We start from the raw sequence: 115,343 nt of genomic DNA, 5'->3' as shown, positions 1-115,343 counted from the left end.
AATAAGACTTTTCAAATAACTGAAAACGTGGTAAGATCATGAAAATAACCAGGAAGGGGTGAGAAAAATGAAAAAAAATATGCTATTAAAATTAGGTGTTTTGTGCATAGCACTTGCAAGTTTTCATTTGTTCTCAATGCCTCATTCCGTTCAGGTATACCATCATGCGAAGGTGGTTGCCGATCAAGAATCACATGAAATGAAAATCGTCCAGACAATGGGCGATGAAAAGAAACAAAAACATGTGAGCGCAGTATTTGCCGCATTTACAGCACTGCTGATTATTGGCAGTATGACAGCTGGATTTGCGCGCATCACTCATACTGATCGATTTGACCGGAAAAAGAAGCATTTACTTGCAGTGTTCTATCAATCTTCTTATTTCCGACAAGCTCGTGTTTAACCCAACCATCTAAATCAAAACAAAAATTGGGAGGTTTTACACGATGTTATTTTTCTTAAGAATTTTCATTCTAGGTCTATTCTCTGTCACTTCACTTTCTCTTTTCGTTTACCAAGGAATTGAAGTAGTTCATGCCATTACAAGCATGTTTGGCAACCACGAGAGCTAATTGACCTGTATATAAAAAGAAACCCCCTGCCAATCGCAGGGGGTTTTCGTTTGCTTATTTATTGTCATCTGGTGCACGTTCAGGAGTCAGAAGGACATGAGTCACTTCTCCCTGCTCTTCCTCATCTACAATAAATGACCCATTGCTATAGCGGTCATTCGCTCTTAAAGTAGAAATATCTAGTGGAATCGTTGTGCCTTTTTCGGTATCTATCTCAAGTGTATCGTGCAGCGCTGCAGCGATCACAGCCACAATACGGTGCGGGTTTTTCTTTAACTCTCTCAGCATAAGAACTCCGCGTTTCGCTCTTGATGTTTTATCAAATTCAGAGAGGTTCATTCGCTTTACAGCCCCTCTTTGTGTTGTGAGCACAAGGACATCGTTCTTCGGATCAATGATCTGGCCAGAGACTACCTCGTCCCCTTCCTTCAAGTTGATTCCTTTGACACCTGCCGCTCTCGGTCCAACAACACTTACTTCTTCTTCATCAAACCATAAACCGTAACCATTTTTCGTTGCAATAAACAATTCCTGCTGTCCTGTTGTGACATGAACATCAACGAGTTCATCGTCACCTTTTAGATTCAAGGCGACAAGCGGTTTCGAATATCGCTGCGCTTTATATTGAAGAAGCTCTGTTTTCTTCACCATTCCACCTTTCGTAAAGAATAAAAGATATGACGTTTCATCAAATTCTTTTATTGGAATGGCTTTTTGGATTGATTCCTCGCGATCAATTGAAATGATGTTTGTAATATGCTGCCCCATGTCTTTCCAGCGTATATCTGGCAGCTGGTGAACAGGACAATAAATGTAGCTTCCTTTATTCGTAAACAGCAGAAGAACATCCGTTGTATTCATTTCAAACTGATGAATCAAACGGTCAGTATCTTTCATGCCAAAGTCTTTACCGTTAGAGGCAGCATAAGAGCGCTGGCTTGTTCGTTTAATGTAACCATCTTTCGTGACTGTCACGTAAACATCCTCTGATGCGATCATCACTTCAAGGTTAATCTTAATTTCTTCGATTTTTTCCTCAATCACGGATCTTCTCTCATCAGCATATGTCTTTTTGAGCTTTTTCAGGCTGTTTGTAATGACCTTCAGTAGCTTTTTCTCGTTCGCTAAAATGTCTTCAAGCTCTGCGATGCGCACATCAAGCTCTCTTGCTTCGTCTCTTAATTGCGTAATATCTGTATTCGTTAAACGATATAACTGGAGTGAAACAATCGCTTCTGATTGTGCTTCTGTAAAATCATATTTCGCCATCAAGTTGTTCTTGGCATCTCGCTTATCATTAGAGGAGCGGATTGTGGCAATGACTTCATCTAAGATAGAAAGTGCCTTAATTAAGCCGTCGACAATATGGTGGCGTTCCTTCGCTTTTCGAAGCTCGTACGCTGAGCGGTTCGTCACCACTTCCTTTTGATGGGCAATATACGCATCTAGTACAGTTGTGAGCGTCATTAAGGTCGGTCTTCGATTATGTATCGCTACCATATTAAAGTTGTATGGGATTTGCAGATCTGAGTTTTTATATAAGAAATTCAGCACACCATTTGCATCTGCTTCTTTTTTCAGCTCTACTACGATTCGAAGCCCAGTACGGTCTGTTTCATCTCGGACCTCTGAAATACCTTCTACTTTTCTCTCAATTCGGAACTCGTCCATCTTTTTGACAAGGTTGGCTTTATTCACTTCGTAAGGAATTTCTGTGATTACGATTTGCTGGCGTCCGCCGCGGATGGTTTCAATCTCCGCTTTTCCGCGAATCATGATCTTCCCTTTTCCTGTTTCATACGCTTTCTTAATACCGTCTACACCTTGAATGATACCGCCCGTTGGGAAATCCGGCCCTTTGATGACTGTCATTAAATCCTCAACCGTACAATGCGGCTGTTCAATTCGCTTAATGACGCCATCAATGACCTCTCCAAGGTGATGCGGTGGGATATCTGTCGCATAACCAGCTGAAATCCCTGTTGATCCATTCACGAGAAGGTTTGGGAACATTGCTGGTAATACAACTGGCTCTTTGCTTGTATCATCAAAGTTTGCAACAAATTCGACCGTTTCCTTGTCTAGGTCCTTTAAAAGCTCTGAAGCAATGGCAGACAGTCTTGCTTCCGTATAACGCATGGCAGCAGGCGGATCTCCATCAATACTCCCGTTATTTCCGTGCATCTCAATCAGCACATTTCGTACTTTCCATTCCTGACTCATTCTTACCATCGCTTCATAAACAGATGAGTCCCCGTGCGGATGGTAGTTACCAATCACGTTACCGACTGTTTTAGCGGCTTTACGGAAGTTTTTATCCTGCGTATTTCCTTCTGCGTACATCGCATATAAAATTCTTCGTTGTACGGGTTTTAGACCATCACGTGCATCTGGAAGCGCACGGTCTTGGATAATATATTTACTATAGCGCCCAAACCGGTCGCCGATTACTTCTTCTAATGGTAAATCATGAAATCGTTCTTGTTGTGCCATGTTTAAACCTCCTCAGCTAGCGACAAGTTTTCATTTTCAAGAATGTTGCTTTCCTCATCAAGTCCAAAGGCGACATTCTTTTCAATCCATTTACGGCGTGGTTCTACTTTGTCACCCATTAGAGTTGTGACGCGGCGTTCCACACGTGCAGCATCATCAATTTTGACCCTGACAAGTGTTCTCGATTCTGGATTCATTGTCGTTTCCCATAGCTGGTCGGCATTCATTTCACCTAACCCTTTGTAGCGCTGAATCGTGTACCCTTTTCCAACTTTCTTCAGTACGTCATCCATTTCTTCATCAGACCATGCGTACTCAATAATCTCTTTTTTCCCTGAGCCTTTGCTGACTTTATATAAAGGCGGAAGTGCAATAAACACTTTGCCATGCTCAATCAGCGGCTTCATATAGCGGTAGAAGAATGTTAAGAGAAGCACTTGAATATGCGCTCCATCCGTATCCGCATCTGTCATGATGACGATTTTGTCATAATTGATGTCTTCCACATTAAAATCGACACCGACGCCTCCACCAATTGCATGAATAATGGTGTTGATTTCTTCGTTTTTGAAAATATCAGCAAGCTTTGCTTTTTCAGTATTGATGACCTTTCCGCGCAACGGCAGCACCGCTTGGAATTTACGGTCACGTCCCTGTTTAGCTGACCCGCCCGCTGAGTCACCCTCTACTAGATATAGTTCATTTCTTGCTGGGTTTCTAGATTGGGCTGGTGTTAATTTTCCGCTCAGCGTTGCTTCAGATTTTTTACGTTTCTTGCCGCTCCTCGCTTCTTCACGGGCTTTTCTAGCAGCTTCTCTTGCCTGCTGCGCTTTAATCGCTTTTTTCACAAGAAGAGTGGCTGTTTCCCGGTTTTCTTCAAGAAAATACGCAAGTTTTTCAGAAATAACAGCATCAACAGCTGAACGAGCCTCACTTGTCCCAAGCTTTCCTTTTGTCTGTCCTTCAAATTGAAGCAGCTCTTCAGGAATTCTGACAGAAATAATAGCAGATAGTCCTTCGCGAATATCAGTGCCTTCTAAATTTTTGTCTTTTTCTTTTAAAAGGGCCACTTTACGTGCATATTCGTTAAAGGCTCTCGTCATGGCCGTTTTGGCGCCAGACTCATGTGTTCCGCCATCTTTTGTTCTGACGTTATTGACAAAGGAAAGGATATTCTCCGAGTAGCCATCATTAAATTGAAAAGCAAAATCTACTTCAATGGACTGATGCTCTCCTTCAAATGAGACGACTTCACTTAGAACATCTTTTTCTTCATTTAGATAAGCAACAAAGGCTTCAATGCCTGTCTCATAATAAAACGTCTCTTGTACATCATGCCGTTCATCGATCAGCTCTATTTTTAACCCTTTTAATAAAAAGGCAGATTCTCTTAAACGTTCTGATAATGTATCGAAATTATAGGTCGTAACACTGAACATGGTTGGGTCCGGCTTAAAATGAATTAGTGTTCCCGTTTTTTTCGATTTTCCGACTTTTTCAAGTGATGTGACAGGTTTACCGCCGTTTTCAAAGCGCTGATGATAAATAAATCCGTCCCGTTCAATTGTGACAGTAAGCCATTCTGACAGCGCGTTCACAACCGATGCCCCAACTCCGTGAAGTCCACCACTTGTTTTATATCCACCTTGACCAAATTTTCCGCCTGCGTGCAGGACCGTTAAAATGATCTCAGGTGTCGGTTTTCCAAGCTTATGCATACCAGTAGGCATTCCTCGCCCTTTATCTTGGACGGAAATGCTGTTATCTTTATGTATTTTGACAATGATATGATCTCCATGGCCAGCGAGCACTTCATCGACAGAGTTGTCTACAATCTCATAGACAAGGTGATGAAGACCGCGGGAATCCGTAGATCCAATATACATCCCTGGACGTTTACGGACCGCTTCAAGCCCCTCTAGCACCTGAATAGAATCATCGTTATAATCTACTTGCTGCTTTTTAACCAAATGCTTAATCCCCTTTCACTAACAAACATAACCGGCTAATCATCAAATGACCTCTCTAGATTTTAATGATGATCATGCTGCTCATTACTGTCCACTTTAATAAGCTGCATCATCACCATGCATGTGGGATTCACCAATACATGCTCTTTTGCACAGCTATGAGAATCATTCTACATTCTGCAATCAGAACTAGAAGTCCATTATAAACAAGACTGTTTCATAAGCCAAATGCAATCATATGATGGTTTTAGTAAAACAGAACAAATGTTCTACATTTATCTTATCGCTCTTTTTCTTGATATGCAAGGCCGCCGATATGTCCCTGTCGCCTTATTTTATCGCTTTCTTCAAGAATCGCAAATATATTTCTGCAACAAAAAAGCAAAAATCCTTGAAAAACCAAGGATTTTTGACGAATTAATGAGTTTTTGTCAACGCATGAGCCACCTTGATACATAAATCCATGATGGCGACCTTGCCATTTTCCTCAATCAGCCTTTTCGCTTCATCGTGATATATGCCTTGCTGCGCCCAAAAAACAGGTGCGTCTATTTGGAGAAACTCTTCTGCCACCTCTGGCAAAAACTCTGAACGTCTAAAGACATTGACGATATCAACAGGCTCTTTTAAGTCTTTTAAAGAAGCGACTGCTTTCACACCGAGTGCTTCATCGATCGTTGGATTCACTGGGATAATCTCATACCCGGCATCCTGCATCGCTTTAGACACCATATAAGACGTCCGGTGCGGCTGATCTGATAATCCAACAACAGCAATTCGTTTACTGCTCTTTAATATACGGCCGATTTCTTCTTTCGTAGGATTGTTCATCAAGACACTCCTTTTCCTCTATTTTAGCGAATTTCTGCTTAAAAACAAAGCTGAATCCATCTGCTTTGGATTTTTTCAAAAAAAGTTCCCCATGTTTTTCACAAGATCATGTTAAAATGTAAGACAAGAGGGAGAATATAAAGGAGTTATGCAGATGTTAATTGCTTTGATGTTTATTTTGGCTTATCTTCTCGGCAGTATTCCATCCGGTCTCATTGTCGGGAAAGCTGCAAAGGGTATCGATATCCGTGAACATGGCAGCGGAAACCTAGGTGCGACGAATGCATTTCGTACACTTGGCGTAAAAGCAGGGTCTATTGTGATTACTGCTGATATCCTAAAAGGGACGCTTGCTTCAGCTTTACCGTTTTTCATGCAGCTGGACATCCATCCCTTATTAGCAGGAGTTGCTGCTGTTATCGGTCACAGCTTTCCTGTCTTTGCAAAATTTAAAGGGGGAAAAGCAGTCGCTACATCAGGCGGTGTACTGCTATTTTATGCCCCATTCCTATTTATCACGATGATCGCTGCTTTTTTCTTATTTTTATACATTAGTAAATATGTTTCACTATCATCAATGCTGACCGGGATCTATACATTCATTTACAGCATATTCACCAAAGACCTATTCTTAATCATTGTTGTTGCCGTTCTTGCTGGCTTTGTGATCTACAGACACATCGCCAACCTCAAACGAATTCTCAACAAAACTGAACCGAAAATCAAATGGCTCTAGCCGTTTCATCCATTTAAATATGTGGTAAAAGTAAAGAAAAGCTGTTTTTGCATCCTGCATTTTAAAAACAGCATGACTTCAAAAAGGGGCGATCACATTGAAATTAACAATAAAAGAAGATGCACTCAATTGGTACAAGGATGAATTAGATTTAGAAAAAGGTGATCAAGTTCGCTTTTTTGTGAGATATGGCGGGTGCAGTAATGTTCAAAAAGGCTTTTCTCTCGGCGTCGCAAAAGATGAACCTCAAAATGCCGGCGCAACTGCTGAAATAGAAGGTATTACTTTCTTTATTGAGGAAAGTGATATTTGGTACTTTGACAACCATGATCTGCATATTGATTATAACGAGTCCGTGAAAGAACCAGAATTTCATTATGAATAAACAAAAAAGATACCTCATCCCTCGGGTATCTTTTTTGTTTTAAATCTCAATATACAGCCCATACTCTTGAATGTTTCCTAAAGACCGTTCCTTTTGCAGAATTCTTTTTTGCGGCTCACCGATCAAGTCAAAATGAGGAAACCCTTCGCGGTCATGAATCCATTCTTTTTTTAGTCCATGTCTTTCTCCCCACTCAACTAAACGCTTCATATCCTGACAGGCTGCTTTTGTGACGGTATTGGCATTTGGAAAACGGTCATCGAGCCAGTAGTGTGTTAAAAAAGCAACTTTTCCTTCCTGGACAGCTGTTTTCCAAGCGTTTAAATCGCTTCGTTTAATACCAAAAGCCATAAATTAAACCTGCTTCTTCGACTGTTCATATACTTTATGCCAAGCAGGAAAGGCTTTTCTAAATTGAATAGGTCTAAAGGTGTCTTTATCTACACAAATATGTGAGGTTGTCCCTGTAATCGCTGTTTGTCCATCAGGTTTTTGAATTTCATAGCCATACACCGTTTTGACACCATTATATTCTTCAATCCATGTATGAACGGTTGCTGTTTCACCATACAGCAATGGTTTTTTATATTGAACCTGCAAGTCTATAACAGGTGCAAGAGCACCGTCTGCTTCTAGCTGCGCATAGGAAAACCCTAATTCTTTAATCAATGCTGTTCTGCCGACTTCCATCCAGATTAAATAATTGGCATGATATACGATGCCCATTTGATCTGTTTCTGCATAACGGACTTCTATTTCTTTTTTGGATACATACACGTTTCATCGCTCTCCTATCAAAACCTAAGGTCTGTCTCTGCCATTTTACCACATTCCAAATGGTTCTTCTAAAAAGAGGCAATAAAATAAACCAGGAATCCCTGGTTTATTCAGTATAGCCATTCTTTCTTGCTGCTTCTTCGTCCTTTATCTCAGAACGCATCGCGTCAATACTCATTTTGCGGTTTTCGTTTTTTTGTTTGATTATTTGCTTTTCTGTCTCAGTCGAAACGGACATCGCTGCTTCAGATTCATCGATATTGTCAAGTGTGTTCTCGATCATATCTTGCAGCTTTTCAACATTATCAGATCGATCATCTGGATTGGATTGATATGACTCGTTATTCATGATGATTCCCCTCCTTATTCGCCCTTTGTCTGTATCACATCTGGCTGTTCATTTGATTTATTATGCATCTTTTTACCTTTATTCCGTTTGTATGCTACAGGTTTTGTCCCTAAATGGTCTGGCGTAAACTGCGCTTGTTTATCATGCTCTCTACCCATTATTCATCCCTCCCTCTTCTTTAGGATGAACGAAAACGGATAATTCATGACTTATTTTTGTCTAAATCGTTCTTCCAACTTTTCTTCAAGCTGGTTTAAAAATTCCTCATTGCTTAATAATTCTTTTTTATTTTCAAGCACAAGCTCTTCAAATGTGCGTCGTTTTCTTCTTCTCATTCCACTCACCTCCATATATGTATGGTTACATTTTCGCCAAAACATTTGGAAAATAAGCAAAAAGAGCTGAATCATTATAGATCCAGCTCTTTTTCAATTTCTTTTTTTGTCAGCATTTGATGCTTCACAGACATGATGCGTCCTTTTTCATCTAATATGTAGGTCGTTGGGTATGAAAGAACCTGATATCTTGCTTGAATGCCTTTTTGGTCCAATAAAACAGGAAAGCTCAGCTTTAATTCTTTTGTGAATGCTGCCACATGATCCACACTCTTTTCAGTGGTCGTCAAATTCACCGCTAGTACTTCAACTTGGTCATTTTCACTCCTGATTGCGTCTAGATCCGGCATTTCTGTCCTGCACGGCTTACACCATGTCGCCCAGAAATTGACGAGCACCTTTTTCCCTCGGTAATCAGATAACGAGGCGGTTTTGCCATCAAGGGTTTTTAGTTCGAAATCAGGGGCTTGATCCCCTTTTTCAAGACCGATTGCGGGCTCTTTTGGCCCAAATAAATTCCACGCAAGTAAACCAATCAACACAAGTAAAACAGCGCTTGCCATTCCTTTTTTCCACATGATTGATCCTCCACTATTTTAAAAAAGAAGAGAAAGCTGTTGAATCGCCTTCTCTTCTTTGCTGTATTAGTTGCTTGCCAATTTTTCGCGAAGTACCATTTGAAGGATACCGCCATGACGATAGTAGTCAATTTCAACTTCACTGTCAAAACGAACGACCACTTCAAATGTTTTCTCGTTGCCATCTGTGTCAATTGCTTTCACAGTGACGAGATCACGCGGACGAACTGTTTCGTCAACATGAACTTCAAATGTTTCTGTTCCTGTTAGACCATGAGTTTCTGCACTTTCTCCGTCTTTAAACTGCAAAGGAAGTACGCCCATGAAGACAAGGTTACTTCTGTGGATACGCTCAAAGCTTTCAGCTAGAACAAATTTAATTCCAAGAAGGTTTGTTCCTTTTGCAGCCCAGTCACGTGAAGAACCCATTCCGTAGTCTTTACCTGCTAAGATCGCAAGACCTGTTCCATCTTCTTTATAGCGCATGCATGCATCATAAATGGATGTCACTTCACCAGTTGGCCAGTAAGTTGTATAACCGCCTTCTGTTCCTGGTGCAATTTGGTTCTTAATACGGATGTTTGCGAAAGTACCTCTCATCATGACATGGTGGTTACCACGGCGAGATCCATATGAGTTAAAGTCTCTAGGCGACACGCCTCTTTCTTGCAAGTATTTGCCCGCAGGTGTGTCCTTACCAATCGCTCCAGCAGGAGAAATATGATCAGTTGTAACAGAGTCACCGAACTTCGCAACTACGCGTAAGCCTTTAAGCGGTTCAACTTTACCAGGTTCAACTGATAGGTTTTCAAAGAATGGCGGGTTATCAATGTATGTGGAATTTTCATCCCATTTGTACAATGCATCATCCGTCGTTTTAATTTCATTCCAGCGGTCATTGTTGTCAAAAACAGTTTCATACTCTGAACGGAATAGCTCAGGTGTGACAGTGCTTTTAACGACGCTGTTGATTTCGTCCATTGATGGCCAAATGTCATTGAAATAAACGTTTTCGCCATTTTTATCGACACCGATAGGATCTTTTGTTAAATCAATATTCACCGTACCAGCAAGTGCATAAGCCACAACTAATGGTGGAGATGCAAGGTAGTTTCCTTTCACAAGCGGATGGATACGACCTTCAAAGTTACGGTTACCTGATAAAACAGAAGTGATCAGCAGATCATTTTCAGAGACAGCATCTTCAATTTCTTTCTCAAGCGGTCCTGAGTTTCCGATACAAGTTGTACAGCCATACCCTACAATGTTAAATCCGAGGTCTCTTAAATATGGAAGAAGTCCTGAATTCACAAGGTATCCTGTTACAACTTTAGAACCTGGTGCTAGTGACGTTTTCACGTAGTTTGGCACTTTCATACCGAGCTCACTTGCTTTCTTCGCAACAAGACCTGCTCCGATTAACACGTATGGGTTCGATGTATTCGTACAGCTCGTAATCGCTGCAATCGCAATCGCACCTGTCTTCATCACAGCTTTTTCACCGTTTGCAAGATCAAATTCGATTTGTTTATCAAGCTCTGATTTATCTAAGCCAAACCCTTGGTTACCAGCTGGGCTTTCGATGTGTTTATGGAACGTCTCTTTCATTTGAGAAAGTGGAATCAAATCTTGTGGACGTTTAGGACCAGATAAGTTTGACTCAATTTTAGAAAGATCAATTTCCACAACATCAGTAAAAATTGGTTCTTCTGCATCTGGCGTATAGAATAAGCCATTTGCACGAGAATATTCTTCAACGATATTAATTTGCTCTTCATCACGTCCAGTAAGGCGAAGGTAAGCAAGCGCTTCTTCATCTACTGGGAAGAATCCACAAGTAGCACCGTATTCTGGCGCCATGTTCGCAATTGTTGCACGATCTGCTAGCGGCAATTGTGCAACACCAGGTCCGAAGAACTCAACGAACTTGTTCACTACGCCTTTTTCACGAAGGACTTGTGTGACTTTTAATGCAAGGTCAGTTGCAGTCGTTCCGTTTGGAAGCTCTCCAACTAATTTAGCACCAATAACTTCTGGTACTGGGAAGTATGAAGGCTGACCAAGCATACCAGCTTCCGCTTCGATACCGCCAACGCCCCATCCAAGTACACCGATACCGTTAATCATCGTTGTATGAGAGTCAGTTCCAACTAATGTATCTGGGTAAGTGATGATCTCGCCATCTTCTTCAATTGCATGAACAACACTTGCAAGATACTCTAAGTTCACTTGGTGAACAATTCCTGTTGCAGGCGGAACAGCTTGGTAGTTGTTAAACGCTTTCTTTGCCCAGCTAAGGAAGTTATAACGCTCTGCGTTACGTTCGAATTCTAAATCCATGTTAATGTTTAATGCATCTTCAGTTCCAGCTTTATCAACTTGTACTGAGTGGTCAATAACAAGGTCAACTGGAATTTCAGGGTTAATTTTATCCGGATCCCCGCCCACATCTGCCATTGCTTTTCTTAAAGAAGCAAGGTCAACGACGGCTGGTACACCCGTGAAGTCTTGTAAAATAACACGAGAAGGTTTAAATGGAACATCAATTTCTTTTACCTCGGCAGTTCCCCATTTTGCCAAGTTCTCAACGTGTTCCTTCTTGATCACTCTACCGTCTACTTGGCGAAGCACTGATTCTAAAAGTACCTTAATGGAATAAGGCAGCTTAGAAACATTTCCGATTCCTTGTTTCTCTAGTGCTTCTAACGAATAATAGTGATACGTTTTCCCATTTGTCGAAAACGTTTTTCTAGATTGAAAAGCGTCTTGTTTAGCGACTTGCTGCTGTTTCGACATGTCCAAAATCCCCCTTTTGATGATCAAGATCAATTTCAATTCTCAGAAAAATCGTCGTATTTCACCACAATTTTCTCACAATTTCATCTTAAAACAAATTCATACATAAGTAAATAACAATGCTTTTATTAAATTCAATAAGTTTAACTTATCATTAGGAAATGATTACTCTTCATAAACGAAGCGCAGCGGGTTCATACTACAAATGAGGTGAAAGAACATGACAAAACGCAAAGCAAATCATGTCATTGACGGCATGAACGCAGCCAAAAGCCAAGGTAATGGCGCAGGCTATACGGAAGATGATCAACTCGTTTTAACAGAAGAACAAAGACAAAACAATAAAAAACGCAAAAAGAATCAATAAGAAGGAGCCAAACATCATGACGAATAAAAACACAGGGAAAGACATCCGTCAAAACTCTCCTAAGGAGCATCAAGGCGGTCAGCCTGAGCCGTTATCAGGCAGTAAAAAAGTGAAAAACCGCAACCATACAAGACAAAAGCACAATTCTCATCATGATATGTAATCATTCCCCTCTCATCCCGTGACCACACGGGATGTTTTAGGTCTTTCACACATTTCCATTTTCATCATATGATTTATTATGAGATGTGATGGAGGAGTGTTTATGGAGAATGAAAAGCAATCGAATTCCTCTGATTTCCTTGAAATAGATGATTGGCTCAATGTTTTAATGGATGATCCATTTGCCTGGTATGATGAACACCTCCCAATTGATCTTTATGAAACAAGCCGTGATTATATTATCGAAATCGATGTCTCCACCTTATCGATCACTGATGTAAAGCTGACCTTCGCTGGACATGAGCTGACGTTGACTTACACAGTACAAAAGCCAAAAGGTGAAGGCGAACAGCCAGTTGAAAAAAGCGTGATGCTTCCTTTTTATTTAAACGACAAAGACATTGCAACAGATTATGAAAACCAAATCATATCGATAAAAATTAAAAAATGTTCCGATCATCCAAGCGGTGCATTTTCCTTTCAAATCCCCCACTTCAAACATTAAGAGCCCACCTTCATATAGGTGGGCTCTCTTCCCGTTCGTTTCAAGTCAATACCTTTTGCGAACCACCATGGCCAAATAGTAGAGTCGCTATATGATAATGTATTCTATTTCTACTAATAGGTTTGGGTCATTCTAGTAAATGGGCGGCTATTAATGAAAAAGGGCGTTTATAGAGATAATAGACATACATTTTTGTTATTTTCTTCTATCCTCTCTTCATGTAATATAAAATAGAGAGATAAGGGGTATAAGGAGTGAGAACATGTTAAGCGGCTGGTTTTTGTGGTTCATTTTATTTTGGGGTACAGTGATGATCGGATTACTCGCAATCGGTGGCTTTTTTATGTTTCGCAAATTTTTAAAACGATTGCCAAAGGAAGATGGGAAATCAGAGCTTGATTGGCAGGATGAATATATTCAAAAGAGCCTTCACCTATGGCGGGATGAGGACAAACAATTGTTAAATGAACTCGTATTACCAGTTCCAGAGTTGTTTAGAGATGTTGCCAAAGAAAAAATTGCGGGTAAAATTGGTGAGCTGGCATTAAAAGAACAGGCTGCCAGCATTAATCTAGACTTAATCATTCGCGGCTACATTATGGCTACACCAAAGCGGGATCATAAATTTTTATTAAAGCGCCTTCAAGAAAAAAACATTGATCACTCGCCATATGAATCGTTATTAAAATAACCTCCTTTTTTAAAAAGGAGGTTTAATTCATTTGAATCTGCTGCGGATCTAATTGTTTAGACAGCTTTCTAAACGACAAATACATGGCAACCCGCCAAGGCACGATCATGCCAAAGGCAAGAATCCAAAACATCCCGCTTAATGAGCCATAATCAATAGAAGAACTTAGGATGGTCTTCATCCCGATACGAAGGACAAGAAGTCCAATGAGAATAAACACAAATGCTTTTGACCGCTTTAAGTAAATGTCATTGCCTCTAATTTCAAACTTCGATGTTTTAATTAAAAATATAGAGAAAAACATCCCCACTGTGATCGCTTCTAGAAATTCAGCTCCAGTTACCCGAAACATTGGAACAAAAAACATCAGTGCACCAGTGCTCATGAAAATAGGAGGTAAAATAATTTTTTTCGCCGTTGCAGGTTTTGCAGATGACTTAATGCGAATAAACATGACGGCCACCGCCATACATACCGCAATTATAGAAGAGATCAAGATCATCATATCAAATCATTCCTTTATTCTTTAAGGTCAGCCTATGTATAATATACTCCAATTGACGAAAAAAAACCATTCGCCGCGACTGTAGAAAACGATTTCAAAAGCCTGTAAAACCGCCAAACAATGATGAAAACATAATGATAATCCATGTCAGAAGATCAAAGAACAGCAAAATCCCTACCACAATCATGATAAACCCGCCCACTCGCATGATGAGCTGCTGGCGCTTTCTGATCCACCCCATTTTCGTAATGAAAAAGGAGAGAATAAAAAACGGGACGGCAAATCCAAATATATACGCAATCATATACATGACAGCCGACTCAGGATTGTTACTCGCCAGTGTGATGACAGCGGATAAAATAGGTCCAGTACAAGGTGTCCATCCAGCGGCAAAGCCCATTCCGATGAGAATGGATCCAAAAAAACCAGCAGGACGATTTTTGAACTGTATTCTCTTTTCGCCCATGAGGAAAGAGGGCTTGAATACGCCAAGAGTCATAAAACCAAAGAAAATAATAAGGATGGCTCCAATTTGACGAATCGCTTGATGATAATCATTAAAAAACTTCCCGACAAACGATGTCCCAAACCCAATCGCAATAAATATAATAGAGAAACCAACTAAAAAGAATAAAGTATGAAGAAGACTTCTTCTTCTCAGCATCACCTTCTCAGATTTCACTTCATCTATACTAACGCCCGTAATATACGATAAAAACGCTGGATAAAGCGGAAGACAGCACGGTGAAATAAAAGAAAGAAATCCTGCTCCAAATGCTAAAAAGTAATTCAAATCTGTCAAAAGAACACCCCCTTCTTACAAATATACAATAAGAGATGACAAAATCATTTCATTTTTTTTACATCACCTCAATAAAGATGGTCTATTCTCTTAAAACCTTATATAATTTAATTTGACATCAAGATAATGAATCCTTTAAATTTGAAAATAAACCTTAAAATGGATATAATAGAATCGATTCTTTTTATCAAGATTTGCATGAAAGGAACATGACTTTGGTAAAAACATCATTATTAACTCAAATCGAAGAAAAAAGAGAAGAGCTGATGAAAGTTGTCTTGCATAATGGGATGACATCAACAGTGACCATCGAACATAGCCAGCAGCTAGATCATCTCCTCTTACAATATCAACGACACTTACACTCAAACTCAGCCAACTAATTATACTTCATGATATCAAACATGCCGAACCATTGTAGAACAGTTGATATGTGTGACCATAAAAGAAACGAAAACCTCTGATATAGGGGTTTTTTGTTTTTCATGCTGTTTGACGCAATAATAAAAACCACCTTCCCTGCTTCATTCATGCAAGTACAGTGGTTTTAAGCGTCTGATGAAGGTGAATTGAATAAAGAAAGGACAACGCTTGTCCATTCTTTATAACCATGTTCCATCTATGATCATAATATCGTACGTATTATTTCGCTTGGTTGTTCATGGCTTTCATCATTTGATTGATTTTCTTCTGGGACGGTTTCATGCCCATTTGCATCATCATCATTCGAAGCATTTGTTCATTAATCGGTGGATTCTTTTTCAAATAGCTCATCATATACTTACGAGCAATAAAGAATCCGAGTGCAACTCCTGCAAGCAGTGCAACAACGCCTACAAGGATGCCAACCCATAAATCCATAATTCTTCCTCCTTCATGTTGTCTCGTATAAAGTGTACTAAACAAAAGGCTATTATACAACATTTCACGTTCAATTTTATTTTTTTAAACAAAATTCCTCACTTTTACTGGATTAAGCCACCCGTGCTTCTTTGAACTAAAGTCCATCGCAAGAAAACAAGGGCTGATTTTTCTCAGCACTTCAAAAAACACCGCTTCTGCTTCATAACTGCCAGTGGCAGACATTTGGATATACCGGTCTTTAATAATAAATGCTGCGGTTCCTTTTCCATCTGGTAAGGAAGCGCTGTAAATCGAGCCTATTTGTGTATAGTGAATGTTCGTTAAGTTATTCATGAGACGCTGGTGCATATGAAAAGCAGGGATTCGTTTCGTCACATAATCCACTTGCTTCACAAGCATAACTAACTCATCGTCAGTGCGATTCGTCCAGTGTAACGACTCAAACAAATGAAACAAAATCGATTCTCTGCCAAAATAGTGATGTGCAAATTCATCCTCAATCCAATAAATATAATAATGGCGTTCCATGTCTATCCCTTCCTTTCACATTTCGTCAATCTCGTTTATTGCTTGTATTATACAAAAATGTGAAAGAAAGAATTGTCTATATATGAAGCAAGAAGAAACTAGTTTTGTCAAAAAAACAAGAAAAAAGAAAAAAGTTTGCAGAGCGGATGAAAATGCTCTGCAAACAGATAGCAAAAAAGCATGATGCTTGGAGTTCGTTTATTTATTCAGCTTCGCTTTCACACGGCTGACTACATTGCTGACAGTAAATCCGTATTTCTCGATAATGGTTTCACCTGGTGCAGATGCGCCAAATTTATCAATTGCAATCACGTCACCGTCAAGGCCAGTGTAACGCTCCCAGCCAAGTGAAGCACCCATTTCAATCGCAATACGTGCACGTACTGCTTTAGGAAGAACGGATTCTTTGTATTCGTCTGACTGCTGATCGAAGCGATCCCATGCAGGAAGGCTGACAACAGATGCGCGGATACCTTCTTTTTCAAGTGCTTTTTGGGCTTCAATGGCTAAACCAACCTCAGATCCTGAAGCGAGTAGAAGTGCTTCTGGCTGTGCATCAGCTGCTTCAACCACAACGTAACCACCCTTTTCTACTCCCTCATATGCCTTCTCTGGTGCCTGGTCAATCGTTGGAAGGTTTTGACGAGTAAGAACTAGTGCAGTCGGTTTATCAGTTGAAGATACAGCTAGTTTCCACGCTGCAGCTGTTTCATTTCCATCTGCTGGGCGAATAACGGAAAGGTTAGGCATCGCACGCAGTGAAGCAAGCTGTTCAACCGGTTCATGTGTTGGACCATCTTCACCAACAGCGATACTATCATGAGTAAAGACGTATGTGACTGGAAGTCCCATTAAGGCAGCAAGACGAATCGCTGGTCTTAAGTAATCTGAGAAAACAAAGAACGTTCCGCCGAATACACGAAGACCGCCGTGAAGCGCCATACCGTTGAGCGCCGCACCCATTGCAAATTCTCTCACACCGAACCAAATGTTTTTGCCGGCATAATTATTTTTTCCGAAATCATCCGTGTTTTTAATCGTTGTTTTGTTTGATCCAGCAAGGTCAGCAGACCCGCCAATAAAGAAAGGTACTTGCTTTGCAATGCCATTTAACACTTCGCCTGAAGAAGCGCGGGAGGCAAGGCTTGAACCTGCTTCATAAACAGGAACCTCTTGGTCCCAATTTTCAGGAAGCTTTCCTTCAATCGCAAGCTTCAGCTGTGCTGCCAGCTCTGGATATTCTTTTTCGTATTGCGCAAACAGCTCATTCCAAGCTGCTTCTTTTTTCTGACCAGCGTCTTTGACAGCTTCTTTGAAATGATCGTACACTTCAGAAGGTACATGGAAATCTTCTTCAAACGTCCAAGAGTAAGCATCCTTCGTCAGCTTAGCTTCCTCGCTGCCAAGAGGTGCACCATGCACACCAGACGTTCCCGCACGGTTTGGCGAACCGAAACCGATTGTTGTTTTCACTTCGATTAAAGTAGGTCTGTCTGTGCTTTGTTTCGCCTTTTCAATAGCAGCTGTTACTTCTTCGATGTTGTTGCCGTCTTTCACGTAAAGAACTTCCCAGTTCATCGCTTCAAAACGATTCTTCACATTTTCAGAGAATGAGCGATCTAAGTCGCCATCTAAAGAAATGTCATTTGAATCGTAAAGAACGATTAAACGGCCTAAGCCTAAATGACCAGCAAGTGAAGCAGCTTCTGAGGAAATCCCCTCCATTAAGTCTCCATCTCCGCAAATGCTGTATGTATAGTGATCTACAACCTGAAAGTTGTCTTTGTTATACGTTTCCGCAAGATGTCTTTCTGCAAGTGCCATCCCTACTGCCATAGCAATTCCCTGGCCTAAAGGACCTGTTGTGGCATCTACGCCTTCTGTGTGTCCAAATTCAGGATGTCCAGGTGTTTTGCTTCCCCATTGGCGGAATTGTTTTAGATCATCGATGCTCAGATTGTATCCGCTTAAATGAAGCATGCTGTATAGAAGCATAGAACCATGTCCCGCAGATAAAACAAAGCGGTCTCTGTTAAACCATTTTGGATTTTGCGGACTTACGTTTAAGTGATTCGTCCATAAAGCGTACGCCATTGGTGCAGCACCCATCGGCATTCCTGGGTGACCGGAATTCGCTTTTTCAATTGCGTCTATGGAGAGAGTACGTATTGTTGCAATAGATTTCAATTCAATCGTTTCCATATAAATCCCCTTCCGTATCTTGTGTACACCATTATCATAAATCTACTGTCCTTTTTTCACAACTATTTCACGCTGAAAAAGAAGGATTTTGTCACATTTAGTTTATCGATCACCTAAAAAGTTATGCAAATATGAAAAAAGACGAGAATAATCTTCCCATCTTTTCAAAATTCAAGAAATCACAGCCTTAATGAAGGTTCTGATCTTTTTCTCTTTTTAATTTTTCTGGTGTGACATCGTTTCCTTCAGGATCAACGATCTTGACAGTTTTAAGTGTATTTTTCATAGAAGAACGAAAAGCTTTCAAATACTCTTCTCTCAACTGCTTTTGTTCTGTTTTTTCAGCGTCTGATAAACCGGTCTCTTTCGACTTTTTTGAAAGCTCATTTATTCTTGCAAGCTGTTCTTTAGAAATCATGACAAACTCCTTTAAAGCATTTTCTCTACATACTACTAAATATCAATCATTTTGACAACAAATCACGCTTTAGGTGGTAAGGTCTTTTTCATATTCTTGATACCTTCTATGCACCGTTGCTTTTGAAATGTCAAAACCTAATGCCTGAAGAGTTGCGGCAATTTCGGCGAATGTCATATTGTTTTTTCTTAATCGAACAATTTCTGAAATCGGCACTTCAATACGCTCACGGCCAGGTGCATGGTCCTGCTGCCTTAAATTCAGTTCAGGCTGATATCCGCGCTCAACTGCCCTTTTCATTCCCCGCTTGATTTTCAGGTTATGAATTTTCCGTTGGTATTCTTCGACGACTCCTACAATCTCAATGACCATTTCATCTGCTTCTGAAAGCTCAAGCTCTCCTCTATGAAACACGCTGTATACCTTTACGTTCTCTTTAAATAAACAATGAAGAAGTGCAATTTTTGCTTGTCCTCTTCCAAGACGAGTTTCATCCTGGATCAAAACGGCATCGATTGACTCTTCCTTCAGTGCAGCAAGCATTTCAAACACACCATCACGATCTAAATCATATCCACTTGCTTTTTCTTTGATGACTTTGACCACATTCATCTTGTGCATGGCAGCTAACGCCAGCAGTTCTTCTTCTTGTCTTTTCAACGAGGTTTCCTGCTCTTCTTTGACAGTGCTTACTCTCGCATAAATGATTGCGTTCATGTCTAAAATCGACCTTTCTACTGTACTGTTGCAAGCTGATATACGACTGGATGCTCTTTTTTGACGGGTATAACAAGAATGTCGCCAGGCTGGATTTCAGTTGAAGCAAGATCATTGTGTTCGGTAACCCAATCAATAAATGCATTTTTGTCGATTGATTTGCTGTCGTTTACTTGATCAGCTAACCCCCAAAGAGTATCACCTGATTGAACCTCTATTTTAACATACTGATTTGTATCATTATGGCTTGTGACTGCAATAAGTGAGAGAAATATGCCAACGATGAATGAGAATACCCCAATAAAAATAATAGATTCTTTTAACCTCATAATGTCATCTCTCCTAATAGAATATGTGTTCGCTCTTTCTGTCACTCATTATAAATACGAACAAATGTTTCTGTCAAACGTTTTTTTCGAACCTATGTTTGTACTGTTAGGAAAAACATGCTATAATTTCTTTAAAATTGACGTTTTGAGGTGCAAAAGATGACGAAGCTATCAAAAAGACAACTCGATATCCTGAAATTCATCAAAGATGAAGTAAAAAGCAAGGGTTATCCCCCATCCGTCCGTGAAATTGGAGAAGCTGTCGGTCTAGCATCCAGTTCAACGGTCCATGGACATTTAGCTAGACTAGAAACAAAGGGCTTAATTAGAAGAGACCCGACAAAACCGAGAGCGATCGAAGTACTAGATGAAGAGGAAATGAATATTCCAAAGAGTGCTGTAATGAACGTTCCAGTCATCGGAAAAGTAACGGCCGGCCTTCCTATCACTGCTGTTGAAAATGTAGAAGAATACTTCCCCCTTCCAGAGACTTTTGCAGCACCAGATGAACAAGTGTTTATGCTTGAAATTATGGGAGAAAGTATGATTGATGCAGGTATTTTGGACAAGGACTATGTCATCGTGCGTCAGCAAAGCACCGCTAACAATGGTGATATTGTGGTCGCCATGACAGAGGAAGATGAAGCGACAGTCAAACGCTTTTATAAAGAAGATACACACTTTAGATTACAGCCAGAGAACCCATCAATGGAACCGATTATTTTACAGAATGTGAGTATACTAGGTAAAGTGATTGGCGTATTTCGAAATATTCATTAAAAAAAGCCGGTATTTCATCAGCTGCTGATGAGAACCGGCTTTTTCTTATGCACAAGAATAGGCAAGAATACTTGAACTTGGGAAGGAACCAAATGTAAAGTTCGGCCATATAAAACCAGTTGTTCGGCCAAAAGGCTGTGAGGAAAGAACGAACATTAAAAATACTTGACCGTTTCTCAAAAACACAATTGTCCATCTTCTATTACATCCCGCTGCAAATTGTACAGTTTGATGACCTCCGCCAACACCGTGCCCAGATATAAGCGACTGCATACTCTGTGGCTGCGAGAGTGCTTGTTGATACTGCGAAATGATATGCTGCGGCGGTGCCGGCGGTGCAGATTGTCCGCCTGAACCTTGCCCTGGCCAAGTACCTCCTCCGATCGGAAACCCAGGAAACCCTCCACCTTGAGGAATACCAACAGATGGAAATCCTTGCATCTGCCTATCATATGAGTACCCATTCCACACACCTTCATACGGATGATACATAATAAACACCACTTTCTTTAGACATTCATCACGACAGTATATGTCATAAATAAAAAAGTGTGTTAAACGTCTAAATAGAAATTTTTCCAAAAGACGTTTCGTTCTTCTTTAGAACGGTTAAATAATCATTAAGAAGAAAAATAAAAAAATGAAAACTTTTTGTCTCCCTCAAACGTTATATAATTAGAAACAAAAGAAATAAAAAAACATTTAGATTTAATACTTGTAATATCACTGTAATTATTGTAACATTTGTAACATAAGAAGTTTTCATTGAGAAAAGGAGGCAATTGCCTTGAAAAAATTATTTGTTTTATTAACTGCTATTATGCTTATGATCTCATTACAAACTACAACATTGGCCGCTTCCAAGAAATCAGCCGCTTTGACAAATAAAGAAGCGTTACATATTGCCCTTGATGCAAGAGAACACTTTTGGAGTGCAATGTCAGGCTACAAAATTAAAGAACATTCTAATTACAAATTAAAATCATTTACCTATAAAGATATGACATACAACTATCTTTCTAAAACATTTGATACAAAGAAAAAATTAAACAGCTACCTATCTCAAGTGTTCACTCAAGATGCCATCAAACATGGTTTAAAAGATTATCAGTTTATTGTTCATAAAGGCAAAATGGCTGTTCCAGTCGGTGACGGAGATAACATGCTCAATTGGGAAAAAGCCACACCTAAACTTGTTTCTAAGAAGCAAACAGTCCGCACATATGAATTTACTGTCCCAACACTTGATGGACGCAAAGTAAAACGAACTGTTACGTACGAAAAAGTACAAAAAGATTGGAAAGTCACACAAATTGACGCTGTCATCTAAATAAAAAACCAGGCCTCTCATCGGCCTGGTTTTTATATTGGAGAAAATTCAGTCATGCGGTCCAGCGCGTGAGCAAGTGATGATGCCGTGCGAAATTCATTAAAAGGAAGCCCGAGCTGTACTGCTGTTTGAGCAATTTCTGGTCTAATTCCTGAAATGGTCGTCTCTACTCCAATTAACCGAAGTGACGTAACAAGGTCAAAGATTTGATGAGCCACCATTGTATCAATAATGACAACACCCGATAGATCAATACATAAATGCTGAACCCCTTTTTGCGAGCACTGTTTTAGCGTATTTTCTAAAATAATCTTTGCTCTCGCTGTGTCAATATCACCTACTAAAGGCAACAACGCAATCTGGCTTTTTAAAACAATCACCGGTGAACTCAATTCATAAATCATATCTCTTTGAGCCACAAGCTTCTTCGTTGTATTTTTCACATATTGCTGGATAAACACATGGATTGAAATATTAAACGCTTCGGAAATTAAATCATACCAATAAAAAATGCGGTCAATATCAATGTCACCTTGACGCTGTTTAATAAATTCTTTTAAGTAATGCAGAACGACTCTTTGATTAGACATGTATTCTCTTACGACATAATCTAATGGTGTATTTAAATGCTTCGGATCACTGGCTAAATCCTCAGACCATTTTTTAAATTCAGTATGTAAATATGTCTTGTCTTCAATAATAGCTCGTATAAAGTGCTGGTAATAATCTTGATTCTGCCGTTTTAGCTCTGCAATGATGCTGGAATCTGTTGAACGATATATCGATTCTGGATCATCGTCCTCAATTGATTCATACCATGTTTCAGTCAGCTTCTCTGCATGCTGCATAAAAAAATCGTATAATGCACGGTTCTTATCCATAAGCAAATGTCCCTTCACATTTTCTTCTTGTCAGTCTTTGTACCTTATAGATTGATTGTACCACTGAATCTTTTTTCCCTGCCAGCTCGGATACGCTCTGCCATAAACAAAAAAGGCACCCGCTCGAGGGGTGCCTTTTCCTCAGATTTATTTCACAATGAATAATATTCTTTTCCCATCAGGAAATCCGCTGATTTGGTGCCCGACCCATGAGCCTGCTCCCCTATTATCAGATGGACTGACATATTGAACGCTTGCGCCTTTTCCTCCCTCAAGACAAACCGCCATCGGCCATTCATCCCGGTCAAATCCAGGTTTTGTCGGAATCCCTTTTAATGATTCTTGCCTGCGGGCATCTGCTCCATTCCTGTCAATGGTACACACATCTGAATGCCCTTTTCGAATGGCTTCTTGAATATGACTGCCTGTTTCAGGGTACCTTTCCTTTGGAAATTGAACGACATGATCATATCGATCAGCCCCTTTTGCTGCCTGCTTCTCTCCAAATCCACCTAACAACATGCCCATCCATATCACAAAACATAAAGCGACAGCAGCGATCCAGCCTCTTTTCATCTTCAAAAGCGCGTGACCTCCTCATCCATCTCAAGCATGGTTTTGACTTAAAGGAAATGTGACATTTTAATGTATGAGTGGTTCGCGAATGACATGTGAAAAAATTGATGTAGCTCTCAATCTCAAATCCACAGGTTAAAAAAATGAATCCTCTATTAAATGAATTCATACAAAAAAGCTTGTCCCCTATGAAGGAAACAAGCTCTATTTTTTATTGCGCTTTCGCATAGTTTATAAACTCAACAAAGGCAGCTGTCGCTTTTGGACCGCCATTCATCGTTCCGTTTGAATACCCAGCGTTATGAACTCCAACAATTTGCTGGTTTTGATCTAGCATGGCAGAACCTGAATTTCCGCTGAATGTATCAATCGTATAGTATGCTAGATTCGTATCTTCTCTCGTCACAGGACCTGACATCTCCCATTGTGACACCTTGCCAGTCGATCTCATTTTATCACCAGGATATCCTGAGATTTTAATGGTTGTCCCAGTCAAGTTTGTCACCTGGCGGATGGATCGGTAGCCGACCGTATTGCCAATATTCGTATCGGTTTTGATTACGGCAAAGTCATATTGACTTGCACCAGTATTAATATACCCGCTTGGCACATAGAACTCAGTCATTTTTGCTGAACCGTTCACCGCAGTACTATCATTCATACCTGGATATACGGTTCCTTTTTCACTATAGCTTCTCGATGCCGTATTGTACACGCAGTGTCCGTTTGTCAAAATTTTATTAGGAGCAATGAGTGTCCCTGTACAGCTGGAGCCGCCAAATGTAATATAAGCAATCGAATTGTATGGTGCTATTCTTGTATTTGCTACTTTGGTTCTACCATCGTCTCCAATGACGACTTTTGTTTGAAAATCTTTTAAATATTTTGATAGTGGTTTTACTTTTTCGCCAACAGTAGAAGAAAGATCATCCACTTTGTCAAAGGATGAGGGGGCTTTCGTATCATTGTGGAAATCACTTGAAGAAATCACTTTTCCATCAGAAGTCACCATGTCATAATCAGACGTTAGTACTGAATCCGATGTGGCTTGGGCAAAACTAGGCACACTTAAAGCACCAAAAACGAGAAGAGAAGGGAGTAACATTTTCACCTTTTTCATCATATTCCTCCTTTATGTCCTATATCAAAAATCATACGATTGTTTCATATTGGAGTAAATGAGAGAATATTCTTATTTTTTACAAAATATTTCATTTTTAAATTAGGTGTTTTGTATCTTCCCACCCCTTCATTCTATCGATCTCTTTCTATGAGAATAGAAAAAAACCGCCTAATTGGCGGTCTTTCCTTTTGTCAGCTCCACACATCTTTTACATATCTATTGTCATTTGCAAGGGCTGTCAGCCAATTTTCAGCTGTTTCCTTCGAGCATTGTTTCTCGTTTTGATAGAGATCGATTAGTGTAGCCTCTACATCTGGGGCCATGACTTTTCCGTCTCCGCACACGTAAAGGTAGGCACCTTGATCAAGCAATTCGATGAGCATGCCGCCTTCTTCTTTCAACAAATGCTGGACATATACTTTTTGCTCATCGTAACGAGAATAAGCACGATGGATATGGATAACTCCGTTTTGCGCGGCAAGCTGCATTTCATCAAAATATAGATCATCTTCCTCAGGGTGACGGCAGCCAAAATATAAGTGGGCTTCGCCTAGCTGCTTCCCTTCCTTCTGCCACACTTCTCTTGCCTGAACAAATCCTCTAAATGGAGCAATTCCTGTACCTGGTCCGATCATGATCATCGGCACTTCTGATGAAGGAGGCAGCTGGAATCCGTCTTGCGCTTCATGCAGGAAGCAGGCTACTTCTTCTCCTTCTTTTAGACCACATAAATAGGTTGAGGCAACTCCGGCATATTCTCCTCTGCCACTCCACGCTTTATCTTTTACAACTGCTACTGTGATACTGACTTTTTCTGCATCTACCTTAGGCGAGCTAGAGATCGAATAATAACGCGGTTTCAAACCTGGTAAAAGCGCCAAAAAGTGTACAAACGGCAGCTCGCACGCTTCATATTGATCTAATAAATCCAGCATGGTTACTCGTTTCTTTAAAATGGCTTCTTGATATGCTTCACCAGCCATCTCTTCAAGCTCCACGCGGTGAGGCGGACATACCGTATGTGCTGCGAGCTCTCTTAGCTGTGTACGTGTCGCAGGCTCTTGAAGCTCAACATGTGAGGCGAGTAATTCTTTGATTGGAATTGGCTGATCTAATGGTAAATGACTTGCCTCTTTCTCAGATGAAAGCTTAATATGCTGCTCTGGATTTAGTTTAAAGCGGCGGGTCACACGCTCAACGAGTGCATCACTATTTTTCGGTACAACCCCGATATGATCCCCTTCTTTGTATGCTTTTCCAGCAGGCAATTTCAATTCAATATGTCTTGTCTGCCTCGTGCTTGTTTCTGATTGTAATTCTTCATTTTTCAATACAACAGCTGAAAAGGCATCATATATTTTGGCTACAGGACGCTCCACTAGCTCATTCGTATAAGCAACTGATAGGTTTGGTTTTTCCTTCCCCTTTTCTTGGAAGGTGAGCTTAAATTCTTTTGCAAGCTGTTCAAAGACAGTTTTCTGGAAGATTTCTTTATCCTCATCCATATCACCGCCTGCATCACCTTCTCCTAAATCAGCTACACGTTTGGCACCTTTTTTTTCAAGGGCCTCATCAATCAGACGGGGGATCCGCTGGTACGTACTCGCCCAGTTTCGATCTCCGCATCCAAAGACCGCAAATGTCACGTTTGATAAATCCTGCTCCTCATCTTGCGCCAGCCAATCCACAAATTGCTTCGCATTGTCAGGCGGATATCCGTTGTATGAAGCGGTCACGATGAGGACAGCGCCTGTATCTGGCAATTGGCATGTATATTCATCAAGCGGCGCAGTGGTCACATCGAATCCTTTTGCTTTCCCGTCTTCCGCCAATTCGTTCGCTATTTGCTTTGCTGTGCCAAGATTCGATCCGTACAAAACTAGCAGCGGTGTACCGTGACTCGGCACTTTTGACTCACCAGATTGGTTGCTTTTTTTCGGTTCTTCTTTCGGTGGTGCCATAAAGAATTGTTGCTTCCTTGGCCGCACCTTGATTTTGAAATCGTTTGGTTTAATCGTCAGAGATTCTTTTAAATCAAGCTCATAAGATGTGTGATCAATTAACTCTAAATTATGCAGAACCATCGCGAGAACCATCGTAGCTTCATGCAGGGCAAACTGCATACCGATACATGCACGCTGTCCATTCCCAAAAGGCTTGTAAGCATGCTGCGGGATTTTCTCAGGATGCGTAAACCGCTCTGGTTTAAATTCTTCAGCATCCTCGCCCCATACCGCTGGATCACGGTGTAATTTAGGGAGCAGAACAGAGACACTTTGATTCTTGTGAATCGGATATTTTCCCCCGATTACTGTGTCCTCTTTCGCATAAAGAGAGAACGTAGGCGCGGTTGGCCAGAGGCGAAGGGCTTCATTTAACACCATACGAGTGTAGCTTAGCTTTTGCACTTGTTTAAATGTCGGCAATCCGCCTTGCAGCACCTCATCTGCTTCTTGGACAGCTTTCTTTAATTTCTCTGGATTCTTTAGTAAGAAATAAATCGCAAAGGATAGCAGTCCGCTTGTTGTTTCGTGCCCTGCAATTAAGAAGGTGATGATTTGATAACGGATATTTTCATCAGATAAACGTTCACCTGTTTCAGGGTCCTCTGCATGCAGCATAAGTGACAGTAAATCATCGCCTGTTTTATCTTGTTTTCTTCGTTCCTGTATAATGTCATCTACTAATCGCTTCATAAAATCGACATGCTGATCAAATTCTTTTCGTCTTTTGATCATGAGTTTATCGGCAATCGGCAATCGGCTCGACTGCTCCATTGCTTCATTTAAGCCTTTCATCATGCTCTCTATAAATGGATGCTGGTTTTCTTTATAAAAGCTGTTAAAGCGAAAATCAAAACCGCAAAGGCCGATCGTATCTAAAGTCAGCTTTGTCATATCCTCAGCTACTTCAATTTCTTCATCACGGCCTGTTCTTTGCCATTTTTGCACGAGTTGTGTGGCAATATCGAGCATCATTTCATGATAGCCCTTCATGGCCTGCTGGCTGAATGCTGGCATCAAGATTTGATGAGCCTTTCTCCAGTTCGGTTCTTCTGTCCAGCTCGTAAATAACCCATCTCCTGCAAAGGCTCTTACTTTACTGAGACTAGTCCCAATAAATTTATCAAAACGGCTCTCATCAAATACTTCTTGGACAAGCTCATGGCTGGAAACAAAAATACTTGTTGCATTTGAAAATTCAAACTGAAAGATCGGTCCTAATTCATCTGCCAGCCGCCAAAAGGATTGAGAAAGCTCCCCTTTTTTTATATGGGGAATATTTTTAAAAGGTCCGTATGTTTTTGGTTTTGGAATGATTGATGTTTGCTTCATATGCCCACTCCCTTTATCTCTTTATGATGCAACGCTGATGGCGCGCCATAAACATTGCTCAATCTCCTCTAAAAATTCAATTGTTGGCTCTATTTCTTCTGCAAGAATTTGTTTATGCAGCTGCACAAAAGCACCAAATACAATCGATAAAATGGTTCTGCCAGAGAGGTTTGGATGAATTCCATCCTTTTTCCCTTCTTCAAAGATAAGGAACAGCTCATGTAACAAATGCTGCATTTTCTCTTTGCTCGTTTCGTCTAAGTAATGGGACCGTTTATCAATCTCTAAAAAATACAGCCCGCTTGGATTCTCCTTTGTAAACAAAACCAAGCAATAAAATACATGCTTAAAGTACGCGCGAATACTTAACTTTGGATCTGGACTGTTTGTGTTCATTTTTTCGATAAATGCTGAGAGGCTGCGCTGGTACAAAATATTGACGAGTGCCTCTTTGCTGTCGAAATAACGGTAAATGGTGCCCGCTCCGACGTTTGCTCTTTTTGAAATCATCGGCATTGTGGTGCCATCAAAGCCTCGTTCTATAAATAGTTCCAGCGAAGCTTTCATGATCTGTTCTTGTTTATCAGTCACTGCTGGCATTTCATCCCCTCCTTTTGAAATATAGGAATGAACGTTCATTCCGAAAACGGTATATTATATTAATATTTCAATTTCATCTATTTATACTTAAACACACTTATTTTACTCCGTCACCACATTTTCTGAAAATAATAATAATTGAGAAATGATACCTAGGCAGATGACATCCAAAGGACTTATAAAGATTGTCAAATGTGTGTCATGCAGGTGTCATCGGCACTACACATTCATTCCTGATCGATTGGTGACTGAATGTGGTCGTCATATGTATCAATATACAAGCTTCCATTACTTGAACGGACAGCATAAACAATGTCCTTTAAGGACAGCTGCCTTTTTTTAAGCTCTTCTTCTATCCATTGCTCTGTTAAATGATTTTCATGTATGTTTTTTTGGATGAGTTTCCCGTCCATGATGACTTCAATCGGCATGTAACGCTCTGCCTTCATGAATAAATGAAGATCCTTCCGTGTGACATTTTCAAACGAAGGGTATTTTTTCACTGACATATGCCCATCTGTTTCAATCATGGCAAATTCAACTTCACTAATATCAAAGATGTCTTTTTCTCTCAGCTGCTGATTTAAATAATCAAGGGTATATCTCATTCCCTTCATATTTCCTTCAAGAATTTTTCCATTTTGTATGACAAGAGTTGGTTTACCAGCCATCAGCCCTCTCATCTTCCGGCTTCTTAATGCAATCAGGGAAATCACATAAATAATCATGACAAGTGACACAAAGGAAATCGTTGTGTGCTGTAGCGGCAGCGTTGTATTAAACGCCAGGTTTGCAGCAATTGAACCTAAGCTGATGGCTGCTATAAAATCAAAAATATTCATTTGCGCAATGGTTTGTTTCCCTAAAAGACGTGCTCCTCCAAATAAAATCGCAAAAGCAAACATCGTCCGAAGAATCACTTCAATATGTTCAGACATGCAAGTGTCCACCTTTCATTTGCATCAAAAAAAGCCTTTTCCTTAGAAAAGACTCTTTGTTAGACTATGCATTTATTTCATCATTATTCAATTGGGCAGTACTGCTTTGTTCAAATTGTGATCGCAGTTCAATAATTGAGCTATTCCTCACATGATCTGCTTCTTGCTCAAGAAGCCACGTATAGAACTTAGCTTGCTCCGCTGTTTGCAAAGCATGCATATATTTTTGCGAGGAACGCTTCTCTGCAACGCGCTGCTTGATCCCGCGCATCTGCTTCCAGAATTGATAATAAGGGAGCTTGAGTTTGGTCATAAAGCCGCGAGCGTCCTCCATGACATATCCCTCTTCTTTCATTGTGTCATCATGAGAGACCGCTTGATACCATTTATAAAAAGACGTCCAATCATGGAAAACAGCCACTTCCTGCTTGCTGGATATTCCCAGCTGCTTTCTTAATCTTTTCACTTCAGCGAATGGTGCTTTTTCGTAGCTTAACTGCCGCTTCACTATATCGAGTAAAATGAGTTGATCTTGTTCATATGTGATAATATGCGGATCTTTTTCTGGCAAAATGACTTCAAACACCAGAGATACATGCTGGTCACGGACGTATGATTTGATGTAGTCAGCTTGCACGTCATCGAAGGTCTTATAAAATAGCTCTTCGACCCAGGAGGCATGCTGATTTTGTTTCACATGTGATGTATACGATTTGGACGTAAACACCAATTCATCTTCCATTTCGTTATACCCAACAGTTCCTAAGTATCCATTTGCTTTATCATATACGGTGACAGGGAATTGTAAATGGTTCACTAAATGCTGCATTCTTGTCTCCGGACGCTCATCAATGTTAAAAAATTTATTGTAGCTTCTAGACACAATCTGCTTTGAAACCATGTTGACAAACAAACCTCTTGCCTTCACATTCACATCGTCCCACTGCCGCTCACTAAAAGCCTTTTTCGTAAAATTAAAAGATGAAATATGGTGTGGAAGCTTTAATTCCTGTACATATTCATGCTGATCTAAATGGGCTAAAAAATCATCCAGTGAAATATCTGGCTGAACAGCAGCTGATTGTTTTTTCTCAGAAGCTCTGTAGACTGGATTGTCAATTTCATGAGTCTTAATCCCTTCAGCCGTGATTTTCAACACCCGCAGCTGCCCCCCAAATTCAACCTGACCTTCTAGGTTATAAGATCTTTCCGCTGCGTGAATTGGCAGTCTGTATAAATTGCGATGACCGTGAATTTGGATGACATCCAGCCCAGCCGTGTTTTGAACAAACAAGTGATCAATGTCATCTGAATATTCTCCTACGCCGTGAATGAGCTGCTGTGTTGAGACATGCAGAAGCTCTTCTGGCAAATGAGCAAGCCCCCCGTGGGTAACAAGAAATGTCTGGCCATGGTATGTAAAATACGTAAGCTGGTGAAATGTTCTAACAAACTTTCGTACTTCTTTTAAATCAAAATCAGCTGCTTCGATTTCAGGCGCAGTATGACGATTAAACATATTGCTTTTGACCTTTTCACCATGCGCAAACCGGTATAAATGCTGATCATGATTGCCTTCAATGACGATGACATTCCGGCATTCTCTATGGGCAAGCATCCATTCTAATACTTCTTTGTTTTCTATTCCTCTATCAAGAAGGTCACCTGCGAAGATATAAAGTTCGTTTTCTTTGATATCTCCTTGCAAATAAGTGGTAAGTGCGGTGTAACAACCGTGAATATCCCCGAAAACATGAATGGCCTCATATTGATCAAAGGATCGAGGCTGATAGGTCATCACTTGCGGATATTCCTCCGGCTTCAAAACAGTCACCCATGACGGGACCTTTTCTGTTTTTAACCGCTCGTTCATTTGATACAAAACAGATTCACGCACCACTTTGTGAGATTCACGTGAGCGATTTTGTAAAAGAGCGGTCTCAAGGGGCACCTGCGTGAAATCGACGACATACACCCTATAACGATACGATGTCGCTAAAGACTTATATTGAGAAATTGATTTGCTTGAAATATGTGTCGCATCAATCACAGTAAAGTCTCCGCGCTCCATACGGGCTGTGAGTAAATCGAATAATAAAGACCAAACTTTGTGGTCATGCTTGCTTGAAATGTCTAGTTTCCCATTGACTGATAGCTGCGGCGGCTGGGTTAACAGCCGGATTTGATCCGCTGATAAAGTGTAAGGCTCTAAGCCTTGTTCTTTGATCCATGTTGATTTACCTACGCCTGGGAGACCTCGTAAAAGGACTAAAGTTCTCATATTGGTTCTCCTTTAATGAGTGATATTTTACCTATTATAGATAAATTATGGATAAATCTCAATCTTTTATTGATTATGGTAATATATAGATAGAAAGGGAGGTTTTACGTATGTTTAATGGAGAGAATATGGCATTCAACATGGGAGATCTTCTATTTCAAGTGTTCTCTCTTCTATTCATTGCCTTTATTGTGACAATCATTGTCCTCGCATTTCGAATGATTAGAAGAAAACGAATGGAATTGAAAAAAATCGAGGCAAGATTAAACAAAGTGATTGAAAAAAACGATCTAAAAGAGTAAAAAATCCGGGAGTTAACCGGATTTTTTTGTTTTCATCACGATTCCTTGACGCTGCTGCATCAAAAAGAAAAAGACACCTAAAAGAACAAGCAGACCGCCAAGCATTTGGAGCAGCGTGACTTTCTCTCCAAGAAGCCATACAGCAAGGATCGTTGCCCCAACAGGTTCTCCTAGTATACTCATTGAAATGGTTGTCGCATTAACATAAGTTAAAAGCCAATTATTAATGACATGAGACATAGTGGGAATGATAGCGAGCAATAAAAAGATTCCCCACTCCTTAGCCGGATAGCCTATAAAAGGGGTTTGCTGAAGCAGATTGAATAAAATTAAAAAAAGACCAGCAAAACCAAATACACAAAAACTATAAATCCAATGAGATATTTTTCTTACAGCCTGTTGACCTATTAACAAGTAACAAACAACAGCGATCACACTCAAAAAGGATAAAATATCTCCTAAGATGGCTTCCTTGCTATGACCAATATCTCCCCAGCCTATCATGAGGGCACCAACAATCGCTGCACACATCGTCAATAGAGCAGACATCGTCGTTCGTTCACGGAAAATGAGGAATCCGCCTAATAAGGACACCATCGGTTGTAGAGCGATAATAATGGTAGAGCTTGCCACTGTCGTCAGCTTCAGTGAGCCAAACCACAGCACAAAATGGAGGCCTAAAAAGAAGCCTGACATACATAAGAAAAACCAGTCTCTGCGTTTTATTGAGAGAAATTCTTTTTTTCTTGGCAGGATAAATGGCAGCATGAAAGCCGCCGCAAAGATCATTCGATACATACTTAAAATAGCAGCAGGTGCATTTGACCATTTCACAATGATTGCAGAAAACGAAATAGCAATTATCGAAATCACAAGTGGCAGTGCAATTGATTTCGTTTGAGCAGTTGTCTTGATTTCCATTAGCAGCTTCCTTTACATCAGCAGTAGATGAGCAGTTCATCTTATATGTCGTCATCTTACTATGTCCATTCACCTAGTGGCAAGATGATTTTTTAAAACTGGCGTCAACTTGTTGGATGAAAAAAAGCTTTCATTACGAAAGCCTTCATTCATCATCTATTAACAGATAAATGGCCTGAACTGGACCATGAACCCCTACCACTAAATTCATTTCAATATCGGCAGAATTACTTGGACCTGATATGAAATGGATGGCACCTTTCGCCTGCTCCCCCTCTTCTACTGAGCGATTAAGAGCCGAAACAGCCTGAATCATTCGCGGAATAATCGAGCTTTTCTCTATACACACGATATACATCATTGGCAAAAAATGCAGCGCTCTCCCTTGACCTTGATGGGATGAAAGGACAACTGTACCTGATTCTGCAAGGGTATAATCACTGAACACAACTGCATATTTCGCTTGTTCTGCCTGCCTTATGTTTTCTTCTCTTGATAGATCTGTATTCCAGCAGGCGATGGAAATCCCATCTCGTTGCAAGCTGTCAAACATAGGGCTGAAACCATATTGTTCAAAGCGATGATCACACGATGTCATCACAGCACCCTCACCATATTCTGTCATCAACAATCGTAATACCGAGGGCGCTTTCTCCGGTGTTGTTTCGACTACTCTTGTATGAATTTGCTGACATTGCTTTTTCAATTGCTCGACTAATTCATCTTTAGACAAACTTCCGTTTGTATCCCACTGGACTTGATGCTTCCATGCCGGCCGTTGAATAGAGGCAGATGGGGAAGAGTTTTTGCCTAATTGATGCTGGATATGAGATAAAAACGACTCTCGGTGAGAAATGGTCCCCTTCATCACTTCTCCTCCTTTTGTCTCTTTTTAAACCAATCCCTGAATCTTTCTTTACTTGGAACTGGCAGGTCACGAATATCTGTCCAATTCTTTAAAGGACCTATTCCTTTTGAAATTTGTCCGTTTGTCGCCATACGATTCATCAATGCAGGGGCTGCTTTTGTTCCAAATTGATACATCCCGGGAGACGCTGCCCCCATGCCAAACATTTTCATCGCCAGCATTTCAGCTTTAGGCGCTCTCCCCTCTTTTTCAACGATTACCTGTCTATGTTTAATCAATAACTCATGAAGTGGAATCTTCACTGGACAAGCATCCGTGCAGGCTGCGCACAGACTTGATGCAAAGGGGAGCTCCTTGTAGTCATCATAGCCGCCAAGAAGCGGCGAAAGAACAGCTCCGATTGGTCCTGGATAAATCGAACCGTACGAATGTCCGCCAACATGCCGGTAAACGGGGCAGACATTGATGCAGGCTGCACACCGGATACATTGGAGAACAGGCTGAAAGGCCGTTCCTAATATATTTGACCGCCCATTGTCCACAATGACCAAGTGGAATTCTTCTGGTCCATCCACTTCACCTTCTCCTTTTGGTCCCACTACAGAAATATAACTAGTTAATTTCTGGCCGACTGCGCTTCTGCACAAAAGACCCACAAGGACATCCAGTTCCTCCATCGTTGGAACAAGCCGCTCCATTCCCATAACGGCAATATGCGTCTTCGGTATAGCCGTGACAAGATCCGCATTCCCTTCATTTGTTACAAGGCAGATGGACCCTGTGTTGGCCACTGCAAAATTACAGCCGGTCACACCAATATCAGCTTCTAGGAATTTTTCACGCAAGATGGCTCTTACAAAATTCGTCATTTCTTCGGGTGTTTCTGACATCTCATACCCTAGCTTCTCATGAAATACTTCCCGTATTTGTTCTTTCGTCATATGAAGGGCAGGTGCCACAATATGTGAAGGCGGTTCATGATCATCCACTTGCAGAATATATTCGCCAAGATCGCTTTCTACTACCTCACAGCCGATCTCTTCAAGCGCTTGATTCATCTCGATTTCTTCTGTGACCATTGATTTTGATTTGACGACCTTTTTGGCTGCTTTTTTCTGTGCCACCTCTTGAATATATGCTGATGCCTCTTCCTTTGTTTTTGCAAAAAAGACATGGCCTCCTCGTGCACTTACACTTTCACTTAATTGATATAAGTAGTCATCAAGATGCGTCAGCGTATGCTGCCGGATTTCCTCACCAAGCTCACGCCACTTTTCCCAATTGCCAAGCTCCTCACTTGCAGTCAGCCGCCTTTTATACAGACGTTCCTGTGCTGAGGAGACAGCACCTCTCATGACAGCGTCTTCTAAACCTTTCCCGATCCGTTCTTTAAAGGCCTTTTCTCCAATTTTCATACTCATGTGCTGTTCCTCCTCTTAAAGTCCGCGGCTGTTTAATACTTCTGCGATGTGCATCACTTGGATGGGTTTATCAAGACGGTTCAGCCTCCCGCCAATATTCAGCAGGCAGCCGCAGTCAGCACCAATGATATAATCAGCGCCTGTCTCCTCTATGCTTTGTACTTTTTCGTCAACCATCTGCTCAGAAATAGGGGTCATTTTCACTGAAAAGGTTCCTCCAAATCCGCAGCAATTTTCTGCGCGGGGCAATGGTCTCATCGTCAAATCTTTGACATTTGACAACAGCGTAAAAGGCGCCTCCTTAATACGCAGCAGTCTCGTCATATGACAGGAGGTGTGATAGGCTGCGTTCCCTTTCAGGCTTGCTCCTACATCTGTCACGTGTAATATATCAACAATAAACTCTGTTAATTCATATGTTTTTGCGGCAAGTGCCTCAGCTTTGGCCGACCACACTCGGTCTTCTTTTAAAAGATGAGGATATTCTAAAAACATCGCCTTACACGAACCTGATGGTGTCACAACATATTCAGCTGACTCAAAGGCTTTGATCATGTTTTTCGCTGCTTTGATTGTCTCCTTTGTATAGCCGCTGTTAAAGGCTGGCTGTCCGCAGCACACTTGTGCTTCTGGAAATTCCACTTCAACACCGAGTCTTTCCAATACTTCCACTGTCGCCTTTCCTACATTTGGCTGCATCGTGTCGACTAAACAAGTAACGAATAAATGGACTTTCATCGGCGAACTTCCCTTCTATTGCTGCATTTTGATTCATCATTCTGATCATCTGATGATTAAATAACAGGCCTTAATTTCATTTTAATCCCAAATTTCTGAAATTTCAACGAAGTGATTTGTCTAAAATTTGTACTTATGGACTGTGTGACTAAATAAAAAAACGCCCTTTTCATAGGGCGTTTCAGCATGTAGACAAACCCTCGCATTCGTTGTCAGGTCTGCACTCCGGTGCTCACGAATGTCAAATTCGCTCCGCTCCGGTGCTCGCCCTTCCTAGACTGCAAAGGTTTTCTAACACGCTGAAAAGAAGACAAAGGGCTAAAATAAAAACCATTTTAGCCCTTTGTCAGCAATCTAAAAAACGCCCTTTTCATAGGGCGTTTTTGATGTTTATTTTGAAATCAATTCACGAATTCTTTCTTCAATAGGTGTTAACGGCCGTCCTAGTAATGTTTCGAAATCTTGGCTTTCGACAGCTAATGCACCATCGCGAATGCCGCTTTGAATGGCTTTGACAAATGGCACTGCTTCTTTTGGTACACCATTTGAAGCTAAAAATTCTCCAAATGTATCTACATCTATTTTTTCTACTTTGATTTCTTTTCCGCTCACCTTGCTGACAATTTGTGCAAGATCACTATGTGTCCGAAGCGGGCCTGACAGTTCATATATCTCCTGATCATGTACTGGAAGTGTTAACGCATTTGCTGCCGCTTCTGCGTAGTCATTTCTTGTTGCCCAGCCAACCTTTCCTTCGCCAATAGGGCTTAAAAATGGTGCGCCGCTGACTGACGCCAGAATCGTATCTTTTTCGTTTTCAACATACCAGTTGTTTCTTAAAAATACATGAGGAATGCCAGAGGCCAAAATGGCTTCTTCTGTTTTGGCATGGTCATTTGCAAGGACAAGCTGACTCTCTCTTGCATTGACAACACTTGTATAAGCAATAAAACTCACATTTGCTGCTTTTACCGCTTCGATTGCCGCTTTATGCTGCTGCACGCGGTCTCCATCTGCCGTTGAAATGATCAACAGACGGTCAATGCCCTCAAATGCTGATGTCAATGTGTCTGGCTGAGTAAAATCTCCACGGCGTACATCCACCCCAGCATCCTTCAAATGTGCTGCTTTTTGCGGATTTCGAACACTGACTGCAATTTGTTCAGCCGGTACTTTTGTAAGCAAATGCTTGACGACGAGCGATCCAAGTTGTCCCGTTGCGCCTGTTACTAATAATTTCATTTGTTGACCTCCTCATTTTTCGTTCAACGGTGATGTGCATTCGTTATAATCGAAATGGTTACAACAAAGGTGTAAAAAAAGCTCTAATGTACGAGCTTTTTTATTCCGCCTCTGTTAATAATTGCTGAATTGTCACTTGCTTTAGGTGATTCTCAAGTGCAGCTTGTGCTTCTTTTAGTTCATGCCGAAGTCTCGTGTCCATCGCTTGACCAATCGGGCATGCGATGACGGGCTGATGAAAGTTAAACAATTCTTCATCCTCGCTTACATCCACAGCACGATACACATCTAACAGCGTAATATCGCCGGCCGCTCTTTTTAAATAAGCACCGCCTACTCCGCGGCGAATCTCAATGAGACCCGCCCGTTTGAGCATTGCCATCATTTTTCGAACAATGGCTGGATTTGAATTCACGCTCTCTGCAATAAAATCACTAGTACACTCTTTTGGAACACCTGCAATAAATGACACAATATGAACAGCAATCGGATACCTGCTGCTAATTTGTTTCACAATCTTTCACCACCGTTGTAATCAATATAGTTACAATAAGTGATTTTGTCAATCAATAAACGGATTTTTCTTTCGTTCCCAATCCTCATACGTCATGATATCGTAGTCTTCTCCTGTATCAAGTTCAAGCGGAGCAATGCATTCAAGCAGATTCTCATCTGGGTCAAGAAAATAGATCGCTGCATGAAATTGCGGCGGATTATCGAGAACTAAAGGCTGCTTTTCTTCTGAAAAACCAAACATTGGGTGAATGCTGATGCCTCTTTCGATCAGCCAAGTCTTGATCTGTTCGATACTAGACGTTGTAATTTGAAAGGCAACGTGCCGAGTCGAGGGATGGTATGGAAAATGGTTCATATCTACTTTCCACAGGCCAAGCCAGCTCTTTCCTTTCTCAATCCATAAAAAAGCAACTCGTTCATTTTCATGAGCAAGTGTCAATTCCAATTTTTCATAAAACGCAATAGATGCCTTCAAGTCACTCACAGGTAAATGTGCTTCATATAAACCTTTCATCATCATCAAAATCACTCCTTTTCTACCTTCTATTCTGCAGGAGTTGATGATATTCTGCCTCAGCAAAACGATGTATTTTATCCCTAACATTAGTTTGAGAGACATCGTATGTTTGACCCTTTGCAGATGGGGGAAGGTGTTCAAATAAAATAACAGAAAGGAGCGGTTCATATGCCTTGGACGATGAACGATTATCCAGCTTCATTTCAATCATTAGACAACATCATTCGGAAAAAAGCACTTGAGATTGCCAATAAAATGATTCAGGAAGGCTATGAGGAAAATAAAGCCATTCCAATTGCAATCAGTCAAGCGAAAGAGTGGAAAAAGAATGCCACCGAGAAAGAGATAGAAAATTTCTCATCTCATGGTTCTGTCAAACCTTCTGAAGGCAGCAGCTCTGCGAGACCAGAGCTCATGGATCATGCGCAGCATGTAGTAAAACACGAGAAAGGCTGGGCGGTTCAAACAGAGAAAGCGAAACGAGCAAGCGAGGTCAAAGAAACAAAACAAGAAGCAATTGACCGGGCAAAGGAGATTTCAGCTAATAAAGGAACATCCGTTGTCATTCACCGAAAAGATGGGACGATTCAGGACGTGTTAAAGCCGCAATAAGACCGCTCGTCAGCGGTCTTAGCGTGTAGACAAACCCTCGCATTCGGTGTCAGTCCTGCGTGCCGGTGCTCACGAATGTTAAATTCGCTCCGGTACTCGTTCCTTCCTAGACTGCAAAGGTTTTCTATCACGCTGAAGGAAAACAAAAGGCTAAAATAAAGATCATTTTAGTCTTTTGTCAACAATTTAAGACCGCTTGTCAGCGGTCTTATTTTATGCATTCTTTTCTTTTTTCGCTGGAGTTTTTCTTTTCTTAGGCGCTGCTTTTTTCGCTTTGGCTGGTTTTGATCGGTCGATTGATGCCTGTAGTGCGGCCATTAAATCAGTCACATTGGATGCAGGATCTTTTTTACCTGTCGTTTCAGGTTGAACGGTATGTTCTCCAGATATTTTATCGCCAATTAAATTCATCAGCTGTTCTCTGTATTCATCCTGATATGCCGCTGGATCGAATGTCGTGGTCAGCTGCTCGATTAAAAGGAGCGCTGTATCTAACTCTTTCTTGACAATGTTCTCCTCTTGGGGGATATTCGGCACATCTGATACTTGTCTAATTTCGTCAGGGAAATGAATGGTTTCCATCAGCAAAATATGTTCATAGCACCTAACGATTGCTAATTGCTCCTTTGAGCGAATCATAATCTTAGCGACACCAATTTTTCCCGATTCCTCTAAAGCTTTTCTTAATAATGAATAAGCCTTCGCTCCGCCGGTATCCGGTGATAAGAAATAACTTCTTTCATAATAGATAGGATCAATCTCTTCAATCTTTACAAAATCAATGATTTCAACGGCTTTTTCTTCATTTTCTTTTCGAAGTTTTTCTAGCTCTTCATCGTCCAATTCAATAAATTTATTTTTCGCATATTCATACGCCTTCACAATTTGTTCTGGCGCTACCTCTTCACCGCAATTGGCACATACTTTCTTGTAGTTAATGGGCGTGTGACATTCTTTATGCAGCTGTCTTAATTTAATGTCTTTGTTCTCTGTAGCGGTAAACAGCTTGACTGGAATATTAACCAATCCGAAACTAATGCCGCCTTTCCATACTGTATGCATCGCGCTTCCTCCGTTCTTTTCTCCTTACTATGTAATGTTTTCACCATACTTATGTATGTGATTGAAAATTTCATCCCACTCTAAGAACACATGATATAAGGAAGTGACATGCACAATGAAACCTATGCGATTAACACCTGCACATGATATACCTGCCGGTGCAGACTGGGTGTATGAATTAAAATATGATGGCTTTCGGGCTATTCTTGTATGGAAAGAAGACGAGATTCGTTTAGAAAGCAGGACCGGAAAACAGCTAAATGAGCAATTTCCTGAAGTGATGGATCAGTGCGAACAATTAAGAGACGAATTTGCTCCCTTTTTACCACTGACACTTGACGGAGAATTGGTCTTTTTACTAAGTGAAGAGCAAAGTGAGTTTGCGAAGGTTCAACAAAGAGGCCGGCTGAAAAACAAAGAAGCCATCCAAAGACAGGCTGAACGATTTCCATGTCATTTCATTGCGTTTGATCTATTAAGATATAAAGGGAAACCTCTCGTTGATTTACCGTTGACGGAAAGAAAAAATCAGCTGCAACAAGTTTTCCAAGACGCAAAGCTCCCTTCATCAGTTCAGCTGAAGCACCCTTCCCTTCTGCAGGTCATTCATACAGATCCAGACTCTGAATACATGAAAAACTTGATGACGATGTATTTAGCAGAAGGATTAGTAGCGAAAAAAAAGACGAGTAAATGGCATGACAATACTCGTTCAAAAGAATGGCTGAAAATAAAAAACTGGCGGTATGTATCTGTCATTGTAACCCGTTTTGACAAAGAAAATGGCTATTTCCAAGGCTCCATTTATCAAGATTCGGCTCTCATAGAGGTTGTCCAATTCAAGCATGGATTTTCTAAAGAAGAAGAACAAACACTGCGCACGCTATTTCAGACAAATGGCCAGTTAACAGGAGGATCAACATATGAAATCCCTCCTTCTATCGTTGCCAGCATTGCGTGTATATCCTTTGATGGATCGGCTTTAAGAGAGCCGCGTTTTTCTTCCTTTTTACTAGATGCAGATCCAGCAGCATGTACAATTCAGCAAATGCTCAAACAGCTGTATCCACTCCCTGCTGTTATAGACGTCACTCACCCTGAGAAACCGATTGTCCCGGCCCTTCAACTGAACAAGGCAGATTACTTACTTTATTTAAGACAAGTGGCTCCCTATCTTTTGCCCTTTTTACGTGAAAGGCGTCTTACTTTAATTCGGTATCCGCATGGCAGTGGAGACGAATTCTTTTATCAAAAGTCAACTCCTGATTATGCGCCGGATTTTGTTTTGACAGATGAAGTTGATGATATTTCTTACACGGTCTGTAATGATCCTCGTACGCTTCTTTGGCTTGGCAACCAGCTAGCGATGGAATTTCATATCCCTTTTGAAACAAGAGATACGGATCGGCCGACAGAAATCGTCTTTGATCTGGACCCGCCATCTGTAAATGAGTTTCATCTAGCTATCGAAGCTGCTAAACGAATCAAAGTGCTTTTAGACGGACTTTTTCTCACAGCCTTTATTAAAACAAGCGGAGGCAAAGGGCTTCAAGTCTATATTCCTTTAAAGAAAAACGCCTTCACTTACGAAGAAACAAGACAATTCACTGCGTTTATATGCCAATTTTTATGTGAGCAAGCACCGGATCTATTTACTCTGGAACGTCTTAAGAAAAATCGCGGCAATCGCTTGTATTTAGACTACATTCAGCATGATGCTGGAAAAACAATTATCGCTCCATATTCCCCGAGAGGAAATGAGCTTGGACTTGTTGCGACACCGCTTGAATGGGACGAACTCTATCATGATGAGCTTCATCCTACTCTTTTTACGATGCCAGCTGTCATAGAGCGTTTAAAGGAAAAAGGCGATCCGTTCCGCCGCATGAGGCACCTTGTGAATGATGATGCTTTTAGACAAGTCTTACATCAGCTTGCACACATGTGACCTTCTCATCAGATGGACATCCGCGGTCATGAAGCGTTACACTTATTCATTAGAGAGGAAGAAAGGGATGACGATTTTGACCGCACATTCATTTCGTAATACAGCTTTGATTTGCTTATGTCTTTCCGCAGGAATTGTGGATGTAATTGGCTATTTAAGCCTAGGGCATGTGTTTACAGCCAATATGACAGGTAATATTGTGCTGCTTGGCATTGCAGCAGGAAGCTCCTTGCAGCTAACGGCCCTGCATTCCATCATTGCTCTAAGTGGATTCGTTTTAGGGGTTTTACTTGCAGTTGTGGTAGGCGGGAAGCATGAGAAAGCGTTTTGGCCAAAAGCCGTGACACGCATTTTTATCATAGAAGTGATGATTTTGCTTCTATTTGCTCTCATGACCATTTTCCCTTATACACAAGGTGCTTACTTTATGCTGATCATCCTTTTAAGTATGGCCATGGGCATGCAGACAGCAGCCGCTCGTAAATTGAATGTTGCTGGCATTTCTACAACTGTTCTCACGAGTACACTCGCTAATCTATTTGAAGATGCAGCTCAGCGCATATCATACAGGGAAAAAAGAAAAGCCCCTATTCAGCATGTGAGCTTGCTGCGAATTGGATCTATTGTCTTTTACTGCCTAGGTGCGGCTATTGCTGCATACACAGATCGTTACGACCCGTTTATCATCATTTGGCTGCCTATCATCATCCTAGGAATCATTGTGATAACAGCTGGATTGAAGCACTTTCACCAATTGAAATAGCCTCTCTTTAGAAGGCTATTTCAATGATTGTGATCTTACACTAATAACTCCTCACATAAAATCCAGGAGGGCGCCCCATGATGAACGTAGAACCATATGGATATCCAGAAAATGTCCCGAATCCTCCGTACCCGGGAAAACCGCCTAAGCCAGAGAATACACCAGGGCTCAAATAATATCCGCCAAAGCCGATATGGGAACCAACTGGCCCAATATGTGCCCCGCCTCCGCTAAAACCGCCTCCATGAAAACCACCATAAACCCGTGGATACATACAATCACCTGCCTTCAAATCAGACCTTATCTCATCATATGCATGACAAAAGGGGCGGTGCTCCTGCTTTTTCTTTTCCTTCTATGTACATTAGACCAATTTGATAAAATTTGAATGAAAAGTCCTGCAAAAAATTAAATTAAGCAAAGAAAAGTGACCTTTTTAACTTGTTGCTCTGCCCTATGTTTATTTAGAATAATGGAGCAGGTAATAAATTTGCACACCCCCTTTGTTGCGAATTCTTCTTATTAAACGTTCTTGTAGCGTTTAATAAGAAGAGCCTATTAAAACACAAAAAACCCTTGCTGACGATATCAACAAGGGCGAGAGATACATGGTATTAACCACCAATGATTTTTTCTGCAACTTCGAATGAACCCGCAACGTTTTGCGATAGAACAGTCGCAGCGACCGCTAAACCGACAACAAATAATACTTTTAATCCTGTTTTCATCTTAAATCAACCCCATTCTTTTCATATGTAAATCCGCTTCTAAACTTTTGTTCAAGTAAAAAACAGACTGCTCATAAAGTGCTTGCTTTTCACAATATTTTGCTGCAAATTGTGATAGCTCTTTTACTTCATGATATTCATTCTTCTGTTCTAACTTTCTTAATTTCTCATCAATTTGCTGAAATCTTTGTGGCGCATGCGTTAAGTAAAGATCATGTACGATGCCTATTTTTAGCTGAAACACTTCATGCGAAGCATCCTTTATTCTGGCATATGCAGCCTCTATATATTGGCTTGCACGCTGCTTTTCACCAATCACACAGAGTTCCCGGCTGATCAGATACGTAGAATGGAAAAAGAAATCTGAATCATAGTACTCTTGATGGGACAGTGCTTTTTCAAGATGACGTATCGATTCCTTGGGTTTGTTCCAAAATGAATATAAAATGGCCACATTGTGATGAAGCTGAGCCAGCATAAAATCATCCTGCTCACTTGTCAAAACTTCTTCTGCCAGACGATAATTCTCAAGCGCCTCTTCATACCGGCCGATCTCTGTTAGATTCGCTGCTATAAGAGAGTATGAAAGGGCCGTTCTTCTTTCATACTGCTTGTGCCGCTTATAGACGTGGAGCGCTCTGCGGATATAGCTTAATGAGAGCATGATATGACTAAGCCGGTAGTAAAGCCATGCCACTTTAAAATCGAAATCAGCACGTTCTATCTCACTTGGAATTTTATCTAAGAGCTTTTCAGCACTTTGATACATTTGCAATGCAACCTCATAATTACCTTGATGCTGCTCATACACACCCTCATAGAAATCGAAATAATAGGCAAGACGATTAGACAGGTCATCTTCTTTTTTTCCATAATGACCCTCTATACTTTTCGTTGAAACATTGCCCTTTTGCCCTCTTAAATTGTACATAAGAATGTGATGTCTTTTCTCAAGAAGAGAATAGTATATGAGGATATCCGCATCGTCAATTTCCTCTACTGCTTGTTTCGCTTTGGCAAATAACCGTTCTGCCTCATCTGCATGATCTTTTTTGATTTCCATGTTCCAGTCATTTAATAATGATGCCAATTCCGCAACAGGAACTTTGCTCATTCTACACCCCCAATCACCTTCAGCTACAGCACATGATTTCACTAAATATGGAACTTCTATTAGCAATTGCTAATTCGTCCATTTGACATCATTTTAATATGAATCACTTGAATCTTCAATAACCGTTTCCATTGAAAGTGCGTTTCTTTCTTCTAGTCAATGATATTTGCCTAAAAATTTAGCCTTTTTTTAAAAAAGAACATCTCAAAATGAAAAAAGCCCTTTTTGGGGCTTTTTGATCTTATTCCAATCGTATGATGGTTAATGCCGCTCCAACCGATCCTCCTCCAAGTAAGACAACTGTTGCGACCACTCCGAAAATTTGGAGAGAAATTTGGTTACCTGCTGTAAGCGTTGTAATAAGTGATACATTGTAGGTAGATGCCGATAAAGCGGGTGATAAAATAGAGCCTGGAATGGCAGATCCGCTGTTGACAATCCTCGTTCCAGCAAGCAGTGCTACGCTTGTGTTCACTTGATACGTGATGAAATAGCGACCTGAGACTGGCACTGTAAATACCGTATTTCCACCACTTGCCGTAAAACCATCTAAAGTCTGATTATTAGACAAAGAAACAGCTGTTCCGCCTAAGACAACGAGAACTGTACTTCCCGACGTATTGGACGCGTACATTGAGTTAGCCGTTACACTTGTTCCGGTTGGACCGGTTACTCCCGTCGAGCCGGTGGCTCCGGTTGGACCTGTTACTCCCGTTGGGCCGGTTATTCCCGTCGAGCCGGTTACTCCCGTTGGACCGGTTACTCCCGTCGAGCCGGTTATTCCCGTTGAGCCGGTGGCTCCGGTTGGACCGGTTACTCCCGTTGAGCCGGTGGCTCCGGTTGGACCTGTTACTCCCGTTGGGCCGGTTATTCCCGTTGGGCCGGTTACTCCCGTTGGACCGGTTACTCCCGTTGAGCCGGTTATTCCCGTTGGACCCGTTGGGCCGGTTACTCCCGTTGGGCCGGTTATTCCCGTTGGGCCGGTTATTCCCGTTGAGCCGGTTATTCCCGTCGAGCCGGTTACTCCCGTTGGACCGGTTATTCCCGTCGAGCCGGTGGCTCCGGTTGGACCCGTTGCTCCCGTTGGACCGGTTACTCCCGTTGGACCGGTTATTCCCGTCGAGCCGGTGGCTCCGGTTGGACCCGTTGCTCCCGTTGGGCCTGTGGCTCCCGTTGGGCCGGTTATTCCCGTTGGACCGGTTACTCCCGTTGAGCCGGTTATTCCCGTTGGACCCGTTGCTCCCGTTGGGCCGGTTACTCCCGTTGGACCGGTTATTCCCGTCGAGCCGGTGGCTCCCGTTGGACCCGTTGCTCCCGTTGGGCCTGTGGCTCCCGTTGGACCCGTTGCTCCCGTTGGGCCTGTGGCTCCCGTTGGGCCGGTTATTCCCGTTGGACCCGTTGCTCCCGTTGGGCCGGTTATTCCCGTTGGACCCGTTGCTCCCGTTGGGCCGGTTATTCCCGTCGAGCCGGTTACTCCCGTTGGACCAGTTATTCCCGTCGAGCCGGTGGCTCCGGTTGGACCCGTTGCTCCCGTTGGACCCGTTATACCTCCACACATATTAAGTTGGGCGCACATGTCTCTCACTACTTTCAATCTGTGGAATCTTCAAGACATACACACTAATACTGATAATTGAGAGAAAAAGAAACGACAATACTTCCAGTCGAGGTCCCGCCAGTAGCTACAATCCCAATGGAGTTCAGGTCATTAAGCGTAATGGATTGACTCTCCCCTGGAGGTACTGTGAAATCTGGAACAGCCGCACCGTTTACCTCTAATGTCACAGTAGGTGCTACAGCTGCGATCCCATTGTTTTCCACCATAATGGTCCCGTTTATGACAAATGGTGTTCCGTCTGTCCAGACAACAACTGCATCAGCAGCTGCTGCTAAATCGACCGTGAAGCATACTGCATCATTCACAAAGCCTGTTTGCTCATTACTACACCCGCCTAAAATAGCCATTATAACCCTCCTTCAACCTATTCTTGATAGACTATGATCTAGTGATCTACGAAGATTGTGCGATTATCCCAAACTTAAAGCCTTATTTTCTTCCTTTGTACCATGTTTAATTGTATTTCTAATCGCGCTTGCACGTTTTCAGCAGCTTGATTCTTTAAAATCAACATCATATCTTTCACCGTAACCGCCCGGCTTTCTCCCTTTTGGACATAGATGTCATGACATGTTTTTTTTGTTTGAATGGTGATAGAAACTGGCACATTTTGATCATCATGATGATGCAAAACCACTGTTGCTGTATTCAGTAATTTTGTTCCATTACGCCATATTTCAACCGAACTGGACGATGCTGAAAAACAAAGAAGGATGTGATGAGATTCAATGTTCTTTAATATGAGCGCATCATATACAGGCAGCTTCACTTTCATCAATCCGCATAAAAAAGACAGGTCGACAAGGATTTTTGAGCTGGATCGATACAAGACTTTCTGACAGCACGACGATCTCATGCAACACGGAACAAGAAGCTCTAACACCACACAATTCTGTTCTTCATTGATGGAAATCAAAGAAAAATAACAAGTCTTAAATATACTTCTCTCAAAGAACACCCATGAGTAGAAAGGTTCCCCATCTTCCATGATGAGCAAAAAAGGAGAACTCAATGAACGTTTGTGAGTAAAGCCATCATTTTTTTTTTGATTGTTTATCTCTTTCAGTTTACTCATCAACAGTTTTGTCACTTTCCATCAGCCCAATTCAATGCTGTATACAAATCCATATGGTCTTTTATCATATGTGCCTTTGACTATTTTGTGCGATTGCCTAAGGACCATCGGCACCAGTCATCAGCGCAGCTTTTCATTTATCCAGTTTCTTTATATAATATGATCAATCACTTACACGCCTCAGTAGCTCTAGAAGGGAAGAGCGCCGTAAAACAAATTGTAGCTGGCGGGTCGCAAGGCAAGGGTTTCAGAAGCACCGAAAAGCACATGAGCTGAGACAGGTGAGATTCCTGTCGGTGAAATTCCGTAGGGAAGCGTGTTGCCCCTAGCCTATGCTTACGAAAGGAGTGCGGGTTCGAATCCCGTCTGAGGCTTATGAGGTCGATGGAAATGGAGGATAAACATCATGCATGTGTTTGAAGAATATATCAGCAACATCGGTAACCCCGAGCTGAAGCAGCGCACTCAAGACATCTTACAATGGGTAGAAGACACATTCCCTCAATTAGAGCCAAGAATTGCTTGGAATCAGCCTATGTTCACAGATCACGGTACATTTATTATTGGGTTTAGCGTCGCAAAACATCACATTTCTGTCGCACCAGAAGGAAAAGGAATTGATCAATTTTCAGCTGACATTGTACAAGCTGGGTACGATCATGGAAAAAAGATGTTTCGCATGAAAGAAAGCTTGCCAGTTGATTATCCTCTCCTGAAAAAAATCATTGAATTTAATATCGAAGACAAAGCGGATTGTTCAACGTTTTGGCGAAAATAAACAGTACCCCGATCTCAGCGTTAACAGATCGGGGTATTTTACTGCTTCATGTTATTTTGTTCTCTTCCCTACCAATTTCTGTTCAAGCCACTCATAACATGACAAGATGGAATTAACACTTTTTTGACATATCGGCAAATATACAACAGCAGCGGCTGTTAGACACGCTATAGCAGCTCCTGCGAAGACATCAAATGGATAATGAACACCTACCCAAATCCTTGAAAATCCAACAGCACACGCAATGATCAGCCAATAAAAATGGCGTTTATGAAACAGCCAAAAGATCAAGCAAATCGAAAAAATAAAGATGGTATGATCACTCGGAAACGAGTTATTCACTTCCTTTTGAATCAAAAGATTGACGTGGCTCATTTCTGCAAAGGGCTGCTGATTGAAATAAAACACCCCTGCGATTTTCCCGAGTAACTCTGCCAATATGAAGGTCAGTCCAGCAGAAACGACCATCGCCCTATTGTACCTGCTGCGATTTTGAAACCATACAAACAGACACATGAGTGCTGCCAGCAGCACTGTATATTCAGCTAGTCCAATAAATATCGGATTCAAGGAACCATAATCAATACTGAGCTGATTCACCCACCTAAACAAATCTTCATTAAATCCCCGCATCTCATTTCATCCTTTTTTACTTGATTTATGATAAGGATAATTGAAATGAGATGTCTGCCTCCATCGATCGAACGAACAAACCATGGAATCATATGACAGGTTTGTCACTTTTATGTCACTTGAACATCATGTACTAACTTGTTTAACGAGAGTGATGTTGCGCCCATTCTTTTTTTAGCAAAGCATATTGATATGTGTTTTCATATTTAGGTGTGCCGTCTTCATGGTTCGTAAATGAAATAAACTCAAGAAAAAGGCCTTCTTTCCGCATGCCTAATCGCTCACATAATGCCTGTGAACGGACATTTTCATCCTCTACATAGGCATAAAGACGCCTTGCTCTCTTTTCTAAAAATAAATAGAATAAGAATGCTTCAGCACTCTCACGCGCATATCCTTTCCCTTCATACGCTGCATTAAAATTCCATCCAATTGCATAAGTATCAGGCTCCTCTTTTAAATGAAACAATTCACCAATAACCTGCCCACTTTCTTTTAAACAAACCGCTACATACGAGTGATCTTCTTTTCTCTTTTGCACCTTAGCAGCCGCTTCCTCCAATGTAGAGATTCGATCATCAAGAAAACAATTGACTCTTGGATGAGCCAAGTATTCTAGCATTCCTGCCGCATCTTCATCGCAAAACGGTCTAATCATTAACCGGTTCGTTTCTAATAGATTCATATGTTACCCCTCACTGTTTCTGCTTGATTTCGCGTTTGCGGTCTCTCCATATTCTAGATGACATGTATCAACTTTGACAATCAGATTCATATTGAATTGTCTTCAAATAAACCCATCAAAAACATTTTGGCTATTAAATAACATGATGACAACTGTTATAATAGAACATAGGTTTGCATTTTATCAAAAAGGGGTTACATCATATGATCAAAACGGTAGATGGCAACATTTTAGAGGCAAGCGAAGACATTATCTGTCACCAAGTGAACTGTAAAGGAGTCATGGGCGCTGGATTAGCGAAACAGATCAAAAGCAAATATCCGAATGTGTACAAAGATTATAAACAGTTATGTACAGAACAAGGAGATGACTTGCTAAGCTCCATTCAACTCATCACAACAAAAGATGGAAAAACAATTGCCAACTTATTTGCCCAAGCTGGGTATGGAAGAACAAGAAAGCAAACTGACTACGATGCTTTACGCAGCTGCTTTCAACACCTAAAGGATACAGTTACACAATCACCTGAAGAGAAAAACCAAACGTCCATCGCCATTCCATACGGGATCGGCTGCGGCTTGGCCGGTGGCGATTGGACGATTGTGGAAGAGATGATTGAAGAAGAACTGGGTGATTGTGAGGTGACGGTTTATCGGTTTAAATAAAGAGAAGTTTTATTGTTAATTAAAAGTAGTCATTAAAGAATAAAAGCACCATTCTGCCTGGAACGGTGCTCTTTCTATGCAAGTAAACTAGTTATCATTCTTTTCTTTGTTCTTAATATATTCAATCACAAATTCTCGATCTTCCTGATCTTCTGGAAGTATTCCAATATTTTGATACATCCATATCTCCTGTTTTTGAACTTCATCTATTCCATCTTCTAATATATTTGAAAAATCATATTCGATGGAAAACTCCCCTTTGTTATTTAATTTTAATGTTGCACTAGTCCACACATCAGTATTAATTTCTTTATCATTAACCCACAATTCTTTAAACAAAGCATGTAAATTTAGAAGTAAATCTTCATAAATATTTTCACTTACATTAAACGTTTCTGGAATATCATGAGAATAGATATACTCTTTATCACAGTCTGTTTTAAAGAAAAAAAACACTTCTGATGAATCTTCGAGTACTTCAGCATAAAGAATAATTTTATACCAATCAGTTGGTATAATTTCATTAACCTCTTCTGCGATTTTCTTAAATAGATCTGCTTGATTTTGCACCTTTTTGTCAACCTCCTGCTTGATTCTGTATCACAACAGTTCTTTTCAATTTTCCCTCTATTGTATAATTTACTTTAAATTCTGTTGGCCTCAATGAGTCACTATTGTATAGGGGTTTAATTTCTACGTTAACTTTTTTGGGCGGGTTTGCACTTAGAGCCTTTATCCATGTTTGCTCCATCTTGTACCATTTCCCACCGCTTCTATTAATCTGTGAATTCATCGGAACAAGGTTATCAATATCCCCAGAACCTTTAAAAATAGAGGCAATCAAGTGACCTCCGTCATCATCTAGTAATCGATCAGGCTTTCCTGAATTGGATTGGGCATATTGGTTTCTTTTGACTTCTCCGTATTTTAAATCACTTGCTTCGACTTTGACAATACGTCCGTAGTGATCGGTGGTGTAGGTGTAACCTTGTTTGGTTGAATAGACAACATTAGGTTTTAGCACTTTTTTACGTTTCCATCTCACATAATGATCTCCGTAACTGACAACAGTTGGTGGTGATTTTGGTGCTGGTAAGCGTCTGCCTGTCTTAGAGATGCCATATCCTGAATTGTTGTCTAGACGCTTTGCCATGGAGAGGAGTTTATTTTTGAGATTTTCTCCGTCAAACACGTTATACGGCAGCTTCGGGCCACCAGCCAGTTGAAATTTTGGTGAGTACGGCAATAGATTCGGAATAGAGACTCTGTCTAATGATTTTGCTCCTTGTTCAAGGCCTTTCTTCACCGTTGTTTTGGCCGCTGTTGTCCCCGTTTTTGTAATGGCTCCTGCACCTTTAGAACCAAAGACAATTTCTGCTAGAGAACCAGTCGCATAGGCAAACCAGTGTGATCGAGAATATGCATCACCATCGATGACTTCTTTTTGGAATGAGTCCGAAATCGACTTTCCAATCGCTTTCGATGTTTCAATTGGATGTGAAACAGCCGTTACAACCGATTCAACGGCACCTCCAGGATCTGTCACAAGATCATAGATGCCAACTACTGTATCTTTGGCCACATCATATAGACCAACTGCTGCACCTTTTACAACATCAACGAACCCCTCTGAGGCTTCTTCCTGCGCTTTGATCTGGAGAAGCTGGCTGTAATACATTTTTTGATCGTAAGAAAGATTCTCATAACCAATTTCGTCTACAATCTCAAAGTATTTCTCTTCTGATAAACAAGAAGGATCGTTGAGCTTTTCCTTCAATTCTTTGATTCTTCGTTTCTCTTTTTCTTCTTTTTTCACTTTTAAATATGCTTTCACCTGTGCATCGATTTTATCATGATTCTTGTACACATCTGTCTCATGAAATGCTTTTGCATCGTAATACATGGGCTGCGCATTTTTTCCTTTTCCTGTAGCAGCCATCATCTTTGCATAAAAAGTTGAGAGGTGTTTTTCAATCGCTTCTGATTTTGCGTATTCTGTTTTTAGCTCATGATCTATTTTATGTAAAGCCTCAATTGCATCTTTTCTTTTTTTGTTCGCATCATCTAAATGCTCATTGACCTCTTTACTTGAAAATACATTCAGTTCTATGAGATCACTGATGTCGTCAAAAATAGTGGATAGGGCTTCTTTTTGTTCCTTGACCATATCCTTATTGTTTTGAAAGCCTTGTTTCAATTGAGCATCTAAAAAGTGCTCATCAATAAATGTACTTCCGCCTAACGATTCATCATCAAGCTTTCCTTTTACCCCATCTAAAAACGCTTTTTGCATATCAATAAAGTCAAGATAAGTATCTGTGTAAAGCGCAAGATCTTCATAAAAGGCCTTGATATTGTCTGCACCTTTTCCAGTAAATTCATCACCTAATCCCGACACACTTTTTAATGCTTTTTTCACATGCTGCATTTCGTCTCGAAGCTCCTGATAGACTTTTGACCTTTGTTCGACAGCTGAAAGTAAAGATGGAGCATCTAATATTTTCATATAAAAAAGACTCCTTTTATGGCGTATTCTTTTACTAGAATACCATAAGGAGTCTTACACTTTAATCCACTTTATCGTTTTTTAACCAATTATCCTCCGTAGTGTGGATTCCCTTTTATGATCCTGCACCTCTAGAGAAAAGCAACACTACCTCATTTTTAGCATCTGCCTGAGTTTGTTGTCCAGCAGGCATTCCAAGAATTGCACATAATAGCAAAGCAGTAGTAATCATCATCATTATTTTTTTCATGATCATATGACCTCCTTTCCTATTAGCGTACAAGATTTTAAAGCCAATTCCAAGAAATAGTTGCTTTCTTCATAAAGATTTAACTTCTTATAAATGGAGGCAACATCAGGAGCTAAAGCCTCTATATCAACATATGCTTTTCTTTCTTCCAAAAGACATAGCCCTTTCTTGATATCTTCATAGCTTTCCTGTGGTGTTGTATAACATTTCTCAAGGATATTGAATTTCAACATAAAGTTTGTGTTCTGCTGTTCTTTAGAGAAGTTTTTCCCCTCAGTAACCCAACTTATTGCCTGATCCAACTGATTTGATTTGTAGCTTGATCTTGCAAATTCATACGCACATTGTAAGTATGAAACAGGAGCTGACTGTTTTAGATCATCTGCCGAAATTGCTTTGTTAAAATATTCAATTGCTTCTATATGGTGGTCATCTTGAATTTTGAGAAATCCCAAATCATAATAAGCCAAAGCTAACAATCTCTTATCATTCTTTTCAATCAGTCTATCGACACAATCCAAAAGTATCCGTTCAGCTTTGTCTAGTCTACCGTCATCAATCAAATTCAGTGCCAACAACATATTACAGTTTATGGTCTGTATGCTGTAACCTTCATGACCTTTGTAGATGTCCTTTGCTGTTTGTAGATGATGGTGAGAAAGAAGCGTGACTTTATTGAAATAGTAGAGTGTGCCAATTTTATAATGGAACTCAGCCTTTTCAATTTCATCATGTACCTTGTCCAACTGTCTCTCAGCTACTCTGAATAGGACTAGGGCTTCTGAATAGTTATTCTTTGCACTCTCATACATACCTTTGAAAAGATAAAAGTAAAACCTTAGCATGTCATCTGTTTTGACTCTTTCATTTTCTGTTATTGTTGGTTGCCCCACTAAATCTTCCATCAGTACCTTAAATCTGTAATCAAGAATATTGAAATAGAGTAACACATCTTGATTTTCTTCCATTTCGCCTAACATTTCTTGAATCTCATCCCTCAGCTCTACTGCTTGTGAAACTTCCCTCTTTTTAATATGTAAATACCATTTGTTGAGCGTGTTTGCTACATCTACAGAAGAAATCAAATTCGACATCCCATTACCCCCTTGCTATCATTTCCTTTGTATAATTTTAACATGACATTTACAACATATGTAAAGACAAGGTGTTCATTTTAAAAGTTTTCGGTATCCCGCAAAATGCAAACATACTTATCTATAAAAGGTATTTTTTATGTAGAGTGCTTTAAAAGAGAATGACATGGGAGTACTAAACAATTTCAACATCATTCTTTTTCTCATCTCTTGCAAGGATAAGCAAGTCTTTAAAATAATTAACTGTGGCTTTGTTGAAGCTGTCCTTTATCACTGCCCATGAAAACATTAGATAAATAAAAACAGGAATAGTGTATATCATTGCGATAGTTCCAGCAATATCTGAATTTCTGTTTTCTAAATTCCTTAATTTCTCTATTTTCTTTCTGAATACTTTTAATTGGGTTCCATTCCACTTGAAATCACCTCGTGAATAATATCGACAGAAAGGGAAATATTTCAAACCGTTATTCTAAAGCATCATTAAAACGTTCAACGTACTCTTTTTTCTGTTTTTCTAGTGAGTCTTCGTCTTGAAATGTTGAAAATCCTTCTAGGGTACATTCTGCACTATACCATTCTTCCAAAAGTTCGTTGAATATTTCCAGTAATTTCTCTTTTTTCATATTTATCACTCCGTGATTTTGATATATTAAAAACATACTTAAATTTAGGGGGAAGATCATTGTCAATTAAAGAAGCATTATTTTTAACTGAAGAAGCAGAAAAAACTCTTAAAGAAATCGAAGAAATGCAAGAGAGGGCAATGTCAGAGAATCTAGAGAGGCCTTTAGCTTTTAAAATTAAATACTTTTTAGATTCTCTGAATTCCGCGTTGGATTACACAGCATATTATATTTTTGAAAAATTCTGCTTTGAATCAGCAACTTACAAATTAAATGAAACACAGCTTAGTAGAGTCAAAAGAAAAATATATTTTCCTTCATATAAAAAAGAAGATGTTTTTGTTAAAGAAATGGACAAAAATTTTATTGATTTGAAAGGAAATCATCCAAAAATATATCACATATTAAAAAGTTCTCAAGTGTTCTCATCTCAATCCCAATGGTTATTGAAGTTTAAGTCACTTGCCAATCAAAACAAACACATAAAACTAACAAGAAGTAAAAAAATGTTCGATGGAGTAATTAAAAGAGCAGATTTAGGTAATGGCGTAGTCCTTGAAAATAATGTATTTATTAATACAGGGCAACCAGTATCAGTAAATGGAGAACCGCTCGATGTCTTTAATCCTCATTCCCACAGTTATATTCACAATTTTGAAGGAGAATTCACTTCATATTATTGCTTGGAAGAAGGTCATATTCCTGTAGTCACAGTTTTAAAAGAATACTTAATCAATATAAAGAATATTGTAATTGAAATAGACAATTATTAATAAGACATTGATCAGATAAACCCTTTACTTGTTAAATAAATAAGAAAGGGTTTATTAGTTTAAATCAACTTTAGAGTTAATAAATTCTTATATCATAAAATTCTTAAGTCTAGTTGTTCAGGCAGATATTTTTTATTTGTTTTTAATCACAGCAAAATCCATAAAATGTAATAAGGAATTCTATTTTATATTTTCACCAATAGTCTTGACTTGTCGTTTGTTTTTTGACTTGATAGGTTGAAAACAATGTACAACGGCTGAACAAGTTGTCTGCCTGAATTTGCTTTTAAAAAAAGAAACAAACTCAGACAGGCTGATCAACTTAATAGTTTATCAAACTTATGGTATCCGTATGTTCACCCTATTTGCAGTTGGTTATTCCCCAAACAAGCTTACTGTGTCAAGTGACCCTAACTGTTTCTCATCCCACAAATTTGAGTTTTGATACTTGTGGCTTGTCCTGCATCGTCAGAACCGATACACCCATCCTACGTTCAGCACTTAATCACAGCTTTCGCCTTTCAGATACATGAGCAAATAGGGAAGCACAGTGGTATCCTATCCTAATGTAATGCATCGGCTGAGACACTCCCCTTTCAAGTTTAACGTGTGTTAGCGCATTCCACGTAAGCCTCACCCCTAAAATTTTGCATCACTAAAGGCAACACCTTGATCCAGGAGCATAGACTGATTCTATTCTGTTAAAGTAAGGTAAATTTACTTACCTCACAAAATGAAAGACTATGTTTAAATGAGGTCGTAATGCGAAATATTGAATATAGATTAAAAATTAGTTAGAATGGGCTGATTCTAATTACGAGTAGCAGGGATAGCCCTAAGATGCACATGATTGTTACAAATAACAAACTCATCTAACAAACTCATCAATGAGCCTTTTTATTAGCTCCCCCCTTAATTTTTAACCTGATTATAGCTAGTTGATCACGATCATAGAGCTCAAGCAAATTATTCCATACTGATTACAGAATAAAATTTCCCATTCAAATAAACAATTCAGAGCACTGAAAACTTTTCAAAAAAAACTTCTCAGTGCTTCATTAATAGAATTTTGAAATAGAATATCTACAGGTCTCAACATTTGGGACCGAATTTTGGTCATGATTTTATTCTAAAATACTTTAAGAATAATTTAATATATTGACAACTCTAATTATAGGCACAACAATTTGAAGAAGTTGTTTGTGGCTGTTTTGGTGGACAATCTTGTTTATTGATTACAGCCTTTGGTAATTGCAATGTCCCGCTTACAATTAAAGTAACACAATTATTATTACACACATTAACAGTTGTATCTTTATAACCTAACTCAATTAACTCAACATTTCTACAGTCTAGCTCAGGAATTGAAGGTGGAGTAGTGTATTTTCCAAGTGTTTCATCCACACAAAGATCACCTTTGCAACAGATATATCCTATTTTATCAATCTTTTTTGATTCCACTTTACAATTATCTTCATTTATAACAACATCCACTCCGCACTCTTTAACTTCAACAGGAACATTGACCAGATAAGGAATACAACCTATTATCTGTGCACAATAACAGTTTGCCCACACTGGCCCACACTCTGAAGGAAAACATTCTAAGTTTGACTGTATTACCGGTTTTAAGCAGGTTGGATCATAAAAAAACTTTATTGGAACATTCTTTTTAAATTTAAAGCATTTTGGTATGTCTATTGTACAGCAAAACTTAACTAGTTTATCTGTCTCCGTACAATGTCTATCTTCATTGGAAAAAACGGAATTTACATCGATTGAATCTGTACTATTTTTAGGGATTAACACATTTTCTTCACCATATTTTAGGTCAATCATAACAAACACTCCTTTTAGTTTCTGCAAAATTATTGTATGTAAAAGGGGCATTATGGAAACATGACTTTATCCTTATTTTTATAATTTTGTTAAATTTAAGTATATTCTTTCTTTATGTACTGATGATTCGTTTAACACAAGCACCATCTCATTTGAGCAATTTTCAGATCAATTGGGTCATTGAATACAAAAAAGACACCGTCAGATAGAACACATATGACCTCCACGAACGAAACATTATTTGATCATCCCCATCCCTACTTCAAAAACATCAAAATAAAGGATATTAAGCCGATTATGTGTAAAAAATTCTTAAACTATTTAACCAGTCAAGGATATAGTAATCGTACTGTGAAAAAACATACACAGTTTGATGTTTAATGCTTTCAGCAAAAGCTGTCATTAGGTAAACTCACAAAAACTCCTTGCTATATAGTGACAGCTGAAGTTTATTCACACATTAGTAAGGAACTTGACGAAAATAAACCCCCTGAAGCCAATGGCTCCAAGGGGTTTTCTTTATTAATACTGAGACATATACTGATCGCGTTCCCATGGGTGTACTTGGGTGCGGAACATATCCCATTCGATTTCTTTTGATTCGATGAAGTGCTCGAATAGGTGATCGCCTAGTGCGTTGATCATGACTTCGTTTGATTTTAGCAGCTCGAGTGCTTCTGCAAGTGTTGCAGGTAGGTCAGCGATGCCGTTTTCAAGGCGCTCTTCTTTATCCATGACATAGATGTTTCTGTCGATTGGTGCTGGTGCTTCTAGTTTATTTTTGATTCCGTCTAGACCTGCTGCAAGTAATACGCTTAGTGCAAGGTATGGGTTTGCAGATGGGTCTACGCTACGCACTTCTACACGTGTGCTGATGCCGCGTGATGCCGGGATACGGATCAATGGGCTGCGGTTTTGTGCACTCCATGCCACATAGCAAGGTGCTTCATAGCCAGGTACAAGACGCTTGTATGAGTTAACCGTTGGGTTTGTGACTGCTGTAAAGCTTGTTGCGTGCTTGACGATACCTGCGATAAAGTGTCTAGCAGTCTCGCTTAATTGTAAATCTGCTTTTTCATCGAAGAATGCGTTTTTACCATTTTTGAATAATGATAGGTTACAGTGCATACCAGATCCGTTTACACCGAACAATGGTTTTGGCATGAATGTCGCATGAAGACCGTGTTTTCTCGCAATGGTTTTGACAACGAGTTTGAATGTTTGAATGTCATCACAAGAACGGATTGCGCCTGCATATTTGAAATCAATTTCGTGCTGTCCTGGTGCTACTTCGTGGTGAGATGCTTCAATTTCAAAGCCCATTTCTTCAAGCTCTAGCACGATATCACGGCGGCAGTTTTCGCCTAGATCTGTTGGTGCAAGGTCAAAGTATCCACCTTTATCGTTTAGTTCGAGCGTTGGCTCGCCTTTTTCATCTAGTTTAAATAAGAAGAATTCTGGCTCAGGTCCAAGGTTGAAATCACTAAATCCTAGTTCTTCCATTTCCTTTAAAATACGCTTTAAGTTGTTACGTGGGTCTCCATCAAATGGCGTCCCGTCTGGCTTATAAATGTCACAAATAAAGCGTGCAACTTTACCTTTTTCTGCTGTCCAAGGGAAAATAACAAATGTGTTTAGATCTGGGTATAGATACATATCTGATTCTTCGATACGTACGAAGCCTTCAATAGATGAACCGTCAAACATACATTTGTTATCGAGAGCTTTTTCTAACTGGCTCACAGGAATCTCAACATTTTTAATTGTTCCGAGAATGTCTGTAAATTGCAGACGGATGTACTTTACGTTTTCCTCATTTACTAATTTTACGATATCTTCTCTTGTGTACTTTGCCATTTCGTAAAACTCCTCCCCTACAAAAGGTAAAATGTGTATAGCAATGCTTTTGCTAATTGGTTAACGGAAGAACCTTGACATATCCCCCTGCCTAAAGGTCGTTCCTTGTTGGAAACGTCCAGCCTGAATGAGTTCCTTCTTCAGTAGCTTCCTGAGTTCATCATCTGACAAGTTGTGCTTAGCTGTGGTTTTTTCCTCCGTCTTTTTATCAGACGATGGATTTTCTGCCTCAGCTTTGGCAAAAAGTTTTTTGATTCCTGCCATGTTTACACCTTGTTCGATGAGGTTTTTAATTTCTAGTAATTTATCAACATCATGAAAAGAAAATAATCGGCGGTTTCCATCACTTCTTGCTGGAAATACTAAACCATTTTCCTCATAATAGCGAATTTGTCTTGCAGATAATTCTGTTAGCTGCATGACAATCCCAATTGGGAATAAAGGCATTGAGCGGCGAATGTTATCACTCATCTCAACTGTCTCCTCCTCTTTGCTTAAATTTATTATATGTCATGTTATATTATGTGTCAACAACATGTTAGGAATATTAACATGGTTTTTTTATTGAGCAGGCACTTCAATAAAACCTTGATCCAATAAGGCATCGACAGCACTGCAAATCGCATTTTTCACATGGGCATACGTGAGACCGCCTTGCACATAGGCAGTATAAGGCGGTCTGATCGGACCATCGGCTGATAATTCGATACTGGCTCCTTGTACAAATGTGCCCGCTGCCATAATGACATCATCCTCGTAGCCCGGCATATAGCTTGCATGTGGTGTGACGTGACTGTTAATCGGAGATGCATACTGGATTGCCTGACAGAACGCAATCATTTTTTTAGGATCTCCAAATTCGACAGATTGAATTAAATCCGTTCTTTTCGCATTCCATGCTGGGTTTGTTTGGAATCCGAGCTTCTCAAGAAAACGAGCCGTAAATACTGCGCCTTTTAAGCTTTGAGCTACAACATGCGGCGCCAAGAAAAAGCCTTGATACATTTCCTGGAGCGCATACAGCGATGCACCCGCTTCACTGCCGATGCCCGGAGATGTCATTCGATAAGAGCAAGCTTCGACCCATTTTTCTTTTCCAACGATGTAGCCGCCTGTTTTGGCAAGGCCTCCGCCTGGGTTTTTAATAAGTGAACCGGCCATGAGATCAGCTCCGACATGACACGGCTCTTGTAATTCAGTAAATTCACCATAACAGTTGTCTACAAAAACAATGATTTCTTCATTTATCTCTTTCACAAATGAAATCATTTGCTCAATTTCTTCTATAGTAAAGGATGGCCTTGAAGCATAGCCTTTTGAGCGCTGAATGCCGATGACTTTTGTTTTAGAAGAAATCGACTCTTTTACTTTGTCGTAATCGACTGATCCATCTTGAAGCAAATCAATGGCTTTGTAGTCAATCTGGAAGTCTTTTAATGAGCCTGTCCCTTCTTTCCCGCGAATCCCGACAATTTCTTCTAGCGTGTCGTATGGTTTTCCCGTCATGTAGATCAATTCATCGCCAGGTCTCAGCACACCAAATAAAGCAATGGAAATCGCGTGTGTGCCAGAAATGATCTGCGGACGGACAAGGCCGCTTTCTCCTCCGAAGACATCCGCATAAATCTTTTCTAACGTGTCTCTCCCCATATCATCGTAGCCATATCCAGTTGTTGGATTAAAGTGAGAGTCACTGACTTTGTGCTTTCGATAGCTTTCAAGAACCCGCCACTCATTTTGTTCGCTCTTTTGATCAATTTCCTGATGCACGTGTAAAATCTCTTGTTCTGTTTCTGCTGCTGCTTTTTCTAAAATACTGCCGTGTTTTAATGTGTGAAACATCTTGATTTAATTCCTTTCCAACATATACTTCTTGATTTGACCTAAAATGGTCTGATCCTCACCACTATATCCGGTGATGTCGTAAATTTCTGCTTCTTTTTGAAATTCTAGTGATTCCACAAGCGTTTCTGATTTTAATGCGGAGATGAGCTTCCCTTCATACGCTGGAATCTTCACATGATATGGCTTTAAAAAGGCTTTTTTCAGCTCAGCCATAATATCCGCTTTTAACCTTTTTACATCTTCTTTGCGTCTAGCACTGATTAAGATGTGGCGATGCTTTGAAGATGGGATGAAATCTGGTCGGATTTGATCTTCCTTATTATAAACAGTCAGCATCGGAATACGGTCCGCTTCTAATTCTTCTAAAAGCTCATGAACCGTTCGTTCGTGTCCTTCATAATCCTCATTAGAAGAGTCGATGACATGAAGCAAATAATCGGCTTCCTTCACTTCTTCAAGGGTTGAACGAAATGCAGCGATCAGTGTTGTAGGAAGGTCTTGGATAAACCCAACTGTATCCGAAATGAGCACACTGTATCCGGATTCTAATGTCATCTTACGTGTCATTGGGTCAAGTGTCGCAAACAGCATATCCTCTTCATGACTATCTGCTTCTGTTAATTGATTAAACAAAGTTGATTTTCCGGCATTCGTATACCCGACAATGGCAATTTGGAACACACCATTTTTCTTTCGGCGTTCCCGGTATCTTGTTCGGTGTTCTTTGACTGCAGATAACTGCCCGTTAATTTCGTGAATGCGGTTTCGAATATGGCGTCTGTCTGTTTCGAGTTTTGTTTCACCTGGACCTCTTGCGCCAATTCCGCCTCCTTGTCTTGAGAGGCTGATCCCTTGTCCACTTAGTCTCGGCAGGGCATACTGAAGCTGGGCAAGCTCTATTTGCAGCTTCCCCTCTCTTGTACGGGCTCTTTTTGCAAAGATATCTAAAATCAATTGCGTACGATCAATAATTTTTACATCTAAAGCAGTCGCCAAAGCTTTTAGCTGGCTTGGAGAAAGCTCGTCGTTAAAAATAATGACATCACATTCGAGTTCCTCGCAAAGCACCTCAAGTTCTTCTACTTTCCCTTTACCGATATATGTTGCGCTGTCTTGTCTATTTCTCTTCTGCGTCATCACGCTGACAGCTTCACCGCCAGCCGTTTTGGTTAAGGAAGCTAATTCTTCCATTGAGTATTGAAAGCGTTCATCCGTTACATGCGGCAATTGACAGCCGACAAGGATCGCTTTTTCAGTCATTTCATGTTCATTCAACGTCAGTTGTTTCCTTTCTGTACTTAAGTTTTCAGTAGTACCATCATACCAAACAGATCACACGTATACCACTATTCGGATGGTTTATTTTAGTGACTCTTTATAAAAAGGATACGCCATTTCAAGAAGGCGTATCCTCTTTCATTTGAAGATCGTGACTTTTAATGGTTAGCAAATCTTTTTTATCATAATGATCCACAAGAAGCAGTCTCATCGCCTGGGTTCGTATGGCCTTTTCAATGGTGTTTCGCACAAACCTGCCATTGCTGAATTTTGCCGGGCTTGTGGTACTTTTAATGTGCATTAAATAATCCCGCAGCTTCCATTCGGCTTCTTGGGTAAAAACATATTCCCTGTCCGCCATCATTCGTTTAGCAATATCCATGAGTTGATCGACTGTATAATCAGGAAAGCTGATGTTGATTGGAAATCTTGATTGCAGACCGGGGTTTAAAGAAAGAAAATGATCCATTTCCTTGGAGTAGCCAGCTAAAATTAGAATGAATTCGTGCTGTTTGTCCTCCATATGTTTCACAAGGGTATCTATCGCCTCTTTTCCAAAATCCTTTTCTCCTCCGCGTGCAAGAGAATAGGCTTCGTCAATGAACAAAATACCGCCTAGTGATTTTTTAATTAAATCCCTTGTTTTTTGCGCTGTATGACCAATATACTCTCCAACAAGATCACCGCGTTCTGCTTCAATTAAATGACCTTTTGAGAGCACATTCATTTCAAAGAAAAGCTTCCCGACAAGTCTTGCAACTGTGGTTTTCCCTGTGCCAGGATTCCCTTTGAACATCATATGAAGCGCTTGTTTCCCTACCTTTAACCCTTGTTCCTGCCGTTTTTGATTAACAAAAATCCAGGCATAAATCTCTTTTATGTTTCGTTTCATTTCATCCATACCGACAAGGCTGTTCATTTCACGCTCTATTTCCCGTAAGATGCTGTGTTTTGCCTCATTTTTCTGCAAGGCTTCTAGGTATTCTGCCTCTGAGTCTGCATCAACCAATACTTGCTTTTGTCCGTTAAGTATAATATTGATTTGGCCGTTGTTTTTATATGTGACAGCTCGCTCCAACGTATTCACCTCTCGCTCTTCTCTCTTTATTCTATTCGGGTGGAGCTGTAATCGTGACAATCGCCCGCTTAAGCCCAAGTTTGCTGTCAAAATGACCCGAGATACCGAATATTGTAGGGATTTCTGCGGTTTCCCAGGAAATGATGTGCTATTTCCATTGTATTCATCCCGTTTGGGCGGACAAACCAACAATTTGCTTTTTCTTAGAAAAATGTAGCTTTTTGATCACAAATGATGCAGAAAAGAGTCTCAATGATTTCCGCATTTTGTACAGGCAATTCTTCTATTTTCTCATAAAATAAAGACGAGGTGATGAATAGATGGTGAAAATTTTTATTGATCCTGGCCACGGAGGAACAGATTCTGGAGCTAGTGCTAATGGACTTTTGGAGAAAAATATAACACTTCAAATCGCGCTTTTACTGAGAGACATTTTGATTAGTGAATATGATGGGGTTTCTGTCCGCTTAAGTCGTTCAACTGACCAATCCGTCACTTTGTCCCAGCGTACGAATTCGGCAAACAGCTGGGGAGCTGACTATTTCGTGTCTATTCATATTAATGCTGGCGGGGGTACAGGGTTTGAAAGCTATGTGTATCCTGGCGTTTCAGCACCTACCACCACGTATCGCAACGCCCTTCATGATGAAATTGTCCGCTCAGTTGATTTTGCTAACCGCGGCAAGAAAACTGCGAACTTCCACGTTCTTCGAGAAACTTCTATGCCCGCTATTTTAACAGAGAATGGTTTCATTGATACGACAGCTGATGCTAATAAGCTCCGCAACGCAACCTTCCTTCAAGGCATCGCTCGCGCTCATGCGACTGGCCTAGAAGAAGCCTTTCAATTGAAAAAAAAAGCAAGTAATCTTTATAAAGTGCAGGCAGGAGCTTTTAAAGTGAAAGCCAATGCAGATGAATTAGCAGCCACACTTAAATCCAAAGGATTTGACGCATTTGTTGTATTAGACGGAGGCATGTTCCGAGTACAGGCCGGGGCTTTCCGTACAAAGCAAAATGCAGATGACCTCGTCGCAAGATTGAAGCAGGCCGGTCACGACGCATTCGTTTTCCAATAAGCTGAAGCTGTTGTAACGAAACAAACCGGCTCAAGTCTTCTGCTGAGCCGGTTTGTTGTGTATTTATTTACGCTAAGATGTTGACGACAAATTGAGACCATGTTTCAAGACGATCGAAGTATTCAGGCTTTTTCAAATCGGCTGTTTTCATCCATTTTCCTGAGATTTGATCTGTTTCTTTTACTTCTACATGAGCACCTGGAGATAGTTCAAGCGCTGATAACAGTCCAATGTGCACACGGCCGACACTGTTGTCATCGTCATTGATTAATCCAAGGGTTTTCATTTCAAGTTTGTCTTCTTCTTGAATTGAAAGTTCTTCGTCCAGCTCACGATCCGTATTTTCTTTTAGAATCTCAGCAAAGTTTTTTCCTTCAACGAAATTCATATGCCCCCCAAAGCCAAGAGATAACTTATGATGTAAGCGAGTCTCTCCTCCGCCTTGAAGTCTTTCGTATACATATACTTCGTCCTCACGCTTAATCACAACATAAGGAATCGGCTGCTTGAAGTCAGGATTTTCTTCTGCGTCGCCTCTTCGCATCTGCTCGAAGTGCTCTTCGATTTCTTTCATAATGGTGCTGATTGTTTTCTCTTCACTGTTCACACCATTAAACGCAAGTGTTTCATTTTGGAACACGCGCGTACGCGGTGCAACTAAAATGATTTCGTCCATTTTTCCCATGTTCGGTAACCTCCAGTATGTAACACATTGTTAGAAATGGCAAAAAGCCAAAACGAGTAATGCGTTTTGACTTTTACGCTTTCCTTATGATTCATCTCCAAAGAAGAAGTCGTCATCTTTTAACGGCTCAACGGTTGCTTTTTTGTAGCCGTTCCCTTTCATTGAGAAGAAGTCATGCGACTTTGTTTTTGTATTGAGTCCGTTCAATACAATAGGGTTAATCTCTTCTTCTTCAAAATAAGGGGCAAATCCAAGGTTCATTAACGCTTTATTGGCATTGTAACGAATGAACTTTTTCACATCATGCGATAAATTGACTTGGTCATAAATATCTTCAGTGTAATGAAGTTCATTTTCATAAAGCTCGTTCAAGAGGTCAATTGAGAAATCATACAGCTCTTTTTGCACGTCAGGTGTTTGTTTGTTGTAAATTTCTTGTGCTAATAATCCAACGTACACACCATGAATCGCTTCATCACGCAAAATTAAGTTGATGATTTCACCGCTTTGCATGAGCTTTCCTTGCCCATAGAAATATAGCGGGTAGTAAAAACCACTATAAAATAGGAAGCTTTCTAAATAAACTGAAGCCACCATTGCTTTAAAGAGAGAAATAGGATCGTCCTTTTGAATCGAACGGTATAAACTGACAATCATATCTGCTTTCTTTTGCAGGAATTTATTCTTCTTGACCCATTCAAACACTTCACTGATCGTTTCAGTTGGTGCGAGTGTCATGAAGATATTGGAGTATGATTTCGCATGTACCGCATTTTCCATCATTGCCATAAAGTTGAGTACAGCTTTACGCTGATGGCCGTCCACATGTTCAGCAACAATCGGCATCCCTGTATTTCCTTGTTCTGTATCAAGTAAAGTCAGTCCAGCAAGTACCTTCATATACGTATCTCGCTCTTTTTCACCTAAATATTTCCATGTTAAGAGATCTCCGTTTAAGGAAATCTCTTCTGGAAGCCAGAACTGCTTCACATTTTGGTTGTAAAACATTTGTGTAAAATCGTCTTCGTGTTTTGACCAGTTGGCTGCATCATAAATTTTTGTCACGTTAAACTCTCCTTTAATCAAACAACACAAGAAAGACAGCCTTCCTGCCCTGTATCCTTCGTTCTTGCATAATAAAGTGTCTTAATGCCTTTATGGTGTGCATAAAGATCGATGCGGTTTAAATCACGCGTTGTCATCGTATCTTTTAGGAATAGTGTAAAGCTGATTCCTTGATCGACGTGCTGCTGAATCGTTGCGATCATATCGACCACTTTAAACATGTCCATATCGTACGCTTCTTTATAGAAGAACCAGTTTTGCGCTGATAGACCTGGCATTGGGTAATAGGTTTTGCTGTTGCCGTATGTTCTTTCTTCGATACGTTCCATAATTGGCATCACAGAGGCTGTTGCCGATTGAACATAAGAAATGGAACCTGTTGGTGCAATACATAAACGATAGCTGTGATACATGCCATTTTCCGCTACAAATTCTTTGAGTGCTGCCCAGTCTTCTTTTGTTGGAATGTGCATGCCTTCAAATAGTGCTGCTGCTTTTTCTGTTTTTGGTGTGAAATCATTTTCCACGTATTTATTGAAGTACTCACCAGTTGCATAGCCAGAGCCTTCATAACGATGGAATGTTTCTCCTTTTTCTTTCGCAAGCTCACTTGAGCGTTTAATTGAATAATAGTTCACCATCATAAAGAACGTATTTGCGAAATCTCTTGCTTCTTCACTTTCATAGGCAATTTGGTTTTGTGCTAAATACCCATGAAGGTTCATCGCACCAAGTCCAATTGACTTCATCGCTTTGTTCGCTTTTCGAACAGCCGGTGCATTGCGAATGTCTGTTGTTTCAGACACAAGCGTTAGTGAGTCTGTTGCAAGCTTAACCGTTTTTTCGATCGATTTATTTTTCATGACATTCATGATATTTAATGAACCAAGGTTACAAGAAATATCAAGACCGATTTCATCTTCTTGATCATAGTCCGTGTAAGAAGAAACCTCTGAAGCCTGAAGCACTTCTGAGCAAAGGTTTGAGAATTTCACTCGTGAAATATGGTTCAAAGCATGCTCTCTGTTTACATTATCTTGGAACATGATATAAGGATAGCCTGATTCTGAGCGTAGAACAGCCAATTTTTCAAGAAGCTTTCTCGGATTGACTTTTTCTTTTTTAACTTTCGGGTTTTCTACAAGCTCGTCATACATTTCTTCCATGTCCATCTCATCAAGATGCTGTCCATATTCTTTATAGACGGTATGCGGATAGAAAGTGTAAGCTGTTTTATCTTCTCTAGCAAGCTCGATAAATTTATCCGGGATGACAACTCCAATGGACAGTGTTTTCACGCGAACATCTTCATCGGCAGAGATTTTTTTCGTATCTAAGAAATCATTGATATCTCTGTGGAAAATATTCAGGTAGGCACTGCCTGATCCTTGTCTTTGCCCCATTTGATCTGCATATCTGAATGCATTATCAAGAAGCTTCATCACGCCGACGACACCTTTTGTCGCGTTTTCTACATCTTTGATTGCTTCGCCTTTTGCACGAAGTTTTGACAGGTTCAAACTCACGCCGCCGCCTAATTTTGACAGCTGCATTGAAATATCAATCGCTCTTGAAATATCGTTTAGTGAGTCATTTACTTCAAGCAAGAAGCAGCTCACAAGCTCACCGCGTCTTTTACGTCCAGCGTTCAAGAAGGTTGGTGTACTTGGCTGGTACTCTTGATTGATCATCAGTTCTACAAACTCAAGTGCTTTTTCTTTATCCCCACCCGCAAAGAAAAGTGCTACAACTGAAATGCGGTCTTCATAGCGTTCAAGGATTTTCTTTTTATCATTTGTTTTCAGTGCATAGTCATTGTAAAACTTAAATGCACTCATAAATGATGGGAATCTAAATTTTTTGGCATATGCAGCTTCAAAGACTTCTTTAATATCTGCCATGCTGTATTGTCTTAAAAATTCTTCCTCATAGTAGTCGTTTTCTATTAAGTAATCAATCTTCTCTTCTAGATTGTGAAAAAAGACCGTGTTTTGATTAATGTAATCTACGAAATAACTATGTACAGCTTCTTTGTCCTTATCGAACTGAAACTTTCCTTCTTTTTGAATCATAATTTCGTTATTTAATTGTATCCACTTTGGAACCTGATTTTGTGACAATTCTTTCTACCTCCTGTGTAAACAATTCAACATCCCTTTTTGTTCCGCTTAGTTCAAAGGTGTGCAAAATAGGAACTTGATATTGTTTAGAAATCGTATCGGCGCTTTTTGCAAAATTATCTCCCCACACTTTGTTGCCACTCACCGCAACACCTAGTAAAAGGTGAGCATTTTTTTCTAAAAAAGACTGAGTGGTACTAGGGACTTGTCCAAATCCTGTCGTAAAGGTGACGAGAATAAACGGCGTATCCAAAAACTCTTCTCCAGTCAATTTTCGTTTGTCTGTAAAAGGGGTCTTGTCCAAAAAGCGTTGAACATTTCCTGTTTTTGAATCAAATACGATTTGAATCAATTCCATCACGACCTAGTTTTTAGTATTGTTGATCATTTCGCTATTCACTATATATAGTATACTATGTTTTTTCAAAACACAACATATAGATGTTCGAAACGAAAAAAATCAACCAACCCGGCCGAACCTTCATAGCCGAACTCGTACGTTCAAATAAATAGAGCAGAACAGGATCTAAAAATAGACTGCTCTACTCCCTATTCAACTGAAACCGAAATCTATCATAACACGAAAAAAAATCGCTTAGTAGACTAGACTTTTTGTTTTATTTTTTGTAGGCATCGCACTGTAAATCTTCTGACACTTCTGTAATTTCCACTTCAACACCTAATTCTTTTAGCACCGCTTCAAGCGCAGAGACGATTGAAGCTTCTCTCACTAATTCTTTCCCATTTACAGAAACACTTGTTCCATATTCAAAACAGGAATCGTCTTCACAAGTTTGTTCCCAATGATTAATTTTAATTTTATGTGTCATGAACTCATCCTTTTCTGTCTAGATGTCTGATGCATGATTATAGTGTAGCGGCTTCACATTCATTTGTAAATTTACGTGCTTACTCTTCATCATCAAGACCATCATCATATTCTTCGTCATCCCATTCATCTATGTATTTCGTTGTAACGAGAGTCAGTTCTCCTTCTTTTTCATCAAATCGGTACACATGTACTTGATCATCTTTCACAACAGCAAAGTGATTATTTTTTAGTGCAGCAGATGATGGTAAAACTCCATCTGCATTTTCATGAGAATGGTTATTCCAACTTTCTTGTCTCGTTTCAATGTTTGAGATAGCACACGATCCAAACAAGACTACAATTCCAATCAAAAGGAGGATCACTCTAATCCTTCTTAATTCAAGCTCTGCATTTTCCATATGAATCCCCTCACCCTTCTAATATCCAATAAGGAATTATACGGAAAATTGGCAGAAAAGTTTCATTGCATACAAAATAGCCCCTCTGCACTGACAAAAAACGTAGCGGGTTCGGCCGGTTTATTCGCAGAGGCATGGGGCTATTCAATACAACCTATCCTATTCTAATTCCAGATTTACATTCTTTTGAGGTGCAAATGTAGAAATGGCGTGTTTATAAATAAGCTGCTGCTTTCCTTCTGTTTCAAGCAGCACCGTGAAATTGTCAAATCCCTTCACTTGACCGCGAAGCTGAAAGCCATTCAGTAAGAATACTGTGACAAATGTATTGTCTTTGCGGATCTGATTCAAAAACTGCTCCTGAATATTAATCGGTTTCATGTTTCGTCCTCCTTGATTCTGATAACTACAGTTTCGCTTTAAGTCCAAGCTTTCCTGCTATATATGCGAAAATTTCCTCTTTTTTGTCTGAAAAGTGGCAAGGTGGTGTCATATCAAACCAAGTGACCGCCATTTTATTACGGAACCACGTGAACTGACGCTTCGCATATCTACGGGAATTTTGCTTTAATTGCTGGATGGCTTCATCAAGTGAGCAGTCACCTTGAAAATAGGTATACAGCTCTTTATAACCAATGGCTTGAACAGACTGACAATCCTTCAAGCCAGATTGATAAAGTGCTCTCACTTCTTCAATTAAGCCCTCATCTATCATCATATCAATTCTTTGATGAATGTGCTCGTACAAAAGCTCTCGATCCATTTTCAGCCCAATGAAGGCTGTATCATAAAGAGGAACTTCTTGATGCCCGTTTTGCATTTCCGACATTTTCTGACCTGTTGTATGGATCACTTCCAGCGCCCGGATCACGCGGCGGACGTTATTCGGATGAATAGCATTTGCCGTATCAGGATCTACTGCTTTTAGCTTTTCGTGCAGCAAAATCGCGCCGTGCTGCTGTTCAAACAGCGCCATTTCTTCTCTAAAAGCAGGATCACTTTTCTCATCCGTAAATGTGTAATCATATAAAACAGATTGGATATAGAGGCCTGTTCCGCCGACAATCATTGGCGTTTTCCCTCTAGCGGCAATCTCTTTGATCTTCGAACGAACCAGCTGCTGAAATTCAGCTGTCGAAAAAGATTCGTCCGGCTGTTTAATATCAATTAAATGGTGCGGGATGCCATTCATTTCTTCGGGAGTGATTTTAGCTGTTCCGATATCCATCCCTTTATAAATCTGCATAGAATCCCCGCTGATAATCTCTCCATTAAATGCTTTGGCTATATCAATGCTCAATTTGGTTTTGCCGACAGCCGTCGGCCCTACTAATACGATTACTGGCTGCTTCGCTTTATTCATAACATCACTCTCTTTTACAAAACTGCCTACAGTATAGCATAACTTTTCTTACTCTCCTATATCCTGGCCATCACCAGCCAAGCGGTTCATTTCCGACCACTTCATATGTTTTTCCTTTTAAACGATGCTTATGTGTTGGCTGATTCTCATCTGGACTATAGACGACACCTCCATATGGGATGGGAACAGAATCGAGGTAGGCAGGATAGGTGACTTCCTCAATCTCGTGATAATGTGTTCCATCCACTCTAGGAATTGCAGGACCTGTGATACCGTAATACCTGTGGAAATGCCCTCTTTCAAAGGAGGTGATCCCGCGATAAAAATGAGTATGCCGGTCGGTACTGCTTCCATTCACAGGCTGAGAAATACCTTCTATTAAATGATAATGCCCCTCTGTTACATCCGTACGTGCTTTATACGCATGAGCATGCGGCGGACACTTTGCCCAATCAGATGGATACAGGCCCATTTCTAACATTCCTCCTTATATTAGGCGTTCACCCAAACATATGTAGGCAACTGGAATACACTGATGTCAGTTACAGTGATTTTATGAGAAAGGAGCCTTTTATTATGAATTATTTTGACGCACCTCCGTTTATTCAAGAAGACATGAGAAGACCTTTTGGTTTCGGATTTGGACGTCCTGGTTTTGGGTTTGGGAGACCCGGATTTGGATTTGGGAGACCTGGATTCTTTGGACCTCCATTTTTAGGTGGTTTTGCTGGAGGCTTGCTTGCTGGATCTCTGCTTGCGCCAGGATATGGTTATGGATACCCTTACCCGCCTCCTTACCCGCCGTACGGACCATACCCTTGGTATTAAATATGACGTTTAAGTGAAAACATCCGTTCATAAAATGAATCGATTGACACATTCTTTTTTCATGGGTTAACATTTACTTTACCGACTGTTCAGTAAAGTAGGTGTTTTTTTTATGTCTAAAACCACAAAAGAGCCATTTTGATGCAGCTCCCCACCTAATGATTAAGCTAGCTCACCCTTCATCAGATGGCAGAGCATGCTGGTTTTCAGAAATATTTCAGCTTGAACCGCTGAAAAGAGAGGATAAAAACCCTTTTACTTCATCGGATTTTACACCTATTAGAGGAGGGATGATGATGATCCTCGGATATCTTTTTTTGGCAGTGGCCATTTTTTCTGAAGCCATTGGCGCCGCGATGTTAAAATTATCTAATGGTTTTACACGCTGGAAGCCAAGCGCTGTCGTTGTGGCTGGCTATTCACTTGCTTTTTATATGCTGTCATTGACACTGAACATTATTCCGCTTAGCATGTCTTATGCAACATGGTCTGGGGTTGGTACGGTCCTCACGGCTATTTTTGGCGTGCTCTTTTTCAAAGAAACCTTGAACCAAAAAGCAGTCATTGGGATGGCGATGCTTGTCTCAGGGGTCGTACTATTAAATATGTCATAAAGGATGTGAGAGAGCATGAAAGGAATGCTCTACTTAACAGGAGCCATTTTAACGGAGGTTTTTGGCAGTACAATGCTGAAGCTTTCTCAAGGCTTTTCGCAGCTGCTGCCGAGTATCGGGGTACTGATCGGATTTGGATGCGCCTTTACTTTCCTCAGTTTAGCACTTAAAACCATTGAGCTCTCATCTGCCTATGCAACATGGTCTGGTGTTGGAACAGCTCTCACTGCTCTTGTAGGACTTGTCCTGTTTAACGAAACAATCAGCACGAAAGGCTTCATTGGCCTTGCACTTGTTATCTGCGGCGTGATTGTCTTAAATCAGTCCAAGAAGCAAAAGAACGAAACCGAAGCACAACTCGATCAAACCGAATGGACGTCATAAAAAAAGTCATTTTCTCCATATTTCAAGAGAAAATGACTTTTTTGTTTTAACGACCGGCTTGAATAGTTTCTTCTAAGGAAATGTTCACATTACCCTGAACAGCTCTTGAAATCATACATGAGCTTTCGGCTTTATGCGCAAGCTTTCGGGCCAGCTCAATATCTTGTGCGGAAGCGGTCTCTTTGAGGATGATGACAGGTCGATGAATGATTTCCTCATAAGTAAACACACCATTTGTCACATCTACGACAGCTTCAGAGCTCATCGATAGATCCTCTTTCTCTAATTGACTCCGCTCCATCATGGCTGCAAGTGTAATGATATAACACGTAGCCGCTGCACCTAAGAGCATCTCATCTGGATTGGTTCCAATACCTGGACCGTCCATTTCCTTTGGAATCGAAATCTTTGTTTTTAATTGTTCACATGCGATTGTACCCACATCGTTACGCAGACCAGGCCAGCTTGCCTGAAGATGAAAATGATGACGCGTCATATCCGTCTCTCCTTTTGTTATCACTGTTCATAGTGTAACAAGAATTCCCCTGCTTGTCTTAACATGTGCACGGCCCTTATGTATATTCTTCATCAAGCACTGTGCGAATTGCCCTGACATAACGATAGAACGTCTCGTTTTTTGTACTAGACCGCCTCCGAAAGTCGAAACTGTCAAATAAAGCTTCACGCTGACTTCTGCTAATCTCAAGCTGCACACTTTGCCCTGTTTTAGTAAGATTATTAATATTATGATTGCTTGTCCCGCTCAGGGTTGCGTGTGCGACAGCTAGTTCAGCAGAAAACCCGTTCCGCTCTAATGAGCTCACAATTTTCTCTGCACGGTCGTAATCTGTTCCGCCGACGAGAGTATGGTCAATTCCTTCCTCGCCTTTGTATCCATGCACTGCTAACACGTAATCATGTGCTTTTGCCTGCGCGACGCCGATTGGCTCATCAAAGTTTGTACTTGTAATATGAAGTTCTGATGCATTCTCTCTTAGACCTTCAAATAAATACGTCGAAAAATCGTTGTCAAAAAAATGGACAATCTCGCTCACGCCGCCTTCAATCCTCCCGCCATGAGGTGACATCACAAGAAGGCGGCTGCCGGGCACTGGGTTGGCTGTAATGTTGTAGCTGCTTGTTGATTCGTTTTCTTCCAGTTCTTTAAAATTTCGATAAATATCATTTGAACCGCTTTCGTCTTCCCCACCTGATGACACTGGCTCATCATGTTCCTGTGCTTGCATGGTATAATAAACGCCCCATCCGATCGCAAGCAGGAGAAGCAAAGCAAAAAACTTCTTCATTCCCGTTCTCCTTTAACAGATTTCTAAGCCGTTTCTATGATTTATATTGAATCATCATTTCTTATCATTTTTTCCACATTTTCTCTTCACGTTTGATCATAACACTCTAGATCATGAGATTCCTCAAAAATAAGATAATTGCATTTATATACACAGAAACGCCTCTCCTCTTTGAAAACAGAGTTAGAATAGTATGACAAAGAAATGACGTTATGTTTAATATGACCTAGTCCTATCCAGTCTGTTTTCTTTAATTCGGCTTTTTTTGATAAGGATTTGATTTTTTCCATCTGTCACGCATCACATTTATATGAGCATTGACCCTGTCTACACCCCTCCTTTTTCTGCAAAATCCTTTGATTCGCTGGTTCTCTTAGAAGAACTCTCCCACCTATCATCGGCAGATTCTACATGATTTCCACCTTTTTCTATTATTTTACAAAATGTAAGCGCTTTTCTTTTTTGAAAGGCATAAGCAAGCCGCCAATATAAAGAAAAGAAGGGACAAGAATCCGAACCAAGCAGTTCTCAATCACATAACGTAAGAGTGTACGAGAATGGATAGCTGGAATGGAGGGCATCACATGTTTGGATTTTCTATGGTGCAAATGGTCAGAACACATGCTAGTAAACTAGATCAGCCTTTAAGAGAAACCGTTCTTCACCTTTATAAACCTTTTAAATGGACGCCATGCTTTCTTCATCGTTTTTTCGAAGGCAGGCTGAAGAAGAAAAAGAAGCTTCGTGTGATCATTGAATTTAAGGAAGGTGCAGCCGAGGCAGGGATTCAAAGCACGAAACAATTAATGAAAAAAAGCAGAAAAACAAATATAAAACGACATTTTTCACATATCGACTGCTGCGCTGCTGACTTAACGCCTGCTGCTTTAGAGGAGCTATTAGCAAACGGTGAGCATATTCGTAAAATTTATCTAGACCGGAAAGTACATGCGCTTCTGGACGTAGCCACACAAGCAAGCCATGCTGAAGAAGTCATCCGAAACGGGACAACTTTAACCGGTGAAGGCATTACGGTCGCTGTCATTGACACGGGAATTTATCCGCATGAAGATTTAGATGGAAGAATTCGTGATTTTGTGGATTTAGTCAAACAAAAAACAAAGCCTTATGATGATAATGGCCACGGTACACACTGCGCGGGAGATGTCGCGGGAGATGGATCCGCCTCAGACGGCTTATACAAAGGACCTGCCCCAAAAGCAAATCTGATTGGCGTGAAAGTGTTAAATAAACAAGGGGCTGGATCACTTTCTACTATTATAGAAGGTGTTGAATGGTGTATGCAGTTCAACGAAGACCACCCTGATGATCCGATTCATATTATCAGTATGTCGCTAGGCGGAGCTGCGCAGCGTTATGATGACGAACAGGACGATCCAATGGTGCGTGCTGTCAATACGGCTTGGGATCAAGGGATTGTTGTATGCGTCGCTGCCGGTAACTCTGGTCCTAACAGCCAGACGATTGCAAGCCCTGCTGTCAGCCAAAAAGTTATTACGGTCGGAGCCTATGATGACAGGAATACACCTGAATCAAGTGACGATATCGTGGCACCGTTTTCAAGCAGAGGGCCTACTGTTTACGGAGAAGCAAAGCCTGATATCCTCGCACCAGGAGTAAACATCGTTTCTCTCAGATCACCAAGATCCTTTCTGGATAAACTCGACAAATCAAGCAGAGTAGACGATGATTATACAACGTTATCTGGCACATCGATGGCAACACCGATTTGTGCTGGTATTTGCGCTCTACTATTAGAGCATTCACCAGATTTAACGCCAGATGAAGTCAAAACCCTGTTAAAAGAAAATACAAGCAAGTGGTCTGGGGATGATCCGATGATTTATGGAGCAGGTGCAATTGACGCAGAAAAAGCAATCAAAGAATAAAGAAAAAAGCCCTTTACGTTTATGCGTAAAGGGTGTTGTTTGTCTCATTTTTAAGTGTGAAGTCTTTCATCTACTTGAGCAGCTGACATGTTATGCTTCGTTCTCATACATCTCATCTCCTTTTTGAATGTGCGTACGCGCTTCGATCACAATCTCAAAAAAAGTGGAGGATTCCTTGTACATGTCGCGTTCCTTATAATAATTAGCCGCATCAAGTGCTAATTCCTCTAAATCAGCAAACATTTTTTTATTTCTCAGACCAAAAAGGGCCGACCTCAATTTCTCACAGCCGTCTTTCTCTATATAGAGCGCCTGTAGAAATTGGAATTTCAACTGATAAATTTCATCTTCCAATACACAAGCCTCTTTCATTCCTGTAGAGATGGCCTCGCCCGCCCGCTGAATATCTCCGAGTTTAAAACAAGTAAGGGCAAGTGAAAACAACGATTTGATCATCGTGGATGCTTGATCTTTCTGATAAAGTGAAATGGCTTGTTCAAAAAAGACAGTCGCCGTATGGTACGTTCCCATACTATAATGACAAGTGCCTAAGTTATTAAGAGCCATTGCTTTAAAATAAGATGTGCATTCTTTTTGTTCCATCGCTTCACAGACTTTTAACGCTTTTTCTAAATAAGGAAGCGCTTTTTGATACTGATTGACATCAATCCAATTACCTGCCATGACAAAATCACATTGAATGCTTCTTTTTCCATAAAGCTGATGTTTCTTATAGATGTCTCTCGCCTTTTTAGCATAGTGCATGGAGAAATAAGTTTGTTTCATATGATAGTATACTTCTGCGATTTTATAGTAGAATTCTGCTTTTTCGATCTCATCTGTCACTAAAATCAGTTGATGTTCCGCATGCTTGTAATATGAAATGGCCTCGATATACCGGCGCTGGATAAACGCATACATTCCATGAAAAAAATGAAAATAATAGCCTAGTAAGCCTGTCATCTCATCTTCTGCATCGTCAATTTCTTTAGGAAAGGACACTGCTTGAAGCGTTTCACTCCCTGCATGGACGGGCGCTAAGTGCTGAAGCATCATTTGATGGCGAAAATCCATTAGAGAATAATATAGGAGTAAATCTTGATCCTCTTCCATATCATGAATTTCTTCTTCAACAAGGCGCTTCATGCCGTTTGCTTGTTCAACTTCAAATTTGCAAATATGCGTGTACCATTGATTGATCTTTACACCTACTTCGGAAGATGGTATTTTGTGTGCCATCCACTTCAGCCCCATTCTATCATATCAAACTGATAACTATTATTTTACATAATTTATGTTTTTAAGGCAAATTGTAAGTTATTACATATTTTATGTTCAAATCGCATATTCCTATCTTTTTTACCAAGTTTAAATAGAGTACTTTTGCCCATCAAAACTTTTTTACGAAGACGGGTCGAATTCTCTTAGTACTTCTTTTAACGCATTGATATAACGTCTGAATGCTTTTTTCTTTCCTTTTCTCGTATCAAAATTGTCAAAAAAAGCTTCTCTTTGCGCTGTACTAATTTCTAGCTGAACACTTTCACCACTTGCATTTTGATTATTTATATTTTTAGGATCTGTACCAGAAAGCCGTTCGCCTTTTTGTACCATTTCTGCGGAAAATCCTCGATCTCTTAGTTCTCGCACAACCGCTCTTTGCATTTTTTCATTTGTGCCGCCAACGAGCGTGTGTCTTTTATCACTTTTATAGCCGTGGATGGAAATTGAAAAAGGATACGTTTTAATCATTTGAACCAAAACAGGTTCATCAAAATTAGTACTCGTGATATGCAGGTCCCGGTTATTGTCTTGCTTTGTACCTTCGAACAAATACGTAGAGTAGCTTTCTTGAAAGGCTTCTACAATTTCACTTGTTCCTGGTTCAATCTCTCCTCCATGAGGAGAAAATACGAGTAAATCACTTCCGCCCTTTTCGTGAAATTCTATCTCGTACCCTTCTTTTTCATGTCGTATGAGCTGTTTAAAGCTTTCGTATTGATCACCTTGTTTTCGCTCTTTTTGATACTTTTCTACCTCTTGATCATGCTTCTTTTGCTCTTTGTTTTCTTGAACAGAATGGCTGCATTTCACCATTAAAAGAGTACACAGAATAAGAAAGATGAATCCACATATTAGTAACCTTTTCATTTCACCGCTCCTTTTTCCTCTTAGGTGTCATCTTACCGCAATATTTTACTATCAATGGCTTAAAAAATTCAAAGGTTGTCCGGCTCATTTGAATGAATCAGGAAAACTTACCTGTTTTTAATGTCATCTAGGTATATCAGAGGTCTTTGAATTTTTGTTGTGCACATAAAAACTAAATCGTATGACCTCATTTCAATATTAGTTAAAACCACCTACAAAAATGCCAATATTACTCTTTTTTTCAAAACAAAAAAGCTGTAAACAAAGGAGTCTCCTCTTCTGTTTACAGCTAGTCTCTGTATATCATCATTACATTCTTAATTCATTCTCTAAAGCTGTCATCACTTCATCTTGCGACAGTCCCTGCGCAAGTGAAATCTCACTCACTAACATGCCTCTTGCATCTTCAAGCATCTTCTTTTCACTTGAATTTAATGCTTTCTTCTGATTTCGTCTCATCAGATCTTTAACAACGTCTGCACCATCTTCGATCGCACCTGTTTTTAGCTTTTTCAGATTTTCATCATATCTTTGCTTCCAAGTAAGCGTGTCGTCGTTTGTTTCTTCTGCAAAATTGTTCATCACAACTTTCAGCGTTGCTTGATCTGCTACCGGACGTATACCTAGTTGATTGATTCTGCCTTTTGGGACCATCATCTGCATATTCGGCATTTGAATCAGAAAATATTCCTGCGTCTTACCTAAAATCTCTTTTTCTTCCATTCCTTCAATCACACCGGCTCCATGCATTGGATAAACAATTTTATCACCTATTTGAAACAAATCCGCCACCTCCGAAAGTATTCACAATATCATTATAACACATTTCATCAGAGGATAAAAATTTATATTTTATCATGTTAATTTAGCACTAGTCAATTATTTTTATTTGAGTTTTTTCAGAAAAAGCCTTTTTTATAAAAGAAGTGAGAGCATCCAGTCCTCATGACTCTTTCTTGCATATACTAGCATTGAGTCACATTTAGGAGGGATGACAATGTGCAAATGCAAGTGCAAACATTCCCACTCAAACTGTCATAAAAAGCATGACGATCATCACCATGAGGATCCATGTAAAGAAAAAAAGTATTGTCATAAAAAAGATAAATGGTTTGAGAGCGATTTTTGGGATACCTCTCGAAGCTACGATCCCTGTTATTTTCCTAAAAGTGTCTGCAGCAGATGTAAAAAGCGTCGTAGAAGAAGACATCGCTACGAAATTTAAGGCTTGACGCTTTACCTGCTTTTCTTTTTCCCGGCTGAAAAGCCGGTTTTTTTCTTTCATATGGATAGGCTCATGAAGCAAATCTGTCTCATAGGATATGGCAACCTGACATAAAGGATGAGATATACATGAACGATATGAACAGCCAAATGAATCATTATCACCAAGAAAATCCCTATCACACATTTGAAAATGTGTATACAGCCAATCATGAGCATATGATCGCACCAAACATGCATGATCATATGAATATGCCAAACCATTATCATAGCGGCAAAAAAGATATGTATAATGCGCACCACCCACATCATCATTCACCCTATTCAACGTTTCCCAATCAGCATGATTACTTTTCAAAGCATGTTCCAATGAAGGATCACCATCATCTAGGCCATTATGGTGGATATGGGATGATGCCGCACCATCCATACGGTTATCAAGATATGCATATGATGATGCCAACAAACCAGCAAATGCCTGGCCATTTTTACGGAATGAATCAACCAAATGCGCTATTCCCCCGCTATTACTAAAGAATGACAAAATAAGGGTATAATATACCATTTAATACCATATGGTAATATGGTAACATTATAGGTAAATAATGGGTGTAATCATCTATTATTTACCTATATTCAACAAGGGGGAAGGAAAAAATGAAAAAAACATGGACGATTCTTATGATGGGGATGCTCACATTGGTTATGGCGCTGTCAGTACCACTTTCTGCATCTGCTGAAGGAGCCGAAAGCAAAGCATCAACCAATGTAAAGCCAGCTGCTCTTTACGCTAAAATTACAGGAGCTAGTAAGCAGGAATGGTCTTATTCTGACATTGAGCTGACGTACAGCCCAAATTCAGTTTTAAGTCTTGGTGCAGTTGAGTTCACACTGCCAAAGGGTTTCCAAGCAACAACAAAAGACATCTTGAACGGTAAAGCATTAAAGGACAGCTACATTTTGAACAACGGACAAACCGTTCGTATTCCGCTCAGATTGGATTTACTTGGAATTTCCCAATATACATTAAAGCTTTCTCATAAAGTACTTCCTGCTGCAGGTACATATACGTTCCGCGCAGAAAATCGAGCAATCAGCATTGGTTCCAAATTTTATGCAGAAGATACGATTGATATTAATACACGACCAGTTGTGGTCACACCGCCAGATCCTTGCGGATGCTAAAGAAAAAAGCGCTCTGTTAAGAGCGCTTCAGATTGTTGACAAAGGGCTAAAATGATCTTAATTTTAGCCCTTTGTCTTTTTTTCAGCGTGATAGAAAACCTTTGCAGTCTAGGAAGGACGAGCATCGGAGCGGAGCGAATTTGACATTCGTGAGCACCGAAGCGCAGACCTGACAACGAATGCGAGGGTTTGTCTACACGCTGAGCGCTCTGTTAAGAGCGCTTTTTTTATATCACATCACCCGTTTAAACATTTTCTCCATTTCATAAGTGGAGTGATGAATAATGATCGGCCGGCCGTGCGGACAGGTGAATGGATCCTTCGTTGTCCGGAGTTCATCTAATAAGGCTTTGATTTCATCATGACGCAAATGACGATTTGCTTTGATTGAGCCTTTGCAGCTCATCATAATCGCCGCTTCTTCTCTCAGTTTCTTGATATCAACACGCTTTTCATCAAGCACTTGCTCTATAATCTCTTCGATCAGTTCAGCCTCTTCACCTTTCGGAAACCACTGTGGATGTGAACGAACGATGTAGCTTCCTGAACCAAAGGGCTCTAAGAAGACACCCACTTTCGCTAGAATATCCTTATGCTCTTCAATGATCAGCATATCGTTTTTAGAGTAGTGAAATGTTAAAGGAACGAGCATTTCTTGCACTTCCTGTTCGATCTCTCCCACCTTCTCACGATAATACTCATACTTGATTCGCTCTTGAGCTGCATGCTGGTCAATGATATAAAGTCCTCGTTCATTTTGAGCCAAAATATATGTGCCGTGCATTTGCCCAATTGGATACATCACAGGGACGCGTTCGTTTTCAGGCATCGTCTCTGTCACATCTTCATATAGTACCGTCTCTTCATCTTCAAATGAAGCGGCGGATTCCTCTAAATGAATACGCTCAGATGATACTTCTTCATAAGATACTGGTGATGATGCTTCTGTCTTCTCTTGTTTAGGCATCCCATATGCATCGGTATAACTTGTCTCGTATATGACCGACTCGTGCGACTCCGGCTGATAGGTTAGCGGTGTTTCCGGTTGACTTTGGTTTCCTTGTTTCGCATCAAAGGTTAAGGATTGTTGCTCATTTTTCACAGCTGGTATTGGTGCTTTTTTTGGTACTGAGGCACTTGGAATGAGCTGCTGCTTTTGAAATACTTCCTTAATTCCTTGTTTAATCAGCTCATGAAGTTCCTGTTCTTTACTTAGTCTCACTTCAAGCTTCGAAGGATGAACGTTCACATCTACTAAAATTGGATCCATCTTCATCTCAATAAATGTAATTGGATGACGACCAATCGGAAGCAGTGTGTGATATCCTTCATGGATCGCTTTCACGAGCGGAAAATGTTTGACATATCGGCCGTTTACAACAGAAGACATATAATTCCGTGATGCCCTCGTCACTTCTGGTAAGGAAATATATCCTTTCACTTCAAAATCAAGTGATTGTACGTGGAGCGGCAGCATTTTTTTCGCCACGGCTGTTCCGTAAATGGCCGCAAGTACATGACGCACATCTCCATTTCCATTCGTTTGGAGGAGAACTTTCCCTTGATGACGCAAACGGATCGATACTTCGGGATGAGCTAGCGCAATTCGGTTGATCACATCCGATATATTACCAAGCTCCGTATGAACGGTTTTCATATATTTCAGGCGAGCTGGCGTATTGTAAAATAAATTGGTGACCACAATCTCAGTGCCGCGGCGGCCAGAGGTTTTTTTCTCTGAAATGATTTTCCCGCCTTGCAAAGCTAGGTGTGTCCCAGCTCCTTCGCCAGTACTTGTTTTCATTTCTAAATGAGAGACAGATGCAATACTTGGCAGTGCCTCTCCCCTGAATCCAAGGGTTCTGACACGGAACAGATCATTTTCGTCTTTGATTTTGCTCGTTGCATGACGCTGGAAGGCGAGCTTACAATCTTCAGCATCGATTCCAACACCATTATCAATAATCCTTATAGAAGAAAGACCTGCTTCTTCTACATCGATTTCAATCACTGTACTTTTTGCATCGATCGCATTTTCCACAAGCTCCTTTACAACAGAAGCTGGGCGCTCGACCACTTCACCTGCAGCAATTTTATTGGATAGGTCATCGGATAACTGAATAATCTTTGCCATTTCTGCTCACCTCACCTTACATTATAATTTCTTTTGCAATTCATACAGCTTTGTCATAGCTTCAAGCGGCGTCATATCCATTAGGTTGTATGATTTTAATTCATCGATGACCGCTTGATCTTTCTGTTTTAGAGCAGCTTTTGGCTGCGGTTTTTCTTCTACTTCAAAGAAAGATAGCTGCTGTTTTTCTTCAGTCTTTTCTACTTTTGGTGCTGGAGATACGTTCGGGGTCACGTCATGTGATCCGCTCTCAAGCTCCGTTAAAATGGTCTGGGCTCTATTGATGATGGCATCAGGCAATTCAGCTAGCTGCGCTACATGAATACCATAGCTTTTATCAGCTGCACCTTCTTTGATTTGATGTAAGAAAACGACTGTGCCTTCATGCTCTTCAGCTCGCACATGAACATTTTTCAGCTCGCTTAATTGAGATTCAAGAACCGTCAGCTCATGGTAATGTGTAGAAAATAGGGTTTTGGCCCCAATATGATCATGAACAAATTCAATGATCGCCTGCGCAAGCGCCATTCCATCATAGGTGCTTGTCCCACGTCCAATTTCATCGAATAAAATCAAGCTGTTTTTCGTTGCGTGCACCATCGCATTTTTTGCTTCGAGCATCTCTACCATAAAAGTACTTTGACCAGAAATCAAATCATCTGCTGCACCAATACGGGTAAAGATTTGATCGAAGATTGGTAGCGTCGCCTTTGACGCTGGCACAAAGCAGCCAATCTGCGCAAGAATCGAGATGAGAGCCATTTGTCTCATATACGTACTTTTCCCTGACATATTCGGTCCAGTGATGAGTAAGGTTTGTCTGCCTTTTCCCATATGGCAGTCATTCGGTACATATTCCTGGTGATCCAGCACTTTTTCAACGACAGGGTGACGGCCATCTTTGACATCCACGTCATCCTCTGAGAATTCCGGACGGATATAACGGCGCTTTTCACTAACAGTCGCAAAGCATTGAAGCGCATCAAGCTCACTCATTTGTTTTGCGAGCAGCTGTAATCTAGGAATATAGCCTTTTACTTGCTCCCTGAGAGCTGTAAATAGTTCATATTCCAATTCGTTAATATTTGATTCTGCTTCAAGAATCAGTGCTTCTTTTTCTTTTAATTCAGGTGTGATATACCGCTCTGCATTGGCAAGTGTTTGTTTTCTTTCATAACGCCCTTCCTCAAGCAGATGTGTATTTGCACGTGTCACTTCGATATAATAACCAAACACTTTATTAAACCCGACTTTTAATGAGCGAATGCCGGTATATTCTCTTTCCTGCTGTTCGAGACGTGCAATCCAGTCCTTTCCGTTTCGGCTGGCATCACGGTATTCATCTAATTTTGCATTGTAGCCATCTTTAATCAAATTGCCTTCTTTTATCGTCATCGGCGGATTTTCATAAAGTGCATCTTCTAATAAATCAAGCAGGTCGCCGCAAGGATCAATCTCATTCGCTCTTGATTTTGCCATTTCCTCTGGTAATGATTGAACGAGTTGTTTAATATCCGGTACTTGTTTTAAAGATTCCTTGAGTTGAATGAGGTCACGGGCATTCACGTTGCCAAATGCCACGCGGCCCGCTAGACGCTCAAGATCATATACTTGCTTTAATCGTTCGCGCAGATCCTCGCGCTCAAAGAAATGATCCATCAGAATTTGCACCATTTCCTGGCGCTCGTTAATTTGCGAAAGACGAATGAGCGGCCGGTCGATCCATTGCTTGAGCAGTCTGCCGCCCATCGCTGTTTTTGTTTCATCTAACAGCCATAATAAAGAGCCTTTTTTGCTTTTTGAACGAATCGTTTCTGTTAATTCAAGGTTTCGTTTTGAGTAAAGATCAATTTTCATCGTTTGTTCAAGCTCAAACACTTGAACTTTCTGAAGGTGATCCAAGCTTCTTTTTTGCGTTCTTCTTAAGTAGGCATATAGTGTTAAAAATGCCGTTTTTAACTTGTCGTCAAGATGGGAAACGAGCTGTTCAGCTTCCTCTAATAGATCATCACTATCTTCGTATGAAATAGTTGCTTGGCAGCGTTCTTTAAGGGTTTTGATTGTTTCCTCATCCAGCTGCTTTGACACCACAATTTCTTTTGCACCAACAGAATAAATTTCTGATACGACTTCATCTAATCGATCGATGAAAGCCGCCATGTTTTCACCTGTTGATAAATCAGACAGCGCAAGACCGTATCCATTTTGAAAGCTGGTAACAGACGCAATGAAGTTGTTCTCGTTTTCACTTAAACCTTTACCATCCATGACGGTACCTGGTGTAATCAGTTGAACAACTTCTCTTTTGACTACACCTTTTGCCGTTTTAGGGTCTTCCACCTGCTCACAAATGGCGACCTTGTAGCCTTTTGAAATCAACTGTTCTATGTATGCAGAAGCAGAATGATATGGAACGCCGCACATTGGAATGGTGCCGCCGTCTCTGCTTGTTAACGTAATTTCCAGTTCTTGCGCCGCTTCTTTCGCATCATCAAAAAACATCTCATAAAAATCGCCTAAGCGAAAAAATAAAAAGGCATCTTGATAATCTGCCTTGATCTTTAAATATTGCTGTATCATGGGCGTATAACTTGCCATATTTCTAATCCCTCACTATATTACTTTCGAATTCATACCATCTTCAATTATAGCATAAAAAATCACCTTTTTTCTCCTAGATCAGGCACAAAAAAACTAGGGGGATATGCGCCCTAGTCATTCCTTACTCTTCTGGATCACCTGCTAGGAACTCTGGATGAATATCCTCTAACTCCTCATCCACTTCCTCTTCCCACTCGTGATCATCTTTTTCTTTCCAGTCTGAATTGACCTCTACAACAATTTTTGTTTCACCGACTACCTCAGCAATGAACTCACGCTCTGCCTGAACGATAATTTTATTGCCATTTGGAGAAATGGTCACTTCTAAGCAATTGGGCTGCTGCAAAACTTTCGCAATCACTTCGTGCTCATCATCAAGGAAATTTTTATCTTTATATCTCAGTTTAATGATGTCTACATACTTCACACGCTCTGTGACGACTTCTGTTTTCGTGTTGTCAGCGTAAGAGTACCATACGTTAATATCAAATGTTCCTTCGATCTCAACCGTTTTACCGACCTTTTCAGCATCATACTTATGATTAATGATCCAACCACCTAAGATGCTGGTTGGTTTTTGCGATGGAGAAATGGTGTGTGTGCTTTGGGTGAATTTCCTCCCTTTTGCAACCACCGCTTTTGTAATAATTTCTCTGTATTCAGACATTCCGGCATGCCTCCTTGTTCTTGATCGTTTTATCTTATGCTGGGCATTCGTCTAGTGTGTCACGATTTTGAACTTCATGTTCAATTAAATTCATTTCTGTTTCAGTGTATGCATGGTCGCCCATAAACTTGCCTTGAAAATTGGAAAAGTTGGAGAGTGAGAGGTTTGGAGTTGATGAAACATGAAGAGAATGGGTAGTGCATTTCAATAGGAAAACAAAAAACCCCGCATCTGCGGGGTTTTCTCATTTAATGGAGCAACTTGGTGATGAGTTTTTCACTTTTGAACCGGTTTCTCCTAATAAGAGGTCACCGCCGGTTGAAAGAATGATTTCATCTGTTACTTGATTCGAAATTGTGTGCGCTACAAGCTGAAGCAGGGAATTGACTTCCATTTGTGATTCTTTGAATTCTTGAATGACTGGGATGTCATCCAGTTCTTCTTGCAGGGCATCGATTTTTTCTTCGACTTGCTTTAAGGCTTCATGTTTGCCGTAATGCTTTAAGTTCACAGCTTGTTTTTGAAGCGCCTTAATTTGATTAATGATCGTTGAAATTTTTGTATTTTCATTGATTTGCGCTTCTGCTTTTTTGAAGAAATCAACTTCTTCCGTTTCAGAAATCATTTTAGCGAGCTCTCTTGCGCGCTCGACAATCTCTTTCTTTGAATAAAGTGTCATTTTAATTCACCTCGATAGCTTCTCCAACCATTTCTCCGTCAAGAGACCAAGTTTTGGCTTGTGTGATTTTCACTTTGACGATGTTGCCAATCGCTTCTTTTGGTGCTTTAAAATTCACAAGCTTGCTTTTACTTGTATATCCGGCTAGGATCTCAGGGTTATTTTTACTTTCACCCTCTACTAATACTTCGACAATCTGCCCTTCATATTCCTTCATTTTTTTCGCAGAAATTTCATTCACAAGTGCATTTAAGCGCTGCAGACGTTCTTTTTTCACACGCATTGGCACGTTGTCTTTCATTTTCGCTGCCGGCGTTCCTTCTCTTGGAGAATAAATGAACGTATAAGCGGCATCAAACTCAACCTCGCGATAGAGGGAAAGTGTTTCTTCAAACTGCTCATCTGTTTCATTTGGGAACCCAACAATAATGTCCGTTGTTAATGAAGCATTCGGCATAGCTTCTTTGATTTTGCGCACAAGATCAAGGTAGCGCTCACGGTCATATTTTCTCGCCATAAGCTTCAGCACAGAAGAACTTCCGGATTGTACTGGCAGATGAATATGATCAAGAAGATTTCCGCCCTTGGCTAGCACTTCAATTAAGTGATCATCAAAATCACGCGGGTGACTTGTTGTAAAACGGATACGTGGAATATCAATTTTTCGCAGCTCATCCATCAGGTGGCCAAGCCCATACTCCATATCTTCAAAATCTTTTCCATATGCATTCACGTTTTGACCAAGAAGGGTAATTTCCTTATATCCTTCTGCTGCTAAACGTCTGACCTCTTGAATAATTTCATCTGGGCGGCGGCTTCTTTCCTTGCCGCGCGTATAAGGCACGATACAGTATGTACAGAATTTATCACAGCCGTACATAATATTCACCCAGCCCTTGATTTTACCTTGACGGGCTCTCGGAAGGTTCTCAATCACATCGCCTTCTTTTGACCAAACCTCAATGACCATTTCTTTTGAAAGGTAACATTCAGATAACAGCTCTGGCAGGCGGTGAATGTTGTGCGTGCCGAAAATCAAATCAACAAATGGGTGTTTCTTCAAAATACGGCTCACGACAGATTCTTCTTGTGACATACATCCGCATACACCTAAAATTAAATCTGGCTTTTCGCGTTTTAATGCTTTTAAATGACCAAGCTCTCCAAACACTTTATTTTCTGCATTTTCTCGAATAGCACAAGTGTTTAATAAGATGACATTTGCATCTTCAGTTGAATTTGTTGGTTCATAGCCAAGCGCCATAAAAATACCAGCCATCACTTCTGTGTCATGCTCATTCATTTGACAGCCATATGTGCGAATATAAAACTTGCGGCCGTTCCCTAACCCTTGAAACTGCTCGTCAATTTGAAATTGATTGTATTCGACTTCTTCTTTACCCCGTTTTTTTGCATCTTTTAAGGAAGGCGGAATGTACACAGCTTCAAAATATTTGCTGTAGTCCTTCTCGGATTTTTTGTCCGATGAACTTACTTGTCCGCTCGCTTTTCTCTGCTCTTCATTCATGAATTTGTACTCCTTTCAAACCAAGTTCCACCCTACAGTATAGACTATTTTGTGATGAATTGAAAATAAATCATATACGGTTCTTCTATGAAAATTGTCTATTAGTCATAACCATTTTTCATAAAAAGAAAAAGAGAGCGTGCGCTCTCTCAATCAAGTATGTTCAGTTTTTTTGCTTCTTCTTCAATGATTGTCAGTGCCCGGTCTAGTTCTTCTTTTGTGTGCTCGGCTGTGATGATGGCTCTAATTCTTGCCTTGCCTTTTGCTACTGTTGGGAAGGCGATGCCTTGAGCAAACACGCCTCGTTCTATTAAAGCTTTTGAGAAACGAAAAGTAAGTGCTTCGTCTCCAATCATGATTGGGATAATCGGTGTCTCTGTTGGGGCGACTTGGAATCCAAGGCTGATGAGCTTTTCTTTAAAATAAGCGGCGTTCTCCCAAAGTGTATCGATTCGCTCCGGTTCATCTAACAGTACTTCAATCGCTTCTTCACACGCTCTAGTCACAGCGGGCGGATGTGAGGTGCTGAATAAAAACGGTCTTGCTTTATGTTTTAAATAATCAATTAAAACCGCTGAACCAGCTACGTAACCGCCGAGCACTCCGACAGCCTTACTAAGGGTCCCGACCTGTATGTGCACTCTGCCGTCGAGTTTAAAATGGTTGACCGTCCCGCGGCCATTCTCGCCAAGCACGCCCGAGGCATGCGCATCGTCTACCATGACAAATGCATCATATGCTTCTGCTAGCCTGACGATTTCAGGAAGTGGCGCGATATCACCATCCATTGAGAAAACACCGTCTGTTACGATGAGACGGACGCGATAATTCATTGATTTTTTCAAAATCTTCTCCAGCTCTTCCATATTGGAATGACTGTATACCTTTTTATCAGCTTTGGTTAATCGGATTCCATCAATAATTGAGGCATGATTCAGTTCATCCGAAATGACAATATCATCTTTTGTCAGGATACTCGATAAAACTCCTTGGTTGGTCGTAAAGCCTGATTGGAACACAAGGGCTGCCTCTGTCTTTTTAAATGCAGCAAGCTTTTTTTCAAGACGTTCATGCATTGTCATTGTGCCGGCGATGGTTCGTACGGATCCTGTACCCGCTCCGAATTCATCAATCGCCTCTTTTGCTGCTTTCATCAGCCTTGGGTGCGAGGTGAGGCCTAAGTAGTTATTTGAGGAGAGTTGTATAACAGATTGTTCATTTAATGTAACAGTGGATGATTGTTTTGAGTCGATCTCTTTTAAGGTTTGGTGGGTGCCTTGCTGCTTCATTGTTTCCAATTCATCTTGTAAATACGTGAATTCCTTCATCATTTCTTCCCCCTTTGATATGATGGCATCATCAGTACGACTTTTCCGCACGTACCATTCCGCATGAGTTCAAAGCCCTTTTCGAACTCTTCAAATGGCAGTGTGTGAGTGACAACTGGCTTTACATCAATGGTATTCGTTCTTAACAGCTCAGATACTTGACGCCACGTCTCAAACATTTTTCTCCCCGTGATCCCTTGCACAGTTAATCCCCTAAAAACAATCTGGTTCGTAATATCAATTTTCACTGGCCGTTCTGGCAAGCTTAGTATATTGACTTTTCCTCCATTTGCACAAGCTTCGAGTGCTTGATTAATGGCAGCTGGATGACCTGACATCTCACACATTACGTCTGCCCCTTCCATCCGCGTGAGCTGCTTAATCATCGCGACTGGATCATCTTTTCCAATATCCACGATATGATCTGCACCCATTTTTCGGGCTAGATCGAGCCTGTATTCATTTTTATCAACGGCGAACACTTGAACAGCTCCAGAAGCTTTTGCGACAGCGATTGCCATTAAGCCGATTGGTCCGCAGCCAAAAATCGCCACAGATTTACCTGAAACAGGTGTGTGCAGTACTGTATGGACAGCATTTCCTAGCGGCTCTTGTATAGAGGCAAGCTCAACTGGCATTTGAGCCGGATTATGCCACACATTTTGTTCAGGTATTTTGACATATTCAGCAAAACAGCCATCAATGTCTACCCCTAAAATTTTCGTTTCACTGCACAAATGCTGCTGCCCTGTTAAGCACATATAACATTGATTACATACAACATGCGTCTCAGCCGATACAAAATCCCCTACTTTTGCTCGTGAGACCTGCTTCCCCACTTTGACAACTTCCCCTGTAAATTCATGACCAAAAATGTAGGGCGCTTTGACTCGCCCCTTAGCCCAGTCATCCCAATTATAAATATGCACGTCTGTTCCGCATATCGAAGTGGCTTTCACCTTTATCAATACTTCATGATCTTTGATTTCTGGAATCGGCATCTCCGTCAGCACCGCTCCGTAAGCGCTTTCTTTTTTAACAATTGCTTTCATCGTTCCACACATGACGTACAACCCCTTTGTTAAAAAACTTCTCCCAATCAGATTTTAACACGACTTATTTTAGTCGTAAACACCACTGTCTACTAGATAAAGACAAATGAACACCCCACATATTTTTTTAGATATTTTCTAAAAAAAAAGCAAATCTCCGGTTGAAAGGACATTTGCTTTCATCGTCAGCGTTTCTTTGAAACGGCAACATATAGGGCTGGCACAATAAATAATGTCAGAATCGTTGAGAAAAAGACACCTGATACAATGCAGATGGCCAGCGGCTTAAAGAGTGGATCATGACTTAATGCAACAGGCATTAATGCAACTAATGCCGTAAATGCTGTTAAAAGTATCGGTCTAATCCTTGCTCTTCCCGCTTCAATGACGGCTGTCTGTTGATCAAATCCTTGCTTGCGCCGCTGTTCAATAAATTCGAATAAGACGACCGCATTTCGAACGACAATACCAGCCAATGAGACAATTCCCATTGTTGCCATAAAGCTGAATGGCGTTTGTGTGACAAACAGTCCGATAATGGCTCCTGATACGGCTAAGTAAACCGTTCCTAGAACTAACAGTGGAAGCATCAATGAATTGAACTGGAATGCGATGGTCACGTAAATGAGCAGCAGGACAACCGCAAATAAGAGACTAATTTCAATAAAGAACTGGGTCTGATTTTCATTTTCTCCACCTTGTGAAATGGTCAAATCCTTCGCTGCCGCGCTTTTCCCCACTTGATTAACGACTTCTTTCATATCGTCTTTAAACGAATCTGATGCGCCGGGATACGCCTTTAGCGTAATGGTTGGAACTCCATTTTCATGTGGAATGCTTTCATACTGCTCTGTTTCTTTTTCTGTTACATATCGGCTAAGCGGCTCAAGTTGAGGCATACCACCCTCGTTTGTCTTCACAGGCACTTTCAATTCTTTTAGCTTTAAACCATTTTGATGTGTACCTATATCCTGTTTTACCACTAAATCGATATCATTTGTTCCTTGTTTAAAGGTACCTAATGGAATCCCTTCTGTCACAAGCCCAAGCTGTCTGCTGACAAATTGAGCACTGAGCCCATCCTCTGCCATTCGCTCACGGTTTAATTCAAAGGAGATCGTTTTTACCGGCTTATTGACATCATCTGTAATCAAGCTTGCTCCTTTGTCTTTCATTTCATTTGTCAGCGTTTCTTTGACATCAATGAGCTTTGTGAAAGAGTCACCTGCAACTGTTACTGTTACTGGCGCTCCAGTGGGCGGTCCTTGAACAATAGTTTTCATAAAGAGATCAGCCTCTTTGAATTTCTCTCGCAAAGGCTCGGTCATACGATCTATCAATGCCTTACTTGTCATCTGATCATTGTCTACTCTTACAACAATCTGACCAGTGTGGTCACTTGCATTTGAAATACTTTCATTAAACAGATTCGGCACCCCGCCGCCTGCAAAAATCGCCGTTTCTTCAATGCCTTTTTGCTGCTTAATTTCTTGTTCTATTTTCTTTAGTGTTTCATTTGTTTTGTCTAATGTTGTTTCACTTGGAAGCGTGACCGTGACGACCACTTCTTTCTTATTCGCCGCAGGGAAAAATTCAAATGGTGTGACGAAAATAAGTAAAAAAGCAAGCGTTGCAACAAGCAAGCCACTTAGTCCAATAACGAGCGGCCGCTTCACAATGTTTTTCAGCACACGGTCTGCATAGAAATCCGCCAGCTTTTTTAATGGTTTTCCTAGGAAGCCCGGCTCTTTTTGACTCTTCTTGTTCTTTCTTTTCCTGTTCACAGTATATTGATAGACCGGCACAAGTGTCAGCGAAATCACCATGGACGCAAGCACAGTCGTTACTAGAACAGACGGTAGTGCCCGAATAAATGAACCGTTTGCACCTGATAAGAAAAGAAGAGGCAGGAAAGCAAACACAACAGCAAGTGTTGATGTCAAAATGGACCCTGCGACTTCTTTTACGCCACCAATTGTTCCTTTAAGCGGACTTTCGTATTTTTTCATTTGTCTTAAAATATTATCATTGACGACAATCGCATCATCGACAAGTATCCCTAAGGCAATGATAAAGCCGATGATCGAAATTTGATTGAGATCCACTTGTAAAAATGGCAGCGGAATGGTTCCAATTGTAATGGATAGCGGAATGGCGAGTGAAACGATAAACGCCCCGCCAATCGTGAGTCCAAGTGTAGTAACGATAATGACAGCGATGACTGCAACAATGGCTTCTTTTATTAAATCATTGAAAATGGCATCCACTTCACTTTTTTGTGAATAGTAGTCTACCCACTCCACCCCATTTGGCAGCTGCTTTTCTTTCTCAATGACATCATTGACTTTGTCATACATTTTAGGAATATCAAGCCCTGGTTTAATATTCACTGTAAATGAATAGGCGGGCTTTCCGTTATAGGACACAATATCACTTTTCTCTTTTTCTACTTCTTTTAAGCTGCCAAGCTGACTAATTTTGACCGGCTCTTGTTTTGTTCTTGAGAAGAGCTCAATTTTTTTGACCTGATCTAAGCGGTCATATGTATCGATGGACAGTTTGACCTTCGCTTTACCTGTCCGAATATCGCCTAATGGAGATGTGTCAAATTCCTGATTGATGGCATTTGTGACATCAGTTACATTGAACCCTTCCCCCTCCAGCTTGTTTGAATGTAAGTTTAATATCGCTTGTTTGTCATTGAAGCCTTTGATAACGACATTGTCTACCCCTTTGATGTCCTCTACTTTTTCCTTCAATGCACGCAGCGATTTCTGACTCTTTGCTAAGTCCGATGATTGACTCGACACAATCATATAAGAACCAACGGGTACGCTGCCGAACTCATCCTTTACATCCGGCTCCATCACTCCCTCAGGAAAAGATGACGCAGCACTTGTCGTTTCATTCTTAATTTGACTTGCCACCTTTTGAAAGTCGGCTTGATCCTCAATTTCAAGCACAATATTTGAGAAACCAATGGCAGAAACCGAGCTCGTTTTCTCTACACCATTGATATCAGATAAAGCTGATTCCAGCTTATTGGTGACGTCTCTTTCCACCTGTTTTGCATCTGCACCAGGGAAAACGGTAGAAATCGTGACGAGATTCGCCTCGAATTCTGGCAGTTCTCGTTTAGGAAGCTGCGCGAATAAATAGCCGCCAGCAATGAGAACGATAAAAAATAAAATAAAAACAAGCTTTCCTCTTTTAAAAAAAGCTTCAAACATTATTTCACCTACTTAAATATTTATTTTTGATGAAGTAAATTCAACTTAATCTTAATTTATCATCATGGTGAAAAAATGCAAGCTCTAATATGTCATTTTTATCTATTTCACGAACTGAATATGTTATATAAGAAATGTATAGCGGTAAACAAAAACAACCTGCTTACATGATGTAAGCAGGTTGAAAATAATAAAATTAGAATTATCGTGGCTCAACAATCAATTTGATGGCTGTTCTTTCTTCTCCATCGATCAGAATGTCAGTAAAGGCTGGAATGCATATCAAATCCACTCCGCTTGGCGCAACAAATCCCCTTGCAATGGCGACAGCCTTAACCGCCTGATTCAGTGCTCCAGCGCCGATTGCTTGTATTTCCGCTGCACCGCGTTCACGTAAAACGCCCGCTAATGCTCCTGCTACTGAATTCGGATTTGACTTTGCTGAAACTTTTAAAATTTCCATTTCTGCTCCCCCTTAAATTTACAATGGATAAGTGAGTGTTCATTAGAACAATCTTTGTTAGATGATGCTATTTTTTTGAAAATCCATCCCCAAAATGTTTTTCAAAAATAGCAGGCTACCTACCATTTTTACTATATTCACGATAGAGGGCGCATATTCCTTCTTTCTGATTAATATTTTTCTGAAATAAATATGTGAACATTTATTCAAAGAAAATATGGTCATCATTTATCAAAATTCGATCAATTTTGACAGCTTTTTTCGACTGTTCGTCAATTTCTACGATGACTGCACTTAACGTCGTGCGGCCTTCCGCAATTTCAAACCGGACTGGGAGACTTGTTTTGAATCGTTTAATAATCGTTTCTCGGTCAACACCTAAAATGCCATCATAAGGTCCTGTCATCCCAACATCTGAAATATACGCAGTTCCTTTTGGCAATACGCGGTTATCTGCTGTTTGAACATGTGTATGCGTTCCAACGACACATGATGCACGGCCGTCTGTATACCAGCCCATTGCTTGCTTTTCACTTGTGGCTTCACCATGAAAATCAATAAAAATAAACGGTGTCCGTTTGGATGCTTCCGCAATTAATTCATCTACTTTTTGAAATGGGCAGTCAATTGGCGGTAAAAACGTACGTCCTTGCAGGTTAATGACAGCCAATTCTTTTCCTTGTTTTTTAATAAACGTGAGACCTTTTCCAGGTGTGCCTTCTGGGAAGTTAGCAGGACGGACTATATGGGCTGCATCATCGATGAAATCGAAAATGTCTCTTTTATCCCATGTATGGTTGCCCATTGTGAGCACATCAGCTCCTGCTTGCAGGAGCTCATGATAGATTTTTTCAGTCAGGCCTTTCCCGTGAGCAGCATTTTCTCCGTTGACAATGGTAAAGTGCGGCTGATATTTTTTCTTCAGCTTTGGCAAGTATTCTTTCAGTGTGTCTCTGCCAGGTGAACCGACGATATCTCCAACAAATAATATTTTCATGCGCTTTTGAACCCTTTCTCTTATAAATTGATCTTCTTATCAGTGTTGCATATTTACACAAAAAAATAAAGCGGCGCTAAGCGCACCGCTCTATTTTGCATACTCTACTGCGCGAGTTTCTCGAATGACTGTCACTTTAATGTGACCAGGGTAATCGAGCTCGTCCTCAATTCGCTTACGAATATCCCTTGCTAGACGGTGAGCTTCAAGATCATTAATTGAATCTGGCTTCACCATAATACGTACTTCACGTCCAGCCTGTATCGCAAACGATTTTTCAACACCTTCATAAGATTCAGAGATATCTTCTAATTTCTCAAGTCTCCGAATGTAATTTTCAAGCGTCTCACTTCTTGCACCAGGGCGTGCTGCAGATAATGCATCAGCTGCCGCAACAAGAACAGCGATAATAGATGTCGGTTCTTGGTCACCGTGGTGAGAGGCAATACTGTTGATGACAACAGGATGCTCTTTATATTTCGTCGCAAGCTCAACGCCAATTTCTACGTGGCTTCCTTCTACTTCATGATCAATGGCTTTTCCAATGTCATGCAGAAGACCTGCTCGTTTTGCAAGCTTTGCATCTTCTCCAAGCTCTGAAGCCATGAGACCTGCAAGATGTGCAACCTCAATTGAATGCTTCAGGACATTTTGTCCATAACTTGTACGGAATTTCAAGCGGCCGAGAATTTTGATAAGATCCGGATGCAGACCGTGAACTCCGACTTCGAATGTCGTTTGCTCACCCATCTCGCGGATATAATCATCGACTTCACGGCGTGATTTTTCCACCATTTCTTCAATTCGTGCAGGATGAATGCGGCCATCCTGGACTAGCTTGTCCAGAGCTATCCTCGCTGTTTCACGTCTAATCGGATCAAAGCCCGATAGGATAACAGCTTCAGGTGTATCATCTATGATCAAGTCAATACCAGTTAACGTTTCTAACGTACGGATATTTCGTCCTTCACGTCCGATAATACGACCTTTCATCTCATCATTTGGAAGATTGACTACAGATACCGTTGTTTCAGCTACATGATCAGCTGCACAACGCTGTAACGCAAGTGAAAGAATGTTTTTCGCCTTTTTGTCAGCCTCTTCTTTCGCTCGGTTTTCAGATTCTTTCGTCATGACTGCAATGTCGTGGGAAAGCTCATTTTCAACTTGATCCAGAATGATTTGTTTCGCTTCATCTCGAGTTAGACTTGAAATGCGTTCCAACTCGGCTTTCTGCAAACGAATCATATCATCCACTTTGCTTTCCATCTCTTCAATATGTTGTTGTCGTTCATTCAGAGAATGATCTCTCTTCTCCAACAGGGACTCCCGTTTATCTAAAGATTCGTCTTTGCGATCAAGATTTTCCTCTTTTTGAAGTAAACGGTTTTCTTGTCTTTGAAGCTCATTTCGTCTTTCACGAACTTCTTGCTCCGCCTCTACACGAAACGAATGAATTTCATCTTTCGCTTCCAAGAGCGCTTCTTTCTTCAATGCTTCCGCATCACGCTTTGCATCCTCAACAATTTGTTCGGCCATGTTTCTTGCGCCGGATATTTTTGCTTCTGCAATGGTTTTACGAACAAAGTAGCCAACAACTAAACAGATTAGGCTCAGCAAAATGGAGATGATCGTAAACATCGTAGGCGACATATTTTCACCTCCTCTTGCTATGAACTTGGTTTTACAAATAAAGTGTCGGCATGTACATTGTTTTGTGTCTCAACATACAGGGCCTTCACAGGGAATGAGATCCTCACTGCCCTTGTCAAGTTTAAATTAGTTATCAATCATGTTAAGAAAAACAAGTGATACATTCCCATTGTAATTGTGTCGGAAATACTTGTCAAGCTAGCTATCTTAGCGTTTGCAAAAGCAGATCAGAATTATTCTTGATTCAGCAGCTGATATACTTTATTGTTCACTTGGCCCAGTTTAGTGTTATTTTGTATATTGGAGAACAAAACAACGATGGTTTGACCAGATTTGCTAAAGCTGTTCAAAATGTTGAAGCCCGGCATGACACCATGGTTTGAATAGCTACCGGGAGCAACATAAAATCCCATTCCGTATGTGGAGCTGCTTCCTGGCGTAAACATCTTTTTATAGCTCTTCTGCGAATACAGTTTGCCGTCAATCAGGGCTTGGTCAAATTTGTACATATCTATAGCACTCATATAAATATCTCCAGCACCGTACAGCTGAGATAGATCGGGCATATACGGTGTAACCGCTTTGCTGCCTTTCAGCTTATACCCGACAGCAGGATAAGGTTCTTTTTTATATGTTTTGTAAAAGCCTGCATGCGTCATTCCCGCCGGTTTAAAAATATGATTCGTTATATATTGTTCATAGGACTCACCGCTTACTTCGGCAACAATATAAGCAAGAACAGAATAGTTGGAATCCTTATAGCCCCATACGCCCGGCTGACGATTAATTCCCTGACGTTCTATGTCTTTTATTAATTCGTCCGGAGTAATTGCGCCGTTTCCTTCAATATGTCCGTTTATTCCCGATGTATGTGTAAGCAGATTTTTCAAAGTAATTGTATGTCCGTTAGGGAAATGAGGTAAATACGTGCTTACCGGATCACTTGTCCGGAGTTTCCCCTTTTCCTCAAGCTGTAAAATGGCGGTTGCAATCAGCGCTTTTTGTGACGAACCGACATAAAAAGATGTTGATGGATTATTTCGAATTTTTCGTTTACGGTCTGCATAACCAAAACCTTTATTTGTTACGATTTCTCCATTCCTAACAATCATGGCGGTTCCGCTGAAACCAATCTCCTTTAAATAGCTGCTGATTTTGTGATTGCGGTCCACTGTTTTGATTTGTTCCTTTGATATTTTGGCGGTTTTCCTTTTGACTTCTTTTTTCTGGCTGTTTTCTAAAGCTACTGCAGTTTTTTGAAACGGGTTTTTTTCTTCACTAGTTCGATGAAGCACATTCCACATCGTAAAGCAAATCATCGCTGCTAAAAAAACAAGCACAAGTTTTCCCCTCTGACTTGGCTTTCTCCCTCTGCGTTTTGCAGTTCCTCTGCGGGTCGGGCTTGTCATTATTTTTTCCTCCCAAAATAAATTCCATTTTGTACACTTTAGACGGATGAAGTACTGAAAAAGTTGTCGAAAGTTTTTTGCAAAATAAAAAAGGCTGAGTTTTTCACTCAGCCTTTTTTATCATTTCATACTAATTTAATTTTTATTCTAATTCTAATTGTTCTAGCGCTTCTTCAGATTCCTGCTGCGTTACTCCGTTAGTATCCAAGCCGTAATGTTCTCGAATTTGCTCCTGGATCATCAGCATGATATCTTTATTTTCTTTTAGGAACTGTTTCGCATTTTCACGGCCTTGTCCAAGACGTTCCTCTTGGTAAGAATACCAAGCGCCGCTCTTTTGTACGATATCTAGTTCGCTTCCAAGGTCGATGATTTCTCCCTCTTTTGAAATCCCTTCACCGTACATAATGTCTACTTCCGCAATACGGAATGGCGGTGCTACTTTGTTTTTGACCACTTTAATTCTCGTTTTATTCCCCATAATGTCATTGCCTTGTTTCAGCTGTTCAGCACGGCGCACTTCTAAACGAACAGATGAATAGAACTTTAGCGCACGTCCACCAGGCGTTGTTTCAGGGTTACCAAACATGACACCAACTTTTTCACGAATTTGGTTAATAAAGATGGCAATTGTTTTTGATTTGTTGATAGCACCTGATAGTTTACGAAGTGCTTGAGACATCAAACGCGCTTGAAGACCAACGTGTGAATCACCCATGTCTCCTTCAATCTCTGCTTTTGGTACAAGAGCAGCTACAGAGTCAATCACAACAATATCAACTGCCCCACTGCGGACAAGAGCTTCTGCAATTTCAAGTGCTTGCTCTCCTGTATCCGGCTGAGAAAGTAACAGTTCATCAATGTTGACACCTAGTTTTTGAGCGTAAACTGGATCAAGTGCATGCTCTGCATCAATAAATGCAGCTTGTCCTCCCTGCTGCTGAACTTCAGCAATGGCATGAAGGGCTACTGTCGTTTTACCAGAACTCTCTGGACCATATACTTCGATAATACGACCTCGGGGATATCCGCCTATTCCAAGCGCAGTATCAAGTGCTAACGAACCACTAGGTACTGTTGAAATACGTGTATCTGTTTGCTCTCCTAGTTTCATAATAGAGCCTTTACCAAACTGTTTTTCTATTTGTTTAAGAGCCATATCTAAGGCTGCTTGACGATCACTCATTCTATTGTTTCCTCCTTTATCAATTCCACTATCTATACTATACCTTGTTTTACGTCATTTGCCAAGAAAAAAACGAACACATATTCGATTTTTTTCTCGACCGATTTTTTAAGAAAAGAGTGTTTTCTATTAGAAAAAAACGCTCTTTTATAAAGGAGTAAACCTAACAAAAAACAAAATTAACTCTCTTTTAATAAGTTGAGTAAGTGATGCAGACCATATTTCACAGCGCGCTTTCGAATGCCCGACCGGCTGCCCGTAAACATCCATTCAAACACGTCCGTCTGGTCTTTCGTGGATAATCCAATGAATACTTTTCCAACAGGCTGACCCTCTTGGGTATCAGGTCCTGCTACACCCGTAAAGCTAATGCCAATATCACTTCCGGTTAGCTTTCTAACCCCTTCAGCAAGCTCTAAAGCGCACTCTTTGCTGACAGCCCCATAAGAAGACAGTGTTTCTTCCCGGCAGCCAAGTACCTGCTGCTTTACTTGGTTTGTATAACAAACCACACTTCCGTTCAAAATGGATGATGCTCCTTCGAGATCTGTCAGCCATTCGGAGAACATTCCACCAGTCAGACTTTCTGCTGCTGCTACTGTTTTCCCATGCTCGTGCAAGGCTTTGGACGCTTCGCGGACAAGTGATGTATCCCCATATCCGTAGAAGTACTCTCCTACCCGAGCTAAAATTTTCGCTTCTGTTTCTTTTAACAGACGTTCTGTTTCTTTTTCATCCTCATGCTTAGCAGTCAGCCTTAGCGTCACTTCACCGTCAGATGCGAGTGGTGCAATCGTCGGGTTGGTTTGAGCATCAATTAAATCTTCTAGGTCTGTTTCAAGCTGCGATTCACCGATTCCGAAGAAGCGCAGAACAACAGACACAATTTTTTCCTTCAAGCCAAGCTTCTCAGAAATCAGCGGCTTTGCCTCGTTTTCAAACATCGGGTGCAATTCACTTGGCGGTCCAGGAAGAAGCATATAAAACGTATCGTCTTCTTGAACAAACATACCTGGGGCCATCCCGAAACGGTTCACGAGCACATCTGATCCTTCTAGAACGAGTGCCTGCTTACGGTTGTTCGGTGACATATCGCGGCCGGTCTTTCGAAAGTAGTCTTGAATCGATTCAAATGCTTCTTCATTTAGTACAAGCTCTTTACCGAGCGTGCTCGCAATTGTTTCTTTTGTTAAGTCATCTTTGGTTGGTCCAAGACCACCTGAGAAGATAATAAAATTAGATCTTTCCTGCGCCACCTGAATGGCCTGTTTTAAACGCTCTGGATTGTCACCAACTGCTGTGTGGTAATAAACATTCACACCAATTCCAGCTAGTTGTTTGCTGATGAATTGTGCATTCGTATTCGTAATTTGCCCTAGCAATAGTTCGGAACCGACTGCAATAATTTCTGCTTTTCTCTCTGACTTCAAAGCGTACACGTCCTTTTTAGTTAGAATTCTTTAAAGCTTCCCAGTTTTTTGCAAAGTAATCCCAGCCTGAGACAACAGTGAAGAACACCGCTACCCACATCGCTAGATCACCAAACGGGAATGATACAAGTTCAAACGGCAGGTTATGCAGTAAAAGTGCTGAGATCGCAATGATTTGCGCCCATGTCTTCACTTTTCCAAGCATATTCGCTGCCACTACTTCACCGCCTCCGGCTAATACAAGCCTTAGACCTGTTACAGCAAATTCACGGCTGATGATCACTATCGCCATCCATGCCGGTGTGAGGTTGTATTGAACAAGTATAATTAAAGCAGCTGAAACAAGCAATTTATCTGCAAGCGGATCTAAAAATTTACCAAAGTTCGTCACTAAATTAAGTTTACGTGCGTAGTAGCCATCAATCCAGTCAGTTGTTGAAGCGACAATAAACAGAAACGCTCCAACAAGGTGCGTTACTTCGATGCTGACGTCGCCAAAGCGTGCGACACCCCAATCAAACGGTGCAAGCATAATGATCATAAAAACAGGGATCAAGGCGATCCTAGAAAGGGTTATTTTATTCGGTAAGTTAAACATGAAATTCAATCCTCCAATAATGCAAATTTTTATGTATATATAATAGTAGGAACAAAAGAAAAGTCATCTACTTGCTTAAGATGACTTTTCCTTTCCTTTATTCACAATCACAATGTTTTGTGTCATGGTGTTCTTAGGGTCTAATTCGTACTTAAGTGTCTCGTCATTTACCTTGATATCAATTCCAGACGCATTGCCTAGACGAATATCGACCTGAGAAAGATCAGACAGGTCTGTTTTAAACGATTCGCCATCTTTTAGTTCACCCATCTTCAGCACTTTTCCAGATTCGTCTCTTACGCGCAGCCATGAAGCTTGCGAGGCAGAAATTGTTAACTCCATTTCGTCTGCACCTGATACTTCATACGTAGTCGTCGAGCCTTCTGTATTCGTCGCCTTTAAAGAGACCGTTTCATCGTCTTTTGATGAATCGTCTTTTTTAGATGATTTTTCTTTATCATCTGACGTAGCTTTTTCTTTTTTCTTTTGATCTTTTGCAAGAGATGAATCCTCAGATACTTCATATTTAGATTCTGATTGCTGAGGGGCCGCCTGATTATTCTTCTGTCCGCTATCATGATTGACCGCCTGCACGATCACATAAATGATGGCGATGACCACAATGATGCCTCCAATAATTAAAATTGTCGGCAATAGTTCAAGCACTTTCGAGGCAGGCTTTGGCAGCTCTCTTTGCGGCTTAATATTCGATAATTTATCAGATACTTCATCATTGTACGTGCTTGGAACATCTTTACGAAACTCTTCGAACAATTGTTCAGGATTCAGTCCAACGGCTTCGGCATATTGTTTAATAAACGCTCTGACGTAAAATTTACCTGGAATAATATCATAGTTTCCTTGTTCGATTGCTAGCAAATAGCGCTTTTGGATCTTGGTAACCGTCTGAAGATCCTCCAGCGACATCCCTTTTTCCTCTCTGGCCTCAACGAGCCGTTTTCCCAATTCAGTCAAAACAAACACCTACCATTACCATATTAAAAATCGAAGCCAGAAAAACCAGAATGATCAAACACTTGTGGTTCTTCAGCGTGTTCATATGTAATCTCTTCGTCTGCGCTATTACGCAATTCAATGATATAGTCGAAATCATCCATTGTATATTCTGAATTTTGAATAAAGATGTCTGGATGCTCGACCACCTTTGTTGCAGGCAGTCTCATAATTTCCCTTAAAAGCTGCAAATGCTTCTCAGAACCTCTTCTTGTCGACACAATTCCATCAATAATAAAGACGTTATCTGGGCTGTATTCATCTGCGATCAGCTGACTTCGGATCGTCTGTTTCAAAAGAGTAGACGATACAAACAGCCATCTCTTGCTTGCACAAACACTTGAAGCCACAATTGATTCTGTTTTTCCGACACGCGGCATACCGCGAATCCCAATCAATTTATGTCCTTCTTTTTTAAAGAGTTCAGCCATAAAATCAACAAGAAGACCGAGCTCGTCTCTTTCAAAACGGAACGTCTTTTTGTCATCCGCATCACGCTGTATGTATCTTCCATGACGAACAGCTAAGCGGTCACGAAGCTTTGGCTGTCTTAATTTCGTTACTTTTATCGTTTCCATTGTATTTAAAATTGATTCAAGCCGCTTAATTTGATCTGTGTGGTCACAGCGTAAAAGCATTCCGCGTCTTGATACATCAACACCATTGATTGTCACAATATTAATTGAAAGCATCCCCATTAGAGAAGAAATGTCTCCTAAAAGTCCGGGACGGTTTACCTGTATCTCATATTCAAAATACCATTCGAGCTTTGCCAAATGATATTACCCCCTTCATTGTGGCAAATTTTTACCTTCCTTTATCATAAAGCATTTTCACATTTTTAGAAAGCACAATGTTGTGAAACGGTTAAAATAAAAAGAGAGGCACAAACGACCCCTCTTTTTGTTTAGTGCGAGCTATTATTTTCAACTAACTTGACCATCATATTTGCAATGGCACGCTGCTCATCTTCTGATGCAACGCTCCAAAGGTCAGCAAGTACTCTTTCCTGCTCGTTCTTTGCCTCAACTTCGTTAGCTAGATATCCGCCAATTTCATATGCAAGGTTATTGATGGTCTCATCTTCTAAACCTTTATCCTGCGCATGATTTAAGCGATCACCTAAAAAGTTTTTCCAATGGTCCCAGTTCTCAAGTACAGACATGTCGATTCCTCCATTCGAAAAGATGAATTACAGCCATAGCTTTTGTCATGGAGAGACGAATTATACACGTTTTTTAACAGTACCAGCCGCCATTAACAGATAAAATTTGACCTGTGATATAACTTGACTGTTTTGAGGCGAGAAACCAAATGACATCTGCAACTTCCTCAGGCGATGCAAGCCGGCCAAGCGGGATTTCTTCTTCCAGCATTGCGATGTCTTCCTGCGTAAAACTACTCATCATGTCTGTTTTGACAGCACCTGGTGAGACAGCATTTGCTCTAATTCCACTTGGGGCAAGCTCTTTTGCTAATCCTTTTATAAACGCATTTTGCGCACCTTTGACCATGCTGTACAGCACTTCACACGATGCTCCCGTTTCTCCCCATATCGAGCTGACCGCAATGATATGGCCTGCTTTCTTTTGGATCATGGCAGGTAAAAGGGATTGGGTAAGCTCATATGGACTTGTGACATGAAGCTGCACCATACTGGCTAATACATCTTTTTCTGTGTCTGTCACCAATCCGACATGGCTCCTGCCGCTATTTAAAACAAGTATATCTGGACAGAGCGGCAGGCGGCTGACAAGCTCATCTGCTCCGCCCGTTATAGCTAAATCTGCTTGAACGACATGCGTCTGAATGTGATATGCCTCATCCAAATGAGCGGCGAGGCGCATAGCTGCCTGTTCATTTTTATGATAATGAAGCATTAGGTTGCAGCCTTCTTGGGCAAGCTTTTTGGCTGCTGCCTGCCCAATCCCGCCACTGGCACCTGTTATCAGCGCCCAACGACTCATCACATTGATTCCTTCTTTCTATATGGGATACCTATTCTTTTCGTTTAAATGGGAACCAGTTGGCTGATCCGAACAATTTCACCATTACAGGTACGAACAATGGTAGCACAACGAGTGCGTACAATAAAAGTCCTGTGAGGACAAGTGTCGCAATCTGCAAGAGAGACAGCACACCTGATGGAAGCATTGCGGCAAATGTTCCTGCCAGAATAACAGCAGCAGACATAATGACAGATCCCATATTTTTCATTGATTCGGTCATGGCAAACTGGATGTCTTTTGTTTTGTATTCATTGAATCGCTCCATTAAGAAAATCGAATAATCGACTCCGAGCGCCATTAATATGACAAATCCAAAGAATGGTACAGCCCAGTTAATGCCTGGATATCCGAAGAAATGGGTGAAAATAAATTCTGTTATACCGATTGCTGTAAAGTAAGTCAATATGAGTGAACCTACCAAGTACAGCGGCATAACAAGCGAACGGAACAAGATCACCAAAATAAGGAAAATACCAATCATCATGTAAAGCACCGTCTTATTGAAATCTTGGTCTGACAGCTGTTTCAGATCAGCGTTCATACTTGATACACCTGAAACGCCAAATGACGCATCTTTTAGGTTTGTTTCAGGAAGTGCCCTTTCAACAGAAGCTTCCACTTGTTTTATTGTCGACAGAGCTTCATTTCCATATGGATTTTTTTCTAAAATGACATCAATTTTTGTCATCTTGCGATCATCTGACATGTATGAATCAAATACTTGCTTGAACGCTTTATTTTTTAAGACGTCTTTTGGAATAAACCAGCCGGCCATGTCTTGATCTGGTGCATTTTTCAGTTCATCTAAGTAGTCACCTGCACCCATTAAGCCGCTCGAAATTTTCTCCAGTCCATTAACACTTTTGTTCAGGCCATCTGTCAGCTTTGTCAGATCATCCCCAAAGCCGCCAATCTTTTCTTTCATTTGCTTTTGACCATTAATGATGTCGCCCGCTCCATTTGCAAGCTTTGGCATATTATCAGCTAATTGTCCTTGGCCTTTAGACGTTTGATCCAGTCCAGTTTCAACTGCATCTAAGCCAGCAATGAGTTCATCGATTTGACTCGTCAAGACTTTTTGCTGCTCTGAGGCTTTTGCGATAAAGGCATCAGCTGCTTCAAGCTGCTTTCTAGCTTCTTTCGCTTGTTTGGCATAGCTGTCTGCCTGTTTCGCCCCTTCTTGCAAGGTCGCAGAAAGTTCATTGTACGAAGCTTTGATCGCTTGATACGATTGATTTTCTTTTACCTGCGGGATTTGCTTTTCAAGTGTACTAAATTGTGTATTTGCTTGTTTGATTAACGCTTTTACATCTGCTGCGGCAGAGGATGATGTATCCACTTGCGCTAACGCCGCCTTTAGTTCTTTAGAAATGCTTTTATACAGCGAAACTTGCTGATTCACTTGTGCGACTTGAGCCGTTAATTCCTTTTTCGCACCTTTGATTTCATTTTTAATGGCTTCTACACCTTTTTTATTTTGGTCGATGCCGTTTTGCAATTTTCTTAAGGATTTTTCAACATTTTGAATCCCTGTTTGCACAGATTCAGTACCGGAAATCAATTGATTAATCCCTTTTCCTGATGATTTGATTTGCGGCGTTTGATCCTCAATGGATTGACTCATTGTTGTGAGGGCATCCTGAATTTTTTTCAATCCTTCATTGCTTTTATCAAGCCCTGTGTTCAGTTCCTTGGCTTGTGATTTCACGTACAGATCACTCAGCCCTTTACCGACAGGACGGGTAGCACTTCTGACTTTGCTGACACCATCTGTTTGTTCAATTGCACGGCTGAGTTTTTCGATGGCAATCAGCCCTTCATTGTTGTCTAAAACATCAGCTGATTTCACGACCACTGTTGCCGGAAGTGCTTCACCCGGTCCAAACTTGTCAGAAATGGTATTGAATGCGTTGACCGATTCGTATTTGTTACCAATTTCATCTAAGCTGTTATAAGAAAGGGTTCCTTTATACATCAGAATGGGCGGAAGTGTAATGATTCCTACGATTATTAAGCTGAAAAGCGGTTTCTTAAATGAAAAGCGGCCTGCTGTTTCCCACATTTTTGACTGCGGGTGAGCAATATCGCCTTTAATCGGCCAAAATAACACCTTTCCTAAAACCGCCATAAAGAACGGTACAATCGTGAGAAGGGCCACAATGAGCACAGCAACCCCGACTGCTACTGCAACAGCTGATTTATAAAGCTGAAATTGTGCCAGACCAATACATGTAAAACCAATCAGAACCGCAATTCCGCTGAATAAGACGGTCTTTCCTGCTGTTTTATACGTAATGAGAATCGCCTCAATTTTATCTTTACCATGTGCGATCTCTTCCTTAAAGCGGCTGAGAAGCAGTATGCAGTAGTCCGTTCCAATTCCAAACATGATCGCGACCATAAAGATTTGAGTAAAGGTCGAGAGCGGAAAGTCTACATATTTTACTAAATAAGCCACGATCGATTGACTCACCAAGTAAGACAGTGCCACTGCGACTAACGGAACGAAAGGCGCCACAGCTGATCTAAAAACAAGAACAAGAACGACGAGAATAAACCCAATCGTAATGAATTCTGTTTTCTTCAAGCCTTCCTGCGAACTTGTGATAACATCATCATCAATTAACGGCTGCCCTGTCATTTCAAATTTCAGGTTTAAGCTTTTCAGCTTTTCATTGACTCTTTCTTTAAAATCGGATGCTTTGATTTTGTTTGAGTCATATGTAACTGGAACAAGAAGTGTCGTTTGATCTTTGGAGAGCATTTGTTTTTTAATATCTTTATTGGCTTCAAAGTAAGAAGTGATGTCCTCTATGTGGAGATCTTGACCCTTTTCTAAAATGTCCATTGCCTTTTTTAAAGAGGTTTCTCTTTCTTTCACAATGTTCTTTTCTTGAAAGACAATGACGATTGATTTTTCTGTATCCCCGTTTTCAGACATTTTCTTTAATAACTGATTGGCATATGAGGACGGATAGCCGTCTGGTACAGAAATTTGCCCCTTTTCTTTTGTTAATTGCGCCATATTAGGAGCGGTGATGAGTAACACTGCCGCTAATACGACCCACAGGATCGTGATCAGCCATCTACCCTTTATGATTGCTCTCATTAGTACTTTGTGCCTCCTCTTCGATGATCACTTGATAGATCTTTTCATATGTTTGAATAAATGATTCCATTTCTTTTTCTTCAAGCTTTTCAAAATAAGATCGAACTAGGTCTTGAAGCTGCTTTTCCATTCGGCTGACTACATCTTTGCCCTCTGGCGTGACATACAGGTGAACATTTCTTCTGTCAGCTTGATCATGTTCACGAAAAATATAGTTTCTCGTAAAAAGACGATTGGTCATAGATGTTACAGCACTTTTGTTTACATTACATACATAAGCCAGGTCCGTTGATGTACACCCCGGATGTAAATTGATGTATCGAAGGGAGTAATATTGATCAAGCGTCAGCTCTTTATCAAGCTTTTCTGTGATCATACTCGATACTTTTTTCTCCATCATGAGATAGACATCTGTATACCTCTGGATGAGCTGGGCAATTTTATTTTGTTCCATACGCTGCTCCTTTTTAGTTTAAGTGTTTAACTATTAAAGAGTTTAACTAACGAACAAAACAATTGTCAATGAATATCCTCGCAAATAAAGCGGCTTTTTCAATAAACATAAAAAAAGACAAACTCTGCCGATATGAGTTTGTCTTTTTACATTTATTTTGTTTTTGGGACGACTTTGAAAACGGACATCCGTTCTTCATCAATTTCTTCATCTAAAATTTGCTGAATATCAGCTAATTGAATTTGTTCCAGCACTGTGACGACATCAAATAAGCTCATGTCTAAGAATGCATATCGAGTAAATTGGTTCGCAATGTATTCTGGAGAATTCATGGCTTTTAAAAAGCTGCCGATTTTTTTCTTGCGGGCAAGCTCAATTTTCTCCTCTGTCATGAGGCTTTTTGCTTGAAGAAGGGTTTCTTTTAATACTTTTGCGAGTTGATCAGGATCATTTGTATCCCCGCCAACTGAAGTGAAGCCAAAGCCGCCTTCTTCTGTATAATCGTAGCTGAATGTTTCATCAATTAAGCCTTTCTCATACATCTGTTCATATTGTAATGAGCTTTTGCCAAACAGCGTCTCTAAAATGAGGTTCATCCCAAGCTCATGCTTTAGCAGTTGATTTCCTTTTTTATGCGGATTTTTTGTTTTCAACCCGAACATACATTTAGAGCCTTGTACGTTCATTGGTAGTTCGTATTCTTTCCGATATACACCTTCAGGCTCATTGATGTCTTTTCGTTTGATCTCCGGCTGATCTGTAAATGGCTTTTTCGCCTGATTCGCTCTGACTTGATCTAAAATTTGCTTCGGATCAACGGGACCGACAACGAAAAGAAGCATATTGCTCGGGTGATAGAACGTTTCATAGCATTCATACAAATGATCTTTTGTAATAGGGGCAATGCTCTCTACTGTTCCAGCAATATCTATTCTCACAGGATGCTCTTGATATAAATTTTCAATCAGACCAAAGAATAAACGCCAGTCCGGATTGTCGTCATACATGTTAATCTCTTGGCCAATAATACCCTTTTCTTTTTCGACTGTTTTTTCAGTAAAATAAGGCTCCTGAACAAAATCAATAAGTGTCTCAAGATTTTGTTCGACATTTGAGGTGCTTGAGAATAAATAAGCCGTTCTCGTAAACGTAGTAAAAGCGTTTGCGGATGCTCCTTGTTTACTAAAGGTATGAAACACGTCTCCATCTTCTTTTTCAAACAGCTTATGCTCTAAGAAATGGGCAATTCCGTCAGGTACTCGAATCATGTCTTCTTTGCCAAGCGGCACAAATTCATTATCAACTGAGCCATATTTTGTTGTAAAGGTCGCATAGGTTTTGTTAAACCCTTGCTTTGGCAGCACATAGACGTCAAGTCCGCTTTCCATTTTTTCGTGATAGACCGTTTCTTGCAGCTGGTCGAATTGAATTGTTTTCACTGTCATGAAGCACCCTCCGTTCCTTTAAGAAAATAGGTCGTATCCCACTCGATTTTCTGACCCACTTTGATGATGTCCTCTTTTGTCACTTGTTCTAATGCTTCCAAAAAGGAATCAAGGGTTTCCCCAGTTGGCACAACGGCATGCTGATACAAATATTCTGCTGTCCCATAAGATGTATCAATCGTTTCAAGCAGCTGGTTTTTGACGACTGCTTTTGTTTGATCAATTGCTTCATCAGAAAAATCACCTTTTTGCATCGCTTCAAATTGTTCTTTGATGATGTCTACTGCCTGCTGGTAGTTGCCAACTTCAATCCCTGACATGACCATCATCATGCCTTTAAAGCTCTCAAGTCTAGAAACAGCGTAGTACGCAAGACTTGCTTTTTCACGAACATTGATGAATAGCTTAGAATGCGAGAAACCGCCGAATATACCATTAAACAAATGCAGCGCCGGATAATCTTTATCTGCAATCGTTGTATGTGTGCGAAAGCCGATGTTCAGTTTGCCTTGTTTTACGTCCTCTTCATCAATGACTTCTTTTGGTTCATTTTGAGGTCTAGCTGATTCAGTCTGTTGTTTGATCGGTTCTCTTTCACTTGTTTTAAAGTATTGGGAGACCATTCGGCTGATGTCTTGTTCGTCAACATCTCCTACTACATAAAGATCAAGCTGGTTTGATTGAAGCGCATGCTCATAAGCTTCAAAGAGCGAGTGAGCGGTGATTGCGTCGATGTCTTCCATTTCACCATTGACGTGCAGTGCATATGGTTCACCTTTACACATTTCCTGCACGAGTCTTAAATTCGAATAACGCATTTTATCATCATAGACTGCCTGAATTCGCTGTTTTAACGTGCGTTTTTCTTGATCTACATATAATTGACTAAACACCCCATCTTCAACATATGGGTGGAATAATAGGTCAGATAGTAAGGCAATCCCTTTTTCTAGTAAAGGGGTTTGATCCTTTAGATATTTTTCATTCGCCATTTCTAGACGGAAGGTAATAATGTGATTCTCACCTTTTTTCGCCATGTCTGCCGAAACGGTTGCTCCATAGAGCTCATCAAAATAAGCACGCAATGCACCTGTTTTCGGCATCTTTTCTGTTCCTCTTAACAACACATGCGGGAAAAGAGAACGCATGGTGACGTCATCTTTGGATAACGGTGCAAGCATTTTAAAAAGGATTGTCACGGTTTTAAATTTTTCTGTTTTGACAATATGAGTATGAAGACCAGGTGTGTCCAGTGTCTTCTCTTGTAAGTACGTCATGAGAAACCTCCTTTGTTCATCCTATTTATTATGTATTAGAACATAGCTGATATATACGTGAAACAGCCATTTAATAGACATTATATCAATCAGAGGAAAGGATAGGAAATAAAAACGCCTCTGCTCATAGCAGAGACGCCAGTTGTTATTTCATTCTAAAAGGCCACCAATTCCATTTACCGAAAATACGAACCATAACCGGAATAAAGAGCGGCAATACAACAAAAGCATATAATAAAAGTCCAATGAGTACGACCGTTGCAATTTCAACAAGTGATAATACTCCCGATGGCAGCATAGCGGCGAACGTACCTGCCAAAATGGCCACTGCAGAAATAATGACAGAACCCATATTTCTCATCGCTGATATCATCGATGCTTGTACATGCTCTCCCTTCCATTCATTAAAACGATCCATGAGGAAGATGGAATAATCGATCCCGAGTGTCACAAGAATAACAAAGCTGAAAAATGGGACAGCCCAGCTGACACCATCGTAGCCAAAAAATGTTTTAAAGATCCATTCTGTTAACCCGATCGATGTAAAATACGTTAAAATCAGTGAAAGTGTTAAGTATATCGGCATAACGATTGACCGTAATAAAATAATTAAAATTATAAAAATACCAATTAACATGAAGATGACAGTTCGAATAAAGTCACCGTCAGACGTTTCTTTTAAGTCCACATTTAAGCTTGAGATACCAGATACACCGTATTTGGCATTTTTGAGTCCACTTACAGGTAAATATTGATCGAGGGTTTCCTCAATTTTTGCGACACCTTTCATCGCTTCATTGCTATATGGATTCACATTTAGGATGACTTCAAAAGTCGTTAATTTACGATCTGGAGACATATACGTATGAAAGATTTGCTTAAATTCTTGGCGTTTCAGCACTTCTTCTGGAATAAACCAGCCTGTTATTTCTTCATCTGGCGCTTGCTGAAGCTGCTTTAAGTAGCCGTCAGCCTCGGTGAAGCCGCTTTTGACCTGCTCAAGCCCTTCAATACTTTCATCTAATCCATCTGTTAATAATGTAAGTTTTGATGAAAGCTGGCCAAATCCTTTTTTGATGGCTTTTTGGCCGTCTGTCAACTTCTCTGCACCATCTTCAATTTTAGGCATTTCTTTAATCAATTGTTTTTGGCCCTCATTTGTTTGGTCAAGACCGTCATAAATTTGATCAAGCCCATCCATGAGCGCTTGCACTTGGCGTTTTACTTCTTTTTGCTTGCTTGATAAGGTTTGAATCACTTGATCTGCCTGCTTGATCTTTTGCTTAAAGTGAGAGGCTTCCTCTTCATATACACTCATTTGATCCCCTGCTTGATCAAGCATTCCTTTTGTTTCTTTGAATACTTTCTTGATTTCTTTATATTCTTCCATGTCTTTTACTTCTGGAAGACGATTTTCTAGTGCTTCAAATGATAGATTTTCATAAGATTTCTTTACTTTCTTAATGGTTGTCATCAGCTGCTGATTCGATTTCGCATGGCGTTCCAGTGTTTTCACCACTTGCTCTAGCTCTTGAATCATCGTTTCACTGCTGCGATATTCTTGCTCTAATTCTTTTTTCGCTTCTTTGATTTTACTTCGAATCGTACCGACGCCATCTTTACTGCGCCTCACCCCATCTTCTAAAGAGATAAGGGATTCCCTGACTTCTCCGATACCGCTTTTGATTGCTTTCGTTCCATCAATCAGCTTGTCAATGCCTTGAGCGGATTCTTCAATTTTTGGTTTTTGTTTGAGAAGGGCCAGATTTGTTTCTGTCAAGCCATCAGAAATTTTCCCGATTCCTTCATGTCCTTTGCCAAGTTCTCCTCCTAGCTCTTTCGCTTGAGAGGTGACATAAAGCTGGCTCAGTCCGTCTCCAACAGGGCGCGTGACACTGCGGACTGTTTTGACTTCGTCAATGTCATTTAATTTACGGGTCAGTTTTTCAATGATCACAATCTTTTTTTGATTATCTAGCTTATTGTCACTTTCAACAAGCACATTCAGAGGCAGCGCTTCACCAAAGCCAAATTGCTCTGATATCGTATTAAATGCAGACACTGACTCATACTTATTCCCAATTTCATTTAAACTGTTATAAGATAGGGTGCCGTCGTACATCAGAATAGGAGGCACCGTAATAAGAGCGACTAAACCTAAGCTGATCAGCGGCCTTCTAAATGAAAAGCGCCCAGCCCATTCCCACATTTTACTTTGCGGGTGCCGGATGTTTTCTCTTTTAGATGGCCAGAATAGAGATTTTCCGAAAACAGACATAAAAAAGGGAACGATGGTAACAAGGGCAATCAGCAGAACGCCCACTCCAACGGCAACACTAACGGCTGATTGATACAATTGGAATTTAGCAAATCCAATACTTGAGAAGCCGACTAACACGGCTAAGCCGCTGAAAAATACCGTCTTCCCTGCACATTGATACGTGACGATAATCGACTCTTTGACATCACGGCCTTGACCGATCTCCTCTTTAAAACGGCTTAACAGCAGGATGCAATAATCTGTTCCGATACCGAACATAATGGCTACCATAAAAATCTGAGTAAAATTAGATAGAGGAAATTGTGTATATTCTACAAGAAAAGCCACAATACACCGGCTGACAGCGTAAGAAATGCCTATCGTAATGAGCGGAACAACAGGTGCCAATATCGATCTGAAAACAATTATTAAAATAAAGAAAATAAAAATCATCGTGATAAGTTCAGTTTTCTTCAGACCTTGTTGAGAGCTTTTAATGACATCTGAATCCACAAATTTTTGACCCGTTATTTCATATGAGACATGATAGGGCTTTAAAACTTCCTCAATTTGTTCTTTAATCTTCACAGCTTTTGTTTCGTAGTGGTCGAATTTGAATGGAACAAGAAGTGTACTTTTATCTTTTGATAAAAGTTGTTTTTGAATGTCCGGATCTACATGAAAATATGAAGTAATTCCGTCAATGTGGAGTTCTGGGGCATGTGTCATGAGTGCAGCTAAAGCCTTTTTTAATTCCTGCTCTTTCGCAGGGAACAGATGTTGTTCGGAGAATACAAGCACACCTGTATCTTTTTTCCCGTTCTTATCTGATAGCTTATCCAATAGGTGAAGTGCCTCAGCTGTTGGTGTCCCCTCCGGAACCTTTAATTGCCCTTTTTCTCTTGTTAATTCCTCTAAATCGGGCGCAGTAATAAACAGAATCACAGCTGTTATCATCCACACCACTAATACAATCCATCTTGCTTTAATTATTTGCAACATAGCTGCTTCAAGCTCCTTCTAGTTCATCAATCAATTTGCTGTATTTGAGCGTGTCTGAAGTGCTGACTGCGTCTCCTTCAAATGGCAGGATGACCTATTCAATTGTCCTTACGTGTTGAAGAAACACATCTCCATCATCAGCACGCGTGCTCAATTTCTGCCTAAAGAAAGACAGAAAATGAATGTTTTTGAACACCTCCAATTTGGGATAATTTAAAAGATATTACTATACATTAGTTTAACTATCAAAATTTTACATGTCAATTTATAAAAAAGAAAAAAGATGGCAAAATGCCGTCTTTTTTCTATATTTAAACTGTTTTCAATTGTTCGCTCTCATCCTCTTCATCTGGCTGGATGAAAAAGAGGACCAAAAATAGTGAAATGAGACTGCAAATGGTCGAGAGAATAAAAACAATGGAGTCCCCTTTATCCATAAGATAGGCAAAAATCGGAGGCCCTAAAGCAACACCGATAAAACGCATACTACTATAAAATGACGTAATGGTACCGCATTGTTCTTTTTCAATACCTTCTGTAATCAGCGCATCAAGTGCAGGCAGCACAATACCGATACCAACACCGCCAATGCTTAAACAGATAAACAATACGTAAAAGCTGTGATTCCACCATAAAAAAATATAAGAAAGTGATAACAAAGCCATACCTGCGATTAAAAAGATTCTCATTTTCCCTTTTTCTTTTCCAATCGTTTTTCCAGCAACGAAGGAACTGATTGATAGAAAAAGGAGCGGAATACTCAGCAGGAACCCTTTTTTGACACCTTTTATTTGATAAGCTGCCTCTAGATTATCGGATAAGTAAAAAAGCACACCAAAAAGAAGAAACATAGTAAAACCGCCAATAGCAAAAATGGCATAAAGCCAGCGTCCCTCATGCTTAAAAATGGTCTTTGTTGATTTTAAAAATTCTTTAAATGAAGGCGGGTCCTCCTCTTTTTTTGCCGACTCTACCATGAACAGTACCATGAGAAAGCTGATGGCCGAAAAGAACGGAATGAACCAAAACGGCACATACCAAAACCATGAAGCAAGAAGTGCCCCAATAATCGGGCTTAGTACCTTTCCCGCTGTGTTAGAGGTTTCAATGGCGCCAAGTCCCGCACTGACCTCTTCATCATCATGAAACAAATCTCCTATAAATGGCATAACAACAGGTGCCGCTCCAGCTGAACCGACACCTTGAAGGACCCTGCCAAGAAGGATCCACATATACGGTTCTTTCATGATTGTTGAGGCGACTGCTGCCACAGCCCCTCCAAGTCCGGCGATTAAAAGACACGGCAGCAGTACCTTTTTCCGCCCAATCCGGTCTGATAAATAACCGGCGATTGGAATACATAAGATTGCTACAACCGAATATACCGTAATAATGAGAGAGACTTGAAAGGAAGTGATCGAGAGTTTCTTTTCTATCTCTGGCAATACAGGTATTAACATCGAGTTCCCTAGTGTCATGATTAGAGGGACTGATGATAACGCAATGATATTCTTTTTACTGACTGTTTTCTCGCCCAACATCATTCACCCAATTCTATATACTGT

The 115,343-nt window shown here is 40.5% G+C and carries 119 protein-coding genes; 26 read left to right on the top strand and 93 right to left on the bottom strand.

Going from position 1 to position 115,343, the window contains the following annotated elements:
* Window positions 1-67: 67 nt before the first annotated feature.
* Together AC20OE_RS14055 and AC20OE_RS14050 are read left to right on the top strand one after the other, a co-directional pair.
* Entirely contained in the window at window positions 68-403 is a 336-nt protein-coding gene (locus tag AC20OE_RS14055; RefSeq protein ID WP_039178946.1) for a hypothetical protein, read from the top strand.
* A 43-nt stretch (window positions 404-446) separates the two neighbouring features.
* Window positions 447-572, top strand: coding sequence for a hypothetical protein (locus tag AC20OE_RS14050; protein ID WP_254966705.1), 126 nt, complete (start codon window positions 447-449; stop codon window positions 570-572).
* Window positions 573-626: 54 nt separating this feature from the next.
* Here the strand turns inward: AC20OE_RS14050 and parC are convergent, their stop codons facing one another.
* From parC to AC20OE_RS14035, 3 genes are all read right to left on the bottom strand, one after another.
* Window positions 627-3,065 (bottom strand): DNA topoisomerase IV subunit A, encoded by a 2,439-nt coding sequence (gene parC, locus AC20OE_RS14045; RefSeq protein ID WP_059375377.1) that lies wholly within the window; start codon window positions 3,063-3,065, stop codon window positions 627-629.
* A gap of 2 nt (window positions 3,066-3,067) precedes the next feature.
* Complete coding sequence (parE, locus tag AC20OE_RS14040; protein WP_039178939.1) at window positions 3,068-5,035, bottom strand: DNA topoisomerase IV subunit B; 1,968 nt, start codon at window positions 5,033-5,035, stop codon at window positions 3,068-3,070.
* 417 nt (window positions 5,036-5,452) lie between these two features.
* Entirely contained in the window at window positions 5,453-5,866 is a 414-nt protein-coding gene (locus AC20OE_RS14035) for a CoA-binding protein (protein WP_059375383.1), read from the bottom strand.
* A 154-nt stretch (window positions 5,867-6,020) separates the two neighbouring features.
* Here AC20OE_RS14035 and plsY point away from each other — a divergent pair, with 154 nt between their 5' ends.
* Both plsY and AC20OE_RS14025 read left to right on the top strand, forming a co-directional pair.
* Complete coding sequence (gene plsY / locus AC20OE_RS14030; RefSeq protein WP_024425146.1) at window positions 6,021-6,602, top strand: glycerol-3-phosphate 1-O-acyltransferase PlsY; 582 nt, start codon at window positions 6,021-6,023, stop codon at window positions 6,600-6,602.
* 97 nt (window positions 6,603-6,699) lie between these two features.
* Entirely contained in the window at window positions 6,700-6,987 is a 288-nt protein-coding gene (locus AC20OE_RS14025) for a HesB/YadR/YfhF family protein (RefSeq protein ID WP_024425145.1), read from the top strand.
* Between the two features lie 39 nt (window positions 6,988-7,026).
* Here the strand turns inward: AC20OE_RS14025 and AC20OE_RS14020 are convergent, their stop codons facing one another.
* The 7 genes from AC20OE_RS14020 to acnA form a co-directional block, all read right to left on the bottom strand.
* The gene (locus AC20OE_RS14020; RefSeq protein WP_059375386.1) at window positions 7,027-7,338 is read right to left on the bottom strand and encodes a hypothetical protein; all 312 of its coding nucleotides are present in this window, start codon (window positions 7,336-7,338) and stop codon (window positions 7,027-7,029) included.
* Between the two features lie 3 nt (window positions 7,339-7,341).
* Window positions 7,342-7,764, bottom strand: coding sequence for an acyl-CoA thioesterase (locus AC20OE_RS14015; RefSeq protein WP_024425143.1), 423 nt, complete (start codon window positions 7,762-7,764; stop codon window positions 7,342-7,344).
* Window positions 7,765-7,870: 106 nt separating this feature from the next.
* Entirely contained in the window at window positions 7,871-8,113 is a 243-nt protein-coding gene (gene tlp, locus AC20OE_RS14010) for a small acid-soluble spore protein Tlp (protein WP_099663301.1), read from the bottom strand.
* 14 nt (window positions 8,114-8,127) lie between these two features.
* On the bottom strand, window positions 8,128-8,271 hold the full coding sequence (locus AC20OE_RS14005; protein WP_008357830.1) for an acid-soluble spore protein N: 144 nt from the start codon (window positions 8,269-8,271) through the stop codon (window positions 8,128-8,130).
* A gap of 51 nt (window positions 8,272-8,322) precedes the next feature.
* Entirely contained in the window at window positions 8,323-8,448 is a 126-nt protein-coding gene (locus AC20OE_RS14000) for an FbpB family small basic protein (RefSeq protein ID WP_003211002.1), read from the bottom strand.
* A 74-nt stretch (window positions 8,449-8,522) separates the two neighbouring features.
* On the bottom strand, window positions 8,523-9,026 hold the full coding sequence (locus AC20OE_RS13995; RefSeq protein WP_047203113.1) for a TlpA family protein disulfide reductase: 504 nt from the start codon (window positions 9,024-9,026) through the stop codon (window positions 8,523-8,525).
* A 66-nt stretch (window positions 9,027-9,092) separates the two neighbouring features.
* Window positions 9,093-11,822, bottom strand: coding sequence for an aconitate hydratase AcnA (acnA, locus tag AC20OE_RS13990; protein WP_039178925.1), 2,730 nt, complete (start codon window positions 11,820-11,822; stop codon window positions 9,093-9,095).
* 220 nt (window positions 11,823-12,042) lie between these two features.
* Between acnA and sspO the strand changes: the two genes are divergently transcribed.
* The 4 genes from sspO (at window position 12,043) to AC20OE_RS13970 (ending at window position 13,547) form a co-directional block, all read left to right on the top strand.
* Entirely contained in the window at window positions 12,043-12,189 is a 147-nt protein-coding gene (sspO, locus tag AC20OE_RS13985; protein WP_039178922.1) for a small acid-soluble spore protein SspO, read from the top strand.
* 16 nt (window positions 12,190-12,205) lie between these two features.
* Window positions 12,206-12,352 carry a small acid-soluble spore protein P gene (locus AC20OE_RS13980; RefSeq protein WP_003211331.1) on the top strand — a complete coding sequence of 49 codons (147 nt, stop codon included), beginning with the start codon at window positions 12,206-12,208 and terminating at the stop codon, window positions 12,350-12,352.
* A 102-nt stretch (window positions 12,353-12,454) separates the two neighbouring features.
* Window positions 12,455-12,856 carry an Hsp20/alpha crystallin family protein gene (locus AC20OE_RS13975; protein WP_059375391.1) on the top strand — a complete coding sequence of 134 codons (402 nt, stop codon included), beginning with the start codon at window positions 12,455-12,457 and terminating at the stop codon, window positions 12,854-12,856.
* Between the two features lie 262 nt (window positions 12,857-13,118).
* Entirely contained in the window at window positions 13,119-13,547 is a 429-nt protein-coding gene (locus AC20OE_RS13970) for a DUF2621 domain-containing protein (protein WP_024427086.1), read from the top strand.
* Window positions 13,548-13,569: 22 nt separating this feature from the next.
* On the opposite strand, the gene AC20OE_RS13965 is transcribed toward AC20OE_RS13970, so the two are convergent.
* Window positions 13,570-14,052, bottom strand: a complete 483-nt coding sequence (locus AC20OE_RS13965; RefSeq protein WP_024425136.1) for a CcdC family protein — start codon at window positions 14,050-14,052, stop codon at window positions 13,570-13,572.
* A 94-nt stretch (window positions 14,053-14,146) separates the two neighbouring features.
* Window positions 14,147-14,854 (bottom strand): cytochrome c biogenesis protein CcdA, encoded by a 708-nt coding sequence (locus AC20OE_RS13960; protein WP_059375393.1) that lies wholly within the window; start codon window positions 14,852-14,854, stop codon window positions 14,147-14,149.
* Between the two features lie 209 nt (window positions 14,855-15,063).
* Here AC20OE_RS13960 and AC20OE_RS13955 point away from each other — a divergent pair, with 209 nt between their 5' ends.
* Window positions 15,064-15,237 carry an aspartyl-phosphate phosphatase Spo0E family protein gene (locus AC20OE_RS13955; RefSeq protein ID WP_369810454.1) on the top strand — a complete coding sequence of 58 codons (174 nt, stop codon included), beginning with the start codon at window positions 15,064-15,066 and terminating at the stop codon, window positions 15,235-15,237.
* Between the two features lie 259 nt (window positions 15,238-15,496).
* On the opposite strand, the gene AC20OE_RS13950 is transcribed toward AC20OE_RS13955, so the two are convergent.
* The 6 genes from AC20OE_RS13950 to yneA all read right to left on the bottom strand — a co-directional run bounded on the left by AC20OE_RS13950 (window position 15,497) and on the right by yneA (window position 19,912).
* A complete protein-coding gene (locus tag AC20OE_RS13950) occupies window positions 15,497-15,715 on the bottom strand; it encodes a YneF family protein (RefSeq protein WP_412855573.1) in 219 nt (72 codons plus the stop codon).
* Between the two features lie 84 nt (window positions 15,716-15,799).
* Complete coding sequence (gene sirA, locus AC20OE_RS13945) at window positions 15,800-16,246, bottom strand: sporulation inhibitor of replication protein SirA (RefSeq protein WP_024425134.1); 447 nt, start codon at window positions 16,244-16,246, stop codon at window positions 15,800-15,802.
* A gap of 198 nt (window positions 16,247-16,444) precedes the next feature.
* Window positions 16,445-18,448 (bottom strand): transketolase, encoded by a 2,004-nt coding sequence (gene tkt / locus AC20OE_RS13940; RefSeq protein WP_059375396.1) that lies wholly within the window; start codon window positions 18,446-18,448, stop codon window positions 16,445-16,447.
* Between the two features lie 187 nt (window positions 18,449-18,635).
* The gene (locus tag AC20OE_RS13935) at window positions 18,636-18,866 is read right to left on the bottom strand and encodes a DUF896 domain-containing protein (protein ID WP_024425132.1); all 231 of its coding nucleotides are present in this window, start codon (window positions 18,864-18,866) and stop codon (window positions 18,636-18,638) included.
* A 69-nt stretch (window positions 18,867-18,935) separates the two neighbouring features.
* Window positions 18,936-19,583: a YneB family resolvase-like protein gene (locus AC20OE_RS13930; protein ID WP_041085133.1), complete on the bottom strand. Its 648-nt coding sequence runs from the start codon at window positions 19,581-19,583 to the stop codon at window positions 18,936-18,938.
* A gap of 17 nt (window positions 19,584-19,600) precedes the next feature.
* A complete protein-coding gene (gene yneA / locus AC20OE_RS13925; RefSeq protein ID WP_034283425.1) occupies window positions 19,601-19,912 on the bottom strand; it encodes a cell division suppressor protein YneA in 312 nt (103 codons plus the stop codon).
* 159 nt (window positions 19,913-20,071) lie between these two features.
* Between yneA and lexA the strand changes: the two genes are divergently transcribed.
* Entirely contained in the window at window positions 20,072-20,692 is a 621-nt protein-coding gene (gene lexA, locus AC20OE_RS13920) for a transcriptional repressor LexA (protein ID WP_024425129.1), read from the top strand.
* Between the two features lie 45 nt (window positions 20,693-20,737).
* Here lexA and AC20OE_RS13915 read toward each other — a convergent pair whose 3' ends face one another.
* Entirely contained in the window at window positions 20,738-21,184 is a 447-nt protein-coding gene (locus tag AC20OE_RS13915) for a hypothetical protein (RefSeq protein WP_039178904.1), read from the bottom strand.
* A 295-nt stretch (window positions 21,185-21,479) separates the two neighbouring features.
* Here AC20OE_RS13915 and AC20OE_RS13910 point away from each other — a divergent pair, with 295 nt between their 5' ends.
* A complete protein-coding gene (locus AC20OE_RS13910) occupies window positions 21,480-22,022 on the top strand; it encodes an IseA DL-endopeptidase inhibitor family protein (protein ID WP_039178902.1) in 543 nt (180 codons plus the stop codon).
* A gap of 32 nt (window positions 22,023-22,054) precedes the next feature.
* On the opposite strand, the gene AC20OE_RS13905 is transcribed toward AC20OE_RS13910, so the two are convergent.
* From AC20OE_RS13905 to AC20OE_RS13875, 7 genes are all read right to left on the bottom strand, one after another.
* Entirely contained in the window at window positions 22,055-22,903 is an 849-nt protein-coding gene (locus AC20OE_RS13905) for an STAS domain-containing protein (RefSeq protein ID WP_039178899.1), read from the bottom strand.
* 147 nt (window positions 22,904-23,050) lie between these two features.
* The gene (locus tag AC20OE_RS13900) at window positions 23,051-23,431 is read right to left on the bottom strand and encodes a NucA/NucB deoxyribonuclease domain-containing protein (protein WP_228280000.1); all 381 of its coding nucleotides are present in this window, start codon (window positions 23,429-23,431) and stop codon (window positions 23,051-23,053) included.
* Window positions 23,432-23,690: 259 nt separating this feature from the next.
* Window positions 23,691-24,599 carry a trypsin-like serine peptidase gene (locus AC20OE_RS13895; protein WP_099663299.1) on the bottom strand — a complete coding sequence of 303 codons (909 nt, stop codon included), beginning with the start codon at window positions 24,597-24,599 and terminating at the stop codon, window positions 23,691-23,693.
* A gap of 194 nt (window positions 24,600-24,793) precedes the next feature.
* Window positions 24,794-27,937, bottom strand: coding sequence for a bifunctional cytochrome P450/NADPH--P450 reductase (locus AC20OE_RS13890; RefSeq protein WP_099663298.1), 3,144 nt, complete (start codon window positions 27,935-27,937; stop codon window positions 24,794-24,796).
* 21 nt (window positions 27,938-27,958) lie between these two features.
* Entirely contained in the window at window positions 27,959-28,537 is a 579-nt protein-coding gene (locus tag AC20OE_RS13885; RefSeq protein WP_041109214.1) for a TetR/AcrR family transcriptional regulator, read from the bottom strand.
* Between the two features lie 227 nt (window positions 28,538-28,764).
* Window positions 28,765-29,475 carry a DUF421 domain-containing protein gene (locus tag AC20OE_RS13880; RefSeq protein ID WP_058838689.1) on the bottom strand — a complete coding sequence of 237 codons (711 nt, stop codon included), beginning with the start codon at window positions 29,473-29,475 and terminating at the stop codon, window positions 28,765-28,767.
* A 64-nt stretch (window positions 29,476-29,539) separates the two neighbouring features.
* Window positions 29,540-31,756, bottom strand: a complete 2,217-nt coding sequence (locus AC20OE_RS13875; RefSeq protein WP_487268906.1) for an RNA ligase — start codon at window positions 31,754-31,756, stop codon at window positions 29,540-29,542.
* 110 nt (window positions 31,757-31,866) lie between these two features.
* Here AC20OE_RS13875 and AC20OE_RS13870 point away from each other — a divergent pair, with 110 nt between their 5' ends.
* A complete protein-coding gene (locus AC20OE_RS13870) occupies window positions 31,867-32,058 on the top strand; it encodes a TIGR00366 family protein (RefSeq protein WP_039178883.1) in 192 nt (63 codons plus the stop codon).
* Window positions 32,059-32,070: 12 nt separating this feature from the next.
* Here the strand turns inward: AC20OE_RS13870 and AC20OE_RS13865 are convergent, their stop codons facing one another.
* The 7 genes from AC20OE_RS13865 to AC20OE_RS13835 form a co-directional block, all read right to left on the bottom strand.
* Window positions 32,071-32,979 carry a DMT family transporter gene (locus tag AC20OE_RS13865; protein ID WP_039178879.1) on the bottom strand — a complete coding sequence of 303 codons (909 nt, stop codon included), beginning with the start codon at window positions 32,977-32,979 and terminating at the stop codon, window positions 32,071-32,073.
* 145 nt (window positions 32,980-33,124) lie between these two features.
* Window positions 33,125-33,847: a LutC/YkgG family protein gene (locus tag AC20OE_RS13860; RefSeq protein ID WP_059375419.1), complete on the bottom strand. Its 723-nt coding sequence runs from the start codon at window positions 33,845-33,847 to the stop codon at window positions 33,125-33,127.
* Window positions 33,847-35,268 (bottom strand): LutB/LldF family L-lactate oxidation iron-sulfur protein, encoded by a 1,422-nt coding sequence (locus AC20OE_RS13855; protein ID WP_099663294.1) that lies wholly within the window; start codon window positions 35,266-35,268, stop codon window positions 33,847-33,849. The genes AC20OE_RS13860 and AC20OE_RS13855 overlap by 1 nt, the downstream gene beginning before the upstream one ends.
* 15 nt (window positions 35,269-35,283) lie before the next feature.
* The gene (locus AC20OE_RS13850; protein WP_058838693.1) at window positions 35,284-36,006 is read right to left on the bottom strand and encodes a (Fe-S)-binding protein; all 723 of its coding nucleotides are present in this window, start codon (window positions 36,004-36,006) and stop codon (window positions 35,284-35,286) included.
* Between the two features lie 390 nt (window positions 36,007-36,396).
* Window positions 36,397-37,248 (bottom strand): SDR family oxidoreductase, encoded by an 852-nt coding sequence (locus AC20OE_RS13845; RefSeq protein WP_099663293.1) that lies wholly within the window; start codon window positions 37,246-37,248, stop codon window positions 36,397-36,399.
* A 100-nt stretch (window positions 37,249-37,348) separates the two neighbouring features.
* A complete protein-coding gene (locus tag AC20OE_RS13840; protein WP_059375422.1) occupies window positions 37,349-37,762 on the bottom strand; it encodes an Rrf2 family transcriptional regulator in 414 nt (137 codons plus the stop codon).
* Window positions 37,763-37,810: 48 nt separating this feature from the next.
* Complete coding sequence (locus AC20OE_RS13835) at window positions 37,811-38,284, bottom strand: VOC family protein (protein ID WP_052196523.1); 474 nt, start codon at window positions 38,282-38,284, stop codon at window positions 37,811-37,813.
* 165 nt (window positions 38,285-38,449) lie between these two features.
* Here AC20OE_RS13835 and AC20OE_RS13830 point away from each other — a divergent pair, with 165 nt between their 5' ends.
* The gene (locus tag AC20OE_RS13830) at window positions 38,450-38,893 is read left to right on the top strand and encodes a DUF2188 domain-containing protein (RefSeq protein WP_099663292.1); all 444 of its coding nucleotides are present in this window, start codon (window positions 38,450-38,452) and stop codon (window positions 38,891-38,893) included.
* Between the two features lie 213 nt (window positions 38,894-39,106).
* Here AC20OE_RS13830 and ku read toward each other — a convergent pair whose 3' ends face one another.
* Window positions 39,107-39,955 carry a non-homologous end joining protein Ku gene (gene ku, locus AC20OE_RS13825; RefSeq protein ID WP_048240214.1) on the bottom strand — a complete coding sequence of 283 codons (849 nt, stop codon included), beginning with the start codon at window positions 39,953-39,955 and terminating at the stop codon, window positions 39,107-39,109.
* A 115-nt stretch (window positions 39,956-40,070) separates the two neighbouring features.
* Between ku and AC20OE_RS13820 the strand changes: the two genes are divergently transcribed.
* Window positions 40,071-41,903, top strand: coding sequence for a DNA ligase D (locus AC20OE_RS13820; RefSeq protein WP_099663291.1), 1,833 nt, complete (start codon window positions 40,071-40,073; stop codon window positions 41,901-41,903).
* A gap of 67 nt (window positions 41,904-41,970) precedes the next feature.
* Window positions 41,971-42,666: a YoaK family protein gene (locus AC20OE_RS13815; RefSeq protein ID WP_099663290.1), complete on the top strand. Its 696-nt coding sequence runs from the start codon at window positions 41,971-41,973 to the stop codon at window positions 42,664-42,666.
* 40 nt (window positions 42,667-42,706) lie between these two features.
* Here AC20OE_RS13815 and AC20OE_RS13810 read toward each other — a convergent pair whose 3' ends face one another.
* From AC20OE_RS13810 to AC20OE_RS13790, 5 genes are all read right to left on the bottom strand, one after another.
* Complete coding sequence (locus AC20OE_RS13810) at window positions 42,707-42,940, bottom strand: hypothetical protein (protein ID WP_024425111.1); 234 nt, start codon at window positions 42,938-42,940, stop codon at window positions 42,707-42,709.
* Window positions 42,941-43,395: 455 nt separating this feature from the next.
* A complete protein-coding gene (locus AC20OE_RS13805) occupies window positions 43,396-44,508 on the bottom strand; it encodes a response regulator aspartate phosphatase (RefSeq protein ID WP_099663289.1) in 1,113 nt (370 codons plus the stop codon).
* 241 nt (window positions 44,509-44,749) lie between these two features.
* Window positions 44,750-46,084, bottom strand: coding sequence for a BclA C-terminal domain-containing protein (locus tag AC20OE_RS13800; protein WP_487268905.1), 1,335 nt, complete (start codon window positions 46,082-46,084; stop codon window positions 44,750-44,752).
* 44 nt (window positions 46,085-46,128) lie between these two features.
* Entirely contained in the window at window positions 46,129-46,473 is a 345-nt protein-coding gene (locus AC20OE_RS13795; RefSeq protein WP_047203956.1) for a DUF3992 domain-containing protein, read from the bottom strand.
* A 74-nt stretch (window positions 46,474-46,547) separates the two neighbouring features.
* Window positions 46,548-47,201 carry a CotZ-related putative spore coat protein gene (locus tag AC20OE_RS13790; protein WP_099663287.1) on the bottom strand — a complete coding sequence of 218 codons (654 nt, stop codon included), beginning with the start codon at window positions 47,199-47,201 and terminating at the stop codon, window positions 46,548-46,550.
* A 406-nt stretch (window positions 47,202-47,607) separates the two neighbouring features.
* On the opposite strand from AC20OE_RS13790, the gene AC20OE_RS13785 reads away from it, so the two are divergent.
* Window positions 47,608-47,979: an iron chaperone gene (locus tag AC20OE_RS13785; protein WP_058837630.1), complete on the top strand. Its 372-nt coding sequence runs from the start codon at window positions 47,608-47,610 to the stop codon at window positions 47,977-47,979.
* Window positions 47,980-48,030: 51 nt separating this feature from the next.
* Here AC20OE_RS13785 and AC20OE_RS13780 read toward each other — a convergent pair whose 3' ends face one another.
* Together AC20OE_RS13780 and AC20OE_RS13775 are read right to left on the bottom strand one after the other, a co-directional pair.
* Window positions 48,031-48,612 carry an undecaprenyl-diphosphatase gene (locus AC20OE_RS13780; protein WP_487268904.1) on the bottom strand — a complete coding sequence of 194 codons (582 nt, stop codon included), beginning with the start codon at window positions 48,610-48,612 and terminating at the stop codon, window positions 48,031-48,033.
* Window positions 48,613-48,754: 142 nt separating this feature from the next.
* Window positions 48,755-49,297 carry a GNAT family N-acetyltransferase gene (locus tag AC20OE_RS13775; protein ID WP_099663284.1) on the bottom strand — a complete coding sequence of 181 codons (543 nt, stop codon included), beginning with the start codon at window positions 49,295-49,297 and terminating at the stop codon, window positions 48,755-48,757.
* 203 nt (window positions 49,298-49,500) lie between these two features.
* Between AC20OE_RS13775 and AC20OE_RS13770 the strand changes: the two genes are divergently transcribed.
* Window positions 49,501-49,962: a macro domain-containing protein gene (locus AC20OE_RS13770; RefSeq protein ID WP_099663283.1), complete on the top strand. Its 462-nt coding sequence runs from the start codon at window positions 49,501-49,503 to the stop codon at window positions 49,960-49,962.
* An 87-nt stretch (window positions 49,963-50,049) separates the two neighbouring features.
* Here AC20OE_RS13770 and AC20OE_RS13765 read toward each other — a convergent pair whose 3' ends face one another.
* The 6 genes from AC20OE_RS13765 to AC20OE_RS13740 all read right to left on the bottom strand — a co-directional run bounded on the left by AC20OE_RS13765 (window position 50,050) and on the right by AC20OE_RS13740 (window position 54,438).
* On the bottom strand, window positions 50,050-50,532 hold the full coding sequence (locus tag AC20OE_RS13765) for an immunity protein YezG family protein (protein ID WP_058837633.1): 483 nt from the start codon (window positions 50,530-50,532) through the stop codon (window positions 50,050-50,052).
* Window positions 50,533-50,539: 7 nt separating this feature from the next.
* Window positions 50,540-52,468, bottom strand: a complete 1,929-nt coding sequence (locus tag AC20OE_RS13760) for a T7SS effector LXG polymorphic toxin (protein WP_487268903.1) — start codon at window positions 52,466-52,468, stop codon at window positions 50,540-50,542.
* 115 nt (window positions 52,469-52,583) lie between these two features.
* On the bottom strand, window positions 52,584-52,718 hold the full coding sequence (locus tag AC20OE_RS13755) for a hypothetical protein (RefSeq protein ID WP_258182627.1): 135 nt from the start codon (window positions 52,716-52,718) through the stop codon (window positions 52,584-52,586).
* A gap of 2 nt (window positions 52,719-52,720) precedes the next feature.
* Entirely contained in the window at window positions 52,721-53,812 is a 1,092-nt protein-coding gene (locus AC20OE_RS13750) for a response regulator aspartate phosphatase (protein ID WP_487268902.1), read from the bottom strand.
* 175 nt (window positions 53,813-53,987) lie between these two features.
* On the bottom strand, window positions 53,988-54,275 hold the full coding sequence (locus AC20OE_RS13745) for a hypothetical protein (RefSeq protein ID WP_048239883.1): 288 nt from the start codon (window positions 54,273-54,275) through the stop codon (window positions 53,988-53,990).
* A gap of 4 nt (window positions 54,276-54,279) precedes the next feature.
* Window positions 54,280-54,438 (bottom strand): hypothetical protein, encoded by a 159-nt coding sequence (locus AC20OE_RS13740; protein ID WP_165585041.1) that lies wholly within the window; start codon window positions 54,436-54,438, stop codon window positions 54,280-54,282.
* Window positions 54,439-54,497: 59 nt separating this feature from the next.
* Here AC20OE_RS13740 and AC20OE_RS13735 point away from each other — a divergent pair, with 59 nt between their 5' ends.
* On the top strand, window positions 54,498-55,211 hold the full coding sequence (locus AC20OE_RS13735; protein WP_487268901.1) for a hypothetical protein: 714 nt from the start codon (window positions 54,498-54,500) through the stop codon (window positions 55,209-55,211).
* Between the two features lie 1,167 nt (window positions 55,212-56,378).
* Here AC20OE_RS13735 and AC20OE_RS13730 read toward each other — a convergent pair.
* Window positions 56,379-57,050, bottom strand: coding sequence for a hypothetical protein (locus AC20OE_RS13730; protein WP_048239881.1), 672 nt, complete (start codon window positions 57,048-57,050; stop codon window positions 56,379-56,381).
* A 216-nt stretch (window positions 57,051-57,266) separates the two neighbouring features.
* Here AC20OE_RS13730 and AC20OE_RS13725 point away from each other — a divergent pair, with 216 nt between their 5' ends.
* Window positions 57,267-57,431, top strand: coding sequence for a tyrosine-type recombinase/integrase (locus AC20OE_RS13725; protein ID WP_242605203.1), 165 nt, complete (start codon window positions 57,267-57,269; stop codon window positions 57,429-57,431).
* Between the two features lie 141 nt (window positions 57,432-57,572).
* Here AC20OE_RS13725 and glnA read toward each other — a convergent pair whose 3' ends face one another.
* The 5 genes from glnA to spoVK form a co-directional block, all read right to left on the bottom strand.
* The gene (gene glnA / locus AC20OE_RS13720; RefSeq protein WP_025093273.1) at window positions 57,573-58,907 is read right to left on the bottom strand and encodes a type I glutamate--ammonia ligase; all 1,335 of its coding nucleotides are present in this window, start codon (window positions 58,905-58,907) and stop codon (window positions 57,573-57,575) included.
* Between the two features lie 60 nt (window positions 58,908-58,967).
* Entirely contained in the window at window positions 58,968-59,378 is a 411-nt protein-coding gene (locus AC20OE_RS13715; RefSeq protein ID WP_039178801.1) for a MerR family transcriptional regulator, read from the bottom strand.
* Window positions 59,379-59,468: 90 nt separating this feature from the next.
* Window positions 59,469-60,749, bottom strand: coding sequence for a methionine gamma-lyase family protein (locus AC20OE_RS13710; protein WP_047203908.1), 1,281 nt, complete (start codon window positions 60,747-60,749; stop codon window positions 59,469-59,471).
* A 6-nt stretch (window positions 60,750-60,755) separates the two neighbouring features.
* Window positions 60,756-62,027 carry a GTPase HflX gene (gene hflX, locus AC20OE_RS13705; RefSeq protein WP_366204772.1) on the bottom strand — a complete coding sequence of 424 codons (1,272 nt, stop codon included), beginning with the start codon at window positions 62,025-62,027 and terminating at the stop codon, window positions 60,756-60,758.
* Between the two features lie 121 nt (window positions 62,028-62,148).
* Entirely contained in the window at window positions 62,149-63,108 is a 960-nt protein-coding gene (gene spoVK / locus AC20OE_RS13700; protein ID WP_024424083.1) for a stage V sporulation protein K, read from the bottom strand.
* A 320-nt stretch (window positions 63,109-63,428) separates the two neighbouring features.
* Here spoVK and AC20OE_RS13695 point away from each other — a divergent pair, with 320 nt between their 5' ends.
* On the top strand, window positions 63,429-64,187 hold the full coding sequence (locus tag AC20OE_RS13695; protein WP_369879633.1) for an N-acetylmuramoyl-L-alanine amidase: 759 nt from the start codon (window positions 63,429-63,431) through the stop codon (window positions 64,185-64,187).
* Window positions 64,188-64,254: 67 nt separating this feature from the next.
* On the opposite strand, the gene AC20OE_RS13690 is transcribed toward AC20OE_RS13695, so the two are convergent.
* The 9 genes from AC20OE_RS13690 to AC20OE_RS13650 form a co-directional block, all read right to left on the bottom strand.
* The gene (locus AC20OE_RS13690) at window positions 64,255-64,872 is read right to left on the bottom strand and encodes a hypothetical protein (protein ID WP_058837640.1); all 618 of its coding nucleotides are present in this window, start codon (window positions 64,870-64,872) and stop codon (window positions 64,255-64,257) included.
* An 84-nt stretch (window positions 64,873-64,956) separates the two neighbouring features.
* Complete coding sequence (nrdF, locus tag AC20OE_RS13685) at window positions 64,957-65,937, bottom strand: class 1b ribonucleoside-diphosphate reductase subunit beta (RefSeq protein ID WP_024424085.1); 981 nt, start codon at window positions 65,935-65,937, stop codon at window positions 64,957-64,959.
* 17 nt (window positions 65,938-65,954) lie between these two features.
* Window positions 65,955-68,057: a class 1b ribonucleoside-diphosphate reductase subunit alpha gene (gene nrdE / locus AC20OE_RS13680; protein ID WP_034281935.1), complete on the bottom strand. Its 2,103-nt coding sequence runs from the start codon at window positions 68,055-68,057 to the stop codon at window positions 65,955-65,957.
* Complete coding sequence (nrdI, locus tag AC20OE_RS13675) at window positions 68,017-68,409, bottom strand: class Ib ribonucleoside-diphosphate reductase assembly flavoprotein NrdI (RefSeq protein ID WP_008360380.1); 393 nt, start codon at window positions 68,407-68,409, stop codon at window positions 68,017-68,019. The genes nrdE and nrdI overlap by 41 nt, the downstream gene beginning before the upstream one ends.
* Before the next feature lie 265 nt (window positions 68,410-68,674).
* Window positions 68,675-68,887 (bottom strand): hypothetical protein, encoded by a 213-nt coding sequence (locus AC20OE_RS13670; RefSeq protein WP_003212415.1) that lies wholly within the window; start codon window positions 68,885-68,887, stop codon window positions 68,675-68,677.
* A 79-nt stretch (window positions 68,888-68,966) separates the two neighbouring features.
* Window positions 68,967-69,287, bottom strand: a complete 321-nt coding sequence (locus AC20OE_RS13665) for a YmzC family protein (protein WP_059375464.1) — start codon at window positions 69,285-69,287, stop codon at window positions 68,967-68,969.
* A gap of 159 nt (window positions 69,288-69,446) precedes the next feature.
* Window positions 69,447-69,668: an RNA chaperone Hfq gene (hfq, locus tag AC20OE_RS13660; RefSeq protein ID WP_024424088.1), complete on the bottom strand. Its 222-nt coding sequence runs from the start codon at window positions 69,666-69,668 to the stop codon at window positions 69,447-69,449.
* 25 nt (window positions 69,669-69,693) lie between these two features.
* Complete coding sequence (gene miaA / locus AC20OE_RS13655; RefSeq protein WP_487268900.1) at window positions 69,694-70,650, bottom strand: tRNA (adenosine(37)-N6)-dimethylallyltransferase MiaA; 957 nt, start codon at window positions 70,648-70,650, stop codon at window positions 69,694-69,696.
* Window positions 70,651-70,720: 70 nt separating this feature from the next.
* Window positions 70,721-71,122, bottom strand: coding sequence for a YmaF family protein (locus AC20OE_RS13650; protein ID WP_039178775.1), 402 nt, complete (start codon window positions 71,120-71,122; stop codon window positions 70,721-70,723).
* Window positions 71,123-71,226: 104 nt separating this feature from the next.
* Between AC20OE_RS13650 and AC20OE_RS13645 the strand changes: the two genes are divergently transcribed.
* From AC20OE_RS13645 to erbB, 3 genes are all read left to right on the top strand, one after another.
* The gene (locus AC20OE_RS13645; protein ID WP_041084775.1) at window positions 71,227-71,478 is read left to right on the top strand and encodes a hypothetical protein; all 252 of its coding nucleotides are present in this window, start codon (window positions 71,227-71,229) and stop codon (window positions 71,476-71,478) included.
* A gap of 296 nt (window positions 71,479-71,774) precedes the next feature.
* Entirely contained in the window at window positions 71,775-72,092 is a 318-nt protein-coding gene (erbA, locus tag AC20OE_RS13640) for an SMR family multidrug efflux transporter EbrA (protein ID WP_039178769.1), read from the top strand.
* Window positions 72,093-72,107: 15 nt separating this feature from the next.
* A complete protein-coding gene (erbB, locus tag AC20OE_RS13635; protein ID WP_039178767.1) occupies window positions 72,108-72,476 on the top strand; it encodes an SMR family multidrug efflux transporter EbrB in 369 nt (122 codons plus the stop codon).
* A 46-nt stretch (window positions 72,477-72,522) separates the two neighbouring features.
* On the opposite strand, the gene AC20OE_RS13630 is transcribed toward erbB, so the two are convergent.
* Together AC20OE_RS13630 and AC20OE_RS13625 are read right to left on the bottom strand one after the other, a co-directional pair.
* Entirely contained in the window at window positions 72,523-72,972 is a 450-nt protein-coding gene (locus tag AC20OE_RS13630; RefSeq protein ID WP_039178763.1) for an OsmC family protein, read from the bottom strand.
* Window positions 72,973-73,048: 76 nt separating this feature from the next.
* Complete coding sequence (locus AC20OE_RS13625; RefSeq protein WP_039178760.1) at window positions 73,049-73,783, bottom strand: poly-gamma-glutamate hydrolase family protein; 735 nt, start codon at window positions 73,781-73,783, stop codon at window positions 73,049-73,051.
* A 584-nt stretch (window positions 73,784-74,367) separates the two neighbouring features.
* On the opposite strand from AC20OE_RS13625, the gene AC20OE_RS13620 reads away from it, so the two are divergent.
* Window positions 74,368-75,693 (top strand): S8 family peptidase, encoded by a 1,326-nt coding sequence (locus AC20OE_RS13620; protein WP_099663277.1) that lies wholly within the window; start codon window positions 74,368-74,370, stop codon window positions 75,691-75,693.
* Window positions 75,694-75,783: 90 nt separating this feature from the next.
* On the opposite strand, the gene AC20OE_RS13615 is transcribed toward AC20OE_RS13620, so the two are convergent.
* The 4 genes from AC20OE_RS13615 to AC20OE_RS13600 form a co-directional block, all read right to left on the bottom strand.
* A complete protein-coding gene (locus AC20OE_RS13615) occupies window positions 75,784-76,932 on the bottom strand; it encodes a Rap family tetratricopeptide repeat protein (RefSeq protein ID WP_099663276.1) in 1,149 nt (382 codons plus the stop codon).
* Window positions 76,933-77,094: 162 nt separating this feature from the next.
* Window positions 77,095-77,844, bottom strand: a complete 750-nt coding sequence (locus tag AC20OE_RS13610; RefSeq protein ID WP_099663275.1) for a poly-gamma-glutamate hydrolase family protein — start codon at window positions 77,842-77,844, stop codon at window positions 77,095-77,097.
* Window positions 77,845-78,153: 309 nt separating this feature from the next.
* The gene (locus AC20OE_RS13605) at window positions 78,154-78,627 is read right to left on the bottom strand and encodes a CarD family transcriptional regulator (RefSeq protein ID WP_039178750.1); all 474 of its coding nucleotides are present in this window, start codon (window positions 78,625-78,627) and stop codon (window positions 78,154-78,156) included.
* Between the two features lie 244 nt (window positions 78,628-78,871).
* Window positions 78,872-79,129 (bottom strand): hypothetical protein, encoded by a 258-nt coding sequence (locus tag AC20OE_RS13600; RefSeq protein ID WP_058837650.1) that lies wholly within the window; start codon window positions 79,127-79,129, stop codon window positions 78,872-78,874.
* A 68-nt stretch (window positions 79,130-79,197) separates the two neighbouring features.
* Here AC20OE_RS13600 and AC20OE_RS13595 point away from each other — a divergent pair, with 68 nt between their 5' ends.
* Complete coding sequence (locus AC20OE_RS13595) at window positions 79,198-79,602, top strand: hypothetical protein (RefSeq protein WP_047203896.1); 405 nt, start codon at window positions 79,198-79,200, stop codon at window positions 79,600-79,602.
* Between the two features lie 123 nt (window positions 79,603-79,725).
* Window positions 79,726-80,253, top strand: a complete 528-nt coding sequence (bslA, locus tag AC20OE_RS13590; protein ID WP_047203895.1) for a biofilm surface layer hydrophobin BslA — start codon at window positions 79,726-79,728, stop codon at window positions 80,251-80,253.
* Between the two features lie 232 nt (window positions 80,254-80,485).
* Here bslA and mutL read toward each other — a convergent pair whose 3' ends face one another.
* The 25 genes from mutL to bcbE form a co-directional block, all read right to left on the bottom strand.
* Window positions 80,486-82,387, bottom strand: coding sequence for a DNA mismatch repair endonuclease MutL (gene mutL, locus AC20OE_RS13585; protein ID WP_099663274.1), 1,902 nt, complete (start codon window positions 82,385-82,387; stop codon window positions 80,486-80,488).
* Window positions 82,388-82,408: 21 nt separating this feature from the next.
* Window positions 82,409-84,985 carry a DNA mismatch repair protein MutS gene (gene mutS, locus AC20OE_RS13580; protein ID WP_099663273.1) on the bottom strand — a complete coding sequence of 859 codons (2,577 nt, stop codon included), beginning with the start codon at window positions 84,983-84,985 and terminating at the stop codon, window positions 82,409-82,411.
* Between the two features lie 124 nt (window positions 84,986-85,109).
* A complete protein-coding gene (cotE, locus tag AC20OE_RS13575) occupies window positions 85,110-85,655 on the bottom strand; it encodes an outer spore coat protein CotE (protein ID WP_039178732.1) in 546 nt (181 codons plus the stop codon).
* Window positions 85,656-85,899: 244 nt separating this feature from the next.
* Entirely contained in the window at window positions 85,900-86,334 is a 435-nt protein-coding gene (ricA, locus tag AC20OE_RS13570) for a regulatory iron-sulfur-containing complex subunit RicA (protein ID WP_008358013.1), read from the bottom strand.
* A gap of 1 nt (window position 86,335) precedes the next feature.
* On the bottom strand, window positions 86,336-87,862 hold the full coding sequence (miaB, locus tag AC20OE_RS13565; RefSeq protein WP_034281907.1) for a tRNA (N6-isopentenyl adenosine(37)-C2)-methylthiotransferase MiaB: 1,527 nt from the start codon (window positions 87,860-87,862) through the stop codon (window positions 86,336-86,338).
* Window positions 87,863-88,011: 149 nt separating this feature from the next.
* Window positions 88,012-89,193 carry a glycine C-acetyltransferase gene (locus tag AC20OE_RS13560; protein ID WP_099663272.1) on the bottom strand — a complete coding sequence of 394 codons (1,182 nt, stop codon included), beginning with the start codon at window positions 89,191-89,193 and terminating at the stop codon, window positions 88,012-88,014.
* Window positions 89,190-90,254: an L-threonine 3-dehydrogenase gene (tdh, locus tag AC20OE_RS13555; RefSeq protein ID WP_099663271.1), complete on the bottom strand. Its 1,065-nt coding sequence runs from the start codon at window positions 90,252-90,254 to the stop codon at window positions 89,190-89,192. Before tdh ends, AC20OE_RS13560 begins: the two co-directional genes overlap by 4 nt.
* Before the next feature lie 173 nt (window positions 90,255-90,427).
* A complete protein-coding gene (locus AC20OE_RS13550; protein ID WP_487268899.1) occupies window positions 90,428-93,472 on the bottom strand; it encodes an efflux RND transporter permease subunit in 3,045 nt (1,014 codons plus the stop codon).
* 202 nt (window positions 93,473-93,674) lie between these two features.
* Window positions 93,675-93,935 (bottom strand): stage V sporulation protein SpoVS, encoded by a 261-nt coding sequence (spoVS, locus tag AC20OE_RS13545; RefSeq protein WP_003211281.1) that lies wholly within the window; start codon window positions 93,933-93,935, stop codon window positions 93,675-93,677.
* A gap of 202 nt (window positions 93,936-94,137) precedes the next feature.
* On the bottom strand, window positions 94,138-94,932 hold the full coding sequence (locus tag AC20OE_RS13540) for a TIGR00282 family metallophosphoesterase (protein ID WP_058837655.1): 795 nt from the start codon (window positions 94,930-94,932) through the stop codon (window positions 94,138-94,140).
* A 90-nt stretch (window positions 94,933-95,022) separates the two neighbouring features.
* Window positions 95,023-96,585, bottom strand: coding sequence for a ribonuclease Y (gene rny / locus AC20OE_RS13535; protein ID WP_003211958.1), 1,563 nt, complete (start codon window positions 96,583-96,585; stop codon window positions 95,023-95,025).
* A 233-nt stretch (window positions 96,586-96,818) separates the two neighbouring features.
* Complete coding sequence (locus AC20OE_RS13530) at window positions 96,819-97,994, bottom strand: serine hydrolase domain-containing protein (RefSeq protein ID WP_059376232.1); 1,176 nt, start codon at window positions 97,992-97,994, stop codon at window positions 96,819-96,821.
* A gap of 142 nt (window positions 97,995-98,136) precedes the next feature.
* Window positions 98,137-99,180, bottom strand: a complete 1,044-nt coding sequence (gene recA / locus AC20OE_RS13525) for a recombinase RecA (RefSeq protein WP_039178719.1) — start codon at window positions 99,178-99,180, stop codon at window positions 98,137-98,139.
* 179 nt (window positions 99,181-99,359) lie between these two features.
* Window positions 99,360-100,610: a competence/damage-inducible protein A gene (locus AC20OE_RS13520; RefSeq protein WP_099663268.1), complete on the bottom strand. Its 1,251-nt coding sequence runs from the start codon at window positions 100,608-100,610 to the stop codon at window positions 99,360-99,362.
* Window positions 100,611-100,626: 16 nt separating this feature from the next.
* Entirely contained in the window at window positions 100,627-101,208 is a 582-nt protein-coding gene (pgsA, locus tag AC20OE_RS13515) for a CDP-diacylglycerol--glycerol-3-phosphate 3-phosphatidyltransferase (protein WP_487268898.1), read from the bottom strand.
* A gap of 75 nt (window positions 101,209-101,283) precedes the next feature.
* Window positions 101,284-102,183 carry a helix-turn-helix domain-containing protein gene (locus AC20OE_RS13510; protein ID WP_059376236.1) on the bottom strand — a complete coding sequence of 300 codons (900 nt, stop codon included), beginning with the start codon at window positions 102,181-102,183 and terminating at the stop codon, window positions 101,284-101,286.
* A gap of 23 nt (window positions 102,184-102,206) precedes the next feature.
* Window positions 102,207-102,998: a DUF3388 domain-containing protein gene (locus AC20OE_RS13505; RefSeq protein ID WP_003211480.1), complete on the bottom strand. Its 792-nt coding sequence runs from the start codon at window positions 102,996-102,998 to the stop codon at window positions 102,207-102,209.
* Between the two features lie 131 nt (window positions 102,999-103,129).
* On the bottom strand, window positions 103,130-103,387 hold the full coding sequence (locus tag AC20OE_RS13500) for a DUF3243 domain-containing protein (RefSeq protein ID WP_024424114.1): 258 nt from the start codon (window positions 103,385-103,387) through the stop codon (window positions 103,130-103,132).
* Between the two features lie 73 nt (window positions 103,388-103,460).
* A complete protein-coding gene (gene ymfI / locus AC20OE_RS13495; RefSeq protein WP_039178709.1) occupies window positions 103,461-104,189 on the bottom strand; it encodes an elongation factor P 5-aminopentanone reductase in 729 nt (242 codons plus the stop codon).
* A gap of 31 nt (window positions 104,190-104,220) precedes the next feature.
* Window positions 104,221-107,340, bottom strand: coding sequence for an MMPL family transporter (locus tag AC20OE_RS13490; RefSeq protein WP_487268897.1), 3,120 nt, complete (start codon window positions 107,338-107,340; stop codon window positions 104,221-104,223).
* A complete protein-coding gene (locus AC20OE_RS13485) occupies window positions 107,318-107,794 on the bottom strand; it encodes a MarR family winged helix-turn-helix transcriptional regulator (RefSeq protein ID WP_039178702.1) in 477 nt (158 codons plus the stop codon). Before AC20OE_RS13485 ends, AC20OE_RS13490 begins: the two co-directional genes overlap by 23 nt.
* Before the next feature lie 152 nt (window positions 107,795-107,946).
* A complete protein-coding gene (gene yfmH, locus AC20OE_RS13480) occupies window positions 107,947-109,239 on the bottom strand; it encodes an EF-P 5-aminopentanol modification-associated protein YfmH (RefSeq protein ID WP_039178701.1) in 1,293 nt (430 codons plus the stop codon).
* Entirely contained in the window at window positions 109,236-110,516 is a 1,281-nt protein-coding gene (gene yfmF, locus AC20OE_RS13475; protein WP_059376243.1) for an EF-P 5-aminopentanol modification-associated protein YfmF, read from the bottom strand. The genes yfmH and yfmF overlap by 4 nt, the downstream gene beginning before the upstream one ends.
* Window positions 110,517-110,661: 145 nt before the next feature.
* Entirely contained in the window at window positions 110,662-113,778 is a 3,117-nt protein-coding gene (locus tag AC20OE_RS13470; RefSeq protein ID WP_487268896.1) for an MMPL family transporter, read from the bottom strand.
* Between the two features lie 311 nt (window positions 113,779-114,089).
* Window positions 114,090-115,319 carry a bacillibactin exporter BcbE gene (bcbE, locus tag AC20OE_RS13465; RefSeq protein WP_487268925.1) on the bottom strand — a complete coding sequence of 410 codons (1,230 nt, stop codon included), beginning with the start codon at window positions 115,317-115,319 and terminating at the stop codon, window positions 114,090-114,092.
* Window positions 115,320-115,343 lie beyond the last annotated feature (24 nt).

The sequence above is a fragment of the Bacillus sp. SRI_025 genome (genome assembly GCF_057592095.1).
This window is presented reverse-complemented; position numbering and strand designations above follow the sequence as displayed.

Coding starts and splice junctions, on each gene's coding strand:
- AC20OE_RS14055 (WP_039178946.1), top strand. CDS start 68: ATGAAAAAAAATATGCTATTAAAATTAGGTGTTTTGTGCATAGCACTT.
- AC20OE_RS14050 (WP_254966705.1), top strand. CDS start 447: ATGTTATTTTTCTTAAGAATTTTCATTCTAGGTCTATTCTCTGTCACT.
- parC (WP_059375377.1), bottom strand. CDS start 3,065: ATGGCACAACAAGAACGATTTCATGATTTACCATTAGAAGAAGTAATC.
- AC20OE_RS14035 (WP_059375383.1), bottom strand. CDS start 5,866: ATGAACAATCCTACGAAAGAAGAAATCGGCCGTATATTAAAGAGCAGT.
- plsY (WP_024425146.1), top strand. CDS start 6,021: ATGTTAATTGCTTTGATGTTTATTTTGGCTTATCTTCTCGGCAGTATT.
- AC20OE_RS14020 (WP_059375386.1), bottom strand. CDS start 7,338: ATGGCTTTTGGTATTAAACGAAGCGATTTAAACGCTTGGAAAACAGCT.
- tlp (WP_099663301.1), bottom strand. CDS start 8,113: ATGAATAACGAGTCATATCAATCCAATCCAGATGATCGATCTGATAAT.
- AC20OE_RS14005 (WP_008357830.1), bottom strand. CDS start 8,271: ATGGGTAGAGAGCATGATAAACAAGCGCAGTTTACGCCAGACCATTTA.
- AC20OE_RS14000 (WP_003211002.1), bottom strand. CDS start 8,448: ATGAGAAGAAGAAAACGACGCACATTTGAAGAGCTTGTGCTTGAAAAT.
- AC20OE_RS13995 (WP_047203113.1), bottom strand. CDS start 9,026: ATGTGGAAAAAAGGAATGGCAAGCGCTGTTTTACTTGTGTTGATTGGT.
- acnA (WP_039178925.1), bottom strand. CDS start 11,822: ATGTCGAAACAGCAGCAAGTCGCTAAACAAGACGCTTTTCAATCTAGA.
- sspO (WP_039178922.1), top strand. CDS start 12,043: ATGACAAAACGCAAAGCAAATCATGTCATTGACGGCATGAACGCAGCC.
- AC20OE_RS13980 (WP_003211331.1), top strand. CDS start 12,206: ATGACGAATAAAAACACAGGGAAAGACATCCGTCAAAACTCTCCTAAG.
- AC20OE_RS13975 (WP_059375391.1), top strand. CDS start 12,455: ATGGAGAATGAAAAGCAATCGAATTCCTCTGATTTCCTTGAAATAGAT.
- AC20OE_RS13970 (WP_024427086.1), top strand. CDS start 13,119: ATGTTAAGCGGCTGGTTTTTGTGGTTCATTTTATTTTGGGGTACAGTG.
- AC20OE_RS13965 (WP_024425136.1), bottom strand. CDS start 14,052: ATGATGATCTTGATCTCTTCTATAATTGCGGTATGTATGGCGGTGGCC.
- AC20OE_RS13955 (WP_369810454.1), top strand. CDS start 15,064: ATGACTTTGGTAAAAACATCATTATTAACTCAAATCGAAGAAAAAAGA.
- AC20OE_RS13950 (WP_412855573.1), bottom strand. CDS start 15,715: ATGGATTTATGGGTTGGCATCCTTGTAGGCGTTGTTGCACTGCTTGCA.
- sirA (WP_024425134.1), bottom strand. CDS start 16,246: ATGGAACGCCATTATTATATTTATTGGATTGAGGATGAATTTGCACAT.
- tkt (WP_059375396.1), bottom strand. CDS start 18,448: ATGGAAACGATTGAATTGAAATCTATTGCAACAATACGTACTCTCTCC.
- AC20OE_RS13935 (WP_024425132.1), bottom strand. CDS start 18,866: ATGATTTCTAAAGAACAGCTTGCAAGAATAAATGAGCTTTCAAAAAAG.
- AC20OE_RS13930 (WP_041085133.1), bottom strand. CDS start 19,583: ATGAACGCAATCATTTATGCGAGAGTAAGCACTGTCAAAGAAGAGCAG.
- yneA (WP_034283425.1), bottom strand. CDS start 19,912: ATGAGGTTAAAAGAATCTATTATTTTTATTGGGGTATTCTCATTCATC.
- lexA (WP_024425129.1), top strand. CDS start 20,072: ATGACGAAGCTATCAAAAAGACAACTCGATATCCTGAAATTCATCAAA.
- AC20OE_RS13915 (WP_039178904.1), bottom strand. CDS start 21,184: ATGTATCATCCGTATGAAGGTGTGTGGAATGGGTACTCATATGATAGG.
- AC20OE_RS13905 (WP_039178899.1), bottom strand. CDS start 22,903: ATGGATAAGAACCGTGCATTATACGATTTTTTTATGCAGCATGCAGAG.
- AC20OE_RS13900 (WP_228280000.1), bottom strand. CDS start 23,431: ATGGGCATGTTGTTAGGTGGATTTGGAGAGAAGCAGGCAGCAAAAGGG.
- AC20OE_RS13895 (WP_099663299.1), bottom strand. CDS start 24,599: ATGAAAAAGGTGAAAATGTTACTCCCTTCTCTTCTCGTTTTTGGTGCT.
- AC20OE_RS13890 (WP_099663298.1), bottom strand. CDS start 27,937: ATGAAGCAAACATCAATCATTCCAAAACCAAAAACATACGGACCTTTT.
- AC20OE_RS13885 (WP_041109214.1), bottom strand. CDS start 28,537: ATGCCAGCAGTGACTGATAAACAAGAACAGATCATGAAAGCTTCGCTG.
- AC20OE_RS13880 (WP_058838689.1), bottom strand. CDS start 29,475: ATGTCTGAACATATTGAAGTGATTCTTCGGACGATGTTTGCTTTTGCG.
- AC20OE_RS13875 (WP_487268906.1), bottom strand. CDS start 31,756: ATGAGAACTTTAGTCCTTTTACGAGGTCTCCCAGGCGTAGGTAAATCA.
- AC20OE_RS13870 (WP_039178883.1), top strand. CDS start 31,867: ATGTTTAATGGAGAGAATATGGCATTCAACATGGGAGATCTTCTATTT.
- AC20OE_RS13865 (WP_039178879.1), bottom strand. CDS start 32,979: ATGGAAATCAAGACAACTGCTCAAACGAAATCAATTGCACTGCCACTT.
- AC20OE_RS13860 (WP_059375419.1), bottom strand. CDS start 33,847: ATGAAGGGGACCATTTCTCACCGAGAGTCGTTTTTATCTCATATCCAG.
- AC20OE_RS13855 (WP_099663294.1), bottom strand. CDS start 35,268: ATGAGTATGAAAATTGGAGAAAAGGCCTTTAAAGAACGGATCGGGAAA.
- AC20OE_RS13850 (WP_058838693.1), bottom strand. CDS start 36,006: ATGAAAGTCCATTTATTCGTTACTTGTTTAGTCGACACGATGCAGCCA.
- AC20OE_RS13845 (WP_099663293.1), bottom strand. CDS start 37,248: ATGAAATTATTAGTAACAGGCGCAACGGGACAACTTGGATCGCTCGTC.
- AC20OE_RS13835 (WP_052196523.1), bottom strand. CDS start 38,284: ATGATGATGAAAGGTTTATATGAAGCACATTTACCTGTGAGTGACTTG.
- AC20OE_RS13830 (WP_099663292.1), top strand. CDS start 38,450: ATGCCTTGGACGATGAACGATTATCCAGCTTCATTTCAATCATTAGAC.
- ku (WP_048240214.1), bottom strand. CDS start 39,955: ATGCATACAGTATGGAAAGGCGGCATTAGTTTCGGATTGGTTAATATT.
- AC20OE_RS13820 (WP_099663291.1), top strand. CDS start 40,071: ATGAAACCTATGCGATTAACACCTGCACATGATATACCTGCCGGTGCA.
- AC20OE_RS13815 (WP_099663290.1), top strand. CDS start 41,971: ATGACGATTTTGACCGCACATTCATTTCGTAATACAGCTTTGATTTGC.
- AC20OE_RS13810 (WP_024425111.1), bottom strand. CDS start 42,940: ATGTATCCACGGGTTTATGGTGGTTTTCATGGAGGCGGTTTTAGCGGA.
- AC20OE_RS13805 (WP_099663289.1), bottom strand. CDS start 44,508: ATGAGCAAAGTTCCTGTTGCGGAATTGGCATCATTATTAAATGACTGG.
- AC20OE_RS13800 (WP_487268905.1), bottom strand. CDS start 46,084: ATGTGCGCCCAACTTAATATGTGTGGAGGTATAACGGGTCCAACGGGA.
- AC20OE_RS13795 (WP_047203956.1), bottom strand. CDS start 46,473: ATGGCTATTTTAGGCGGGTGTAGTAATGAGCAAACAGGCTTTGTGAAT.
- AC20OE_RS13790 (WP_099663287.1), bottom strand. CDS start 47,201: ATGAGTAAACTGAAAGAGATAAACAATCAAAAAAAAAATGATGGCTTT.
- AC20OE_RS13785 (WP_058837630.1), top strand. CDS start 47,608: ATGCATGTGTTTGAAGAATATATCAGCAACATCGGTAACCCCGAGCTG.
- AC20OE_RS13780 (WP_487268904.1), bottom strand. CDS start 48,612: ATGCGGGGATTTAATGAAGATTTGTTTAGGTGGGTGAATCAGCTCAGT.
- AC20OE_RS13775 (WP_099663284.1), bottom strand. CDS start 49,297: ATGAATCTATTAGAAACGAACCGGTTAATGATTAGACCGTTTTGCGAT.
- AC20OE_RS13770 (WP_099663283.1), top strand. CDS start 49,501: ATGATCAAAACGGTAGATGGCAACATTTTAGAGGCAAGCGAAGACATT.
- AC20OE_RS13760 (WP_487268903.1), bottom strand. CDS start 52,468: ATGAAAATATTAGATGCTCCATCTTTACTTTCAGCTGTCGAACAAAGG.
- AC20OE_RS13755 (WP_258182627.1), bottom strand. CDS start 52,718: ATGAAAAAAATAATGATGATGATTACTACTGCTTTGCTATTATGTGCA.
- AC20OE_RS13750 (WP_487268902.1), bottom strand. CDS start 53,812: ATGTCGAATTTGATTTCTTCTGTAGATGTAGCAAACACGCTCAACAAA.
- AC20OE_RS13740 (WP_165585041.1), bottom strand. CDS start 54,438: ATGAAAAAAGAGAAATTACTGGAAATATTCAACGAACTTTTGGAAGAA.
- AC20OE_RS13730 (WP_048239881.1), bottom strand. CDS start 57,050: ATGATTGACCTAAAATATGGTGAAGAAAATGTGTTAATCCCTAAAAAT.
- AC20OE_RS13725 (WP_242605203.1), top strand. CDS start 57,267: ATGACCTCCACGAACGAAACATTATTTGATCATCCCCATCCCTACTTC.
- glnA (WP_025093273.1), bottom strand. CDS start 58,907: ATGGCAAAGTACACAAGAGAAGATATCGTAAAATTAGTAAATGAGGAA.
- AC20OE_RS13715 (WP_039178801.1), bottom strand. CDS start 59,378: ATGAGTGATAACATTCGCCGCTCAATGCCTTTATTCCCAATTGGGATT.
- AC20OE_RS13710 (WP_047203908.1), bottom strand. CDS start 60,749: ATGTTTCACACATTAAAACACGGCAGTATTTTAGAAAAAGCAGCAGCA.
- AC20OE_RS13695 (WP_369879633.1), top strand. CDS start 63,429: ATGGTGAAAATTTTTATTGATCCTGGCCACGGAGGAACAGATTCTGGA.
- AC20OE_RS13690 (WP_058837640.1), bottom strand. CDS start 64,872: ATGGGAAAAATGGACGAAATCATTTTAGTTGCACCGCGTACGCGCGTG.
- AC20OE_RS13670 (WP_003212415.1), bottom strand. CDS start 68,887: ATGACACATAAAATTAAAATTAATCATTGGGAACAAACTTGTGAAGAC.
- AC20OE_RS13665 (WP_059375464.1), bottom strand. CDS start 69,287: ATGGAAAATGCAGAGCTTGAATTAAGAAGGATTAGAGTGATCCTCCTT.
- hfq (WP_024424088.1), bottom strand. CDS start 69,668: ATGAAACCGATTAATATTCAGGAGCAGTTTTTGAATCAGATCCGCAAA.
- miaA (WP_487268900.1), bottom strand. CDS start 70,650: ATGAATAAAGCGAAGCAGCCAGTAATCGTATTAGTAGGGCCGACGGCT.
- AC20OE_RS13650 (WP_039178775.1), bottom strand. CDS start 71,122: ATGGGCCTGTATCCATCTGATTGGGCAAAGTGTCCGCCGCATGCTCAT.
- AC20OE_RS13645 (WP_041084775.1), top strand. CDS start 71,227: ATGAATTATTTTGACGCACCTCCGTTTATTCAAGAAGACATGAGAAGA.
- erbA (WP_039178769.1), top strand. CDS start 71,775: ATGATCCTCGGATATCTTTTTTTGGCAGTGGCCATTTTTTCTGAAGCC.
- erbB (WP_039178767.1), top strand. CDS start 72,108: ATGAAAGGAATGCTCTACTTAACAGGAGCCATTTTAACGGAGGTTTTT.
- AC20OE_RS13630 (WP_039178763.1), bottom strand. CDS start 72,972: ATGACGCGTCATCATTTTCATCTTCAGGCAAGCTGGCCTGGTCTGCGT.
- AC20OE_RS13625 (WP_039178760.1), bottom strand. CDS start 73,783: ATGAAGAAGTTTTTTGCTTTGCTTCTCCTGCTTGCGATCGGATGGGGC.
- AC20OE_RS13620 (WP_099663277.1), top strand. CDS start 74,368: ATGTTTGGATTTTCTATGGTGCAAATGGTCAGAACACATGCTAGTAAA.
- AC20OE_RS13615 (WP_099663276.1), bottom strand. CDS start 76,932: ATGGCACACAAAATACCATCTTCCGAAGTAGGTGTAAAGATCAATCAA.
- AC20OE_RS13610 (WP_099663275.1), bottom strand. CDS start 77,844: ATGAAAAGGTTACTAATATGTGGATTCATCTTTCTTATTCTGTGTACT.
- AC20OE_RS13600 (WP_058837650.1), bottom strand. CDS start 79,129: ATGAAAGAAAAAAACCGGCTTTTCAGCCGGGAAAAAGAAAAGCAGGTA.
- AC20OE_RS13595 (WP_047203896.1), top strand. CDS start 79,198: ATGAACGATATGAACAGCCAAATGAATCATTATCACCAAGAAAATCCC.
- bslA (WP_047203895.1), top strand. CDS start 79,726: ATGAAAAAAACATGGACGATTCTTATGATGGGGATGCTCACATTGGTT.
- mutL (WP_099663274.1), bottom strand. CDS start 82,387: ATGGCAAAGATTATTCAGTTATCCGATGACCTATCCAATAAAATTGCT.
- mutS (WP_099663273.1), bottom strand. CDS start 84,985: ATGGCAAGTTATACGCCCATGATACAGCAATATTTAAAGATCAAGGCA.
- cotE (WP_039178732.1), bottom strand. CDS start 85,655: ATGTCTGAATACAGAGAAATTATTACAAAAGCGGTGGTTGCAAAAGGG.
- ricA (WP_008358013.1), bottom strand. CDS start 86,334: ATGACACTTTATTCAAAGAAAGAGATTGTCGAGCGCGCAAGAGAGCTC.
- miaB (WP_034281907.1), bottom strand. CDS start 87,862: ATGAATGAAGAGCAGAGAAAAGCGAGCGGACAAGTAAGTTCATCGGAC.
- AC20OE_RS13560 (WP_099663272.1), bottom strand. CDS start 89,193: ATGATGAAGGAATTCACGTATTTACAAGATGAATTGGAAACAATGAAG.
- tdh (WP_099663271.1), bottom strand. CDS start 90,254: ATGTGTGGAACGATGAAAGCAATTGTTAAAAAAGAAAGCGCTTACGGA.
- AC20OE_RS13550 (WP_487268899.1), bottom strand. CDS start 93,472: ATGTTTGAAGCTTTTTTTAAAAGAGGAAAGCTTGTTTTTATTTTATTT.
- spoVS (WP_003211281.1), bottom strand. CDS start 93,935: ATGGAAATTTTAAAAGTTTCAGCAAAGTCAAATCCGAATTCAGTAGCA.
- AC20OE_RS13540 (WP_058837655.1), bottom strand. CDS start 94,932: ATGAAAATATTATTTGTTGGAGATATCGTCGGTTCACCTGGCAGAGAC.
- rny (WP_003211958.1), bottom strand. CDS start 96,585: ATGTCGCCTACGATGTTTACGATCATCTCCATTTTGCTGAGCCTAATC.
- AC20OE_RS13530 (WP_059376232.1), bottom strand. CDS start 97,994: ATGACAAGCCCGACCCGCAGAGGAACTGCAAAACGCAGAGGGAGAAAG.
- recA (WP_039178719.1), bottom strand. CDS start 99,180: ATGAGTGATCGTCAAGCAGCCTTAGATATGGCTCTTAAACAAATAGAA.
- pgsA (WP_487268898.1), bottom strand. CDS start 101,208: ATGTTTAACTTACCGAATAAAATAACCCTTTCTAGGATCGCCTTGATC.
- AC20OE_RS13500 (WP_024424114.1), bottom strand. CDS start 103,387: ATGTCTGTACTTGAGAACTGGGACCATTGGAAAAACTTTTTAGGTGAT.
- ymfI (WP_039178709.1), bottom strand. CDS start 104,189: ATGAGTCGTTGGGCGCTGATAACAGGTGCCAGTGGCGGGATTGGGCAG.
- AC20OE_RS13490 (WP_487268897.1), bottom strand. CDS start 107,340: ATGAGAGCAATCATAAAGGGTAGATGGCTGATCACGATCCTGTGGGTC.
- AC20OE_RS13485 (WP_039178702.1), bottom strand. CDS start 107,794: ATGGAACAAAATAAAATTGCCCAGCTCATCCAGAGGTATACAGATGTC.
- yfmH (WP_039178701.1), bottom strand. CDS start 109,239: ATGACAGTGAAAACAATTCAATTCGACCAGCTGCAAGAAACGGTCTAT.
- yfmF (WP_059376243.1), bottom strand. CDS start 110,516: ATGACGTACTTACAAGAGAAGACACTGGACACACCTGGTCTTCATACT.
- AC20OE_RS13470 (WP_487268896.1), bottom strand. CDS start 113,778: ATGTTGCAAATAATTAAAGCAAGATGGATTGTATTAGTGGTGTGGATG.
- bcbE (WP_487268925.1), bottom strand. CDS start 115,319: ATGTTGGGCGAGAAAACAGTCAGTAAAAAGAATATCATTGCGTTATCA.